Annotated in this window: 104 protein-coding genes, 2 pseudogenes and 1 riboswitch; of the genes and pseudogenes, 48 read left to right on the top strand and 58 right to left on the bottom strand. The window is 65.2% G+C overall.

The window, feature by feature from the left end:
- Position 1 precedes the first annotated feature (1 nt).
- The 8 genes from DVB37_RS00525 to DVB37_RS00490 all read left to right on the top strand — a co-directional run bounded on the left by DVB37_RS00525 (position 2) and on the right by DVB37_RS00490 (position 10843).
- Positions 2–1180, top strand: a complete 1179-nt coding sequence (locus DVB37_RS00525; protein ID WP_046803954.1) for an isovaleryl-CoA dehydrogenase — start codon at positions 2–4, stop codon at positions 1178–1180.
- A 22-nt stretch (positions 1181–1202) separates the two neighbouring features.
- Positions 1203–3122 carry a bifunctional isocitrate dehydrogenase kinase/phosphatase gene (aceK, locus tag DVB37_RS00520; protein ID WP_120153386.1) on the top strand — a complete coding sequence of 640 codons (1920 nt, stop codon included), beginning with the start codon at positions 1203–1205 and terminating at the stop codon, positions 3120–3122.
- 2 nt (positions 3123–3124) lie between these two features.
- The gene (locus DVB37_RS00515) at positions 3125–4306 is read left to right on the top strand and encodes an acetyl-CoA C-acetyltransferase (RefSeq protein ID WP_046803956.1); all 1182 of its coding nucleotides are present in this window, start codon (positions 3125–3127) and stop codon (positions 4304–4306) included.
- A 255-nt stretch (positions 4307–4561) separates the two neighbouring features.
- Positions 4562–6169 (top strand): carboxyl transferase domain-containing protein, encoded by a 1608-nt coding sequence (locus DVB37_RS00510; protein WP_120153383.1) that lies wholly within the window; start codon positions 4562–4564, stop codon positions 6167–6169.
- 71 nt (positions 6170–6240) lie between these two features.
- On the top strand, positions 6241–8268 hold the full coding sequence (locus tag DVB37_RS00505) for an acetyl/propionyl/methylcrotonyl-CoA carboxylase subunit alpha (protein ID WP_120157361.1): 2028 nt from the start codon (positions 6241–6243) through the stop codon (positions 8266–8268).
- Positions 8269–8489: 221 nt separating this feature from the next.
- Positions 8490–9725, top strand: coding sequence for an MFS transporter (locus tag DVB37_RS00500; protein ID WP_120153381.1), 1236 nt, complete (start codon positions 8490–8492; stop codon positions 9723–9725).
- Between the two features lie 62 nt (positions 9726–9787).
- Positions 9788–10162, top strand: a complete 375-nt coding sequence (locus DVB37_RS00495; protein ID WP_046803959.1) for a glutathione S-transferase N-terminal domain-containing protein — start codon at positions 9788–9790, stop codon at positions 10160–10162.
- 129 nt (positions 10163–10291) lie between these two features.
- Positions 10292–10843 carry a type 1 glutamine amidotransferase domain-containing protein gene (locus DVB37_RS00490; protein ID WP_046803960.1) on the top strand — a complete coding sequence of 184 codons (552 nt, stop codon included), beginning with the start codon at positions 10292–10294 and terminating at the stop codon, positions 10841–10843.
- Positions 10844–10947: 104 nt separating this feature from the next.
- Here the strand turns inward: DVB37_RS00490 and DVB37_RS00485 are convergent, their stop codons facing one another.
- Together DVB37_RS00485 and DVB37_RS00480 are read right to left on the bottom strand one after the other, a co-directional pair.
- Positions 10948–11586 (bottom strand): ATP-binding cassette domain-containing protein, encoded by a 639-nt coding sequence (locus tag DVB37_RS00485; RefSeq protein ID WP_120153379.1) that lies wholly within the window; start codon positions 11584–11586, stop codon positions 10948–10950.
- A 75-nt stretch (positions 11587–11661) separates the two neighbouring features.
- Complete coding sequence (locus DVB37_RS00480; RefSeq protein ID WP_120153376.1) at positions 11662–12129, bottom strand: Lrp/AsnC family transcriptional regulator; 468 nt, start codon at positions 12127–12129, stop codon at positions 11662–11664.
- Positions 12130–12262: 133 nt separating this feature from the next.
- Between DVB37_RS00480 and DVB37_RS00475 the strand changes: the two genes are divergently transcribed.
- Positions 12263–12883, top strand: a complete 621-nt coding sequence (locus DVB37_RS00475; RefSeq protein WP_120153374.1) for a LysE family translocator — start codon at positions 12263–12265, stop codon at positions 12881–12883.
- A gap of 91 nt (positions 12884–12974) precedes the next feature.
- On the opposite strand, the gene DVB37_RS00470 is transcribed toward DVB37_RS00475, so the two are convergent.
- Positions 12975–13865 carry a LysR family transcriptional regulator gene (locus DVB37_RS00470; RefSeq protein ID WP_046803964.1) on the bottom strand — a complete coding sequence of 297 codons (891 nt, stop codon included), beginning with the start codon at positions 13863–13865 and terminating at the stop codon, positions 12975–12977.
- Between the two features lie 124 nt (positions 13866–13989).
- On the opposite strand from DVB37_RS00470, the gene DVB37_RS00465 reads away from it, so the two are divergent.
- From DVB37_RS00465 to DVB37_RS00440, 6 genes are all read left to right on the top strand, one after another.
- Positions 13990–15144 carry an alpha/beta hydrolase gene (locus DVB37_RS00465; protein ID WP_240434017.1) on the top strand — a complete coding sequence of 385 codons (1155 nt, stop codon included), beginning with the start codon at positions 13990–13992 and terminating at the stop codon, positions 15142–15144.
- On the top strand, positions 15141–16388 hold the full coding sequence (locus tag DVB37_RS00460; protein ID WP_120153373.1) for an MFS transporter: 1248 nt from the start codon (positions 15141–15143) through the stop codon (positions 16386–16388). The genes DVB37_RS00465 and DVB37_RS00460 overlap by 4 nt, the downstream gene beginning before the upstream one ends.
- A gap of 173 nt (positions 16389–16561) precedes the next feature.
- Positions 16562–16978: an ASCH domain-containing protein gene (locus tag DVB37_RS00455; RefSeq protein ID WP_240434016.1), complete on the top strand. Its 417-nt coding sequence runs from the start codon at positions 16562–16564 to the stop codon at positions 16976–16978.
- Positions 16979–17069: 91 nt separating this feature from the next.
- Complete coding sequence (locus DVB37_RS00450) at positions 17070–17945, top strand: leucine-rich repeat domain-containing protein (protein ID WP_120153370.1); 876 nt, start codon at positions 17070–17072, stop codon at positions 17943–17945.
- Positions 17946–17994: 49 nt separating this feature from the next.
- Complete coding sequence (locus DVB37_RS00445) at positions 17995–18447, top strand: hypothetical protein (protein ID WP_120153368.1); 453 nt, start codon at positions 17995–17997, stop codon at positions 18445–18447.
- 6 nt (positions 18448–18453) lie between these two features.
- Positions 18454–19110 carry a hypothetical protein gene (locus DVB37_RS00440; protein ID WP_120153366.1) on the top strand — a complete coding sequence of 219 codons (657 nt, stop codon included), beginning with the start codon at positions 18454–18456 and terminating at the stop codon, positions 19108–19110.
- Positions 19111–19119: 9 nt separating this feature from the next.
- On the opposite strand, the gene DVB37_RS00435 is transcribed toward DVB37_RS00440, so the two are convergent.
- The 4 genes from DVB37_RS00435 to DVB37_RS00420 form a co-directional block, all read right to left on the bottom strand.
- The gene (locus tag DVB37_RS00435; protein WP_162941137.1) at positions 19120–19641 is read right to left on the bottom strand and encodes a hypothetical protein; all 522 of its coding nucleotides are present in this window, start codon (positions 19639–19641) and stop codon (positions 19120–19122) included.
- A gap of 164 nt (positions 19642–19805) precedes the next feature.
- Positions 19806–20795, bottom strand: a complete 990-nt coding sequence (locus tag DVB37_RS00430) for an NAD(P)H-quinone oxidoreductase (RefSeq protein ID WP_120153362.1) — start codon at positions 20793–20795, stop codon at positions 19806–19808.
- Positions 20792–21142 carry a carboxymuconolactone decarboxylase family protein gene (locus DVB37_RS00425; protein WP_120153360.1) on the bottom strand — a complete coding sequence of 117 codons (351 nt, stop codon included), beginning with the start codon at positions 21140–21142 and terminating at the stop codon, positions 20792–20794. Before DVB37_RS00425 ends, DVB37_RS00430 begins: the two co-directional genes overlap by 4 nt.
- Positions 21143–21155: 13 nt before the next feature.
- Positions 21156–22592 carry an NAD-dependent succinate-semialdehyde dehydrogenase gene (locus DVB37_RS00420; RefSeq protein ID WP_120153358.1) on the bottom strand — a complete coding sequence of 479 codons (1437 nt, stop codon included), beginning with the start codon at positions 22590–22592 and terminating at the stop codon, positions 21156–21158.
- Positions 22593–22747: 155 nt separating this feature from the next.
- Between DVB37_RS00420 and DVB37_RS00415 the strand changes: the two genes are divergently transcribed.
- Positions 22748–23692, top strand: coding sequence for a LysR family transcriptional regulator (locus DVB37_RS00415; protein WP_120153356.1), 945 nt, complete (start codon positions 22748–22750; stop codon positions 23690–23692).
- Between the two features lie 27 nt (positions 23693–23719).
- Here DVB37_RS00415 and DVB37_RS00410 read toward each other — a convergent pair whose 3' ends face one another.
- The 3 genes and pseudogenes from DVB37_RS00410 to DVB37_RS00400 form a co-directional block, all read right to left on the bottom strand.
- Complete coding sequence (locus tag DVB37_RS00410) at positions 23720–24337, bottom strand: class I SAM-dependent methyltransferase (RefSeq protein ID WP_120153354.1); 618 nt, start codon at positions 24335–24337, stop codon at positions 23720–23722.
- A 101-nt stretch (positions 24338–24438) separates the two neighbouring features.
- Positions 24439–24541, bottom strand: a pseudogene (locus tag DVB37_RS00405) (cupin); the annotation flags it as partial.
- Positions 24542–24591: 50 nt separating this feature from the next.
- Positions 24592–25422: an oxidoreductase gene (locus tag DVB37_RS00400; protein WP_120153352.1), complete on the bottom strand. Its 831-nt coding sequence runs from the start codon at positions 25420–25422 to the stop codon at positions 24592–24594.
- A 93-nt stretch (positions 25423–25515) separates the two neighbouring features.
- Between DVB37_RS00400 and DVB37_RS00395 the strand changes: the two genes are divergently transcribed.
- Positions 25516–26487 (top strand): AraC family transcriptional regulator, encoded by a 972-nt coding sequence (locus DVB37_RS00395; RefSeq protein ID WP_046803974.1) that lies wholly within the window; start codon positions 25516–25518, stop codon positions 26485–26487.
- Positions 26488–26548: 61 nt separating this feature from the next.
- Here the strand turns inward: DVB37_RS00395 and DVB37_RS00390 are convergent, their stop codons facing one another.
- From DVB37_RS00390 to DVB37_RS00380, 3 genes are all read right to left on the bottom strand, one after another.
- Positions 26549–27139, bottom strand: coding sequence for a mobile mystery protein B (locus DVB37_RS00390; protein WP_046804052.1), 591 nt, complete (start codon positions 27137–27139; stop codon positions 26549–26551).
- A complete protein-coding gene (locus DVB37_RS00385) occupies positions 27130–27591 on the bottom strand; it encodes a mobile mystery protein A (RefSeq protein WP_082134412.1) in 462 nt (153 codons plus the stop codon). The genes DVB37_RS00390 and DVB37_RS00385 overlap by 10 nt, the downstream gene beginning before the upstream one ends.
- 224 nt (positions 27592–27815) lie before the next feature.
- Positions 27816–29009, bottom strand: coding sequence for an acetylornithine transaminase (locus DVB37_RS00380; protein WP_120153350.1), 1194 nt, complete (start codon positions 29007–29009; stop codon positions 27816–27818).
- Positions 29010–29224: 215 nt separating this feature from the next.
- Between DVB37_RS00380 and DVB37_RS00375 the strand changes: the two genes are divergently transcribed.
- From DVB37_RS00375 to DVB37_RS00345, 7 genes are all read left to right on the top strand, one after another.
- The gene (locus DVB37_RS00375) at positions 29225–30190 is read left to right on the top strand and encodes a tripartite tricarboxylate transporter substrate binding protein (protein ID WP_120153348.1); all 966 of its coding nucleotides are present in this window, start codon (positions 29225–29227) and stop codon (positions 30188–30190) included.
- A 183-nt stretch (positions 30191–30373) separates the two neighbouring features.
- Positions 30374–31147: an SDR family oxidoreductase gene (locus DVB37_RS00370; RefSeq protein ID WP_046803978.1), complete on the top strand. Its 774-nt coding sequence runs from the start codon at positions 30374–30376 to the stop codon at positions 31145–31147.
- Between the two features lie 21 nt (positions 31148–31168).
- The gene (locus DVB37_RS00365) at positions 31169–32071 is read left to right on the top strand and encodes a LysR family transcriptional regulator (RefSeq protein WP_104144648.1); all 903 of its coding nucleotides are present in this window, start codon (positions 31169–31171) and stop codon (positions 32069–32071) included.
- A 240-nt stretch (positions 32072–32311) separates the two neighbouring features.
- Positions 32312–33094 carry a transporter substrate-binding domain-containing protein gene (locus tag DVB37_RS00360; RefSeq protein WP_120153345.1) on the top strand — a complete coding sequence of 261 codons (783 nt, stop codon included), beginning with the start codon at positions 32312–32314 and terminating at the stop codon, positions 33092–33094.
- A gap of 18 nt (positions 33095–33112) precedes the next feature.
- The gene (locus DVB37_RS00355) at positions 33113–33781 is read left to right on the top strand and encodes an amino acid ABC transporter permease (RefSeq protein ID WP_046803981.1); all 669 of its coding nucleotides are present in this window, start codon (positions 33113–33115) and stop codon (positions 33779–33781) included.
- Complete coding sequence (locus DVB37_RS00350) at positions 33778–34434, top strand: amino acid ABC transporter permease (protein WP_046803982.1); 657 nt, start codon at positions 33778–33780, stop codon at positions 34432–34434. The genes DVB37_RS00355 and DVB37_RS00350 overlap by 4 nt, the downstream gene beginning before the upstream one ends.
- Positions 34415–35152, top strand: coding sequence for an amino acid ABC transporter ATP-binding protein (locus DVB37_RS00345; RefSeq protein ID WP_046803983.1), 738 nt, complete (start codon positions 34415–34417; stop codon positions 35150–35152). Before DVB37_RS00350 ends, DVB37_RS00345 begins: the two co-directional genes overlap by 20 nt.
- A gap of 12 nt (positions 35153–35164) precedes the next feature.
- Here DVB37_RS00345 and DVB37_RS00340 read toward each other — a convergent pair whose 3' ends face one another.
- Positions 35165–36304, bottom strand: a complete 1140-nt coding sequence (locus DVB37_RS00340) for a DSD1 family PLP-dependent enzyme (RefSeq protein ID WP_120153342.1) — start codon at positions 36302–36304, stop codon at positions 35165–35167.
- A 288-nt stretch (positions 36305–36592) separates the two neighbouring features.
- Between DVB37_RS00340 and DVB37_RS00335 the strand changes: the two genes are divergently transcribed.
- From DVB37_RS00335 to gluQRS, 4 genes are all read left to right on the top strand, one after another.
- Positions 36593–37555: a TAXI family TRAP transporter solute-binding subunit gene (locus DVB37_RS00335; protein WP_120153340.1), complete on the top strand. Its 963-nt coding sequence runs from the start codon at positions 36593–36595 to the stop codon at positions 37553–37555.
- Between the two features lie 121 nt (positions 37556–37676).
- Positions 37677–39701, top strand: coding sequence for a TRAP transporter permease (locus DVB37_RS00330; protein WP_120153337.1), 2025 nt, complete (start codon positions 37677–37679; stop codon positions 39699–39701).
- A 262-nt stretch (positions 39702–39963) separates the two neighbouring features.
- On the top strand, positions 39964–40422 hold the full coding sequence (locus tag DVB37_RS00325) for a DUF494 family protein (RefSeq protein WP_006216709.1): 459 nt from the start codon (positions 39964–39966) through the stop codon (positions 40420–40422).
- Positions 40423–40461: 39 nt separating this feature from the next.
- The gene (gene gluQRS / locus DVB37_RS00320) at positions 40462–41355 is read left to right on the top strand and encodes a tRNA glutamyl-Q(34) synthetase GluQRS (RefSeq protein WP_120153336.1); all 894 of its coding nucleotides are present in this window, start codon (positions 40462–40464) and stop codon (positions 41353–41355) included.
- A 7-nt stretch (positions 41356–41362) separates the two neighbouring features.
- Here the strand turns inward: gluQRS and DVB37_RS00315 are convergent, their stop codons facing one another.
- Positions 41363–43990, bottom strand: a complete 2628-nt coding sequence (locus DVB37_RS00315) for a GDYXXLXY domain-containing protein (RefSeq protein WP_120153334.1) — start codon at positions 43988–43990, stop codon at positions 41363–41365.
- Between the two features lie 62 nt (positions 43991–44052).
- Here DVB37_RS00315 and DVB37_RS00310 point away from each other — a divergent pair, with 62 nt between their 5' ends.
- The 5 genes from DVB37_RS00310 to DVB37_RS00290 all read left to right on the top strand — a co-directional run bounded on the left by DVB37_RS00310 (position 44053) and on the right by DVB37_RS00290 (position 50397).
- Positions 44053–46701 carry a DNA topoisomerase III gene (locus DVB37_RS00310; RefSeq protein WP_046803989.1) on the top strand — a complete coding sequence of 883 codons (2649 nt, stop codon included), beginning with the start codon at positions 44053–44055 and terminating at the stop codon, positions 46699–46701.
- A gap of 194 nt (positions 46702–46895) precedes the next feature.
- Positions 46896–47954 carry an ABC transporter substrate-binding protein gene (locus DVB37_RS00305; RefSeq protein WP_046803990.1) on the top strand — a complete coding sequence of 353 codons (1059 nt, stop codon included), beginning with the start codon at positions 46896–46898 and terminating at the stop codon, positions 47952–47954.
- Positions 47954–48724 (top strand): ABC transporter ATP-binding protein, encoded by a 771-nt coding sequence (locus DVB37_RS00300; RefSeq protein WP_162941136.1) that lies wholly within the window; start codon positions 47954–47956, stop codon positions 48722–48724. Before DVB37_RS00305 ends, DVB37_RS00300 begins: the two co-directional genes overlap by 1 nt.
- Before the next feature lie 13 nt (positions 48725–48737).
- On the top strand, positions 48738–49592 hold the full coding sequence (locus DVB37_RS00295) for an ABC transporter permease (protein ID WP_120153330.1): 855 nt from the start codon (positions 48738–48740) through the stop codon (positions 49590–49592).
- A gap of 25 nt (positions 49593–49617) precedes the next feature.
- Positions 49618–50397 carry an SDR family oxidoreductase gene (locus DVB37_RS00290; RefSeq protein WP_046803993.1) on the top strand — a complete coding sequence of 260 codons (780 nt, stop codon included), beginning with the start codon at positions 49618–49620 and terminating at the stop codon, positions 50395–50397.
- A gap of 4 nt (positions 50398–50401) precedes the next feature.
- Here the strand turns inward: DVB37_RS00290 and ilvB are convergent, their stop codons facing one another.
- Positions 50402–52228: a biosynthetic-type acetolactate synthase large subunit gene (gene ilvB / locus DVB37_RS00285; protein WP_120153328.1), complete on the bottom strand. Its 1827-nt coding sequence runs from the start codon at positions 52226–52228 to the stop codon at positions 50402–50404.
- Between the two features lie 93 nt (positions 52229–52321).
- Between ilvB and DVB37_RS00280 the strand changes: the two genes are divergently transcribed.
- Positions 52322–52792: an Lrp/AsnC family transcriptional regulator gene (locus tag DVB37_RS00280; protein WP_046803995.1), complete on the top strand. Its 471-nt coding sequence runs from the start codon at positions 52322–52324 to the stop codon at positions 52790–52792.
- 8 nt (positions 52793–52800) lie between these two features.
- Here the strand turns inward: DVB37_RS00280 and DVB37_RS00275 are convergent, their stop codons facing one another.
- Positions 52801–53721 carry a bestrophin family protein gene (locus DVB37_RS00275; protein ID WP_104144636.1) on the bottom strand — a complete coding sequence of 307 codons (921 nt, stop codon included), beginning with the start codon at positions 53719–53721 and terminating at the stop codon, positions 52801–52803.
- Positions 53722–53837: 116 nt separating this feature from the next.
- Between DVB37_RS00275 and DVB37_RS28580 the strand changes: the two are divergent.
- The 3 genes and pseudogenes from DVB37_RS28580 to DVB37_RS00260 all read left to right on the top strand — a co-directional run.
- Positions 53838–54344: pseudogene (locus tag DVB37_RS28580) on the top strand (SET domain-containing protein); the annotation flags it as partial.
- A 356-nt stretch (positions 54345–54700) separates the two neighbouring features.
- A riboswitch (FMN riboswitch) is annotated at positions 54701–54855 on the top strand.
- A 112-nt stretch (positions 54856–54967) separates the two neighbouring features.
- A complete protein-coding gene (gene ribB, locus DVB37_RS00265) occupies positions 54968–55681 on the top strand; it encodes a 3,4-dihydroxy-2-butanone-4-phosphate synthase (RefSeq protein ID WP_120153324.1) in 714 nt (237 codons plus the stop codon).
- A gap of 166 nt (positions 55682–55847) precedes the next feature.
- A complete protein-coding gene (locus DVB37_RS00260) occupies positions 55848–56498 on the top strand; it encodes a TetR/AcrR family transcriptional regulator (protein WP_046803999.1) in 651 nt (216 codons plus the stop codon).
- Between the two features lie 79 nt (positions 56499–56577).
- On the opposite strand, the gene DVB37_RS00255 is transcribed toward DVB37_RS00260, so the two are convergent.
- From DVB37_RS00255 to DVB37_RS00220, 8 genes are all read right to left on the bottom strand, one after another.
- Positions 56578–57093, bottom strand: coding sequence for a nucleoside 2-deoxyribosyltransferase (locus DVB37_RS00255; RefSeq protein WP_120153322.1), 516 nt, complete (start codon positions 57091–57093; stop codon positions 56578–56580).
- A 5-nt stretch (positions 57094–57098) separates the two neighbouring features.
- A complete protein-coding gene (locus DVB37_RS00250) occupies positions 57099–57668 on the bottom strand; it encodes a flavin reductase family protein (protein WP_046804053.1) in 570 nt (189 codons plus the stop codon).
- Between the two features lie 10 nt (positions 57669–57678).
- Positions 57679–58137, bottom strand: a complete 459-nt coding sequence (locus tag DVB37_RS00245; RefSeq protein ID WP_052945974.1) for a nuclear transport factor 2 family protein — start codon at positions 58135–58137, stop codon at positions 57679–57681.
- A gap of 138 nt (positions 58138–58275) precedes the next feature.
- The gene (locus DVB37_RS00240) at positions 58276–58887 is read right to left on the bottom strand and encodes an NAD(P)-dependent oxidoreductase (protein ID WP_046804001.1); all 612 of its coding nucleotides are present in this window, start codon (positions 58885–58887) and stop codon (positions 58276–58278) included.
- A 193-nt stretch (positions 58888–59080) separates the two neighbouring features.
- Positions 59081–60013, bottom strand: a complete 933-nt coding sequence (gene panE / locus DVB37_RS00235; RefSeq protein ID WP_120153320.1) for a 2-dehydropantoate 2-reductase — start codon at positions 60011–60013, stop codon at positions 59081–59083.
- A gap of 144 nt (positions 60014–60157) precedes the next feature.
- Entirely contained in the window at positions 60158–61735 is a 1578-nt protein-coding gene (locus tag DVB37_RS00230) for a type VI immunity family protein (protein WP_120153317.1), read from the bottom strand.
- Positions 61732–62559 carry a VRR-NUC domain-containing protein gene (locus DVB37_RS00225; RefSeq protein ID WP_120153315.1) on the bottom strand — a complete coding sequence of 276 codons (828 nt, stop codon included), beginning with the start codon at positions 62557–62559 and terminating at the stop codon, positions 61732–61734. The genes DVB37_RS00230 and DVB37_RS00225 overlap by 4 nt, the downstream gene beginning before the upstream one ends.
- A gap of 233 nt (positions 62560–62792) precedes the next feature.
- A complete protein-coding gene (locus DVB37_RS00220) occupies positions 62793–63707 on the bottom strand; it encodes a DedA family protein/thiosulfate sulfurtransferase GlpE (protein ID WP_046804004.1) in 915 nt (304 codons plus the stop codon).
- A 503-nt stretch (positions 63708–64210) separates the two neighbouring features.
- Between DVB37_RS00220 and DVB37_RS00215 the strand changes: the two genes are divergently transcribed.
- The 5 genes from DVB37_RS00215 to DVB37_RS00195 all read left to right on the top strand — a co-directional run bounded on the left by DVB37_RS00215 (position 64211) and on the right by DVB37_RS00195 (position 70286).
- On the top strand, positions 64211–65245 hold the full coding sequence (locus tag DVB37_RS00215; protein WP_120153313.1) for a BMP family protein: 1035 nt from the start codon (positions 64211–64213) through the stop codon (positions 65243–65245).
- Positions 65242–66771, top strand: a complete 1530-nt coding sequence (locus DVB37_RS00210) for an ABC transporter ATP-binding protein (protein WP_120153310.1) — start codon at positions 65242–65244, stop codon at positions 66769–66771. Before DVB37_RS00215 ends, DVB37_RS00210 begins: the two co-directional genes overlap by 4 nt.
- Positions 66772–66829: 58 nt before the next feature.
- Positions 66830–67903, top strand: coding sequence for an ABC transporter permease (locus DVB37_RS00205; protein ID WP_120153308.1), 1074 nt, complete (start codon positions 66830–66832; stop codon positions 67901–67903).
- Positions 67904–67913: 10 nt separating this feature from the next.
- Entirely contained in the window at positions 67914–68864 is a 951-nt protein-coding gene (locus tag DVB37_RS00200) for an ABC transporter permease (RefSeq protein WP_046804007.1), read from the top strand.
- Positions 68865–69005: 141 nt separating this feature from the next.
- Complete coding sequence (locus DVB37_RS00195; protein ID WP_120153306.1) at positions 69006–70286, top strand: amidohydrolase family protein; 1281 nt, start codon at positions 69006–69008, stop codon at positions 70284–70286.
- Here the strand turns inward: DVB37_RS00195 and DVB37_RS00190 are convergent.
- Genes DVB37_RS00190 through DVB37_RS00150 form a run of 9 tightly spaced genes read right to left on the bottom strand, consistent with a single transcriptional unit; the run spans position 70261 to position 78519 of the window.
- Entirely contained in the window at positions 70261–70650 is a 390-nt protein-coding gene (locus DVB37_RS00190; protein ID WP_046804009.1) for a RidA family protein, read from the bottom strand. The genes DVB37_RS00195 and DVB37_RS00190 overlap by 26 nt on opposite strands.
- Positions 70647–71810, bottom strand: coding sequence for an FAD-binding oxidoreductase (locus DVB37_RS00185; protein ID WP_120153304.1), 1164 nt, complete (start codon positions 71808–71810; stop codon positions 70647–70649). Before DVB37_RS00185 ends, DVB37_RS00190 begins: the two co-directional genes overlap by 4 nt.
- 4 nt (positions 71811–71814) lie before the next feature.
- Entirely contained in the window at positions 71815–73257 is a 1443-nt protein-coding gene (locus DVB37_RS00180) for an NAD(P)/FAD-dependent oxidoreductase (protein WP_120153302.1), read from the bottom strand.
- A complete protein-coding gene (locus DVB37_RS00175) occupies positions 73254–73562 on the bottom strand; it encodes a (2Fe-2S)-binding protein (protein WP_046804012.1) in 309 nt (102 codons plus the stop codon). The genes DVB37_RS00180 and DVB37_RS00175 overlap by 4 nt, the downstream gene beginning before the upstream one ends.
- Complete coding sequence (locus DVB37_RS00170; protein WP_046804013.1) at positions 73546–74703, bottom strand: FAD-binding oxidoreductase; 1158 nt, start codon at positions 74701–74703, stop codon at positions 73546–73548. Before DVB37_RS00170 ends, DVB37_RS00175 begins: the two co-directional genes overlap by 17 nt.
- Positions 74703–75503 carry an ABC transporter permease gene (locus DVB37_RS00165; RefSeq protein WP_120153300.1) on the bottom strand — a complete coding sequence of 267 codons (801 nt, stop codon included), beginning with the start codon at positions 75501–75503 and terminating at the stop codon, positions 74703–74705. The genes DVB37_RS00170 and DVB37_RS00165 overlap by 1 nt, the downstream gene beginning before the upstream one ends.
- 1 nt (position 75504) lies before the next feature.
- Positions 75505–76371: an ABC transporter permease gene (locus tag DVB37_RS00160; protein ID WP_120153298.1), complete on the bottom strand. Its 867-nt coding sequence runs from the start codon at positions 76369–76371 to the stop codon at positions 75505–75507.
- Positions 76368–77429, bottom strand: coding sequence for an ABC transporter ATP-binding protein (locus DVB37_RS00155; protein WP_120153296.1), 1062 nt, complete (start codon positions 77427–77429; stop codon positions 76368–76370). Before DVB37_RS00155 ends, DVB37_RS00160 begins: the two co-directional genes overlap by 4 nt.
- 58 nt (positions 77430–77487) lie before the next feature.
- On the bottom strand, positions 77488–78519 hold the full coding sequence (locus tag DVB37_RS00150) for an ABC transporter substrate-binding protein (RefSeq protein ID WP_120153294.1): 1032 nt from the start codon (positions 78517–78519) through the stop codon (positions 77488–77490).
- Between the two features lie 131 nt (positions 78520–78650).
- On the opposite strand from DVB37_RS00150, the gene DVB37_RS00145 reads away from it, so the two are divergent.
- The gene (locus tag DVB37_RS00145) at positions 78651–79454 is read left to right on the top strand and encodes a GntR family transcriptional regulator (RefSeq protein WP_046804018.1); all 804 of its coding nucleotides are present in this window, start codon (positions 78651–78653) and stop codon (positions 79452–79454) included.
- Here the strand turns inward: DVB37_RS00145 and DVB37_RS00140 are convergent.
- The 3 genes from DVB37_RS00140 to DVB37_RS00130 are packed head-to-tail and all read right to left on the bottom strand — an operon-like array spanning position 79441 to position 84286.
- Complete coding sequence (locus DVB37_RS00140) at positions 79441–81219, bottom strand: hydantoinase B/oxoprolinase family protein (protein WP_120153292.1); 1779 nt, start codon at positions 81217–81219, stop codon at positions 79441–79443. The genes DVB37_RS00145 and DVB37_RS00140 overlap by 14 nt on opposite strands.
- Entirely contained in the window at positions 81212–83269 is a 2058-nt protein-coding gene (locus DVB37_RS00135) for a hydantoinase/oxoprolinase family protein (RefSeq protein WP_120153290.1), read from the bottom strand. Before DVB37_RS00135 ends, DVB37_RS00140 begins: the two co-directional genes overlap by 8 nt.
- Positions 83270–83305: 36 nt before the next feature.
- On the bottom strand, positions 83306–84286 hold the full coding sequence (locus tag DVB37_RS00130) for a tripartite tricarboxylate transporter substrate binding protein (protein ID WP_104144623.1): 981 nt from the start codon (positions 84284–84286) through the stop codon (positions 83306–83308).
- A gap of 153 nt (positions 84287–84439) precedes the next feature.
- On the opposite strand from DVB37_RS00130, the gene DVB37_RS00125 reads away from it, so the two are divergent.
- Positions 84440–85342, top strand: coding sequence for a LysR family transcriptional regulator (locus DVB37_RS00125; RefSeq protein ID WP_189371554.1), 903 nt, complete (start codon positions 84440–84442; stop codon positions 85340–85342).
- Between the two features lie 21 nt (positions 85343–85363).
- On the opposite strand, the gene DVB37_RS00120 is transcribed toward DVB37_RS00125, so the two are convergent.
- Positions 85364–86197, bottom strand: a complete 834-nt coding sequence (locus DVB37_RS00120) for a GyrI-like domain-containing protein (protein ID WP_120153288.1) — start codon at positions 86195–86197, stop codon at positions 85364–85366.
- Between the two features lie 479 nt (positions 86198–86676).
- On the opposite strand from DVB37_RS00120, the gene DVB37_RS28265 reads away from it, so the two are divergent.
- Positions 86677–86871 carry a hypothetical protein gene (locus tag DVB37_RS28265; protein ID WP_162941134.1) on the top strand — a complete coding sequence of 65 codons (195 nt, stop codon included), beginning with the start codon at positions 86677–86679 and terminating at the stop codon, positions 86869–86871.
- A gap of 19 nt (positions 86872–86890) precedes the next feature.
- Here DVB37_RS28265 and DVB37_RS00115 read toward each other — a convergent pair whose 3' ends face one another.
- The 8 genes from DVB37_RS00115 to DVB37_RS00080 all read right to left on the bottom strand — a co-directional run bounded on the left by DVB37_RS00115 (position 86891) and on the right by DVB37_RS00080 (position 94754).
- Positions 86891–87826, bottom strand: coding sequence for a glyoxylate/hydroxypyruvate reductase A (locus DVB37_RS00115; RefSeq protein WP_120153286.1), 936 nt, complete (start codon positions 87824–87826; stop codon positions 86891–86893).
- Between the two features lie 169 nt (positions 87827–87995).
- Positions 87996–89066: an ABC transporter substrate-binding protein gene (locus DVB37_RS00110; RefSeq protein ID WP_120153284.1), complete on the bottom strand. Its 1071-nt coding sequence runs from the start codon at positions 89064–89066 to the stop codon at positions 87996–87998.
- Positions 89063–90232: an FAD-binding oxidoreductase gene (locus DVB37_RS00105; RefSeq protein ID WP_120153282.1), complete on the bottom strand. Its 1170-nt coding sequence runs from the start codon at positions 90230–90232 to the stop codon at positions 89063–89065. The genes DVB37_RS00110 and DVB37_RS00105 overlap by 4 nt, the downstream gene beginning before the upstream one ends.
- Entirely contained in the window at positions 90229–91614 is a 1386-nt protein-coding gene (locus DVB37_RS00100; RefSeq protein ID WP_120153280.1) for an NAD(P)/FAD-dependent oxidoreductase, read from the bottom strand. The genes DVB37_RS00105 and DVB37_RS00100 overlap by 4 nt, the downstream gene beginning before the upstream one ends.
- On the bottom strand, positions 91611–91952 hold the full coding sequence (locus DVB37_RS00095; protein WP_120153278.1) for a (2Fe-2S)-binding protein: 342 nt from the start codon (positions 91950–91952) through the stop codon (positions 91611–91613). Before DVB37_RS00095 ends, DVB37_RS00100 begins: the two co-directional genes overlap by 4 nt.
- A gap of 37 nt (positions 91953–91989) precedes the next feature.
- Positions 91990–92784: an ABC transporter permease gene (locus DVB37_RS00090; protein ID WP_104142367.1), complete on the bottom strand. Its 795-nt coding sequence runs from the start codon at positions 92782–92784 to the stop codon at positions 91990–91992.
- A 16-nt stretch (positions 92785–92800) separates the two neighbouring features.
- Positions 92801–93682 (bottom strand): ABC transporter permease, encoded by an 882-nt coding sequence (locus tag DVB37_RS00085; RefSeq protein WP_046804029.1) that lies wholly within the window; start codon positions 93680–93682, stop codon positions 92801–92803.
- A 1-nt stretch (position 93683) separates the two neighbouring features.
- Positions 93684–94754: an ABC transporter ATP-binding protein gene (locus DVB37_RS00080; protein ID WP_046804030.1), complete on the bottom strand. Its 1071-nt coding sequence runs from the start codon at positions 94752–94754 to the stop codon at positions 93684–93686.
- 215 nt (positions 94755–94969) lie between these two features.
- Between DVB37_RS00080 and DVB37_RS00075 the strand changes: the two genes are divergently transcribed.
- Positions 94970–95812, top strand: coding sequence for an IclR family transcriptional regulator (locus tag DVB37_RS00075; RefSeq protein WP_104142370.1), 843 nt, complete (start codon positions 94970–94972; stop codon positions 95810–95812).
- Positions 95813–95914: 102 nt separating this feature from the next.
- On the opposite strand, the gene DVB37_RS00070 is transcribed toward DVB37_RS00075, so the two are convergent.
- Positions 95915–97078, bottom strand: coding sequence for an alpha-hydroxy acid oxidase (locus DVB37_RS00070; protein ID WP_046804031.1), 1164 nt, complete (start codon positions 97076–97078; stop codon positions 95915–95917).
- Between the two features lie 209 nt (positions 97079–97287).
- Positions 97288–98184, bottom strand: a complete 897-nt coding sequence (locus tag DVB37_RS00065; protein ID WP_046804032.1) for a phytanoyl-CoA dioxygenase family protein — start codon at positions 98182–98184, stop codon at positions 97288–97290.
- A 158-nt stretch (positions 98185–98342) separates the two neighbouring features.
- Between DVB37_RS00065 and DVB37_RS00060 the strand changes: the two genes are divergently transcribed.
- Positions 98343–98639 carry an acylphosphatase gene (locus tag DVB37_RS00060; protein WP_046804033.1) on the top strand — a complete coding sequence of 99 codons (297 nt, stop codon included), beginning with the start codon at positions 98343–98345 and terminating at the stop codon, positions 98637–98639.
- A gap of 119 nt (positions 98640–98758) precedes the next feature.
- Here the strand turns inward: DVB37_RS00060 and DVB37_RS00055 are convergent, their stop codons facing one another.
- The 6 genes from DVB37_RS00055 to DVB37_RS00030 all read right to left on the bottom strand — a co-directional run bounded on the left by DVB37_RS00055 (position 98759) and on the right by DVB37_RS00030 (position 104079).
- The gene (locus DVB37_RS00055; protein WP_120153276.1) at positions 98759–99664 is read right to left on the bottom strand and encodes an EamA family transporter; all 906 of its coding nucleotides are present in this window, start codon (positions 99662–99664) and stop codon (positions 98759–98761) included.
- A 101-nt stretch (positions 99665–99765) separates the two neighbouring features.
- Positions 99766–100824 (bottom strand): low specificity L-threonine aldolase, encoded by a 1059-nt coding sequence (locus DVB37_RS00050; protein ID WP_120153274.1) that lies wholly within the window; start codon positions 100822–100824, stop codon positions 99766–99768.
- 5 nt (positions 100825–100829) lie between these two features.
- A complete protein-coding gene (locus DVB37_RS00045; RefSeq protein ID WP_046804059.1) occupies positions 100830–101564 on the bottom strand; it encodes an amino acid ABC transporter ATP-binding protein in 735 nt (244 codons plus the stop codon).
- A 33-nt stretch (positions 101565–101597) separates the two neighbouring features.
- On the bottom strand, positions 101598–102287 hold the full coding sequence (locus tag DVB37_RS00040) for an amino acid ABC transporter permease (protein WP_046804036.1): 690 nt from the start codon (positions 102285–102287) through the stop codon (positions 101598–101600).
- A gap of 9 nt (positions 102288–102296) precedes the next feature.
- A complete protein-coding gene (locus tag DVB37_RS00035; protein ID WP_046804037.1) occupies positions 102297–103079 on the bottom strand; it encodes an amino acid ABC transporter permease in 783 nt (260 codons plus the stop codon).
- Between the two features lie 88 nt (positions 103080–103167).
- A complete protein-coding gene (locus DVB37_RS00030) occupies positions 103168–104079 on the bottom strand; it encodes an amino acid ABC transporter substrate-binding protein (RefSeq protein WP_046804060.1) in 912 nt (303 codons plus the stop codon).
- A 171-nt stretch (positions 104080–104250) separates the two neighbouring features.
- Here DVB37_RS00030 and DVB37_RS00025 point away from each other — a divergent pair, with 171 nt between their 5' ends.
- The gene (locus DVB37_RS00025; protein ID WP_120153271.1) at positions 104251–105183 is read left to right on the top strand and encodes a LysR substrate-binding domain-containing protein; all 933 of its coding nucleotides are present in this window, start codon (positions 104251–104253) and stop codon (positions 105181–105183) included.
- 163 nt (positions 105184–105346) lie between these two features.
- Here the strand turns inward: DVB37_RS00025 and DVB37_RS00020 are convergent, their stop codons facing one another.
- The 4 genes from DVB37_RS00020 to dnaA all read right to left on the bottom strand — a co-directional run bounded on the left by DVB37_RS00020 (position 105347) and on the right by dnaA (position 112629).
- On the bottom strand, positions 105347–107410 hold the full coding sequence (locus tag DVB37_RS00020) for a WG repeat-containing protein (RefSeq protein ID WP_120153268.1): 2064 nt from the start codon (positions 107408–107410) through the stop codon (positions 105347–105349).
- A gap of 104 nt (positions 107411–107514) precedes the next feature.
- Positions 107515–109962 carry a DNA topoisomerase (ATP-hydrolyzing) subunit B gene (gene gyrB, locus DVB37_RS00015; RefSeq protein ID WP_046804040.1) on the bottom strand — a complete coding sequence of 816 codons (2448 nt, stop codon included), beginning with the start codon at positions 109960–109962 and terminating at the stop codon, positions 107515–107517.
- A 97-nt stretch (positions 109963–110059) separates the two neighbouring features.
- Positions 110060–111169 (bottom strand): DNA polymerase III subunit beta, encoded by a 1110-nt coding sequence (gene dnaN / locus DVB37_RS00010; RefSeq protein ID WP_006227714.1) that lies wholly within the window; start codon positions 111167–111169, stop codon positions 110060–110062.
- A 2-nt stretch (positions 111170–111171) separates the two neighbouring features.
- Positions 111172–112629 carry a chromosomal replication initiator protein DnaA gene (gene dnaA, locus DVB37_RS00005; protein WP_104142377.1) on the bottom strand — a complete coding sequence of 486 codons (1458 nt, stop codon included), beginning with the start codon at positions 112627–112629 and terminating at the stop codon, positions 111172–111174.

The raw sequence follows: 112629 nt of genomic DNA, 5'->3' as shown, positions 1-112629 counted from the left end.
GATGAACCTTCCCGGCCTGAACTTCGACCTGGGCGAAGACCTGGACATGCTGCGCGACGCCGTGCGCAATTTTGCGCAGGCCGAGATCGCTCCGCGCGCTGCCGAGGTGGATCGCAGCGACCAGTTCCCGATGGACCTTTGGCGCAAATTCGGTGAGCTTGGCGTGCTGGGCATGACGGCCGACGAAGAATACGGCGGCGCCAACATGGGCTACCTGGCCCATATGGTGGTGATGGAAGAAATCTCGCGCGCCAGCGCCTCGGTCGGCCTGTCATACGGCGCGCACTCGAACCTGTGCGTGAACCAGATCAACCGCAACGGCACGGCCGCACAAAAGGCCAAGTACCTGCCCAAGCTGATCTCCGGCGAACACGTGGGCGCCTTGGCCATGAGCGAACCGGGCGCCGGCTCGGACGTGGTCAGCATGAAACTGCGCGCCGACAAGAAGGGCGACCGCTACGTGCTGAACGGCACCAAGATGTGGATCACCAACGGCCCCGACGCCGACACACTGGTGGTCTACGCCAAGACCGACCCCGAGGCCCACCAGCGCGGCATCACCGCCTTCCTGGTCGAAAAAGGCTTCAAGGGCTTTTCGGTGGCGCAAAAGCTGGACAAGCTGGGCATGCGCGGCAGCCACACGGGTGAACTCGTGTTCCAGGACTGCGAAATCCCCGAAGAAAACGTGCTGGGCCAGGTCAACGGCGGCGTCAAGGTGCTGATGAGCGGGCTGGACTACGAACGCGCCGTCTTGTCCGGCGGCCCGCTGGGCATCATGCAGGCCGTGATGGACGTGGTCGTGCCCTACATCCATGACCGCAAGCAGTTTGGCCAGGCCATCGGCGAATTCCAGCTGATCCAGGGCAAGGTCGCCGACCTGTACACCACGCTGCAAGCCAGCCGCGCCTTCTGCTACCAGGTCGGCAAGAACCTGGACAAACTGGGCGCCGAACACGTGCGCCAGGTGCGCAAGGACTGCGCCGCATTGATCCTGTACACGGCCGAGAAGGCCACGTGGATGGCGGGCGAAGGCGTGCAGATCCTGGGCGGCAACGGCTACATCAACGAATACCCGGTGGGGCGCCTGTGGCGCGACGCCAAGCTGTATGAAATTGGCGCGGGCACCAGCGAAATCCGCCGCATGCTGATCGGCCGCGAACTGTTCAACGAAACCGCCTGACACGCCGGCCGAGCGCCCCACCATGATCCGCATGTCCGATGTCCAGCATATCGAGCAGGCCCCCGCCCCGGGGCCCTCGGCGCTGGACGTGGCGCGGATCATCCTGGCCGGGTTTGACCGCCACTACGCGCTGTTTCGCTACAGCGCGCAGCGGGCCAAGGCGCTGTTCGAATCGGGCGACTGGCACGGCATCCAGCACCTGTCGCGCGAACGCATCGAGTACTACGACATGCGTGTGCGCGAATGCGCCACGCAGCTGGAAGCGGTGCTGCGCGGCCGCCCGGAAGGCGCGCTGGACGACATCCCGGGCCACAACGGCAACGCCAACGGCAACGGCGCGGCCGTACCCGCCCTGACCGGCGCCCAGACCGCCTACTGGCAACAGATCAAGCAGGAATTCGTGGGCCTGCTGGGCGAGCACAAGCAGCCAGAATGCGCCGAGACCTTCTTCAATTCGGTCTCGTGCCGCCTGTTGCACCGCGACTATTTCCACAACGATTTCCTGTTCGTTCGGCCCGCCGTTGCCACCGACTATCTGGACAGCAGCACGCCGTCGTACCGGGTGTATTACCCGGCAACCGACGGCCTGGAAAAAAGCCTGATCCGCATGGTGGCCGACTTCGGCCTGGCGCTGCCTTTCGAAGACCTGCCGCGCGATACGCGCATGCTGGCGCGCGCCGCCGTCGCGCAATTGCGCACGCTGCTGCCGCGCCACGTGGGCCGGCGAATCGCCAGCGATTGCCAGATCCATGCGCTGGGCTCGCTGTTCTTTCGCAACAAGGGCGCCTACATCGTCGGCCGCCTGATCAACCAGACCACCGTCTACCCCTTTGCCGTGGCGCTGACGCGCAACCCGGCGGGCCAGGTCACGCTGGACGCGCTGCTGCTGGGCGCCGACGACCTGAGCACGCTGTTCAGCTTCACACGCGCCTATTTCCTGGTCGACATGGAAACGCCGGCCGCCGTGGTGAACTTCCTGGCCAGCCTGTTGCCGCGCAAGCCCAAGGCCGAGCTCTACACCATGATCGGCCTGCAAAAGCAGGGCAAGACGCTGTTCTACCGCGACTTCCTGCATCACCTGGCCCATTCGCGCGACGCCTTCGACATTGCGCCCGGCATCAAGGGCATGGTGATGTGCGTGTTCACGTTGCCGTCCTATCCCTATGTGTTCAAGCTCATCAAGGACCGCATCGACAAAGACGGCATGGATCACGCCACCGTGCGGCGCAAGTACCAGATGGTCAAGCTGCATGACCGTGTGGGCCGCATGGCCGATACCTGGGAGTATTCGCAGGTGGCGTTGCCGCGCAGCCGCTTCGCGCCCGCCTTGCTGGACGAACTGCGCCGCCTGGTGCCCAGCCTGATCGAAGAAACGGCCGACACGGTCGTCATCCGCCACGTCTACATCGAACGGCGGATGACGCCGCTCAATATCTATCTGCGCCAGGCCTCCGACGCCTTGCTGGACCCCGCCGTGCGTGAATACGGCGACGCCATCCGCCAGTTGGCCGCCGCCAATATCTTCCCCGGCGACATGCTTTACAAGAACTTCGGCGTGACGCGCCTGGGCCGCGTCGTCTTTTATGACTACGACGAAATCCAGCGCATGACCGAGATGAATTTCCGGCGCATTCCGCCGGCTCCCAACGAAGAAGCGGAAATGGCGTCCGAACCCTGGTACGCCATCGGACCGAACGACGTATTTCCCGAAGAATTCGGCCGCTTCCTGCTGGGCGACGCGCGCGTGCGCGGCGCCTTCATGCGTCACCATGCCGACCTGCTGGAACCGGACTGGTGGCAAGCCTGCCGCGCCCAAGTGGCGCAGGGCCGTATTGAAGAATTTTTCCCTTACGATACGGACAGACGCCTGCGTCCGGCACGCCTTTCTGGCGACCGCGCAGCGCCGACACCCAGACGCTGTCCCGACCCCCACAGGAGTTAGTCATGTCAGATCCCATCGTTATCGTTTCCATCGCCCGCACCCCCATGGGCGGCATGCTGGGCAGCCTGTCCGGCCTGGCCGCGCATGAGCTGGGTTCGGTGGCCATCAAGGCCGCCATCGAACGCGCCGGCATCAAGCCGGACCAGGTCGACGAAGTCATCATGGGCAACGTGCTGCAAGCCGGCCAGGGCCAGGCGCCCGCGCGCCAGGCGGCGCTGGGTGCCGGCCTGCCGCTGGGCGTGGCATGCACCACGATCCACAAGGTGTGCGGTTCAGGCCTGAAGGCAGCCATGTTCGGCCACGACCTGCTGGCTGCCGGCAGCGCGCAGGTGGTGGTGGCGGGTGGCCAGGAAAGCATGAGCAACGCGCCGTACTTGCTGCTCAAGGCACGCCAGGGCTACCGCTTCGGCCACAACACCGTGTATGACCACATGGCGCTGGACGGCCTGGAAGATGCCTACGACAAGGGCAAGGCCATGGGCGTGTTCGCCGAAGACTGCGCCGCGAAGTACGAATTCACGCGTGAACAGCAGGATGCTTTCTCGCTGGAATCGCTGCGCCGCGCCCGCGCCGCCACCGAAGACGGCAGCTTCAAGTGGGAAATCGCGCCCGTTACCGTTGCCGGCCGCAAGGGCGACACGGTGATCGACACCGACGAAGCCCCCACCAAGGCCATGCCGGAAAAGATTCCCACGCTCAAGCCCGCCTTCAAGAAAGACGGCACCATCACCGCCGCCAACTCGTCGTCGATTTCCGACGGCGCCGCCGCGATGGTGCTGATGCGCGCGTCTACCGCCGAAAAACTCGGCGTCAAGCCGCTGGCCCGCATCGTCGGCCACAGCCAGCATTCGCAAGAGCCGGGCTGGTTCACCACCGCGCCGGTTGGCGCGCTGAAAAACCTGTTCGCCAAGACCGGCTGGAAGGCCGAGGACGTGGACCTGTACGAAATCAACGAAGCCTTCGCGGTGGTCACCATGGCCGCCATGAACGACTTCAAGCTGCCGCACGACAAGGTCAACGTGCATGGCGGCGCCACCGCCCTGGGCCACCCCATCGGGGCATCGGGCGCGCGCCTGATGGCCACGCTGGTCGGCGCATTGCGCAAGACCGGCGGCAAGCGCGGCGTTGCCACGCTGTGCATCGGCGGCGGTGAAGCCGTGGCGATGGCTATCGAAATGGTCTAAGTACGTGGCCTAAGTCATGGCCTAAATCACGGCCTGAACCACGACCAGGGAGACGGAATCATCTCCGTCTCCCGATTGGTTTTTCGCCGCGCCTTTCTTGTATGTCTTCCGGACGCGACCACGAGTCGCGGGTCATGCCGGGAAAGCCGCAACGAAAACCCATTCGACAAGAATGCCCGGCCCACCGGGAAGCAGAGACAAACCGCTCGACCAGAGCGCCTTCAAATTCCAATCACGCAGGACGGGTGGAACCCCATGCCCATCATCGAATCCCGCATCAATCCGCGGTCGCAGGACTACACCGATAACGCGCGCGCCATGCAGGCGCAGCTGGACGATCTGAATCAGAAACTGGCGCAGACCGCGCTGGGCGGCAGTGAAGCCGCGCGCGCCAAGCACGTGGCGCGCGGCAAGCTGCTGCCACGCGACCGCGTCGAAAACCTGATCGATCCGGGCACCCCGTTCCTGGAACTGTCGCCCATGGCGGCGCACGGCATGTACGACGGAGAGGCGCCCGGCGCGGGCGTCATCACCGGCATCGGGCGTGTGTCGGGCACCGAATGCGTCATCGTCTGCAACGACGCCACCGTCAAGGGCGGCACGTACTACCCGATGACCGTCAAGAAGCACCTGCGTGCACAGGAAATCGCGGCGCAAAACCATCTGCCCTGCGTCTACCTGGTGGATTCGGGCGGCGCCAACTTGCCGCAGCAAGACGAAGTGTTCCCCGACCGCGAACACTTCGGCCGCATCTTCTACAACCAGGCGCAGATGTCCGCGCAGGGCATTTCGCAGATCGCCGTGGTGATGGGCTCGTGCACCGCCGGCGGCGCCTACGTGCCCGCCATGAGCGATGAATCCATCATCGTGAAGAACCAGGGCACCATCTTCCTGGGCGGCCCACCGCTGGTAAAGGCGGCCACGGGCGAAGAAGTCAGCGCCGAGGACCTGGGCGGCGGCGACGTGCACACGCGCCTGTCCGGCGTGGTGGACCACCTGGCCGCCAACGACATGCACGCGCTGCAACTGGCGCGCAACGCCGTCGCGCGGCTCAATCGCAAGAAGCCCGCGCAACTGGCCACCATCGCGCCGCGCGAACCGCGCTACGACCCCAGCGAACTGAACGGCATCATTCCCGCCGACACGCGCAAGCCCTATGACGTGCGCGAAGTCATCGCGCGCATCGTGGACGGCTCGGAGTTCGATGAATTCAAGGCGCGCTTCGGCCCCACGCTGGTGACCGGCTTTGCGCATATCCAGGGCATTCCCGTGGGCATCGTCGCCAACAACGGCATCCTGTTTTCAGAGTCGGCGCAAAAGGGCGCGCACTTTATCGAACTGTGCGCGCAGCGCAAGATTCCGCTGGTGTTCCTGCAGAACATCACCGGCTTCATGGTCGGCCGCAAGTACGAAAACGAAGGCATCGCGCGCCACGGCGCCAAGATGGTGACGGCGGTGGCCACCGCCGCCGTGCCCAAGTTCACCGTGCTGATCGGCGGCTCGTTCGGCGCCGGCAACTACGGCATGTGCGGTCGCGCCTATTCACCGCGCATGCTGTTCATGTGGCCCAACGCCCGCATCTCCGTCATGGGCGGCGAGCAGGCCGCCAGCGTGCTGGCCACCGTCAAGCGCGACGGCATCGAAGCACGCGGCGGCCAGTGGTCGGCCGACGAAGAAGCCGCGTTCAAGGCGCCCATCCGCGAACAGTACGAACACGAAGGCCATCCGTACTACGCCACCGCGCGGCTGTGGGACGACGGCATCATCGCGCCCGCCGACACGCGCCGCGTGCTGGGGCTGGCGCTGTCGGCCGCGCTGAACGCGCCCATCGAAGACACGCGGTTCGGCGTCTTCCGCATGTAGGGCATCGGCCCCATCGCGCCCCTTACCGCAGCGCTTGCAGTTCAAGAAGAATTACAGCCAGGATGACATTCATGTTCGACACTTTGCTGATTGCCAATCGCGGCGAGATCGCCTGCCGCGTCGCCGCCACTGCCCGCCGCATGGGCATCCGCACCGTCGCCGTCTATTCGGATGCGGACGCCAACGCGCGCCACGTGGCCGCTTGCGATCAAGCCGTGTACATCGGCGGATCGGAACCGCGCGCCAGCTATCTGCGCGCCGACGCCATCCTGCAAGCCGCGCGCGACACCGGCGCGGGCGCCATCCACCCGGGGTATGGCTTCTTGTCGGAAAACGAAGCGTTCGCGCAAGCCGCTGAAAAGGCCGGCATCGCGTTCGTGGGCCCGCCGGCATCCGCCATTGCCGCCATGGGCAGCAAGTCGGCCGCCAAATCGCTGATGGAAAAAGCCGGCGTGCCGCTGGTGCCCGGCTATCACGGCGACAACCAGGACCCGCAATTCCTGAAGACGCAGGCGGACGGCATCGGCTACCCCGTGCTGATCAAGGCCAGCGCGGGCGGCGGCGGCAAGGGCATGCGCGTCGTGGAATCGTCCGGTGCATTCCTGGACGCGCTGGCCTCTTGCCAACGCGAAGCGGCATCCAGCTTTGGCGATGACCGCGTGCTGATCGAACGCTATCTGCAAAAGCCACGCCACATTGAAATCCAGGTGTTCGCGGACACGCAGGGCAATTGCGTCTACCTGTTTGAACGCGATTGCTCGGTGCAGCGCCGCCACCAGAAAGTCATCGAAGAAGCCCCCGCCCCCGGCATGACCGAAGAGCGCCGCCGCGCCATGGGCGAAGCCGCCGTGGCCGCCGCGCGCGCCGTGGGCTATGTGGGCGCGGGCACGGTGGAATTCATCGCCGAGCCCGACGGCCGCTTTTACTTCATGGAAATGAATACGCGGCTGCAAGTCGAACACCCGGTCACGGAAATGATCACCGGCCACGACCTGGTGGAATGGCAGCTGCGCGTGGCCGCCGGCCAGCCGCTGCCGGCGCGCCAGGAAGACCTGCGCATCAACGGCCATGCCATCGAGGCCCGCATCTACGCCGAGAACCCAGAAAAGGGATTCCTGCCGTCGATCGGCACCCTGGCCTACCTGGGCCTGCCGCCGCACACCGCGTTCGCCAACGCCGACATCCGCGTCGATGGTGGCGTGCGCACGGGCGACACGATCACGCCGTTCTATGACCCCATGATCGCCAAGCTGATCGTGCATGGCGCCGACCGCGACCAGGCCCGCCAGCGCATGTTGCAGGCGTTGGCGCAAACGCAGGCCGTGGGCGTGCAGACCAACGTGGCCTTCCTGTCGCGGCTGATGAAAGACACCGCGTTTGCCGCGGCCGACCTGGACACCGGCCTGATCGAACGCCAGCGCGCCACGCTGCTGCCCGAACCGCAGCCCGCCGACGCCGCCACGCTGGCGCTGGCATCGGCCGCCGTGCTGGTGCGCCAGGGCCTGGCCCAGCCGAACGCAACGTCTGCCGGCAAAGGCCCCGCCGACCCTTGGGACGCACGCGACGGCTGGCGCTTGGGCGGCCAGTATCAGCGCCACCTGCAATGGGTGGACAACGGCGAGACGCGCCGCGTCACCGTTGCGCGCCAAGGCGGCGCGTGGACGCTGGACACCGGCGCGGGTCCGCAGCCGTTCCTGTGGCGCGCGCATGCCAGCGCGAATCCCAACCTGGCCTATGGCCTGCGCATTACGCTGGCCGGCCATGAAAACGCCGGCACCGTCGTGCTGCACGCCGACCGCGCCCACGTCTTTGGCGACAACGGCGTACACGTGCTGGAACTGTACGACCCGCTGGCGCACGCGCAGGACACGCAGGGCGAGCATGCCGGCGGCCTGACCGCGCCGATGCCGGGCAAGATCATCTCGATCTCGGTCAAGGCGGGCGACACGGTCGAAAAGGGCCAACCGCTTCTGGTGATGGAAGCCATGAAAATGGAGCACACCATTTCCGCGCCGGGCGACGGGAAGGTCGAAGAGGTGTTCTACGGCGTGGGCGACCAGGTCACCGAAGGCGCCGAGCTGGTGTCGATCGGGGCGTAAGCGAGAATCGCCGCACACGGTCGCGGAGGGGTGGCGCGGAGGGGTGGCACGGGCTGGCGGCAAGGGCTGGCGGCGCCCTCGGCGGCATGGCCTGCGAGGCGCGCTCTGCCGCCTTGACCGCTGCGCATTGCGCCGCCGGCTGTCGCTTTAGTTTCGCGTCAGCCGGCTGTCACTAGAATGTGCCTTCCGGCGCCGCCCGCGCGCCTGCCGCGCACGCTCTCATGCCCGCCCCCGATTCCCCCAGTCCGCTTACCCGCCCACCTTTCCTGCACTTCCTGTTCGCCCGCGTCAGCGCGTCACTGGCCTTCCAGATCGTCTCGGTAGCGGTCGGCTGGCAGATCTACGCGCTGTCCGGCAGCGCCATGGACCTGGGCTTGATCGGCCTGGCCCAGTTCCTGCCCATGGCCGCGCTTACGCTGGTGGTGGGCCACGTGGCCGACCGCTACGACCGCCGCAAGATCGTCGCCGTGTGCATGGCGATGGAAACGCTGGCGACGCTGGTGCTGGCCATTGCCGCGCTGCATGGCGTGGGCGGCAAGACGCTGATCTACGCCACCATCATCATCATGAGTTCGGCGCGCGCGTTCGAAGCGCCCACCTTGTCCACGCTCATCCCCGCCGTGGTGCCGCGCGCATGGCTGCCACGCGCCACGGCACTGTCATCATCGGGCGGGCAGGTCGCCCAGATCGCCGGACCCGCGCTGGGCGGCATCGGCTACAGCCTGGGCGCCGGCTGGATCTATTGCGTGGCAGCCGCGTTGTACCTGACGGCATTCGCGTCCATTGCCACCCTGGTCATCGAACGCGCGCCGCCGCGCAAGGAACCCACAACCTGGCGCACGCTGTTCGCGGGCATCACCTTCATCTTCCAACGCCGGCTGCTGCTGGGCACCTTGTCGCTGGATCTATTCGCGGTGCTGCTGGGCGGCGCCACGGCCTTGCTGCCGCTGTTCGCCAAAGACATCCTTAATGCCGGGCCATGGGCCTTGGGCGCCTTGCGTGCGGCGCCCGCGTGCGGCGCGGCCTTGATGTCGTTGACGCTGGCGCGCTTAAGCCTGGGCGACAACGTCGGGCGGCTGCTGTTCGGTTCGCTGATCGTGTTCGGGTTGGCGACGACCGTATTTGGTTTGTCCACGTCAATTCCGTTGTCAGTGGCGGCCCTGGTCGTGCTGGGCGCGGCCGACGCGGTCAGTGTCGTGGTGCGGTCCTCGCTGGTGCAGCTGAACACGCCCGACCACATGCTGGGCCGTGTCAGCGCGGTGAACACCTTGTTTATCGGCGCGTCGAACCAGCTGGGCGAATTTGAATCCGGTTTGACGGCCGCGCTGTTCGGCGCGGTGCCGGCCGTGGTGCTGGGCGGCATGGGCACGATTGCGGTCGCCGGGCTGTGGATGCGGTGGTTTCCGGAATTGCGAAGGCTGAAGACGCTGCACGGCCACGAGTCGGCGCAGACCTGAGGGCGGGGCGCGGCGAAAGAGTAGACTGACCGCCTCTTTCCTTTGTTTTGAGTCCATTCTCCATGCTAGTCAAAGCCCTGCGTGTCGGCCTGGGTCAACTGATCGTCATTGGCGACGCGCTGACTCGTCCGCGCCCGCAACAGCGATCGGCCCAAGGCCAGGCCAGCGTCAACGCGGAAGCCGCCGCGCTGTCGCTCTACCAATTCAAGGCCTGCCCGTTCTGCGTGAAAACGCGTCGGGCCATGCACCGCCTGAACGTGCCCGTAACGCTGCACGACGCCAAGAACGACCCCCAGGCGCGTGAACAGCTGCTGGCCGGCGGCGGCAAGATCAAGGTGCCTTGCCTGCGTATCGACGAGGCCGCCGGCACGCGCTGGATGTATGAATCCAGCGAGATCATTGCGTATCTGGACCAGCGTTTCGCCAACGTGGCCTGAGCGGTCCGCGCCAGATATTCCCTAGCCCGCGCGCGCTGTCGGCATGGCACTTGCTGCGCCAACGACTCGGCGGGCACGGCCCCGGCCCGCCGCGTGTCGCTCGCACGGGGCCCCGCACAGGGAGCAATCATGGCAACTCTTAACGACATGACCATCGCGATTCTGGCCGTGGATGGTTTCGAACAGGTAGAACTGACCGGTCCGCGCGACCGTCTGCAAGCGGAAGGCGCCCGCACCGTGTTGATATCGGCGCGCAGCGAGCCGATTCAAGGCATGCATCACGACAAACCCGGCGACCGCTTTCCCGTGGACCTGACGTTCACGCAGGCCGAAGCGGAACCCTCGGTATTCGACGGGCTGCTGTTGCCCGGCGGCGTAATGAACGGGGACGAAATCCGCATGCATCCCAAGGCGCAGGACTTTGTTCGTGCCATGTTGGACGCGGGCAAGCCCGTTGCCGTTATCTGCCACGGGCCGTGGCTGCTGGTGTCCGCGAACGTCGTGCGCGGCCGCACCATGACGAGCTGGCCGTCGCTACAGGACGACCTGCGCAACGCCGGCGCCAACTGGGTGGATCAGGAAGTGGTGGTGGACGGCACGCTGGTATCCAGCCGCAAACCCGACGACATCCCCGCATTCAGCAAGGCGTTCATCGAGGTCTTGCAGGCGTCCAAGCGCTGATGTGTTTCCAGGCGTGGGGGGCTGTGGGATAACGGCTATCGGCTAACGGCTATCGGCTAACGGCTTGCGGCTTCGGCTGGCGGTGAACAGTCAAAATCCAGCGGCTAGCGGCTAGCTGGCCCCGCTGCCTGGCGCAGATCGGCCACGTTAAGCATGCGCGCGTTGCAGGCTTGCACCAGTTCGGGGTCGTGGCTGGCAAACAGCACGACGCGGTCGCGCGCCCAGGTCTTGAACACGTCGGCCAGCACGGCGCGCGCCTGCGCGTCCAGCCCGTTGCTGGCACCGTCGGCAACCACGACGGCCGGCTCGCCCAGCGCGGCGGCGGTCAGGTACACCTTGCGGCGCGTGCCCGTGGACATCTGCTCAAAGCGCTTGTCCAGATGCGGTTCCAACCCCAGGCGCGATGCCAGATCCAGCACGCTGTCATCCAGGCTGACGTTTTTTTCCGCCGCCGCTTTCAACAGGAAGTCGCGCCCGGTCTGCGTCGGAAATTCCAGGCAGTTGTCCGGCACATAGGCCACGCGCGACCGGGCTAGCTGCGGTGCTTGCTCAAGGGAATGCCCGTCTATCCAGACGTCTCCGCCGTCAGGCGGGATCACGCCCGCGATGATGCCCAGCAAGCTGGATTTTCCGGTGCTGTCTTCTTCGCACAGCGCCATGCAGCCGGGCTCGAACGTATGAGTCAGGCCTTGGAATACAAGGTAGTCGCCGTAGCGCTTGCTGAGGTTGTCGATGCGTAGCATGGCGGGAAGTTTGCCAGAGGAACGGGCGTTCGACCAGAAGCCCATGCCGCGCGCGCAGGCGGCACCGGCCGGGCGCTAGGTTCGCTTGCCAACGGCGGGCGGCACCACGCCCCGGCGCTCAATCGGCGTGGAGAAAACGATGGATGTTCGGGTTTCGCCATAGCCGTTGATCGTGCCGATAAAGCGTTCCAGATCCGCCAGGCCAGTGGCCACCACCGTCATCATGTAGGAATCCGCGCCGGCGACGTGATGGCACTCCAGCACTTCGGGCGCCTGGCGCAAGCGATCCAGAAGCGCCTTCTTGCCCGGCTGCGTCGCCGTGATGCCAACGATGGCCTTTACCGGGTATCCCGCTTTTGCGGCGTCCACCTCAACCGAAAAACGCTGCGCGATGCCCGCGTCCTGCAAGCGCTTAAGTCTTTCCGCCGTGGCCGCCACCGACAAACCGGCCGCTTGGGCCAAGGTCTTCAACGGCGCGCGCGCATCCTCTTGCAGCGCGCGCAACAGACGCCACGCGATGTCATCCAGATCATTTTTATCCATTCTTGCGCAGCCCCGTTTTCACAAGAAAAAACGACAGGAAAATCGTTTTTCAGAAGAAGAATGTACTGTATCGAAGCCTGGGGTGAACTCGATAATTTGGGTTCCTCAACGTAGACGGCTGAACCAAAACAGCATGCTCGATATCCAGCACTACGGCAGTTTCATCGTTGCCATCCTGATATTCCAGGCGGTGCCCGGCGCGGGCACGATCGCCATTCTGGACGCCACCGCGCGCAACGGCAAGCGCGCGGGCATGGCCGCGGTGATGGGCACGCTGGTGGGCGACCTGCTGTTCATGGTGGCGGCCGTGGCGGGCCTGGCCGCCATCATGCAGGCGCACCCGCTGATCTTCCGGGCGCTGCAATGGTCCGGCGTGGCGTACTTGTTGTGGCTGGGCGTGCAGCTATTGCGCAAACAGGGCGCGATGGATGGCGGGGCGCCTGCCAGGCGCGTGTCGGCGCGGGCCGCCTTTCGCCGCGCGTTCCTGGTCAGCCTGACCAACCCCAAGGTCATGCTGTTCTTTGTTGCGTTCTTTCCCTTGTTCCTGAAGCCGCAAGCCAGCCCTGCAACGCTGTTGGCGATGATGCTGCACGTGACGGTGCTAAGCCTGCTTTACCAAACCGCCTTGGTGTCGATCGGCCACCGGGTGGCGCGGCGCTGCTCGGCATTGCCGGGCGCCCGGACTGTGGCGAGGCGGCTGGCCGGGTTGGCGTTGATCGGCCTGAGCGTGAAGCTGGCGACGGACGTGCGCTGATCCGAGCGCGCCAAGCGCGTGGATCCGATAACGCAACGTCGATAAAGCAACATCGATAACGCAACATCGATAACGCAGCGCCGATCACACATCACCCGCGTCGCAGCGCCTTCAACACGATGGAAAACGCCGGCGAGGGCTGGCGGCGGCTGGGATAGTAAAGGTGATAGCCGGTGAACGTCGGGCACCAGTCTTCCAGTACGCGCACCAGTGCGCCGGCTTCGATGTGCGGCATCAGTTCATCTTCGGGCAGCAGGGCCAAGCCCAGCCCCGCCAGCGCCGCGTCCACCTGCGGCGGTGCGGTGTTGAAGATCAGCTGCCCATCCACGCGCACATTCACCTGCCGGCCCCGGCGTTCAAAGTCCCACACATACAAGCCGCCAGACGTCGGCATGCGCTGATTGATGCATTGATGCGCGGTCAGGTCGTCGGGCGTCAACGGTATGGGATGCCGGGAAAAGTAGTCGGGCGAGCCCACCACCGCCATGCGCAGCACCGGCCCGATCGGCACGGCGATCATGTCTTTGTCGATGGTGTTACCCAGGCGCACGCCTGCATCGAAGCGGTCGGCGACGATATCGCGCAGCCCATAGCTGACGTCGAACTCGACATTGATTTCGGGGTAGTCGCGCAGTACCGGCGCCAGCCGGGGCAACAGCACGGACCGCAGGATGTGATCGCCGCAGGTGATGCGCACGGTGCCGGCGGGCTTGTCGCGCAGTTCGGTCAGCGCATCCAGCTCCGCTTCGATCTCGTCAAAGCGGTGGCCGATGGCCTGCATCAGCCGCTCGCCGGCGGGCGTGGGCGACACGCTGCGCGTGGTGCGCGTCAGCAGCCGGATTTGCAGCCGTTCTTCCAGGCCGCGCACCGCCTGGCTTAACGCCGATTGCGTCACGCCCAGCGTGCCCGCCGCACGCGTGAAGCTGCGTTCCCGCGCCACGGTAACAAAGGCCAGCAGATCGTTCAGGTTGCGTTTCGCCATGCGCGCGGCTCGTCTTATTTATTAGCTGGGCTAATAGGGCAATTAAGGATTCATTATCTAGTCTAGCTTATCGCTCATCTTCAAAATGGAGACCATCCCGTCAATTCCCGTGAAGGAAGCCGCCATGCAAGCGTCCAACCCCCTTGAAACCGCCGCTGTCGACCCGGCCCATCAACCCGATGCCAACCGCCGCACCTTGTTAAAGGCCGCCGGCATCGGCACCGGCATGGCAGCGCTAAGCGGGCTGTCGTCCACGGGCACCGCCGCATTGGCCGCTGCCGCGCAACCGGCAGGCGCAACGCCCGAAGGCGCCGATAACTTCTACACCAGCGACCGCGTCACGGTCCAGAAGGTGACGTTCAAGAACCAATACCAGATGGAGGTGGCCGGCAACCTGTTCACCCCCAAGGATCTGGACCGCCGCAAAAAAACGCCCGCGATTGTGGTCGGCCACCCCATGGGCGCCGTCAAGGAACAAAGCGCAAACCTGTATGCCACCAAGATGGCCGAGCAGGGCTTCGTCACGTTGTCTTTGGACCTGTCGTTCTGGGGCGCAAGCGCCGGCCAGCCGCGCAACGCCGTATCGCCGGACATCTACGCCGAAGACTTCAGCGCGGCCGTGGACTTCCTGCGGGCGCAGCCCATGGTTGATCGGGACAACGTCGGCGCCATCGGCGTTTGCGGAAGCGGCAGCTTCGTCATCAGCGCGGCCAAGATCGACCCACGCATCAAGGCCATTGCCACGGTCAGCATGTACGACATGGGCGCCGCCAACCGCCACGCGTTGAACCGCGCGCTGACGCCTGCGCAACGCCAGGCCATCATTGCCGACGCCGCGCAGCAACGCGATGTGGAATTCGCCGGTGGCGAACGAAAGTACACCAGCGGCAGCGTGCATCAGCTGACCGCCGAATCGACGCCTGTGGACCGCGAGTTCTACGACTTCTACCGCACGCCGCGCGGGCAATTCACGCCTGCCGGCTCCTCACCCGCATTGACGACGCACCCCACGCTGACCAGCAACGTCAAGTTCATGAACTTCTATCCGTTCAACGACATTGAAACGATTTCGCCCCGCCCGCTGCTGTTGATCGCGGGCGATCAGGCGCATTCGCGCGAGTTCAGCGAAGACGCCTATCGCCGGGCGGCCGAGCCCAAGACCCTGTACATCGTTCCCGGTGCCGGCCATGTCGACCTCTACGACCGCGTCACGTTGATTCCGTGGGCGACGTTGAACGCATTCTTCGACAAGCATCTGGGGCGCGTGGAGGCGTCATGACCACATCCACGCAGCAGGCCACGGCGGCCGGCACGCCGGATCACGACGCACCCGGCGCTGGGCACGTCAGCCCCGATGCGCCGGCCCATTGGGGTGGCGTCTTCGCGATGACGTTGTGCGTCTTTGCGCTGATCGCCTCGGAATTCATGCCGGTCAGCCTGCTGACCCTGATCGCCACGGACCTCCAGGTCAGCGAAGGGCTGGCGGGGCAGGGCATTGCCATTTCGGGCGCGTTCGCCGTACTGACCAGCCTGTCCATCGGCAGACTGGCCGGCAGCATGAACCGCAAGTCGCTGTTGCTGGGATTGACGGCGCTGATGGCCGTCTCTGGCGCCACCGTGGCGCTGGCGCCGAATTACCCGGTGTACATGGTGGGCCGCGCGCTGATCGGCGTGGTCATCGGCGGTTTCTGGTCGATGTCGGCGGCGACCGCCATGCGGCTGGTACCGCCGCTTCAGGTGCCACGCGCCTTGGCCGTCTTCAATGGCGGCAATGCGCTGGCCACCGTCGTGGCGCCGCCGCTGGGCAGCTACCTGGCGGCGGCGATAGGGTGGCGCGGCGCCTTCCTGTGCCTGGTGCCGGTGGCGGCACTGGCGCTGGCGTGGCAATGGGTCAGCCTGCCCGCCATGCAAGCCGAGCCGCCTACGCGAGCGTCGGGCAACGCAGTCACGCTGCTCAAGCGCCCCTTCGTTGCGCTGGCCATGGCCGCTTGCGGTGCGTTCTTCATGGGGCAATTCGCGCTGTTCACCTATTTGCGGCCTTTCCTGGAAACCGTCACGCACGTGGGCGTGTCGGCGTTGTCGCTGGTCTTGCTGGCCATTGGCGTGGCGGGCGTCGTGAGCACCGGCCTGATTGGCACGGTCCTCAAAAAAGGCCTGTATCCGCCCCTGATCGTCATCCCCGTGTTGATGGCGGTCATCGCCCTGGCGCTGATCCCATTCGGCGCCTCGCTGACCGTGGTCGCGATGCTGTTGGGCTTGTGGGGGCTGCTGGCCACTGCCGCGCCCGTCGGCTGGTGGAGTTGGGTGGCGCAAGCCATGCCCCGATCCGCCGAAGCCGCAGGCGGCTTGATGGTGGCGGTGATCCAGCTGTCCATTGCGCTGGGGTCGACGATAGGGGGGCTGCTGTTCGACCACAGCGGGTATCGAAGCACCTTTGCAGTCAGCGCCGTGGTGCTGCTGGTGGCGGCGATGCTGGCCACCCTGACGTCACGGTCGCACGCGCGCGCGGCGGCAGGCGCGTAGGGGCTGGGCGGTGGCACGTAATGGGCATGCCGGCGGGGTCACGGCTCGCCCGCATCAAAGTCACTAGAATGCCATCATCACGTTTCTGTCTTGTACTCGGCCCGCGCTGAAAAGAGGCGCCTGGCCGTGGACCGCACAACGTCCATCCCCGACCCGAATCAGGTGCAGCACCCATGCCAACCATGAAACCACCCGCCCCCTTCGAAGACGCCGTGACGTTTCAATTCGGCGATTCGCCGGAACTTGCCGACGCCTTGCTGGCCCTTGTGCTGGCCGGAACCAAGACCGCCACTTGCGGGGCGCTGCACCACTTCGGCGACGAAGAGCCCGTACCCCAAGCGGGCCGGCGCGATGTCGTGCTGGACGGCCAGGGCCGCCCCGCCTGCGTCATCGAGACGACCGGCGTATTGATCCAGCGCTTTGACCAGGTCGACGAAGCGTTCGCCGTCGCCGAAGGCGAAGGCCCGTACCCGGTCTGGCGCGACGAACACATTGCCTACTTCGAACGCAATGGCGGTTACTCGCCGGACATGATGCTGGTGTGTGAGCGCTTCCGCGTCGTTCACGTTTTTGACAGGTCGGCCCCATAAGGCCCAAAGAGCCCGGGCCGCGCTACACATGGGTGATCGCGGTCTTGATCCGCGTCGTAAACTGGCGATCCAAATTCCTTTGGAAAACCGCATGTCGCCCATCCCGTTTTCGACGCCCCTGCCCGGCCGGGATCAGACTTGGCGCTTCATGCATAGCCGCCAGTCCGCGCACTTTCCCGGCGACGATGCGCGCCTCGTGTTCTACGATGCGCCACCGGACGAGGCCACGCTGGCCCAGATCACAGACGTGCACCTGTGGGCGCCGCACGAAGATCCCCTGCAAGTCCTGCCCGAGCTCATCGCCCGGCTGCCCTCGCTGGTCCATTTGTCGATTGGACCGGGCGTCATCCTGCCCAGCGTCGTAAAGGGGCTGCGCGCCGATATGCTGCCCGCCAGCCTGCGCCACTTGTCCATGCATCCCCAATCGGGCACCTATACCTGGCAGGCGGGTCCGATGCCCCGCCTGGAATCCCTGACCGTCGGCGCAACGCTGCGCTTGGACCCACAGGACTTCCCCGCGTTGATATCGCTATCGGCCATTCCCGATCGGCGCGGCGCGTTGGTGGATAGCGCGTTGCAGCTGGCGTTGAAAGAACTGAACCTGTGGAACGTGCCGTTCGATTCGTCGCTGTTCAATCGCCTGGCGCCGCTGCCGCTGGTCGCGCTTGGCCTGTTGGGTGGGCGGACCCTGACAACGCTATCCGGCATTGAACAGCTGCCCGGCCTGCGTTCGCTGCGTCTGAAGAACCTACCCTTGCTGGATACGATCGGCTCGATTGCGACCCTTGCCGAGTTGGAATTTCTGAACATCCAGTACTGCGCGCGCATTGCGGATATCAGCGTGCTGGCAACGTTGCGACGCTTGCAGGAACTGACCTTGGTTGGCTGCGGCAATGTGGGTCTGGGCCAGCTGGAACACACGTTGCGCGCCTCGTTGCGGCGCGCGAATATCGCTGCGACACGGTAACCACGGTGCCACTTCATGGCACTTCAAGGCGTTTCAGGAGATCAAGGATATGCACTGCAATCGCAAGGCGTGGGCAAGCTGGCAGCGATCGGGCCGCCTGGCATTGACGTTGGGTATTGCCGCATTGCTGGGCGCTTGTTCTATGTCTTCCGGCATGTGCGACGCATTCGGTCCCAGCAAAAGCGCGTCGATCGCGGTGCCGCAAAACGCATCGGTTGATGCGGTGTTCGCCTGCATCGATCAGGCAAGCGTCTCCAGCAAAGACCATGGTTCGCTGTTCGACAGCGGCTACGCCATCCGCGACACGCAATCCGGCGTGCTGGAGTCAAAAAATTACAGCACGCCCAACACCGGCGGCTTCCGTCTGCGGGCCGAGGTCTCAAAGAAGACGTCTACCTTGAAGCTGTCTTTGCGTGGCGCGGGCGCTTATTGCACGGACCTGGGCGTGGACAAGGAAATGGCCCGGCTCGCTTCGGACATCAGCAGCTGCCTTCAGCGGTAATTCCCAATGACCGTTCAACGTACGCTTGTGCTGCTTGCCGCGCTGACGCTGCCGCCCCTTGTGGGCGCGCAAGCCCCGTCCAGCGTCGCCGCCTGGACGCCGCCAGGCCCGACGGCATGCGCCTTTTCAGGGTGGACCACCAACCAGAAGTCCGAAATTCTGGTGCGCGCCGAGGCGTCCGCCACGTCCGACGTGCTGGGCAGCCTGCCCACTACGCTGGGCGATGGCCCCGATCCGGATATCGATTACTACAGCGTCACGTTCGATGTCACCGAGGCGCGCGACGGCTGGCTCAAGATCAAGAATGCCAGCGACGACATGACGGGTGGCGACGTCAGCCAGCCCCGGCCCGTGTATCGCGGCGAAGGCTGGATCGAAGCGGCGGATGCGCAAGTCGGCATCCAATCGGCGCGGGGTTACGCGCGCCCGGACATCGCCACCGAACGGCTGCTGGACCTGGGCCACGACTGGCTGACCGAACGCGCCACGCTGCAAGGCATCGTGGCATGCGAAGGCGACTGGCTGCTGCTTGATTACGAGATGCGCAACAACGAGAAATTCGAACGCCTTGCCCCGAAGGATCGTGCGCGGGGCCGCGCGTGGTTTCGGGGCCTCTGCGCGTCCGCCGAGACGACCTGCGATATGCGTTCGGTGGATGAATGAACCACCCGGCTACAGCGACTCCAGCTGCTTGGGGTCGAACGCCCATTGATGCGTCCTGTTATCCGCACACTGAATGACCGTCTTGCTGCGCTTCTGCGGCCCGATATCTTTCAGCTTGATTTCCGCATTGCAGACGGGGCAGCTCCCACCCATCGTGGTGAGGTAGACCCGCCCCGACTTATCGGCTTCGAAGTTGAACAAGCCGGCAAGCCGTACAAACCGCTTCTTCATCAAACCATGGCCGATCAGAAACGCAATCGCGCTGGGCACAACAAACCAGAACCACCACACGCCCCACTTGAAAGCCACTTCGCCAATGGTGACGGCCAGCCCCGCCGCGCCGAACGCGGTAAGCCATCCCCGCTGTAGCGAACGGCCCGCCAGCGCGATGGGTATGACGTCCATGCGCACGAGCTGCGGCCGATGCCAGCCGCCCTCCTTGGAGAGCGGTTCTTTATACGTCGGAGCAGCCGGCTCCTTTTCCACATCGAAGCCACCCAGCGGTGGCGGCGCCTGCTTGGCGTCGGACAAGCCGGACAAGGTTTTGCTGCACTCGTCGCAAAGCCGGCCACGACCGCGATGCGCCGCCCCACAAGTTTGACAATGCACGCGCGCTCTCTCGTGAATGATGACGACGGGCAAAAGGATACAACTGATTGGCGCCCCAGGCACCCGCGCGCGCTGCCCTGGTTCCCCTACGCCCCCATCGTCAAAATGATCTTCCCCACGTTCTGGGACGATTCCATTCGGCGGTGCGCGTCCGATGCGCGTTCAAGCGTATAGGTGCTGTCGACGACGGGAACCAGCCCGGCGCCGCTGGAAAAGCGGTCCAGCCAATGCTCGCGAAAGCGCTGCACCATTGCGTGTTTTTCGGCTTGTGGACGCGATTTCATGACGGTGCCAAAAATTTGCAGATGGCGATAGAGGATGTCTTCAAGCGCGATGTTGACCTGGCCGCCGCCGCCCAGGATACCCACCTGAACCAGCCGCCCGCCGTTGGCCAGCGACGCGATGTTGCGTGCGAAGTTGGGCGCGCCGATGAAGTCGATGACTACGTCCACGCCCCGCTTGGACGTGTGTTCGGCCACGACCCGCGCGTAGTCCTGCGTGCGATAGTCGATGACGCAATCGGCGCCCAGTTGCTGCACCTGTGCCAGCTTGCTGGCCTCGGCCGTGGCGTACACGGTGGCGCCCGTCGCTCTGGCAAGCTGCACCGCCGCGGAACCCACGCCGCCGGCCGCCGCGTGGATCAGCACGGAATCTCCGGCACGCAAGCGCCCAAGGTGCAGCATGGCTTCGTGCGCGGTGACGAACACTTCGGGGATCGCGGCGGCATGGACGTAATCCAGCGCGTCGGGAACGGGCAAGGCCATGCGCCAGTCCAAGCGCGCAACTTCCGCGTAGGCGCCGCCGCCCACCACACCCATCACGCGGTCGCCCACCTTGAATCCACGCACGGCGCTTCCTGCTTGCAGCACTACGCCGGCAATCTCCAGGCCCATGATGGTGGAATCGCCAAAATTCGGGCGGCCGTAGCCACCCCGGCGGTGCGTCAGGTCGGCGCGATTCACGCCAGCGGCATGCACGCGGACGATAAGGTCGTCCGGGCGCATTTCGGGCGGGGGAACATCGGCCACTTCAAGCACGTCGGCCTCGCCAAACTGTTCAAAAATAATCGCTTTCATTGCTTGTCCTTCGCGCCGATTTCGGGTGTTGCGGCAAGTGTGTGTTGTGCAATCGCCGATGCGGTAATTGCTGCGGGAAAGCCGACGTAGAACGCCAGGTGCGTGATCGCCGCCGCCAGTTCTTCACGCGTCACACCGTTGCCGACGGCGCGACGCAAATGGGCAGGCAGTTCGTCCGTGTGGCCAGCGGCAATCAGCGCGGCCACGGTGACCAGGCTGCGGTCTCGGAGCCCCAGCGCGGGGTCGCCCCACACGTCGGGGTAAAGCGTGTTGTCGACGAAGGCCGACAGCGTGGGCGTAAAGGCGCGCGCGGCCTCACGCGGCTGGCTGAAATCGATGTTGGACATGTGCTTTCCCTGTTCAAGCCTGACTGATGAACTTGTGCGTGAGGTAGTACTCGATACCTTCAACGCCGCCTTCCGAACCGTGTCCGCTTTCCTTCATGCCCCCGAACGGCAGCTCGGTCGCGACGATGCGATATTGGTTGATGCCGATCATGCCGGCTTCCAGCCCATCGGCCACGTCGATCGCCGTGCGCGCATCGCGGGTGAACGCGTAGGCGGACAAGCCGTAGGGCAAGCGGTTGGCTTCCTGCAAACCGTCCGCAAGCTCATCAAAGGCCATCAGCACCGCGATGGGGCCAAAGGGCTCTTCGTGCATGATCCTGGCTTGCATCGGTACATCGGCCAGCACTGTCGGTTCGAAGAAATAGCCTTCCCCTTCGATGGCTTTGCCGCCAGTCAGCACCGTGGCCCCGCACGCCACCGCATCCGCGATCAAGGCCTGCATCTTCTCAAGTTGGCGCGGGTTCGCCAGCGGCCCGACCTGCGTGGCGGGATCAAGCCCGTTGCCCACTTTCAGGGCGCGCGTGGCCTTGACGAAATGTTCGCGGAATTCGTCATAGACACCGCGCTGCACCAGAAAGCGTGTCGACGAAATGCAGACCTGGCCCGTACCACGAAACCGGTTGGCGGCGCCTTCGACCGCGGCGCGTGCGACGTCGGCATCGTTGAACACCAGAACCGGCCCGTGCCCGCCCAGCTCCAGCGTGATGGGCTTCACCCCTTCGGCGGCGCGTGCCGACAACAACCTGCCAATCGGCACCGACCCGGTGAACGTCACCTTGCGGATCACCGGAGACGCAATCAACTGCCGCGAGACGTCGTCGGGCACGCCAAAGACCACTTGCAGCACGCCTTTGGGCAGGCCGGCATCGTCCAGGGCACGTGCCAGTGCCAGCGCGGTGGCGGGGCTTTCTTCGCCCGGCTTGATGATGACGCTGCACCCGGCGGCAAGCGCGGCGGCAAGCTTGCGTGCCGGCGTGATGGCCGGAAAGTTCCAGGGCGTGAAAGCGGCCACCGGCCCGATTGCTTGCCGCTTGACCAGCTGCTGCACGCCGGGGCGGTTGGCGGGCACCACGCGGCCGTCTATGCGTTTGGCTTCTTCGGCAAACCAGTCGAAGTAATCGGCCGCGCGCAACACTTCATCACGGCTTTCAACCAGCGGCTTGCCTTCTTCAAGCGTCATCAGCGTGGCAATGTGCTCGGCCCGCTCGCGCATCAATTCCGCACCGCGCTTGAGCACCCGGGCACGCTCGTTGGGAAACGCGGTGCGCCATGCATTGAACGCCTGCTGCGTCACGTCAAGCGCGCGCTCCAGGTCGGCGGGCGTCGCAAGCGGCACGCGGCCCAGTTCCTGGTGCGTGGCCGGGTTGATGACGGCGGCGGTGTCGCGGTCGCCAGCGCCTATCCATTCGCCGTTGATGAAGAGGTAAAGCGGATCATAGTTGCCGTTCATGGCTGCAAACTCCGATAAGATTGTTCGTTTCCTGCCGGGCCAGGACCTGACCATGGAACGAAGTCTAGGCGCGAGACGGGCGCGGATTTAGCCCCCGGCGAAGGAATGACTTTCTCTGCCAGAGGAAAAGTCGCCCCCCCCACAATGGACCCACGATGGACAAGCTTTACAACATGTCGGTGTTTGCGAAGGTGGTCGAAATGGGCAGCTTCACTGCCGTCGCCAACCACCTTTCCACCACGGTCGGCAACATTTCACGCGCGGTCACGACGCTGGAAGAAGGGCTGAACGCCCGGCTGATCCAGCGATCCACCCGCCGCCTGGTTGTGACCGACGTGGGGCATCGGTTCTATGACCGCTGTGTGGCGATCCTGGGCGATGTCGAACGGGCGGAAGCCGAAGCAGGCCGTGCAACGATCTCGCCACGTGGCGTCTTGCGCGTTCACGCGGTGCCTGGCCTGGGTCGCACTCTGGTCACCCGCGCGGCGATGGCTTACAGACAGGAATACCCCGATGTTTCCGTTGACCTGCTGCTTTCGCAGCGCATGCCGAACCTGCTGGAAGAGCAGCTTGACGTCGGGATCGTGATCGCGCGCGCCTTGCCCGACTCCACCTACGTCAGCCAGAAAATCGGCGTCAGCCACTGCATCCTGGCCGCATCGCCCGCCTACCTGAAGCAGCATCCGCCCGTGCAAACCCCCGAAGACCTTGCCCGGCATGACTGCGTGCTGCTCAGCACCGTGGACTACGCCCCGGACGAATGGCATCTGGAAAGCGCGGATGGCACGTTCACCCACTGCCCGCCCGGCGCGCATTTCGGCGTGAACGATATGGACGCCATGGCGACGGCCCTGCGCGATGGCGCGGGCATCGGCCTGCTTGCCGGCTTCTCGGCAATCGAGGATCTGCGCCGGGGCACGCTGGTGCGGGTGCTGCCCGGCTATTACACGAACCAGCGCAACGTGTATGCGCTGTACCCATCACGACAATTCGTGGATGCAAAGATCAAGTTGTTCGTGGACGCGTTGAAGCTGCACGTGGGCGCGCAGTTGGCGGGGTATGCGGCGGAACTGGGGATTGTGGCGCAAGAGGCGGGGTAGCGAATGGCGCCGCGGGATGGTTATGGCTCAGGACTCGGCAGCGTCCCGTTGCGCCAGCCATACCGTCGCGCCACCGCAAGCCGGATCCTTTTCCATATGCTGCTTCACGGAAAACCCATTGGCGTTGAGCAGTTGCCGGTACTCATTGGGGTCCAAACTGCCGTGATAAAGCGGCTTGGTTTCGAACTGGCCAATGGCTTCTCCCAGCGACGTCCCGCTGGTGAACATCAACACCGCCCCGGGCGCCGCCAGACGACGAAAAGTGCTGAACATGGGACGCTGGTCCTCGGGGCTCAGATGAAAGAAGCTATGCCAGGCGATCAAGCCGTGAAAGCTCTGGGTGAACGGCAACCGCCGCATATCAGCGGCGATCCATTGATGGTCAGGGAAAGTGGATTTCGCCCGCGATAACAAGGGCAACGACGTATCGATGCCCGTCACCAAGCACCCGTTTTCGATCAAATGACGCGCGATTGGGACACCGTTGCCGCAACCGATGTCGAGCACTTGCGCATTCTGGACGGGCATCAAAGACAAGAACTTCGTCAACCAGCCGAGTTCGACAAGCCCCGTCCCGCGCAGCGCTTCAAACGCTGCTGCGTGGTCTTGATAGATGGCGATAACGTTATCGGCGGGTGAGGGCATCTTCTTTGGTCGAAATAGCATTCAGGAGGCGCAATCGGATGCACTATTCGGAGAAGACCGCTGCAATCGCAAGGCACGCTTCGTTACGCCCCTTTTATTCCATGGCGGCGCGTCCAGCCCCATGGGTTCGGTATCGCCCTGGTAGGAATGCGCGTCGGGCGCTTCAAGTTCGGTCCAGTGCTTGATGAATTCCGGTCGGCTCATCGGCGGTTCTCCTGGTTGTTCCTATGAAGGCATGTGTTGATTACAGCGTATCAGGCATCCGTCGACACCGTAGTCGCCTCCCACGCTCTAAACTCGTCATCCAACGCAGCAAGCTTGGCTCGCACCAGCATCAACGCATCGCGGCCCAGCAATAGATGCGCCGGAGGATTGTCGGCCTCGATCGCGGCAAGCATCGCGCGGGCAGCCTTGACCGGGTCGCCAAGCTGCTTGCCGCTTTTCTCTTCACGCGCCTGCCGGATCGGGTCGAAGATGACATCGTAGTCCGGGATGGAACGTGGGGTTCTTGTCATTGAGCGGCCGGCCCAGTCGGTTCGGAAAGAGCCGGGCGCGACCGCGGTGACGGCAATGCCCAAGGGCTTGACCTCTTTGCCCAGGCTTTCCGAAATGCCTTCCAGCGCGAATTTGCTGCCGCAGTAGTAGGCGATTCCCGGCATCGTTATGTGTCCGCCCATCGACGTGATATTCAGGATATGACCGCGTCGTCGCGCGCGCAGGTAGGGCAGCACTGCCTTCATCATGGCGACGGCGCCGAACACGTTCACGTCGAACTGCCTGCGCATCTCCGATAGCGGCGATTCTTCCAGTACGCCCTCGTGCCCATACCCGGCGTTGTTGACCAGGACGTCGATAGGTCCCACGCTGGTTTCGATTTCCGATACGACGTCGTCAATGCGGTCGAACTGGGTGACGTCCAGCACGCGCCCATAGGCCGCATCGGACAGCGATTCGAAATCGCGCTTCGCGTCTGCGCTTCTTACCGTGCCCACCACCGTGTGCCCGGCGGCCAGCGCTTCTTGCGCCAGCGCGCGGCCGAATCCGCTGCTGACTCCGGAGATCAGGAATATCTTGTTCAACGCCATGTTGCGTCTCCAAAATGCAAAGAGGAGACTGCATACTATTCTTGCCATAGACCACTTATCAGCCCGAATTCGCTGAATTTCTTGCATAAAGCTATGAGCCTAAACGCCGCCTTGACTCAATGTTCGGCCACGCATTCCGATACGCCCAAGCGCACGGTCGCGCTACTGCGCGCCTTGGCGCCCGCCGAAGGCTATAACCTGACCGCGCTGCCCAGCGTGCGCATCCTGCGTTCCGACCGAGCGCTTTCACGCACCCCCGTTTTGTATGACCCCGGCATTGTGATCGTGTGCCAAGGGCGCAAGCGGGGGTACTTTGGCGGGCAGATGTATCAGTACGACGAGGATCATTATCTTGCCGTCTCGGTGCCGGTTCCTTTCAGCATGGAAACCGATGCAACACCGGAACGCCCATTGCTGGCGCTTTATCTGCACCTTGATTTCACGGTGGCTGCCGAGCTGGCCGCGCAGATCGGCAACGCAAGCGCGGGCGATGGGGCGGAGGTGCCCAAGAGCATGATGTCGACTCGGATGGACCACAGGATGCACACCTGCGTTCTGCGCTTTCTTGAAGCCATGCACCAGCCAATCGAAGCCGCCGTGCTGGGCCCGGGCCTGCTGCGCGAACTGTACTTCCGCGTGTTGACCGGGCCACAAGGCGGGGCGATGCGCGAGGCACTGGCGATGCGAGGGCAGTTTGGCAGGATAGGGATGTCGCTACGGCATATTCATGCCGCGTACGCCGAACCGCTTGATGTGACGCAGCTTGCGCAGAAGGCGGGCATGAGCGTTCCCAGCTTCCACAGCCATTTCAAGGCGGTCACGCAAGTGTCCCCGATGCAGTACGTGAAATCGACGCGGCTTCATCAGGCAAGGCTGTTAATGGTGCGCCAGGACTTGACCGCTGAAGCGGCGGGCCACGCCGTAGGCTACACAAGCACATCGCAATTCAGCCGAGAGTTCAAGCGGCTTTTCGGCTTGACGCCGGCGGCCGAGGCGAGACGCATGCGCGAAAGCTTCGCGATTCCTGCGTCGTTTGCCGACGCCACCTATGTGTCGTCGCACTGAGGTCGGGGGCTACCGCTTGTCCGGGGTGCCGCGATAGACAGGCCCGCTGGGCAAGGCGCTTTTAGCTGCGAACAAACGCAAGCAGCAAGTGATATTCGCCCTGGTCCGCGGCGCGTAGCGCGTTGAGATAGCGAGTCCGAGCGTTGGAGGCGTTCACAAGATTTCCCGCGCCCCCCCAGGAAAACTGCGCTTGCCCCAGGCTACGTAGAAGAGCGTCAGCCATCATTCGGGAATGCCGCCCGTTGCCGTTTGGGAATGGGTGAATCCAGACCAGGTCGCGGTGAAAGCGGGCAGCGATTTCGTCGGGTGGATAGGCGCCACGCTCGATTCCCCAACGGGTGTTGGCAAGCAGTTGCGATAGACGTGTGCTGACCTGCGTCCAGTCACAACCGATATTCTTGTCTGACCGCCGGAAGGTCCCTGCCCAGCTCCACGTCTGGTCAAACATTTTGGAATGGAGCGTTCGGCAGAATCCTTCGCTTAGAACATCTGGCGAACGAGCCCTTTTCAACCAGCGCACCGCACGCAACAGGTTTTCCTGCTCCCAATCATTCAAGTCGCCCTTGGTGCTCAGGTGCTCGGGGATGAGGCCCGCCCGTTCATCGGGGTCCAGTGGTGTCTGGCCGTCTTGATAGTCAAGATCTAGCGCCATAGCTCGGACCATCGGCCCCGTAGCAGTTCATCGATTCTGCGCTCTACTTGTTTACGGAGTCGGTCCTCTGTTGGGCGCTGGTCTTCGAGGCCCATGGTGTGCGCAACGCCTCCGACCTCTTCCAGCGCGACAGCGCGGGCGCGCTCTTGAACCCTATCCGTGAGCGGCTTGCGAGGCACCAAGGCATAAACAAGTTCGCAATCAAGTCCGTCCGCCAGCTTGCGCAGTTGCCTGAGCGAGATGCGTTCGTCCGCTTCCGCTTGTTCTGATTTATGAAGCGTGGGTGCCGAAATTCCCAAGCGTTCGGCTTGCTGCCGCTGAGTCAAGCCAAGTGACTCCCGGATCAGCTTCAACCAACCGCTAGCAGGCGGTTTTCGCCCCAGCAGGTTTGCGTAAGCAGAGAGCGCGGCCTGCAGTTGTTCCAAGCGAAGTTGGTTGAGTTCGGGGGACATTTTCTAGCCTGTACGCGGTCATAAGTTAGGAAAATATTAGCCTATAGCGCAGCAAAACGGCAGATTTTATTAGCCTATAGTGCAACAGACTTTGCGTGATTGCTGCACTATAGGCTAATGATGAAGGGTGCGGTCCCCGTCCCCCGCGCCCCCTAACGCCTGTCCGCGCAAGAAAAAGGGCCGCGAATCCGCGGCCCTTGCTCACTCTTGCCAGCCTGAATCAATCAAGCCTTGCGCACCTGCCCGATCAGCGCGTCCAGTTGCGTCAGCATCAGGTCGATTTCTTCGGCCGTGACGTTCAGCGCGGGCATGAAGCGCAGCAGGTTGGGGCGCGGGGCGTTCAGCAGCAGGCCTTGCGGGTTCTGGTTGCGGGCGGCTTCGACGATGGCGGGGCCGTCGTCGCGGTCCATGATCAGGGCGCGCAGCAGGCCTTGGCCGCGTTCGCCCTTCATGCCGTACTTGGCCGACAGGGCCAGCAGGCCTTCGGACAGTTGCTTGGCGCGCGCGTTGACGGCGTCCATGAAGCCCGGGGCGGCCAGGGCGTCGAACACGGCCACGCCCACGGCGGTGGTCAGCGGGTTGCCGTTATACGTACCGCCCTGGTCGCCGTGCGAGAACACGCAGGCGTCCTGGCGGGCCAGCAGCGCGGCCAGCGGCACGCCGCCGCCGATGCCCTTGGCCAGCGTCATGATGTCCGGCGTGACGTCGGAATGCTGGTAGGCGAACATCTTGCCGGTGCGGCCCATGCCGGTCTGGACTTCGTCCACGATCAGCAGCAGCTGGTTCTCGTCGGCCAGCTTGCGCAGGCCTTGCATGAACTCCTTGGTGGCGGGGATGACGCCGCCTTCGCCTTGCACCGGCTCCAGCATGATGGCGACGGTCTTGTCGTCGATCAGCTTCTTCACGGATTCCAGGTCGTTCAATTCTGCCTTGGGGAAGCCTTCGACTTGCGGGGCGAACATCTTGTCCCAGCCCGGCTTGCCCGATGCGGACATCGTGGCCAGCGTGCGGCCGTGGAAGCCGTGGTTCATCGTGATGATCTTGTAGGCGCCGTTCTTCTTGACCTGGCCCCACTTGCGCGCCAGCTTGATGGCGCCTTCGTTGGCTTCGCCGCCGCTGTTGGCGAAGAAGACGCGGTCAAAGCAGGACGCGCCGGTCAGGCGTTGGGCCAGCTCGATCGAGGGAATGTTGTAGAACGCCGGCGACGGGTTCATCAGCTTTTGCGACTGTTCGACCAGCGCGCGCTGCATTTCCGGAGCCGAATGGCCCAGCGTGTTCACCGCCCAGCCCTGCACGAAGTCCAGGTATCGCTTGCCCGCATGATCCTCCAGCCAGGAGCCCTTGCCGCTGACGAACACGAGGTCCGGGCGGGAAGTGATGTCCATGAGGGTGTTGACGTTGAACTGGCTGAATTCCATGGCGGTTCCTGCGGGGTAAGGACAGCGGTGAAGGAAAAACTTCGCGGGCTAAGCGCGAAAAGGCAAATGTAGCACCGACAGAGGGATGCTATCGTGACGCACCCCCCGCCGAATCGCCCCGGGCCGCCTCACAAGGGCCGCCGTTCGGGCGCTCTATTTTATGAGAAGTGGCGCGCCCCTCGCGCGCAGCCCTTGTCGCTTTTTACTGACCAATCATGAAACGTATTCTTTCCAGTCTTGCCGCCGGCCTGGCGCTGGCGGCGGCCGGCGCGCCGGTGCACGCCGAATATCCTGAACGCGCCATCCGCCTGATCGTGCCGTTCCCGCCCGGGCAGGCCACCGACATCTTTGCCCGCGCGCTGGCTGAAAAGCTGGGCGCCGCCGTCAAGCAGCCCATCGTGGTGGAAAACCGCGCCGGCGCGGGCAGCAATATCGGCATGGAACAAGCCATGCGCGCCCCGGCCGATGGCTACACGCTGGTCATCGCGGGTAGCGCCGCCGCCGTCAACCAGACGCTGTACAAGACCATCAACTACAGCCTGACCAAGGATTTCGCGCCGGTGTCGGGCGTGTTCTCGGTGCCGCTGATGTTCCTGGCCACGCCGGCCTCGGGCATCACGTCCCTGAAGCAGCTGGTGACGCAGGCGCGCGCCAATCCGGGTGAACTGGCTTACGCCAGCGCCGGCATCGGCGGCACGCAGCATCTGTCGGCCGAGATGTTCAAGGCGGCGGCCAACATCGATATCCGCCACATTCCGTACAAGGGCAGTGGCCCGGCGCAGGCGGATTTCCTGGGGCACCAGGTGCCGCTGATGGTGGATTCCGTGACCGCGGGCCTGCCGCACGTGCAGAGCAAAAAAGCCGTGGCGCTGGCCGTGACCACCGCCAAGCGCCTGCCGCAACTGCCGGACGTGCCGACGGTGGCCGAATCGGGTTATCCGGGTTTCGAGGCCATCGGCTGGGCCGCCGTGCTGGCCCCGCGCGATACGCCGGCCGACGTCACCACCTACCTGAGCCGTCAGATCGGCGTGGCGCTGAATACGCCGGAGATGCAGAAGTTCCTGCGTGACCGGGGCGCCGAACCGATGCCGCTCAGCCCCGAGGCCACGGGCAAGTTCATTGCCAGCGAAGTGGACAAGTGGGGCCGCGCGGTCAAGCAGTCCGGCGCGCAGGTGGACTAAGCGTTCCTCCTTCCGCCAAAGCCGTCCCTGTTTTGCACGGGACGGCTTTTTTATGGACGCCACCTTGCCCAATGCCGCCGCTTTGGGTGGTTTTTCTGGATAGTGCATCTTGCCGCAGCCGGTTTATCGGTGGGTTGCGCTTGCCTAAGCTCGAAACTCCATCGATTCATGAAGGGGTTTTCCATGGCAGACCATTCCATCAAGGGCAAAGTCGTGCTGATTGCCGGCGGCGCAAAGAACCTGGGCGGCTTGATTGCGCGCGATCTGGCCGCGCACGGCGCCCGCGCCATCGCGATCCACTACAACAGCGCGGCGTCCAAGGCAGCGGCGGACGCAACGGTAGCCGCCGTCGAAGCGGCCGGCGCCAAAGCCGTGGCCTTGCAAGCCGACCTAACAACCGCGGGCGCTGTCGAGAAGCTGTTTGCCGATGCGGTAGCCGCCGTGGGCAAACCGGATATTGCGATCAACACCGTCGGCAAGGTGCTGAAAAAACCGTTCACCGAAATCAGCGAGGCCGAGTACGACGAGATGACGGCGGTCAATTCCAAGACGGCCTTTTTCTTCCTGCGCGAAGCGGGCCGGCACGTCAACGACAACGGCAAGGTATGCACGCTGGTGACGTCGCTGCTGGGCGCGTTCACGCCGTTCTATGCCGCGTACGCCGGCACCAAGGCGCCGGTCGAGCATTACACCCGCGCCGCGTCCAAGGAGTTCGGCGCGCGCGGGATCTCGGTCACGGCGGTGGGCCCCGGCCCCATGGACACGCCGTTCTTCTACCCGGCCGAAGGCGAGGACGCGGTGGCATATCACAAGACCGCGGCCGCGCTGTCGCCGTTCAGCAAGACGGGCTTGACCGACATTGAAGACGTCGTGCCCTTCATTCGCCACCTGGTCAGCGACGGCTGGTGGATCACGGGCCAGACTATTTTGATCAACGGCGGCTACACCACCAAGTAAGTAGCCGCTAATCTGTCGGGCATGGACCGATTCGACCAGTACCGCGTATTCGCCCAAGTCGCCGAGATGGGCAGCTTCATCAAGGCCGCCAACGCGCTGAACGCACCTCGCGCGTCGGTGTCCGCGGCCATCCAGCAACTGGAGGCCCAACTTGGCGTACGCCTGCTGCACCGCACGACGCGGCAGGTGCGGCTGACGGCCGACGGCGAACAATTGCTGGCGCGCGTGCAGCCGCTGCTGGCGGACGTGGAAGACATCGACCAGTTGTTCCATGCCAGCCAGTTGCAGGCCTCGGGCAGATTAAGCATCGACGTGCCCAGCCGGGTGGCGCGCCGCCTGATCGCGCCCGCGTTGCCCAGCCTGCTGCGCCGCCATCCCCGCCTGGTGTTGGCGTTGACCTCGACCGACCGCGCCATCGACCTGGTGCAGGAAGGCGTGGATTGCGCCGTACGGATCGGCGCGCTGGCCGATAGCAGCCTGGTGGTGCGGCCGCTGGGTCGAATCGCCCTGATCAACTGCGCCAGCCCCGGCTACCTGCGCGAACACGGCGAGCCGCGCAAACCCGCCGACCTGTCGGAAGGGCACTGGACGGTGGGCTATGCCTCCCCGAAGACGCGCCGCGAGCTGCCTTGGGAATTTCATGCCGACGACGGGCACATCGCGCAACCGCGCAGCCGCGTGATCGTGGACAACGCCGAAAACTACATCGCCTGCTGTCTGGCGGGGATGGGCCTGATCCAGATACCGCGCTTTGACGTGCAGCATCTGCTGGATGCCGGCGAGCTGGTGGAAGTGATGCCGGCGTTTCGCGCAGCGCCGATGCCGGTGTCGCTGATCTACCCGCATCGACGCCAGCGCACGCGGCGCCTGACCGTGTTCCAGGATTGGTTTGAATCGCTGATGCGGCCCCATCTGGAGGCCTGAAACCCGCGCATGCCGCCCATGCCGCGCTTGCCGGGCGAGCCAAAGCGGTGCGAAACGCGCTCGCCGCCGGCGCACCCGCCGCACCAAAACGGGGCGGCGCGCGGCGGCCGAGCAACGCATCCACAGCGCCACCGCGCGCCATGCGCAATGGCACGGAACTTGCTTTTCCAGCTTTGTATACCGAATCGGTGTGCAACGCGTCGACCCGTCCCGGGCGACGCGCGCCCTGGAGAGTTCCTCATGAACCGTAGAACCCTGTTGTTGTCCCTTTGCACCGCCGCCAGCCTGCTGGCCGCGCCGCTGACGCACGCCGACACGTTGGATGACATCGTCAAAGCCGGCACCATCAAGATCGCCGTGCCGCAGGACTTCCCGCCGTTCGGCTCGGTGGGCGCCGACATGAAGCCGCTGGGCTATGACATCGATACGGCCGCGCTGATCGCCAAGCAATTGGGCGTGAAGCTGGAACTGGTGCCCGTCACCAGCGCCAACCGGGTGCCTTACTTGCAGACCCGCAAGGTGGACCTGGTGATCTCCAGCCTGGGCAAGAATGCGGAACGCGAGAAAGCCATCGACTTTTCCGACGCTTACGCGCCGTTCTTCAATGGCGTGTTCGGCCCGGCGGATTTGAAGGTGTCGTCGGCGGCGGACCTGGCCGGCAAGACCATCGGCGTCACGCGTGGCGCGGTGGAAGACATCGAGCTGTCGAAGATCGCACCGGCCTCGGCCACCCTGAAGCGCTATGAAGACAACAACGGCACCATCACCGCCTTCCTGTCGGGCCAGGTGCCGATGATTGCCACGGGCAACGTGGTGGCGGCCGCCATCCTGGCGCGCAAGCCGGCCAAGAAGCCCGAGACGAAATTCCTGATCAAGAATTCGCCGTGCTACATCGGCATGAACAAGGACGAGCCCAAGCTGCGCGCCAAGGTCAACGACATTCTGGCCGCCGCCAAGCGTGACGGCTCGTTGTCGGCGATATCGCAGAAGTGGCTGGGGGCCGAGCTGCCCAAGGACCTGTAAGTTCCGACGGCGGCCATCATGGCTTACCAATACGACTTCGCGTCGGTATTCGACTACACGCCGGTGCTGTTGAAAGGCATCGGCGTGACGGTGGAACTGATCGCCTTCGGCGCGGTGGCGGGCGTGGCGCTGGGCATCGCCTGCGCCTGGGTCCGCACGCAGGGGCCGCGCGGGCTGCGCGCGCCCGTGGCCGCCTATGTCGAGGTGATACGCAACACGCCGTTCCTGATCCAGCTGTTCTTCGTGTTCTTCGGCCTGCCATCGCTGGGCGTGCAGCTGGGCGAGATGCAGGCGGCGTGCCTGGCGATGGCGCTGAACCTGGGCGCCTACAGCGCCGAGATCATCCGCGCCGGCATCGACGCCACGCCCAAAGGGCAGTACGAGGCGGGCGCCAGCCTGGCGATGACGCGCTTTCAGGTGTTCCGGCACGTGGTGCTGAAGCCCGCCTTGAAACGCATCTGGCCGGCGCTGTCGTCGCAGATCGTGATAGTGATGCTGGGCTCGGCGGTGTGCTCGCAGATTGCGGCCGAAGACCTGACCTTTGCCGCCAACTTCATCCAGTCGCGCAATTTCCGCGCGTTTGAGGTGTACCTGGTCACCACCGGCATCTACCTGGTGCTGGCCATTGTCCTGCGCCAGTTGCTGCGCCTGGCGGGCTGGCGACTGTTTCGCAAGGCGGCGCGATGATTGAATTTTCAATGTGGGACATCGTCCGCAACCTGCTGCTGGCCGCGCGCTGGACGGTGGTGCTGTCGCTGGTGGCGTTCGTGGGCGGCGCGCTGATGGGCATGCTGGCGCTGATGATGCGCACGTCGCGCGTGGCGCTGATGCGCCGCGCCAGCTGGGCGTATATCGAACTGTTCCAGGGCACGCCGCTGTTGATGCAGCTGTTCCTGGCGTTCTTCGGGCTGTCGCTGCTGGGGCTGGAAGTGCCGCCCTGGCTGGCAGCGGGCGCCGCGCTGACGCTGTGGTCGGGCGCGTTCCTGGCCGAGATCTGGCGTGGCTGCGTGGAAGCCATTCCAAAAGGCCAATGGGAAGCGTCCGCCAGCCTGGCGCTGGGCTACGTGCAGCAGATGCGCTACGTGGTGCTGCCGCAGGCGCTGCGCATCGCCATTGCGCCCACCGTCGGCTTCGCCGTGCAGATCGTCAAGAGTACGGCGCTGACCTCCATCATCGGGTTCACCGAGCTGTCCAAGGCCAGCACGGTGATCACCAACGCCACGTTCAGTCCCTTCACCGTCTACGCCTGCGCCGCGCTGATCTACTTCGCGCTGTGCTGGCCCCTGTCGCGCCTTAGCCTCCGGCTGGAAAGGAAGTTGCATGCCCCTCATCGCCCTTGAAGACGTCCGCAAGAAATTCGGCGACAACGAAGTCCTGAAGGGGGTGACGCTGCGCGTTGAACCCGGCGAGGTCATCGCCATCATCGGCAAGAGCGGCTCGGGCAAGAGCACGCTGCTGCGCTGCGTGAACGGGTTGGAGCAGATTGACGGCGGCGCCATCATGGTGGCCGACGCGCAGTTGGGCGACGACGAGCTGCGGCTGCGCGCGCTGCGGCTCAAGGTTGGCATGATCTTCCAGCAGTTCAACCTGTTTCCGCACCTGACGGTGGGGCGCAACGTGATGCTGTCGCCCATGGTGGCCAAGCGCATGCCGGAAGCGGACGCGGCCGACATGGCGCGCGCCATGCTGACGCGCGTGGGGCTGGCGCACAAGTTCGATGCGTGGCCCGAGGAACTGTCCGGCGGTCAGCAACAGCGCGTGGCGATTGCGCGCGCGTTGGCGATGCAGCCGCTGGCGCTGCTGTGCGACGAAATCACATCGGCGCTGGACCCGGAGCTGGTCAATGAAGTGCTGGCGGTGGTGCGCGAGCTGGCGGCCGACGGCATGACGCTGCTGATGGTCACGCACGAGATGCGCTTTGCGCGCGAGGTCTGCGACCGCGTCGTCTTCATGCACCAGGGCCGCGTGCATGAGATCGGGCCGCCCGAGGAGTTGTTCGCATCGCCCGCCACCCCCGAACTGCGGCAATTCCTGGGGATGACGAACCTGGCGATGTGACGGGAAGCGCGATCAGCGCGAAAAGCCGCGCGCGGCGATTTCCCAAATGTCTTGCACCACGCCATCGCGCACCACGACCAGGCCGTCATGCAGATTGAATGTAGGGTCCACGTGCGAGGGCACCAGGCGCAGCACGTCGCCCAGCGCTGGCGCGGTGGCGCCGGGCGCGACACGCACCACGCCATGTTCATCATTGATGGCGACGTAGGTCAGGCCCGGCGCGTCGAAGACGGCTGGCGGGCCGCATTCGGCGGTGGTCGATTTCAGACCCGCGTCCAGGATGACGCGCTCGGGCGCGGGCACGCTCATGACGGTGGACAGCACGAACAGGCTGTTCTGGAACGTAAGCGCGCCGTCCCAATCGTTGGCGCCGTAATCGCCATCCATGAACGCGTACGAGCCCGCTTGCAGTTCGGTGTAGACGCCGCTTGCCGCATCGAATTCCGCGCTGCCCGTGCCGCCGCCGGTGATGATGTCGCACGCGATGCCGCTTTCGCGCAGCAGCTGGGCGTAAGACGCGGCGATGCGCGCGGCCTTGCGGCAGATCCGCGCGCGTTCTTCGCGCGTACGGGCGTGCTGCACCGAGCCGTGATAGGCCTGAAGGCCCACGAAGTCCACACCCGGCAGATCGCGCGCCTGTTGCGCCAGCGCCAGCACCAGGGCGTCGTCCGAGACGCCGCAACGACCTTGTCCGACGTCCACTTCGACCAGCACATCGATCTGGGCGCCGGCTTGCACCATGGCTTGGGAAATGTCCGCCAGGTTTTTCGCGTTATCCACGCAGACGCTCAGCTTGGCCACGCGCGCCAGCTGGCCCAGCAGGGCCAGCTTGGCCGGCCCGACGACTTCGTTACTGATGTGGATGTCGTGGATGCCGGCCGCCACGAAAGGCAGCGCTTCGCTGACCTTCTGGCAGCAGATGCCGCGCGCGCCCAGTGCCAGCTGGCGCCGCGCGATCTCGGGACATTTGTGCGCCTTGGCGTGCGGGCGCAGGGCGACTTCGTGGCGGTCCGCCCAGGCCTGCATGGCGCGCAGGTTGGCCTCGAAGGGGCCAAGGTCCAGCACCAGGCTGGGCGTGTCGACGCGGGCCAACGGGTCGCCCGGTTGCGCGGGCGGGGGCAGCGCTATGCCGCGTATGACTTCCTGGGACATCGAGGTAACTCCGTGATCTACAGCGCGTGGGATGTAACCGCCAGCGGCGACACCATAACTAAAGCACGACCTTCCATAACCCCAAGGCTTATTCACCCCCAGGTAAACGATAGCTCCGTAACCATTGGCTACGGATGCCCCGCATGCCAGAATTTCAACATGAAAACGGCCCCCAAGGGGAGGCCCATTTTTGTGCCCGGACGGCGCTTTCATTGAACCGTCCGCCACAGGAATGACAAGACGATTTCCGTCACAAGAACCCTACCTGACAACACCGGAGAAGCTCGCATGAAACTCAAACACTGGATCACCGCCCTGACCGTCGCGGTTGCCGCCGTCGGCGCCGTGGGTTCCGCACAGGCCCAGCAGTTCTTCCGCATCGGCACGGGCGGCACGGCCGGCACGTACTACCCCATCGGCGGCATCATCGCCAACGCCGTGTCGCAGCCGGGCAAGCTAGTTGCCACGGCCGTGGCGTCCAACGGGTCGGTGGCCAACATCAACGGCATTCTGGGCGGCTCGTTCGAAGCCGGCTTCACGCAGTCGGACGTGGCGTTCTGGGCCTATAGCGGCACGGGCACGTTCGAAGGCAAGCCCAAGGCGCAAGACCTGCGCCTGATCGCCACGCTGTATCCCGAAAGCATCCACCTGGTGACGCGCAAGGGCGCGGGCATCAAGAGCGTGGCTGACCTGAAGGGCAAGCGCGTGTCGATGGACGAACCGGGCTCGGGCACGCTGGTTGACGTGCGCCTGATCCTGGGCGCCTACGGCATGACCGACAAGGACATCAAGGCCGAATACTTGAAGCCGAACCAGGCGGGCGACAAGCTCAAGGACGGCGGGCTGGACGCGTTCTTCTTCGTGGGCGGTGCGCCGGCCGGCGCCATCGCCGAACTGGCCTCCAGCGGCGCGGGCATCGAAATCGTGCCGCTGGTCGGCCCGGAAATCGACGCGCTGCGCGCCAAGCAGGAGTTCTTCACGCCCGACACCATCGCCGCCAACACGTATCAGAACGTGGGCGAGGTCAAGACCATTTCGGTCAATGCGCAAATGGTCACGTCGGCCAAGCTGCCGGAACAGGTCGTGTATGACGTCACCAAGGCGCTGTACAGCGACGCCACGCGCAAGACGCTGGACAACGGCCACGCCAAGGGCAAGCTGATCACGCGCGAAAACGCCATCAAGGGCGCCGGCATCCCGTTCCACCCGGGCGCCGAGAAGTTCTACAAGGAAATCGGCTTGTTGAAGTAAGCCCAAGCCGTACTCGCGACGGCGATACGCCGGCGCGCCGGGTACCCCCCGGTGTTGCGCCGGCATTGCGCAGGGCCGCCTCGTGCGGCCCTGTTTGCGGATTCACCTGAGAAATACGTCGATGGAAATAGACCACGAAAAGACCCAGCAACTGGCGGAAAAGTACGATTCCGAAATCCGCTTCCGGCCACTGGACAAGACCGCCACCTGGATCGTCTCGGGCCTGCTGGTCACGCTCTCGATCTTTCATTACTACACCGCGGGCTTTGGCCTGCTGCGCGAGGCCACGCATCGCGGCGTGCACCTGGCGTTTGTGCTCAGCCTGATTTTCCTGGTGTTCGGCTTTTCAAAGTCGCACTATCAGCGCGAGCCGAAGTCCACCTGGTACGCCCCCGGCGGCATCCCGCTGTATGACTGGATCATCGCCGTGGCGCTGGCGCTGTCGGTCATGTACATCCCGTACATCTTCGAAGACCTGGCGTTCCGCGTGGGCAATCCGCTGCCCATCGACGTGTTCATGGGGTCCATCCTGCTGATCGGCCTGCTGGAAGCCACGCGCCGCGCCATGGGCTGGCCGCTGCCGATCATCGCCCTGGTGTTCATGGCCTACGCCATGTTCGGACCGTATTTCCCCGGGCTGCTGCAACACGCGGGCAACACCTGGTCCCAGATCGTCAACCACATGTACCTGACGAGCCAGGGCGTGTACGGCGTGGCGGTGGGCGTGGTGGCGACCTACGTGTTTCACTTCGTGCTGTTCGGCGTGCTGGCTACCCGCATCGGCCTGGGCCAGTTATTCCTGGACGTGGCCTCGACCATTGCCGGCCGCTATGCGGGCGGCCCGGCCAAGGTGTCGGTGTTTGGCTCGGCCATGTTCGGCATGTTGTCCGGATCATCGGTGGCCAACGCGGTCACGGTGGGGTCGCTGACCATTCCCGCGATGATCCGCGTGGGCTATCCGCGCCACTTCGCGGCCGGGGTCGAAGCCGCCAGCAGCACGGGCGGGCAGATCACGCCGCCCATCATGGGCGCGGCCGCGTTCCTGATGATCGAATTTTTGGGCATCCCGTACCAGCAGATCGCCATCGCCGGCATTTTCCCGGCCTTCCTGTACTTCTTCGGCCTGTTCATGCAGGTGCACTTCGAGGCCAAGCGCGAGGGGCTGCGCGGCCTGACGGCCGAGGAAATGCCCAAGCTGAAGCAATCGATCAAGATGCGCTGGCCGACCTTGATCCCGCTGTTCCTGCTGATCGGCGTGCTGGCCAGCGGCCGCACACCGTACCTGGCGGCGTTCGCGGGCATCACCGGCTGCATCCTGGTGGGGCTGCTGAATCCGTATCAGCGCTTGCGTTGGCGTGACCTGTACGAAGCCTTCGAGACCGGCGCCAAGTACGCGCTGGCCGTGGGCGCCGCCGCCGGCACGGTGGGTATCGTGATCGGTGTGGTGACGCTGACCGGCGTGGGCTTCAAGGTGTCGTACATCGTGATCTCGGCGGCGCAGTCCATCGCCGGCGTGGCCTCGGTGGTGATTCCGGAAGCCATCGCGAACACGCAGTCGCTGACCTTGGTGGCGGCGTTGATCATGACGGGCATCGTCTGCATCCTGATGGGCTGCGGCATTCCCACCACGGCCAACTACCTGATCATGGTGGCGGTGGCCGCTCCCACCCTGGTGCAACTGGGCGTGCAGCCGATTGCGGCGCACTTCTTCGTGTTCTATTTCGGCATCCTGGCGGACATTACGCCACCGGTGGCGCTGGCGGCCTACGCGGCGGCGGGCATGGCGGGCAGTGACCCGTTCAAGACCGGCAACACGGCATTCAGGCTGGGCATCACCAAGCTGATCGTGCCGTTCGTGTTCGTGTTTTCGCCGTCGCTGCTGATTTCGGTGCAGGGCTTTACCTGGTACGACTTCTTCGTCACGCTGGTGGGCTGCATGGTGGGCCTGGTGCTGCTGTCGGCGGCGTTCTCGCGTTACATGCTGGTCGGCATGAAAAGTTGGGAACGGTGGCTGTGCACGCTGGGCGCGTTGCTGACCATCGTGCCGGGCGTGACCAGCGGCGTGATCGGGCTGGCCATCTGCATTCCGGTCTTCATCCGCCAGCTTGCCGGACTGAAGCTGGAGAACGCGGCCAAGGCAGCCTGAGCGCCGCCTTGCCGGGGCGACCCGGCCAGGCAGAAAAAACAGGGGCGGACCTGAGTGTCCGCCCCTGTTTTCTTTTGCACAATCGCGCATTTTGGCAGCAAATACGGGCAGAATGGGGGCCGTCCACGACAGGGTGACGCCATACAACATTCCGCCTTTTCGCCGGTTGCCCGGCTAAATAAATCAGCGTAAAGTAAAATTCATGTTTGCTGGTCTGCCGATATGCGGGCCGACTGTGCAAACAGGCACAACACTGCGCCATATGTTCGATATCCTGGTTTATCTGTTCGAGAATTACTACACGCCGCAAGCCTGTCCTGCGGCCGATGTGCTCGCAAAGCGGCTAGCCGCCGCCGGTTTCGAGCACGAAGACATCGACGACGCGCTCGGTTGGCTGTATGGCCTTGCCGAGACCACCGAACGATGTGTCGACCTCGCTCAGGCGCCCAACACCGGAACCCGGATCTACACCGACAACGAATACAGCCAGCTCGGCTCCGAATCCATCGGCTTCATCGCCTTCTTGGAATCGGCCGGCGTGCTGCCGGCGCCCCTGCGTGAGATCGTCATCGACCGAGGCCTGGCTTCGCCCGAAACGCCCGTGCCGCTATCCAAGATCAAGATCATCGCCCTCATGGTTCTCTGGAGCCAGGAAGCCGAGATCGACAACCTGGTCCTGGAAGAGCTGCTGGACGAAGAGGGCGTGCGGTTGTTGCATTGACGCGGCGCAGGCTCTTTGCGGTTGCTGTGACCGGTTGCGATGCCGTACGTAGGCCGATTCGCCCCCAGCCCTAGCGGCCCGCTGCACGCGGGTTCGCTGGTGGCCGCGCTGGCCAGTTGGCTGGATGCGCGCGCCCACGGCGGGCGCTGGCTGCTGCGCATCGAAGACGTGGACACGCCGCGTACCGTGGCGGGGGCCGCCGACACGATCATGGCGCAACTGCGCGCATTGGGCTTGCACTGGGACGGCGACGTCCTGTGGCAGTCCCAGCGCAACGCCGCCTATCAATCCGCGTTTGACTCGCTTGACGCCCGTGGCCTGATCTACGGCTGCGGCTGCACGCGCCGTGAAATCGCCGATTCCGCATTGCGGGGCCCGACCGTGCCTGGCGCCGACGGCGAACGCCCCTACCCGGGCACCTGCCGCCACGGCCTGCCGCCTGGGCGCCAGGCGCGTGCTTGGCGCTTGCGGGTGCCCGACGGCGTTGAACATTTCGAAGACCGCTGGCTGGGTCCGCAAGAGCAGGACGTGGCTACCGCCGTGGGCGACTTTGCCTTGCGGCGCGCCGACGGCTTGTGGGCGTATCAATTGGCGGTGGTGGTGGACGACGCGGAGCAGGGCGTGACCGACGTGGTGCGCGGCGCGGATCTGCTCAGCTCCACGGCGCGCCAGCGCGTGCTGGGCCGCCTGCTGGGCTTGCCGCCGCTGCGCTATCTGCACGTGCCGCTGATTCTGGATGCGGGCAGCGGCTTGAAGCTGTCCAAGCAGAACGGCGCGCCCCCCATCGACACCGGCGCACCGCTGGCCGCGCTGCAAGAAGCGTGGCGCGGTTTGGGTTTTGCGCCCATCGCGGCAACCGACCGGGAAGGCTTCCTGTCGGCGGCCACCGCGCACTGGGCGCGGCGCTTTCCGCTGTCATCCACTACAAATTAGTGTGCCGCTACAGCGGTTGCAGGTCTTCGCCCAGCATCCGCACCAGCAAGGCTTCGCCGTTTTCCGCCACGCGCAGTTCGCCATACCGCGCCACTTCAAAGCGCTTGGCCTCGCCCTCCTGGAAGAACCAGGCGTTGGTGACGATACGCACACCGCGATCGCGGACGCGGTATCGCAACGGCACCTCGGTCGGTGCATGCGGCTGCGCGTCCGGCTGGATGCGCAACGGCGTGGCCACGCCGCGCGAATCGGCTTGCAGCATCACATAGCCGTCGGGTTCGAACCCCATCAGCGAATCCTCGTCCGCCAGGCGATCGCCCCCCAGCCGCAAGCGGGTGATGTCGCGGCTGGCGGCGAAATTCAGCGCCATGTAGTCGCCCTGCATCAACGAACGGGGATCGACCGGCGCCAGTTCCAGAATCACCACCTTGCCGGTAGCCAGCAGCTTTTCGCGCTGCCAGATGCCGCCATTGGCCACCACCAGCACCAGCGCCAGACCGCCCAGAATGGCCAGCGTGCGCCAGCGCAGCGGGCCGGACACCGGCGGTAGCGGCGCGCGCCGGTCGGGCGCCTGCGTACGCATGAGTCGGGGCACCAGCCAGACCAGGCCGCGCAGCACGAACAACAGCAAGGCGCCGCCGCCCAGCCACAGCGCCTTTTGCAGCAAGGGCACATCCAGCTGGTAGTAATAGACGCCCAGATAAGCCAGCAGGCTGAGCACGCCGAAGATCACCAGCCGTAGCTGGTTCAGGCCAAAGCCCAGCAACAGCCAGGCCAGCGCAAAGCCCACGCCCGGGCTGGGCAGCCAGAAAAGCGCCAGGGCCAGCAAGGCGATGGGCACGCCCCAGGTCACGCCACCCGTCAGCACGTGGCGGCGCGGCCATAGCACCGCCAGCGCGGCGGCGGCCGGCAGCAGCGCCCCGGCCACGACCAGCAACGCGCCCTGGGGATTCAACTTCCACATGGCCGGCAGGTGCAGGGCCGAGATGCCGCCCGCCAGCCAGACCATGCCTTGCACGGACAGCAGGAAGGCCCAGGCCAGCGGCTCCATCGCGTGGCCGCGCTTGCCGCCCACACGATGGCTCCAGGTCAGGATGACGGCCGTGGCCCAGGCGCCGATCACGGCAATCGGCAGCCAGACGAAGCCGGCGCGGCCCGCGTCGAAGTACAGCCAGGCGTCCAGCAGGTCGTCGCGCATCAACTCCGGGGACAGGCCGCGCCAGATCAGGGCGGCGCCCGCCGCCGCGACCAACAGGCCCGACAGAAAACGCAGGATCACATCCGGCCCCAGCGCGTAGACCACCGCCGCCAGCAGCAATACAAATAAGCAGGCGCTGGTGAACGATGTGGAACTGGAGAGCCCGTAGATGATGAGGATCTGGCCCGTGAAGGCCATCGCGGTGCCGCATTGGCGCCAGAATGGTCCGGCGTCGCTGCGCAGCACCGCCACGCCCGCGCCGCACAAAACCAGCCCGGCCACCAGCGCGCCTTCTTCCGACGTCACGATGCCCGAGAACGCCACGAACACCAGAAGCAGCAAAGTGGCCAGCCAGGCGCTCAGGCCCAGCAGGCATTGCACATACCAGGGCGGTTCGGCATGCGGCATGGCGGCAGGGGCCAGTTGCACGACGGGGGTGCCGGCATCGCCGGATTCGACCGCGTTGCCCGCCGACGCGGCGGCCGGTTCGGCATCGGCGGTGACCAAGGCGGCGTCGGGTTCGGCGGCCAGCTTGCGCAACCAGCGCGCGGCCAGCACGGCCTCGGCCATGAGCAGGGCGGCCAGGGGCAGCGCAGCCCATACGCCGGGCTCCAGCCGCAACAGCCATTCGCCCACCACCCGCAGGGACACGCAGATGACGCCCGCCGCCAGCATGGCCAGAATGACCAGGTCGCGCCGGCCGCGCTGATAGTAAAAGCCCAGCCCCAGCGTCGCGGCCAGCCAGGCGATGCCGTTAAGCGAGCCCACCCCGCGCAGGATGAAGTCCCCGAACATCAGGGACAGCACCAGGGCGCTGATGGCGATGAAGGCCAAGACGCGCGGCCCGATCAGCGTGCTGGCCCGCCAGCGGCGCGCCGCCAGTTCCCAGCCCAACAGCAGCGTCAGGTTTAGCGCGGCCATGATGAGGTTGGGCAGGCCCGAGCCGTCATAGAGGGCATACCAGGTGAAGACGCGTTCGCCCAGCCACAATGCGGCCGCCACATTCAGCACCAGCGCCCACAACAGCCACACCGCCTGGCTGGCCGAAGCCAGCGCCCAGGGCAGCAGCAGAACCGCCCACCAGGCGAACAATTCCCAGGTATCGGCGCCAGTCTGGTAAGTTTGACCCAATAACGCGAGCAAGGCGCCCAGCAAGATGCCGGCCAATGCCAGAAGCGCGCCGGGGACGCTGCGCCGCACGCCAGGCGAGGCCCGAAGGCGCAAACCGGCCCAGGCCGCCGCCAACGCCGAGATCGCCAGCAAACCCTGCGTGCCGGCAAAGCGTTGCACTTTTGTCATGTCTTGCCAGTTGGCGGCAACCCAGCAAATCGCAGCGCTGCCCAGCAGCAAAACGCCTAGCCACAAGGTGCTTCGCGCCAAGAATTGACGCCAAGCGTGCAGTTCGGATCCCGCTTGCCTTTCAGTGCCGACTTGCATCTGGCGAATCTCCGATCTTATTATCCGCGCTACTAAGGCGGGACTACCGCCACTGGATACACATGAATAAAACGCTGATTATTGCCGAGAAGCCCTCGGTGGCCCTTGATATATCACGCGCCTTGGGAGGCTTTGCGCGCGAGGGCGACTATTTTGAAAGCGAACGTTACGTACTCGCATCCAGCATCGGCCATTTGCTGAGCTTGGTCGCGCCCAATGATCCGGTCAAGGGAAAGTGGAGCTTCGCGCACCTGCCCGTGATTCCGCCGGAATTCGAACTCGGCCCCACCGACAAGAAGTCGGCGGAACGCCTGAAGCTGCTGGTCCGCCTGGCCAAGCGCAAGGACGTGGATTCGATCATCAACGCCTGTGACGCGGGACGCGAGGGCGAACTGATCTTCCGCTACATCATTCAGTATGCGGGTGTGAAAAAGCCGATTCAGCGCCTCTGGCTGCAATCGATGACGCAGGCCGCCATCCGCGAAGCCTTCGCCAACCTGCGCGACGACGTGCAGCTCAAGCCGCTGGAAGCGGCCGCCCGCTCGCGCGCTGAAGCCGACTGGCTGGTCGGCATCAACGGCACGCGCGCCATGACCGCCTTCAACAGCAAGGACGGCGGCTTCTTCAAGACGCCGGTGGGCCGGGTGCAAACGCCCACGCTGGCCATCGTGGCCGAGCGCGAAGAGCGCATCCGCCGCTTCGTGCCCCGCGACTACTGGGAAGTGCGCGCCACCTTCATCGCCGCCGCCGGCTTGTACGAAGGCCGCTGGATCGACCCCCAATTCAAGAAAGACGACCGCGACCCGGAAAAGCGTGAATCGCGCCTGTGGTCCGCCGCCGCCGCGCAAAGCGTGGTGGCAGCCTGCCGCGACCAGCCGGGCAACGTCACCGAAGAATCCAAGCCGTCGACCCAGATGTCGCCGGCCCTGTACGACCTGACGTCGTTGCAGCGCGAGGCCAACGGCCGGTTCGGCTTTTCGGCCAAGACCACGCTGTCGCTGGCCCAGACCCTGTACGAACGCCACAAGGCGCTGACCTATCCGCGTACCGACTCCCGCTACCTGCCCGAGGACTACATCACCACGGTGCAGGAAACGATGCGCGCGCTGGCCACGGGCGGCTCGAACGCCGTGGGCGGCCTGTCGCGCCACGCGGGCACCGTCGTCAGCCAGCAGTGGGTGAAGCCCAACCGCCGCATCTTCGACAACAAGAAGGTGTCGGATCACTTTGCCATCATCCCCACGCTGCAAATCCCGCACGACCTGAGCGAAGCCGAGGCCAAGCTGTACGACCTGGTGCTCAAGCGCTTCCTGGCCGTGTTCTTCCCGGCGGCCGAATACCGCGTCACCACGCGCCTGACCGAAGTGCAGGGGCATCGCTTCCGCACCGACGGCAAGGTGCTGGTCACCCCGGGCTGGCTGGCCGTGTACGGCAAGGAAGCCCAAGGCGAAGACGCCAACCTGGTGCCGGTTGCCGATGGCGAAACGGTGCGCACGGAAGACGTCGAAGCCGTGGGCCTCTCGACCAAACCGCCCGCCCGCTTTAACGAAGGCACCTTGTTGTCCGCCATGGAAGGCGCCGGCAAGCTGGTGGACGACGAAGAACTGCGCGAAGCCATGTCCGAACGCGGCCTCGGTACGCCGGCCACACGCGCCGCCATCATCGAAGGCCTGCTCAACGAGGTGTACCTGCGCCGCGAAGGCCGCGACCTGGTGCCCACCGCCAAGGCGCGCCAGCTGATGACGCTGCTGTCCGGCCTGGATGTGACCGAACTGACCTCGCCCGAACTGACGGGCGAATGGGAACACAAGCTCAAGCAGATCGAGCAGGGCGGCCTGGGCCGCGAGGCCTTCATGCGCGAAATCGCGCAGATGACCCAGGTGATCGTCAAGCGCGCCAAGGAATACGAGCGCGACACGGTGCCCGGCGACTACGCCACCTTGCAAACGCCGTGCCCCAAGTGCGGCGCGGTGGTCAAGGAAAACTATCGCCGCTTTGCCTGCACCGCCTGCGATTTCTCGATCGGCAAGCATCCGGGCGGCCGCACGTTCGAACTGCCGGAAGTCGAAGAGCTGCTGGCCAAGCGCGAAATCGGTCCGCTGCAAGGCTTCATCAGCAAGATGGGCCGTCCGTTTGCCGCCATTCTGCGTATCAGCGACGAGTACAAGCTGGAGTTCGACTTCGGCCAGAACGACGAAGACGACACCGAAGCGGTGGACTTCTCCGGCCACACGCCGGTCGGCCCCTGCCCCAAGTGCCAGTCGCGCGTGTTCGAGCACGGCATGAGCTACGTTTGCGAAAAGTCGGTCGGGCCTGAGAAGACCTGCGACTTCCGCTCGGGCAAGGTCATCCTGCAACAGGAGATCTCGGCCGAACAGATGGGCAAGCTGCTGACCACGGGCCGCACCGACCTCTTGGACGGCTTTGTGTCCAGCCGCACGAACCGCAAGTTCAAGGCATTCCTGGTGCGTCAGCCCGACGGCAAGATCGGCTTCGAGTTCGAGCCGCGTCCTGAAAAACCGGGTCGCGCGCCGTCCAAGACCGCCTCGAAGACGGCGACGAAGACCGCAGCGAAGACGGCAGCGAAAAAAGCGCCGGCCAAGAAAGCGGCGGTGAAGAAAACCGCAACTAAGACAGCCACCAAGACGGCCACCAAGACCGCCGCCAAGAAGGCTGTCAAAAAGGCCGCGCCGAAGAAAACCGCTTCGTAACGGGAATCCAGGCGCGACGAAAAGGGCGGAGCCACTCGCCCCTGATCACGCCTGATCCCGTACCCGGCTGCCATTTGCCGACCCACGCCCGGACAACCCGGGCGTTTTCCATTGTTGGGCCGCACACGCTGGGGTATTGTTTACGCCAAACAGCGCCACCCAAAGCGCCAACCAAAAATCAATTCGAGGACGACATGACCCACAGCCCCCGCTTCACCACGCGCCGCCGCATCCTGACCGCCGCCGGCGCCCTGGCCGGTGTCGCCTTGCTTGACGGGCGCGTTGCCTTTGCCCAGCCCAAGCTGGGCCGCGTCGTCTACGGACAAGGCAGCATCGATCCCTTTTTCGCGGCCGGCTACGTGGCGCTCAAGAAGGGCTACTTCAACGAAGGCGGCCTGGACGTTGAATACCTGAATTCGCAAAGCGGCCCGCGCACCAACCAGCTGCTGGCGGCCGGCCAGATCGTGTTCGGCGCCACCGCCGCCACGGCCGCCCCCGCGCTGACCATTGCCGGCAAGGCCGCCACGCTGGTGTTCGGCTTTGACCGCAAGCTGACGTACGCCAACATCATCGTGCGCCGCGAAGACTTCGAAAGCGGCAAGATCAAGTCGTTGAAAGACCTGGCCGGCAAGCGCGTCGGCGCCACGCAACCGCAGTCCAGCACCTGGCTGATGGCGCTGTACCTGATGCAGAAAGCCGGCGTGGCCGACAAGGTCGACATCCGGCCCCTGGGCGATCTGGCCACGATGCTGGGCGCGCTCAAGACCGGCTCGGTATCCGCCAGCATGGCCACCATGTCGATGATGGAACAGGCTCGCCAGGAAGGCTGGGGCGTGCCAATTTTCGACGCCACCACCGAAGCCTCGTGGAACGAATTCATGGGCGGCGACGTGCCCGGCATTGCCGCGTTGACGCTGCAAGACACCATCCAGAAGCGCCCGGAAGTGGTGCAGGCCTTCGTCAGCGCAATGGTCAAGGCGCAGGACTTCATCACCGCCACCCCGGCCTCGGGCATCGCCGACGTCATCTACGACGACTACCTCAGCGCGTTCCCGCGCGCCGCCATCGAGAAAACGCTGGGCGTCTACAAAGACACGGTGTTCTTGAAAGACAACATCATCACCGAAGACGCATACAACCGCATGACGGCCATCATGGGCGACGGCCGCCAGTTTTCCAATGACGAAATCAAGACCGTCCCCTATGCCAAATGCGTGAACATGAGCTTCGTGCGCAAAGCGCGGGGCCTTTGATGATTACGCTGGACAAGGTCGGCAAGGCGTACCAGTCACGCCAGGGCACGACGCATGCGGTGGGCGACGTCAGCCTGACCATCGAAGCGGGTGAATTCGTCTCCATCGTCGGCCCCTCGGGCTGCGGCAAGAGCACGCTGCTGAACATGATCGCCGGCTTTTTGCGGCCCACCACCGGCAGCATCCACGTGGACGGCCGGCAAGTGGACGGGCAGGTGCCTCCTGCGCTGGGCTACATCTTTCAGAAAGACACCTTGCTGCCGTGGTTCAGCGTCAAGAAGAACGTGGCGCTGGGGCTGAAGTTTCACGGCGTGGCCGCCGACAAGATCGCGCAGCGCGTGGCCGAACTGCTTGAGCTTGGCCACCTGACCGACTTCGCCGACGCCTATCCGCACCAGCTGTCGGGCGGCATGCGGCGGCGCGTGGCGCTGTTGATGAGCCTGGCAGTCGAGCCGCGCATCCTGCTGTTGGACGAGCCCTTCGGCGCGCTGGACACGCACACCAAGACGCACCTGCATCGCGAGCTGATGGAGATCTGGCGCAAGCTGGGCCAGACCATCGTGATGGTCACGCACGACCTGGACGAAGCCATCCTGCTGTCGGACCGCGTGGTGGTGCTGTCCGGCCCGCCCAGCCGCGTGCTGCTCGATGAACGCATCCGCATCCCGCATCCGCGCGACGTGTTCACGCTGCGCGAAACGCCGCAGTTCGTCGCCCATGTGCAAAGCCTCTGGAGTGTGCTGGGCCAGCAGTTCCGCGCCGCCGCCTGATTCTTCCTGCCCCATGATTCCGACTGAAACCTCAAATTCCTTGCAAGACCAGCTACGGCTGGACCGCCGCGCCGGCATCAAGCGCCGAGTCCGCATCACGTTGTGGCAGGTGCTGATTCTTGCCGTCATTCTTGGGTCATGGGAAACGCTGACGCGCATTCCGTGGTTCACGCAGAACACGTTGTTCGACCCGTTCTTCATCAGCCAGCCGTCCCGCGTGGCGGTGCGTTTGTGGGAATGGCTGCAACCCGGCCCGCGCTCGGTGTGGCCGCATCTTTGGCTGACCTTGCAAGCCACGATGGTGGGGCTGGTGGTGGGGGTGGGCAGCGGCTTTATCGTCGGCATGACGCTTAGCCGCAGCCGCTTCCTGGCCGACGTCTTCAACCCGTTCATCGTGGCGTTCAACTCGATGCCGCGCATCGCCTTCGTGCCGCTCATCACCATGTTCTTCGGCCTGGGGCTGGCTTCCAAGGTGGTGACATCGTGGTTCGTGGTGTTCTTCCTGGTGTTCTTCAACACCTACAAGGGCGGGCGCAGCGTCGAGCGTGAACTGGTGGACTTCTGCCGCACGCTGGGCGGCTCGCCGCGCCAGATCCTGTGGCGGGTGCGCATACCTACCGCCGCGGCCTGGACGTTCGCCGCCTTGCCCAACGCCATCAGCTTCGCGTTGATTGGCGTGGTGCTGGCCGAATTCGTCGGGTCGACCACGGGCATGGGCTACCTGATGATCACCGCGCTGGCCACCTTGAACGCCACCGACATGTTCGCGGCCGTAACGCTGCTGTCCATCGTCGGTATCGCGCTGGTTTATTGTGTGACCTGGCTGGAACGGCGGCTGCTGCATTGGGCGCCGGAATTCAGGGAATGACCATGGAACATTCGGGACAGCATTGATGAGCACTCTTCCCTATTTGCGTAACTTCGACCTGACGGGCCAGGTGGCGCTGATAACCGGGTCCGCGCGCGGGCTGGGCTTTTGCATTGCGCGCGCGTTGGCCGGCTGCGGCGCGCGCGTGTTGATCAACGGCCGCAACAGCGCGTCGGTGGACGCCGCCGTGGCCGAGCTGGCCGATGCGGGCCTGGACGCGCATGCCTTGCCGTTCGACGTCAGCAACGACGCCGACATGGCGCGCGCCTTTCAACGCATCGACGACGAGCATGGCCGGCTGGACGTGCTGGTCAACAACGTGGGCGCACGCAACCGCAAGACGCTGCGCGACACGACGCCGGCCGAAATCCGCGAGTTGATCGATACCGATCTGGTGGCCGGCATGCTGCTGGCCAAGTTCGCGGCCGAACGCATGGTGCGCCAGGGCGGCGGGCGCCTGATCGCGATCACGTCGGTGGTGGGGGAATTGGCGAGGGCGGGCGACGCGGTCTATCCCGCCGCCAAGCAGGGTTTGACGGGCATGGTGCGCGCGCTGGCGGCAGAATTTGGCGGCCAGCACATCACCAGCAACGCCATCGCGCCGGGCACGTTCGCCACGGAAACCAATGCGGCCATGGTGGCGGACCCGAACTTCGGCCCGCGCATCGCCGCGCGCAATCCAACGGGCCGGTGGGGCGAGCCGGAGGAAATCGCCGGCGCGGCGGTGTTCCTGGCGTCACCGGCCGCGTCCTACGTGAACGGGCACGTGCTGGTGGTGGACGGCGGCCTGTCGATCCAGTTCTAGGCGATCAGGTCGTCTCGTCCTGGTACCAGACGCCTTCGGCCAGCATCATCTTCTGGTGGCCATGGCCCGCCGGCATCATCGGAAAGCAGTTCTCTTGCGCGGTCACCGCCACGTCAAGAAAGTACGGCCCGTCATGCGCCAGGCATTCGGCCAGCGCGGCGTCCAGCGTGGCCGGATCATCCACGCGCGCCGCGCCCCAGCCGAACGCGCGCGCCAGCGCCACGAAGTCAGGCAGCGACGCGTTATAGCTGTGGCTGTAGCGGCCGCCGTGGATCAGTTCCTGCCATTGGCGCACCATGCCCATGTAGCCGTTGTTGCACAGCACGACCTTCACGGGCGTCTGGTGTTGCATGGCGGTGGACAGTTCCTGGATGTTCATCAGCACCGATGCATCGCCGCTGACGCACACCACGGTCTTGTCGGGATGCGCCACCTGCGCGCCGATGGCGGCGGGCACGCCATAGCCCATCGTGCCGGCGCCGCCCGACGTCAACCAGTGGTTCGGCTTGTCGAAACGCAGGTATTGCGCGGCCCACATCTGGTGCTGGCCCACGTCGGTGGACACGATGGCGTCGCGATCGGCCAGCGCGGCGTTCAGGCTGGACATCAGGTGCTGCGGCAAGATGGCGTCGGCGGCAGGCGTGAAGCCCAAGCAGTCCTGCGCGCGCCAGGCCTCGATGCGCTTGAACCACGGCGCCAGGCGCGCGGGCTCCAGCGGTGCGTCGCCCAGTTCGGCGCGCAGCGCGCGCACCAGCGGCAGGCAGTCGCCCACCAACGCCACGTCCACGCGCACCACCTTGTTGATGGAGGCGGGGTCGATGTCGATATGGATCTTGCGGGCGTGCGGGCAAAACTCGGACAGCTTGCCGGTGATGCGGTCGTCGAACCGGGCGCCGATGCACACGACCAGATCGGCGTTGTGCATGGCCAGGTTGGCTTCAACGGTGCCGTGCATGCCCAGCATGCCGACAAACCGCGGGTCGGATGCGGGGAAAGCGCCCAGGCCCATCAGCGTCAACGTGCACGGCGCGCCGGTGTGGCGCACCAGATCCGTAAAGGCCTGGCAGGCCTCGGGGCCGGCATTCACCAGGCCGCCACCGCCGTAGAAGATGGGGCGCTTGGCCTGTGCGATCAACGCGGCAGCACGGCGCACGGCTGATTGCGGCAACTTGGCCGCCAGCTTGCCCGACTGCCGGCGCGCTCGCAGCGCGGCCAGCTTTTGCTGCGACGGCAGGCCCGGCACATCGTCATCCGCGTCGCGCGGGACGGCCAGCTGGACGTCTTTCGGAAAGTCCACCAGCACCGGGCCGGGCCGGCCCTGGCGGGTCAGTTCAAATGCGCGCCCCACCACGTTGGCCACGTCGTCCACGGCGCGGATCTGGGTATTCCACTTGGTGACGGAACGCGAGATGCCAATGGCATCGCATTCCTGAAAGGCGTCGGTGCCGATCGCGGCGGTAGCGACCTGGCCGCTGATGCACAGCACCGGAATCGAATCGCACATCGCGTCCAGCAGGCCGGAGGTGGTGTTGGCCATGCCGGGGCCGGAGGTCACGAACACCACGCCCGTGCGGCCGGTGCTGCGGGCATAGCCCTCGGCGGCGTGCACGGCGGCCTGCTCGTGGCGCACCAGCACGTGGCGCAGGCGCGGCTCGGCGTACAAGGCGTCGTACAGCGGCAGGACCGCGCCCCCCGGGTAGCCGAACACGGTATCGACCCCGTTCGCAATCAGCGTATCGAGCAGAATCTTGGCCCCGTTGGCAGGAGGGGCTTCGGTGGCGGCTAGCGCGGCGGCGGCGGTGGGGTGCAGGCGATCGTTCATGCTATCTATCTTATTCGTAGGCGCGCAGAATTTTTATCTTCTTTTCCACGAATACGGGTGAGCCGGAGTAAATTCATCTTTGATTTGGAGGAATCAAAGAAAATGAACCTGGACAAGTTTGACCTCGCCATTTTGAAGGTGCTGCAAGAGAACGCGCGCGCCAGCTTGAATGAGATCGGCGCGGCGGTGGGGCTGTCGTCTACCCCGTGCTGGAATCGCATCAAGCGGATGGAGGGCGCCGGCGTCATCCGGGGCTACACCGTGGACATCGACCCGGCCAGCCTGGGCTTCATGGACACGGTCATCGTGCACGTGACACTGGAAAGCCACAGCGAAGAAACCTTGTACGAGTTCGGCCGCGCGCTGGCGGCCATCCCCGAAGTGCTGGAAGCGTTTCTGGTGTCGGGCGATTACGACTACTACATCCGCATCGCCGTGCGCGACACGCGCGACTACGAACGGCTGCTGCGCGAGCAGCTGTACCGCATCCCCGGCATCCGCCACAGCAAGTCCTGCTTTGTGCTGCGTCGGCTGAAGGAGACCATGCTGCCGCTGACCGGCCCGGTGGCCTGAAGCGGCGCTCAGCGCAGGATGTAGTCCTGCGGCACGGCCGGTTCCGGTAGCGGGCGCACGCCCAGGCCTTCCAGCAAATCGATCTCGATGACGCGGGCCAGCGCCGACAGGGGCAGGTCGTTTTCTTCCAGGCCGAAGGGGTCCTCAAGCTCGTCACCCAACGCGTCCAGCCCAAAGAAGGTGTAGGCAATGATGATGACCGCCACGGGCGTCAGATATTCCAGCGTGCCCACCAGGCCAAACGGCAGCAGCAGGCAGAACAGCCATGCCGTGCGATGCAGCAGCAAGGAATACGCGAACGGACAGGGCGTGAACTTGATGCGTTCGCAGGCGGCCTGGATGGCGGCGCACTGGGCCACGCGTTGGGTCAGGCCCTGGTAAAGAATGTCGCTGAGTTCGCCGCGCCGCAGGCAGCCGGCCAGATCGCGGTTGATGGCCATGAGCAGGGCGTCGGGCACGTTGCGGCAACCGGCCAGCGTGTCCAGTTCGTCTTGCTGCACCCAGGGGCGCACCGCATCGACCATGTCCTGCCCGCGCAGCCGCGCCGCCAGGCCATAACCGAAACCGATGCAGCGCCGCACCAGCCGTTCCTGGATCGGGTTGGCGGTGCTGGCGGCCAGCAGCACAGCGCTTTCGCGCGCCAGGCTGCGCGCCTGCACGATCAGGTCGCCCCATTGCTTGCGGGCTTCCCACCAACGGTCATAGCAGACGTTGTTGCGAAACCCCATGAACACCGACAGCGCCAGCCCGAACAGCGAAAACGGCACCGCCGTCAGGTGCGCGGGCGAGAACCACTGGCGGTGGTACATCCACACCACCACGCAGGACAACAGCGTGATGACGAGGATCCTGCTGAGAATGCGCGGGATGATGGAACCGCGCAACACAAAGAACAAACCCAACGCGGAAGGCCGCGGACGGACGATCATGATGAATATCAAGTAAAGACAAGGCGGCGCTCACTATACGCCTGTCATCCGTGTCACAAGCGCGTCGATATAATTCTGTTTCGTCTCATTCCCCCACCGTCTCGCCCCACGCCTCCATGACCACCGAAGCCACCCCGATCAAGCCCTGGCACGTCGTTCGCCGCTCGAAGTTGCATGGCAATGGCGTCTTCGCCGCCCGCAAGATCCCCGCGGGCACACGCATCATCGAGTACGGCGGCGCGCGCATCAGCGCCAAGGAAGCCGACCGGCGCCATCCGACCAACCCGGACGATCCGTTCCACACGTTCTTCTTCGCGCTCAGTTCCGGCCGCGTGATCGACGGTGGCGACCAAGGCAATGACGCGCGCTGGATCAACCATTCCTGTCAGCCCAATTGCGAAGCGCAGGAAGGCAAGCACGGCAAGCGCGTCTACATCGTGGCCTTGCAGGACATCCCGCGCGGCACCGAGCTGTCGTACGACTACGGGCTGGTGCTGGACGGCCGCATCACCAAGGCGCTGAAAGAAGGCTACCGCTGCCTGTGCGGCACCCCGCCGTGCCGAGGCACGATGCTGGCGCTGCCGAAGAAGAAGACGGATAAGAAGGCATCGAAGGAAGCGGCGGAAGCGGTGACGGAGAAGGCGGAGAAGGTGGCGGAGCCGCGGACGAAGGCCGCAGCGAAGAAGGCAGCACCGAAGGAGGCTGCACCGAAGGAGGCTGCACCGAAGGAGGCTGCAACGAAGAACGCAGCGACGAAGAAGGCTGCACCGAGTAAGGCAGCACCGAAGAATGCAGCAACGAAGCGGGCAGCAACGAAGCGGGCAGCAACGAAGCGGGCAGCAACGAAAAAGGCCCCGACCCAGGCGGCCCCGGCCGACAAATCCGTCCCCTGAAACTCGGCGTACGCACCCCCGCCCCGCCTGTCCCACCATCCGCGCGGACAGGCGTACAATCGCCGATGTCGTTAACACGACATGCAGTACGTCTTCAGGGCGGGGTGCAATTCCCCACCGGCGGTATGCCATGCAATGTGGCGAGCCCGCGAGCGCCCGGCGTCCTTCACGGACATCGGGGTCAGCAGATCTGGTGAGATGCCAGAGCCGACGGTCATAGTCCGGATGAGAGAAGATGTGCCGGCACAACACCCGTCACCCAGGCGCACTTGCGCCTGGAACGTCGTATTGCGCTTGGCTGTCGATTAGCCCTGAAACGTTTTTCGCCCCCTTCATTTTGCGAGAGCGTTTCAATGTCCAACCTCAATACCCCGCAGTCCCTCCCCAGCCTGGCTTCGCAACCGTTCGCCGCCCGTTTGCAGCGCGCGCTGCATCATCTGCGCCTGGGCCGTCCCGTCATCCTCATGGACGACTTCGATCGCGAGAACGAAGCTGACCTTATCGTCGCCGCCGACAAGCTGACCGTGCCCGTCATGGCGCAACTGATCCGCGACGGCAGCGGCATCGTCTGCCTGTGCCTGCCCGGCGAAACGCTGGACCGCCTGGAACTTCCGCCCATGGTCACGCGCAACCAAAGCCGCTTCGCCACCGCATTCACCGTGTCGATCGAGGCGCGCGACGGCGTCAGCACCGGCGTGTCCGCCGTGGACCGCGTCACCACCATCCGCGCGGCGATTTCGCCGACCGCGCAAAGCGAAGACATCGTGAGCCCCGGCCACGTCTTCCCGCTGCGCGCGCAGCCCGGTGGCGTGCTGACGCGACGCGGTCACACCGAAGGCTCGGTCGACCTGGCCGTGCTGGCCGGCCTGCGCCCGGCCGGCGTGCTGTGCGAACTGATGAACCCCGACGGCACCATGATGCGCGGCGCCTCGCTTGAACGCTACGCCGCCCAGCACGGCCTGGTCGCCCTGACCATCGCCGAACTGGCCGACCACCTGCAACAGCTGAAAGACGGCCAGACGCAGCCCGTGGACGACGAAGTGCTGGAAATGGCCGCCACGGTCTGACGTCGGGCATTGAGAAATGCGTGCGTGAAAAGGGCGTGGCGATCTGACACCATCGCGACAGAATTCGTCGATGGCATAATCCGCGCTTGCGGGTAAAAAATCAGATTGCCTGCCGTAAATTCCATGAGCCATTGCTCAGGTTTGATACTCGCCTTTCAACGCATCCATGACCGCCATTCCCCAGCCCCGAAAATCGCCGCGCCAGCTCCGTTCCCAGCACACCGTCGATACGATCTTGCAAGCGACGGCTCACGTTCTGGCCTCGCACGGCTACGCGGGCACCAACACCAATCTGATCGCTGAAACGGCGGGGGTCAGCGTCGGGTCGCTGTACCAGTACTTTCCGAACAAGAACGCGCTGATCGCGGCGCTGCACCAGCGCCATGACAACCAGATGCTGGATGTCATCGACGATGTGCTGAACAGCAATCCCGCCGCGACGCTGCAAGAGCGCGTGGCCGCCATCGTGCAGGCCATGTTGCACGCACACCTGCTGGAACCCGCGCTGCACCGCGTGCTGGAACGGGAATTCCCCTTGTTCGACACGCCGCGCGAACACAGCATGGCTGACCAGGACATCCACCGCCGCATGCGGCATCTGCTGGAACTGCACCGGGCCGAGATCGCGCAGCAGGATCGCGATCTGGCGACCTATGTGGTGCTGCGCATCATGGAATCGCTGGTGCACGCGGCGGCGTTGGAGCCGCCCGCGGGCTTTTCCACCGAGCAGCTGGAAGAGGCCGTGGTGGATGCGGTGATGGGGTATCTGGGTACGCCGGTGGCGAAGAAGGCCACGCGCAAGAAGGCGGCGAAGTAAGTGGTGGCGAAGTAAGTGGTGGCGAAGTGAGCGGCGGCAACGTAAGCGGCGACGAAGTCAGCGGCGGCGACTGGCGCTATTACCGGCTCCCGCCGGCGTCCTGCGCCATGCGGGCCAGGCAATCGGAAGCCTTGCCCACCACAACGCGCGCACTGCACGCCAGCATCAGGTTCAGATTCAAGCCGAAGTCTTCCACCGTGTAGCCATCGGCGTCGACCATGCGCGCGGCGCCGTCGTCGGCCGCCGCCCCCACCGCCACCTGATCGATCAGCGATCCCGCCTGGCTGGTATAGCCCCATACCGGTTTGCCGCAGGCGATGGCGTAGCCCACCTCGAAGGCCGTGCCCGAATCCGGCTCGGTACCCCGGAACGCATTCAAGTTGGCCATCACCATGTCGGCACGCCGGATCAGCGCGACGTTCTCGCGATAGATCCACTGCGCCAGTGCCGCGCCCGACAGGTCTTGCGGCGCCGTATTGTCCAAGGGAAAAAGCCCCTCGAATCCGTACGTCGCGCACAAGGCCTTGAGCCGCTGGCCATGCGCCACGGCATCGGGCAGGAAGACGTCGAACCCCGCAAGATACACGCTGCGCATAGGGGCTACTCCGGTTCTGAAACGTTGAAGGGCTGGCCGGTGGTAAAGAACGAACCGCCCGCCACATAGTGAATCGAACGGCGCTCGTCTTGGGGGAAGTGCCAGCGGTTTTGCGAGAACACATCGGGCGCGGCCCACGCGGCCACGACTTCGCCGATGAACAGATCATAAGCCTGCTGGTTGTGCGGTTCGGGCACGACCTTGCATTCCAGCCAGCCCAGGCAGTCGCTGACCAGCGGCGCGCCGATCTTGCTGGCGGCAAACGTGGTCAGCCCGCAGTGTTCGAACTTGTCCACGCCCCGGCCCGTTTCCGAGCCCACCTTCAAGGTGGCGGCAGCCTGCGCGCGCGACGGTATGCACAGCGCGAATTCGCCCGATGCTTCGATGAGTTCGCGCGTGTAGGTGTTCTTGTCCACCACCACCAGCATCTTGGCCGGATTGAAATCCAGCGGCATCGCCCACGCGGCCGCCATCACGTTGCGCGATGCGCCATGGGCGCTGGTGACCAGCACGGTGGGGCCGTGGTTCAACAGCAGGTAGGACCGGGGCAACTCTACGGCTTCGATGCGTGACATGGCGGCCTTGTTAGAACATGCCATTCTGATTGGCGGGGTTCTCGGGAATTTCCTGGCTGACGTCCCAGTGTTCGACGATCTTTCCTTTGTCGACCCGAAAGATGTCGACGATGGCCTGACCCCGATCTTCAGGCGAATCACGCCATTGATTGTGGATCACCACCAGATCGCCCTCGGCGATCACACGCTTGATGTCGACGATGGCTTGCGGATGCTGGCCGAAATAAGGCGGGAAGAAATCAACCATGGGGCTGACGCCATCACGCATGTAAGGGTTGTGCTGCACATAGTTGGGGCTGACGTACAGGCGCACGGCCTCATCGACGTCGCGGTCCTGGAACATCATGCGAAAAAACGCAACGACGATCTCCTTGTTCGACTGCGGCGCGGCCGCCAGCGCGGGCGCGCAGGCCAGGCTTTGGGACGCAAGCAGCACACAGGCGGCCAAGGATTTGCACTTCATACGCATACGGACAACTTCTGGATACGCCGGCTGGCGGCCTGCCAGTTTACAAACAAAAAGGCGGGTTCCGGCAGGCTTGCACAATAGAAAAAGGAGCCCTTGACGGGCTCCCAGGGACCTTGGCGGCAGGGGCCGGCGGCGGCTTCAGTAGCCCACCGTGTAGCGGCGGCGCGCATGCTGCGGGGTTTCGATTTCGTCGGCCAGCGCAATCGCGTAGTCCTCCATCGAAATCCAGCTCTTGCCTTCGTCATCGGCCAGCAGGTGGTCTTCGCCCAGGCGGAACTGGCCGGTGCGCTCGCCCGGCTCAAACATTGCCGAGGGCGACAGGAACGTCCAGTTCAGCACTTTTTCCTGGCGCAGCGTGTCCAGGAACACGACGCCGGCGCGCGCCTCGGGTTTGTAGGCATCCGGAAATTCGGGGGTGTCGATCAGCAGCGTGCCGGGCGCCACCAGCAGGCTGCCCGCGCCGCCGACCACCAGCAGGCGCGGCACGCCCGCGTTCTTCACGGCGGCGATCAGGGGCTTGGCGTCGGTCGACACGAAGCGTGTGGCGCTGACCACGGCGTCGTGGCCGGCCAGCAGGGGGGTCAAGGTGGCGGGGTCGGTGGCGTCGCCCTGCTGGATGGTCAGGCCGGGCTGGGCGTTGACGTCGGCTGGGTTGCGGGCGATGCCCGTTACCTGGTGGCCGCGCTTGAGCAGTTCGTCCGCCACGCGCGAGCCCACACGGCCCGTGATTCCGATCAATGCGATTTTCATGGTCTTGCTCCTGGGAAAGGGGCGGGGCGGCAGGCGGTGCACGATGCGCCGCCTGTCGCCCCGAATCTGGCAATCCATACTATTCGGTCAATTCCGAACAACAAACCCATCAAAAGGGACGAGTTTTTTGCAATCCATGCATCAATGGATCATGAATCAATGGATCATGAACCCATAGACCCACCCGGACCAATCAACCGGCAGCGGCCGCGCGCTGCGCCTGATACACCTGCAAATGCGAATAGGCCACGCGCAGATAGGTCGCGTCCACGCCCAGCGTATGGGCGCGATGCACCATGTCGCCCACAATGTGGTCCGCTTCCACCGGCAGGCCCTGGCGCAGGTCGCGGAACATGGACGCCGTCATGGGTTGCGTGCGGTCGCTGATCAAGTTCTGCACAAACGCATCGGCCTCCGGACGCACCGCATGGCCGGAAGCGGCGGCCACGGCCTGCGATTCTTGCAGCAGGCTTTTCAGGATATCGATGCCGTCGTCGGTGGACGCAATCTGGCCGATCGAGCCGCGCATCAGGCACGTGGCGGCGGCCAGCGTGGTCAGCATCACGTACTTTTCCCACATGTCCTGGTGGATGTCTTCGCTAAGGCGGCTGACATACTCACCGCCGGCCAGAGCCTGTTCCAGCGCCACGCAACGCTCGCTGCGCGCCGGGCCCGCGCGTTCGCCGAAGACGATATTCGCGTGCTTGCCCAGGTGCACCACTTCGCCGTCCGGGCCCAGCGTGGCGTTGATCTGGCACAGCCCGCCCAACACGCGATGCGGTTCAAATTCGCGGTCCAGCACGTCGTATTGCAGCACGCCGTTCATGATGGGCAGCACGGCGGTGTCCGGACCGACAGCGGGGCGGATGGCGTCGATGGCGCTGGCCAGGTCGTACGCCTTGCAGCTGAGCACAACCACGTCATAGGTGCCTTGCAGCGTCTGCTGCGTGGCCAGCTTCGGATGCAAGGTGGCATCACCGAGCGGGCTCTTGATGCGCAAGCCTTGTTCGCGCAAGCGCGCGGCGCGCGGTTCGCGCACCAGAAAGGTCACATCCGCGCCCGCCTGCGCGGCGCGCCCGCCGAAATATCCGCCCGTGCCGCCGGCACCCAAAAACAACAACCGCATTCGTCTCTCCTGTAGCCGCCCACCTGTATTGCGGGCTGAACTGGAATTATGCGCTTGGCAACAAGCCTCGCCCACCCCGGCGTGCATCCAAACGAGCCCGCGCGGCCACAACGCGTCGCAGGGCCGATCACCAGCCTGGGCCGGTTATTTCATGAATGTCACCAGTACCCAGGTGACGTCCTGCCCATTGATCTTCGGGAAGATCGTCTGATGCATGAAGGTCTGGGGGCCCGTGGCAAATTCCTGGCACGTCCATGTGCCGGGGTAGGGGCAGGCCTGGCCTGACCGACCGTGCGCGGCGCCCGCGGGCGCGGCCACGGCTTCGTGCATCCACCGCCACGTTATTGGCCGCCCTTGGTACGCCGGCAAGGGCTCATGTTTGGCCACGACGCACCAGACGTCGGCCACTTCGTGCGCGCGCCACTGACCGGCGCGAGGGGCAAGCTGGCCCGTTTCGGCGCCGCGCGCCGGTTCAGGTTCAGGCACTCCCTGGTCGATATCGCGTTGCCAGATGACGCGCCCGCGCGAGGTGTCCTGGGAGATGGGTGGCGCGACGTCGTCGGCCTTGAAGTAGCGGCGTGACTGGTCTTGCGCCAGCGTGTACCACCAGCCCTCAGACGGAATCGTGCTGCCCGCGACGACGTGGGTGGGTACGGGATCGACCGCCGGCGCCCCTGGTTCATGACCACGAATGTCCGGCGTGGGCCAATCGCTGTCATCGTCGAACCGCGCCAGCCAACGCTGAGTGTCGCGACGGTTGAAGCGTTCGTTCGGGTCGCCGTCCCATTCGCCAAAGCCGACCAGATCCAGCTGCGGGTGGCGAATTCTGCGCAGCAGCCGGTTGAGCAAAACGGGAAGCGCGGGCACGCCGTCTTCCACCGGATAGAGCTCGGGTTGCGGCCCCAGCTCGATCCAATGACCGCCACTCAGGGCGTCGATACGGATACGCGGATCGGCAAGTTGCGCGATCACGTCTTCGCTGGAAAGAGACGCCTTATTGCGCCAGATGTCGGACAGGAAGAAACCCCAGGTGGGTGGACGGATGCCGGAAGGCAGCTGCGGCGTGAGCGACATGCCGAATGGGTAATCGGTATCCAGCCCATAAAAATGTGGCGCCAACGCGCGATCCCATACCGCTGTTTCGGCACGCATGCCGAATTCCAGCGGGTTTCCCATTGAAAAGCCGCTGTAGACCTGGGCCGGCTTCAGGCGGCCGATCGCATCCAGCACGAACCGCCGCCACGCGTCCTTGTTCTCCAGCCACCATTGCCAGCGGTAATAAAACTGGATTGATGAATAGTTTTGTTCACGATCGCCCCGCAGATTGTGCCGCCACAGATACGCGGAATGGGTTGGCGAACTTTGGTAGTTCTTTTCGTCTGAGAACTTTACGACGAAAACATTTTCCAGAGGCTTTCGCCTCGCCCACTCGCGTATATCGCCAAGCCGCTTCGAGCCGTAGGGATGCGGGCGTTCGGAGTCGGGATGCGTCGCGACCGTGAACGGATGACCAACCAGATTCTCGAATGCCTCCTTCACATCGATCATCGCGAGCGTTGTCTGAAGGTAATGCGTGGGCTCGTAGGTGAAGTAGAACGTCGAAAACAGGGTTGTCGATAATTCGAACGCGCCGTGGTCGACGGCGGTGTGAGGCCATTTTTTCAGGTCGGTGACCATGCCGAACAGATCGTCGTCGTCGATCAAAGGGTGACTGCTGCTCATCGTCCTCTCCTTGGCTTTCGATCGCTATCGCCAGCCTTCTCTGGCCGATAGCCGGTGCAATCCTCCGGCACCCGCAAGAGTGCAACTTTTTGGGGATCCCGGCCCATCAGTTCAAGGTAGTCGCTTATCTGCACATCCCTGACCCAGTCGTTCGGAAACTTGATCTCCACCGCCGCGAACACGTTGTCGACCTCAAACGGCTGCTGGCGGTATTCCACGATGACCAAATCCGGCGCCAGGCTGCCTTTCGGCCTTGGCCAGAAGGGGAAATATTCACTGATGCGCAGGGGTCGCGTCGCCGGGTCGCCCAGCATCGCCGCGCGCGACGCGGCGTTGTAGTTAGGTTCCGCTTTCAAAGGGCTTTGCCACGCCAGCAGGTCATCCACCGCTTCAAACACCAGCGACGCCGTGGTCTGCTTGAGCGCGATATCGATCGTGGTTTCGATGACCTCGCCCGGGATCTTCTTGCGTATCCGTCTGGGCACGACCAGCGGTGACTTCAGCGCCCACTGGCACACCATGCTGATTACCGGCCGGAATGGGATCTTGCGTTCGATGTACTGCCGGTACGTCACGTTTTCACGGCGGCCGCGCGACACCGTGACGTTGCCGCCAGTGCGCACGAACGTCGAGCTCTTGATGTCGATCTCTTTCTTCATGCCGCTGATGGCATCTTTCAGGATGGTCTGGACCTCTTTCTTGCGCTGGCCGATCTGCGCCAGCGTCTCGGCCGTTTCGATGGCGGTTTGCGCCGTTTCGTAGGCGGCGTAAGCACGGTAGGCGCGATATCCCCAGATAAGCGCACCGACAACAGGGGCTGCCATGCAAGACCTCCTTGTCGACGGGAACCAGGCCGGCATGCAAGAGGCACGGCGCCCTGGACCTCAACCCGAAGCCAAGATCTTGCGCAATAGACGCGGGGCAGGTCTATAGGAGGAGTCTGATAGCGCGTATCAGGGGGAGCCGAATTCCGACATCGCGCAAGACGGTTGGCCAGGGACCAGACCGGGCAACCGGGTGCCACGGGTCACCGGTCTCACGTGTCGCCCGCTTTCGATCAAGCCTCTTGATTGCGCTCCATCCACGCTTCGTAGCCGCCGCGCAGCGCCCACGTCTTGGGGTATCCCGCAGCGCGCAGGCGCGAGGCGAGCAGTGCGGCCGAGACCTCGTTCGGGCAGGCGCAATAGACCACGATGTCGGAATCCAGCGCCTGCGCGTCCAGCTTGGGCAGGGGCGCCTTCAGGTCCACGGCGATGGCGCCGGGAATGCGCGCGCCGTCGCCTTGCGCGTCGGGCCGCACGTCAAAGACCAGCGTGTTGCGGCCGTCCTGACGCCATTGCATCAGCTCGTCGACCGACACGCGCGGGATGACGCGCAGGCTGCGCAGCAGGATCTTGCGGCGCAAAAAGCGCGCCAGTATGTACAGCGCCAGCACCGCCGCCAGCACACCCAAACCCATCGGGCCGTAGGTGCCCAGCACATCCAGCACGTCGTTGATGACGCTGTGGAACAGCCCGCCCAGCAGCAGCGCGGAACCCGCCCAGATCATCGCGCCGACCAGGTCGTAGACCAGGAAGCGCCGATACGCCGTGCCGGTCAGCCCGGCCATGACGGTGGACAGCGCGCCCGCGCCGGGCAGGAACTTGCACACCAGCAAGGCGCGCACGCCAATGCGCAGGTACAGGCGCTGCGTCTGGCGTATGCAGGAATCCTGCGACAAGGACATCTTGCAAACCACGCCCAACAGCCGCGCGCCATATCGGCGGCCGGCCACATACCAAAGCGTGTCGGCCAACAGGCAGGCAACGGTCGCGGCCAGCCACGGCGCGAGCCAACCCGCCGCGCCGCCCAACGCACCGGCAGCGATCAACATGGGGTAGGCGGGCACGGGCAGGCCCGCCTGTTCGACCAGGACGTTGGCGAACACCAGCCACCCGCCGTATTGCTCGAGCAGCAATTGAATGTCTTGCATGGATCTTCCAGCTTGCCGCGCCACGCACGGCCGAAGCGGCGATTTTAATGGGCCTGCCGCCCGCGCGGCGCTTGGCGAACGCGCCCGCGCACCAAAACGCGGTTTTCCACGCGCCGTGTCCATCCCTTGGGACGGCAGGCACCAAATTGGTGCCACGTTTCCCTGCCAGGGTGCCTATAATTCCGCCCGGCCATCAGGTTTCCCCGACTAGTGCAGGGCAAGCGCATGGCATACAACTTGCTTCGCCAGGACTGGCAGCGAACCCGACCATGTGGATGGGACGCGCCTTCCGGCGTCCCCATCCGATGACCGATCCCACGCCCACGTTTTCGTCCGATTGCCCCGGCTTGTCCGCCGGTGGCCGGGACCGTGGCACGTTGGACCGCGATTCCGCGCGACACCCGCATTGCCGGCCGTGCCCGGCGCTGTCCGGCACACACCGTGCCGCCGCCGCATCGCTGCCATCCCATCACGTTTCCATCCCCCGCGAAGGAGTCACCCGCATGAAATCCCTGTCCCCCTCGTCCGCAGGCGGCATTGCCCGCCGTGGCCTGCTCAAGCTGGCCGCGGCCGCCGCCACCGGCGTGCTGCTGTTCTCGGGCGCGGCGCAAGCCCAAGCCCCCGCCAAGACCAAGGTTGCCGCCATCTACACGGTGCCGGTCGAGCAGCAATGGGTGTCGCGCATCCACAAGGCGCTGACCGCCGCGCGCGACCGTGGCGAGATCGACTACACCTTCTCGGAAAACGTCACCAACGCCGACTACGAGCGCGTGATGCGCCAGTACGCCGAGCAGGGCAACAAGCTGGTCGTGGGTGAAGCCTTTGCCGTGGAAGCCGCCGCGCGCAAGGTGGCCAAGGACTATCCGCAGACCGCCTTCCTGATGGGCTCGTCGGGCAAGCCGCAGCAGCCCAACTTCTCGGTGTTCGACAACTACATCCAGGAACCCGCGTACCTGACCGGCATGATCGCCGGCGGCATGAGCCAGACGGGCAAGATCGGCCTGGTGGGCGGCTACCCCATCCCCGAAGTGAACCGCCTGATGCAAGCCTTCATTGAAGGCGCCAAGGAAGTGAACCCGAAGGCCGAATTCACCGTGACCTTCATCGGTTCGTGGTTCGATCCCCCGAAGGCCAAGGAAGCCGCCTTCGCCATGATCGACAAGGGCGCGGACGTGCTGTACGCCGAGCGTTTCGGCGTGTCGGACGCCGCCAAGGAACGCGGCAAGCTGGCTATCGGCAACGTGATCGACACGCAGCCGCAGTACCCCGAAACCGTCGTGGCATCCGCGTTGTGGAGCATGGAACCGACCATCGACGAAGCCCTCAAGCAGGTCAAGGCCGGCACGTTCAAGGCTGAAGACTACGGCCAGTATTCGCTGATGAAGCACAAGGGCTCGTCTCTCGCGCCGCTGGGCACCTTCGAAAAGAAGATCCCGGCCGATCTCATCGCCAAGGTCGACGCCAAGCAGAAGGCCATCCTGGATGGCAGCTTCGCCGTCAAGGTCAACGACAAAGAACCCAAGTCCTCGGCACGATGAACCAAGCGCCTCTCGCCCTGCAACTGACAGGGATCACCAAACGGTTCGGCAGCCTGACGGCCAACGACGATATCTCGCTGACGCTACGGCAGGGCGAGGTCTTGGCCTTGCTGGGCGAGAACGGCGCCGGCAAATCGACGCTGGTGTCGATTCTGTTCGGCCACTATGTGGCCGATGCCGGCAGCATTGAGGTGTTCGGCAAGCCCCTGCCGCCCGGCCGGCCCGACGCCGCGCTGGCGGCGGGCGTGGGCATGGTGCATCAGCACTTCACCCTGGCCGACAACCTGAGCGTGCTGGACAACATCATGGTCGGCACGGAATCGCTGTGGAAGCTGGCCTCGGGCCGCGCCAAGGCACGCCGCCGCCTGGTTGAACTGGGCCAGCGCTTCGGCCTGGGCGTGGACCCGGACGCGCGCGTGGGCGGCTTGTCCGTCGGCGAAAAACAGCGCGTTGAAATCCTGAAGGCGCTGTATCGCGGCGCGCGCGTGCTGATCCTGGATGAGCCCACCGCGGTGCTCACGCCGCAAGAAGTACAGGATCTGTTCGCCACCTTGCGCGGCTTTGTCGACGACGGCCTGGCCGTCATCTTCATTTCGCACAAGCTGGACGAAGTGATGGCCGTATCGCGCCGCGTGGCCGTGCTGCGCCAGGGCAAACTGGTGGCCGAACGCGACACCGCCGGCACCAGCCCCGCCGAGCTTGCGGAACTGATGGTGGGCCGCAAGGTCGTCATGCCGCGCGCCGAGGCGGTGGCCGCCGCCGAACAGGCCGCGCCGGTCGTGACCTTGTCGCAAGTGACCGTGCGCGACGGCCGCGATGGCGCGCTGCGCCTGGACAGCCTGGACCTGACCGTCCACAAACATGAAATCGTGGCGATCGCGGGCGTGGCCGGCAACGGCCAGCAGGCGTTGGTATCGGTGCTGACCGGCCTGCGCCACCCCAGCGACGGCACCATCCGGCTGGGCGCGGAACACGCGCCCGCGCCCACCACGCCCGCCGGCTGGACCGCTGCCCGCGTCGGCCGCATCCCCGAAGACCGCCACGGCGAAGGCATGATCGGCGACAGCCCGCTTTGGGAAAACGCCATCGTTGAAGACCTCAAAGACAAGCGCTTCGCGCGCTACGGTTTGATCCGCGCACGCGCCGGCCGCGCCTACGCCGCGTCACTGGCCAAGCAGTTCGATGTGCGCGCGGCCTCGCTGGATGTGCGCACGCGCAGCCTGTCGGGCGGCAATATGCAAAAGCTGATCCTGGGCCGCACGCTGGCGCGCGAACCGCGCTTCATCGTGGCCGACCAGCCCACCTGGGGCCTGGACATCGGCGCCGTGGCCTATGTGCGCGAGCAGCTGCTGGCCGCCCGCGCGCGCGGCGCCGGCGTGCTGCTGGTGTCCGAAGACCTGGAAGAAATCTTTGCGCTGGCCGACCGCATCGCCGTGCTGTGCGGCGGCAAGCTGGTGGCCGTCAAACCGGTGGCCGAATGGACGCCCGCCACCGTCGGCCTGGCCATGACGGGAACGCGCGCGTGACGACTCGTACCGTCGCGCGCCGCGCCTGCCGCGCCCCCCTTTACCGAGCCTTACTCGCATGAAACTGATCCTGGAACGCCGCCCCGAGCCCAGCCGCCTGGCGCTGGCCTTGGCCCCCATCGCGGCCATCCTCTTTACCCTGGCGGTCTGCACTTTGCTGGTCGCCTGGGCCGGCGCGCCCGTGGGCCGCACCTACGCGCTGCTGTTCGAAGGCGCGTTCGGCTCGCGCTTCGCGCTGTCCGAAACGCTGACCCGCGCCACGCCCTTGATGCTGACGGGCCTGGCCTGTGCCGTGGCGTTTCGCGCGCGCTTCTACAACATCGGCGCCGAAGGCCAGCTGTATCTGGGCGCGCTGGCGGCAGTCGCCATCGGCGGGCTGCACGACGGCACGGGGTTCGACCTGCCCGTGCCCGTGCTGTTCGGCGGCATGATGCTGGCGGCCGCGCTGGCCGGCGCCTTGCTGCTGCTGATTCCCGCGCTGCTCAAGACCCGCCTGGGCGTGGACGAAGTGGTAACCACCTTGCTGGGCAACTTCATCGTGCTGCTGTTCGCGTCCATGATGCTGGACGGCCCCATGAAGGACCCGATGGCGATGGGCTGGCCGCAGTCCGTGGCGCTTAACGGCGACCTGGAGTTGGGCAAGCTGATCGAGCGCACGCGCGCCCACACCGGGCTGCTGTGGGCCGCGGGCCTGGCGCTGGGCTTGTGGCTGTTGAATCGCTACACGGTCTTCGGCTTCCAGATGCGCGCCGTGGGCGCCAACGCGCACGCCTCGCGTTTCCTGGGCCTGCCGGTCAACCGCGTGATGCTCGGCACCGCGATGTTGTCCGGCGCGCTGGCCGGTCTGGCGGGCGCCATCGAAGTGGCGGGCCGCACCGGCTACGTCACGCTGGATATGTCGCCGGGCTATGGCTACACCGGCGTGGTCGTCGCCATGCTGGCCGGGCTGCATCCGCTGGGCGTGATCCTGGCCAGCATCTTTGTCGCCGGCATGCTGGTCGGCGCGGACAGCATGAGCCGCGCCATCGCGGTGCCGAACTACATCGCCGACGTCATCGTCGCCACCTCGTTGCTTGCCATGCTGGTCGCGACGCTATTTGCGCAGTACCGCCTGCGCCGCAACCGGGCTTGAGGAGCACGCCATGGAATGGATGGATCTGTTGAGTTCCTCGGCCTTCTGGGTCGCCGTGCTGCGTCTGGCGACGCCGTTGATTCTGGGCACCTTGGGCGTACTGCTGTGCGAGCGCGCGGGGGTGTTGAATCTGGGCATCGAAGGCATCATGGCCGCCGGGGCATTTACCGGCTGGCTGGTCGTGTACCTGGGCGCGCCGCTGTATGTAGGCGTGTTGGCGGCGGCCTTTGCCGGTGCCGTGTTCGGTTTGCTGCATGCCGTGCTGACGGTGCCGCTGGGCCTGTCGCAACACGTGTCGGGATTGGGCGTGACGCTGCTTGCCACCAGCCTGTCGTACTTTGCTTACCGGGTGACGTTTCCCAGCGTGAACACGCCGCCCACGATCACGCCGTTTGCCGAGATGAAATTCCTGGACGGCATTCCGCTGATCGGCCCGGTGCTGGCGGGGCAGACGCCCATGACACTGATCGCGCTGGCCGCCGTGCCCATTCTTGCCTGGGTGCTGAACCGCACCCCGGTCGGGTTGGCGATCCGCATGGTGGGCGAAAACCCCGCGGCCGCCGAAGGGCAGGGCCTGTCCGTCACGCGACTGCGCATCGGCGCGATTGTGGCCGGGTCGGCACTGATGGGCGTGGCCGGCAGCTTCCTGACGCTGGCGGCGTTCAACGCGTTCTTTTTCAACATGGTCAACGGCCGCGGCTGGGTATGCGTGGCGCTGGTGGTGTTTGCATCGTGGCGGCCCGGCAAGGCGCTGCTGGGCGCGCTGATCTTCGCCTTCTTCGACGCGCTGCAACTGCGCCTGCAACAAGGCGGCGCGGCCTTGCCCGGCCTGCCCGAGCTACCGTATCAGGTGTACCTGATGCTGCCCTACATCCTGTCCATCCTCGCCCTGGTAGTCATGGCGCGCCGCGCCGCCTACCCCCAAGCGCTGATGAAGCCGTACCGCAAAGGCGAACGCTAGCGGGGATCCAGCCCCGAAGCGCTGCGCGCTTCCCCCTCAAGGGAGCATCGCGACGGACCGGCGGAGCCGGCTCCGCGCGACCCCCAGGTTGGGGTACTTTCGCGGCATTGTGAAATACTGAACTTCCATTAGGATCACCCCATGCTCGATCTGATTATCAAGAATTGCACGCTGCCCGATGGGCGCACGAACGTCGACATCGGCGTGGCGCAGGGTCGCATCACGGCGGTGGAGCCCGCGCTGAAAGCCGAGGCCGGGCAGGTGATCGATGCCGCCGGCCAGCTCGTGTCGTCGCCCTTTGTGGACGCGCACTTTCACATGGATTCCACGCTGTCCTTCGGGCTGCCGCGCGTGAACCAGTCCGGCACCTTGCTGGAAGGCATCGCGCTGTGGGGGGAACTCAAGCCGCTGTTGACGCAGGAAGCGCTGGTGGAACGCGCGTTGGCGTATTGCGACTGGGCCGTTGCCCGCGGCCTGCTGGCCATCCGCTCGCACGTAGACGTCTGTGACCCGCGCCTGCTCGCCACCGAAGCGCTGCTGCACGTGCGCGAAAAGGTCAAACCCTATCTGGACCTGCAACTGGTCGCCTTCCCGCAAGACGGCGTGCTGCGCGCGCCCGGTGCGCTGGACAACCTGAAGCGCGCGCTCGATATGGGCGTGGACGTGGTCGGCGGCATTCCGCACTTTGAACGCACCATGCAGGACGGCGCCGAATCCGTGCGCATCCTGTGCGAACTGGCCGCCGAACGCGGCCTGCGCGTGGACATGCATTGCGACGAAAGCGACGACCCCTTGTCGCGCCACATCGAAACGCTGGCGTACCACACCCAACGCCTGGGTCTGCATGGCCGCGTCACCGGTTCGCACCTGACGTCCATGCATTCCATGGACAACTACTACGTGTCCAAGCTGATCCCGCTGATGCGCGAAGCCGGTGTCGCGGCAATTGCCAACCCGCTGATCAACATCACGCTGCAAGGCCGCCACGACACCTATCCCAAGCGCCGTGGCATGACCCGGGTGCCCGAACTGCTGGCGGCCGGCGTGCCGGTGGCCTTCGGCCATGACTGCGTGATGGACCCCTGGTACAGCCTGGGCTCGGGCGACATGCTGGAAGTGGCGCACATGGGTCTGCACGTGGCCCAGATGACGGGCCAGGACGCCATGCGCGCCTGTTTCGAGGCCGTGACGGCCACGCCCGCCAAGATCCTGGGGCTGGACGACACGGGCATCGCGGTCGGCAAGCGTGCCGACCTGGTGTTGTTGCAAGCGCGCGATCCCGTCGAAGCGCTACGCCTGCGCGCGACCCGCCTGATGGTGCTGCGCGCGGGGCAGGTGATTGCCACCACGCCGCCCGCTACCGCCACCTTGAATCTGCCGGGCCGCCCGGGTCAGGTCAGCTTTCAGACACCGGCCCGCTGACATACGGCGGCCGCTTGGCGGCCGTCACGATAATCTCCACCAGCAGCTCCGGCGCGGCCAGCTTGGCCTCGCAGGTGGCGCGGGTGGGCATCGCGTCGGGCAGCGCCCACTCGGCCCACACGCTGTTCATGCCCGCGAAATCGCGGTCGATATCCTTCAGCCAGATCTGCACCGACAGCAGTCGCGACTTGTCGGTGCCGGCCTCGGCCAGATAGCCGTCGATCTTGGCCAGCGCGTCGCGCGTCTGCGCCACGATGCCGCCTTCGGCCGCTGACGTCACGCCCGCCACATAGACCGTATCGCCATGGATCACGATGCGGCTCAGGCGCTGGTTGGTTTGCTTGCGCACGATGTCGTCGTTCATTCGTCTTGCTCCTTTTCTGATGGGGTGGACGCCTTCGCCGCGTCCGAAAAACGGTCAATCCGGAAGGGCGCAATCGGCATGTCCGTCGCGCCGGTGGTAATCAAATCGGCCATGATGCGGCCCACGATGGGGCCCAGTTCAAAGCCATGCGCCGAAAAGCCGAACGCATGGAACGCGGTCTCGTGGCGGCTGCTGCGACCGATCACGGGGATCTCGTCCGGCATGGCCGCTTCGATGCCCGCCCAACCCCGGTTCACGATGGCGTGGCGCATGTGGGGGAATAAGTCGCAGACCGTACGCGCGCCTTCCGCCAACGAGCGGAAATCCAGCTCGGTCCATTCGGCGTCGCGATCCACCCAGGCCCGCCGCCCGCCGCCGATCAGCACCGTGCCGTTGCCGCGCTGCTTGAACGATAGCGCGCGCCCGGTGCCCAGCACGACGGGGTCCAGAAAGTGATCCATGCGCAACGTCACCAACATCATCGGGCTGATGGCCAGGAGCGGCACCGGCTCACCCCACTGCGCCGCGATACGGTCGGCCCAGGCGCCCGCGCAGTTCAACACTTGCGGCGCGGTGTAGGCGCCGGCATCAGTGTCCACGCGCCACTGCGTGCCGTCGTGCGTCACGCCATGCACGCGCACGCCTTCCAGAAAACGCGCACCCAGGCTCGCGGCCTTGGTACGAAACGCCAGCGTTGTGCGATACGGGTCGGCCGCGCCGTCCTCGCGCGCCATCAGCCCGCCCTGGATGGTTGGCGCGATGGCGGGGATCATGTCGCGCAGGTCCTCGGCGCTGATCCATGCTTCGTGCGTGTAGCCGTGGTCCGTCATCGTGCGCAGGCGCTGCCGCAACGTGTCGGCGTCGGCGGCGTTCTCGGCCACGCGCACCTGCCCGTGCTGCTCGAAACCACAATCGTCGTCCACCAGGTCGCCGATGCGAACCCAAAGTTCGCGCGAGGCCAGCGCCAGCGGCACTTCGGCCAGATGCCGCGACAAGGTCCGCACGCCGCCCGCGTTCACGCCCGACGCGTGCCGACCCACGTAATTCTTTTCGATCACCAGGGCGGGCACGCCCGCACGCGCCAGATGCAGCGCGGCCGAGCTGCCGTGCAGGCCCCCGCCAATGATGATGACCGCCGCCGACCGCGTTGAACCGGTCATGGCATTACTTTTTCAGGCGGACAACGGCTTGGCGGGAATCGTCCGTCTGCGGCAGCGACGCCAGCTCGCCCAGCGTCAGCGGCTTGGTCGGAAAGCGCAGCCGGTAATAGCCCACTTCCTGCGTTGGCACGCCGCGCTCTTCGGCGATGATCTCGGCCACCGTCAACCCGCAGAAGCGCCCCTGGCACGGCCCCATGCCGCAGCGAAGAAACGCCTTCATCTGGTTAGGTCCGCTGCACCCGAGCTTGACCGTTTCGCGCACCTGCGCGGCGGTGACTTCCTCGCAGCGGCACACGATGGTGTCGCCGGTGGGCCGCCGGAACGCATCAGGCGCCTTGTAGAGCGTGTCGAAGAACTCGCGGCCTCTCACGGCACGGGCAAGCGCCTCGCGCGGCGCCACGGCCTGTCTATCGCGCTTGGCGGCGTCGATACGGCCCAACAGATGCGCGGCTTGCAGCGCGGCCAGCCGGCCCCGGTGTTCCGCCGCCAACGCACCCGCGATACCCGCGCCGTCACCGGCCATGCCGATGCCGTCCACCGTCGTCAGGCCCCACTCGTCGACCTGCGGCTCCCAACAGTCCAGGGCGTCGTTCCAACGATGCTCGGCACCCACGGCGCGTGACAGGTTCACGTTGGGCACCACGCCCTGATGCAGCATCAGTTGTTCGGCCGGCAAGGTCTTGGTGACGCCGCCCGCCGTGTAGCGCACGCTTTGCAGCTTGCCGTCGCCAACGGCCTCCAACGCGGTCACGCCGCGTGTGATCGGCACCGCGGCCTTGACCGCGCGCAGCAGCTTCAAGCCCTTGCCCAGATACGGCGACCGCAGAAAGCCCCAGACCTTGGGCAACGCCTGGCCCATGCGTCCGGGCGGCGTGGTTTCCAAGAGCGCGTCGATCTTCACGCCCGCGTTCAGGTATTGCCACGCCACCAGATACAGCAGCGGGCCGCTGCCCGCCAGCACCGTGCGATCCGCCGGCACCACACCGGCCGACTTCAGCAGAATCTGCGCGGCACCCGCCGTGATCACGCCCGGCAGCGTCCAGCCCGGAATGGGGAAGGGACGCTCTTGCGCGCCCGTTGCCAGCAGCAAGCGGCGCGCATGGATGATGCGCGCTTCACCCGCCACGGAATACGCCACTTCAAAGCCCTTTTCGGGATGCGGCGCGGTGCGCTCGGCCACCGCCCACACCGTGGCGCCCGGCACGTAGCGCGCGCCCGATTGCTTGAAGGGCGCAATCAGGGATGCACCATGCCAGTAGTCTTCGCCCAGGATGCCGCGGTCGGTCACCGGCGTGGTCGTGATGGCGCGATAGATCTGTCCGCCCGGCGCCGGCTGTTCATCCAGCAGCACGGTATCCACGCCCAGCCCGGCCGCCACCGTCGCCGCCGCCAACCCGGCCGGACCCGCGCCCACCACCAGCAAATCGCATTGCGTTGTTTCGATCATGCCTGCACCTTGCGCGCGCCCAGCTGGCGCTCGATCTTCATGCCTTCGCGCACGGCCGTCATGCAGCCCTGCTGGTTCGCCTGGCCGTCAATGGTGACCAGGCAGTCGTAGCACACGCCCATCATGCAATAGGGCCCGCGCGGCACTTCGTTCACGGCGGTGTCGCGACAGGCCGACACACCGCCCGCGAACAAGGCGGCCGCCACGCTGTCGCCCTGGCGGCATTGCAGCTCGGCCCCGTTGACCGTCACGCGCACGGGCGCGCCTTGCGCCTGGCGCTGCGCCTCATCAAGCCTCTTGAACATGAAACCTCCGGGTCGAGAAGGGCGCCATGTCGTCGGCAAGCTTGCCGGCCACGATCATGGGCGCCAGATTGAGGGCGTGCGCGGCGGCCAGCGTCACGCCGCTATGACAGGTCGCGACAAAGGCGCCCGGGCACGTTTCGGATTGCTGATAGATCGGAAAGCCGTCCTTGGACATCACGCGCAGCGCCGCCCAGCTACGCACCACGCGCACGTCGCGCAATGCAGGCAGCGTGCGTACGGCGCGGTCGGCCAGCGTGCCCAGGATCGGCAGCCCCACCAGGTTATCCACATAGCCGGCTTCTTCCTGCGAATCGCCGATCAGCCACGTGCCTTCATCGGTTTGGCGCAAGGTGGACAACGGTGTTTCCAACAGGCGGCGCGTGCGTTCCAGCACCACGATCTGGCCGCGTTGCGGGCGCACCGGCACATCCAGACCCACCTGCGCACCCAGGTCCTTGTTGGACAAGCCCGATGCCAGCACCACCTTGCGCGCGCGCACCGTGCCCGAGGGCGTCGCGATCTCAAACACGCCGTCGCGCTGCTTGATGCTTTGCGCCGGACGGCGCGGCAGGTAATCCACAACCCGCTGTGCAAAACTCGCATGCAAGGCGCGCAGCAGCTTGAGCGGGTTGGCAATGCCATCGACCGGCGTCCACGTCGCGCCGCGCACATCGGGGCCGATGCCCGGCACCAGGTCGGCCACTTCGGCGCGGTCCAGCAGCTTCCAGTCGTATTGCGCCATGCCCGGCTGCGCCAGCAAGGTCTTCATGAACGTGCCGCGCGCTTCCACCTCTTCGTCGCTTAGCAGCGCATGCAGCCCACCGCGCTGTTCCAGGTGCACGTCCACGCCGGTTTCATCCAGCAGTTGCGCGGCCAGACGCGGCCAGCCGGACGCGGACGTCATCGTCCACACGCCGTAGCGCGGCAGGCCCATGCCCTTGCTTTGCACCCACACCAGCCCGAAGTTGCCGCGCGACGCGCGGTAGGCCACGTCGCCTTCGTCCAGCACGGCCACATGGTCCAGCTCGCGCCGCAAGCCATAGGCGATGGCTGATCCCACCAGCCCGCCGCCGATCACCGCGGCGTCATAAATGCCGCGATGCACGGGCGCGCGGGGCGCCAGTTCTTTCTCGTCCGTCATTAGCGTCCCTTTCCTACAAACAGCTTTTCCAGGCCGACCACGCGGTCCAGAATGAAAATGGCGATGATCGTCACGTAGATCAGCACGGCCGACACGGCGGTCACGAGCGGATCGATGGTGTCTTCGATATGCAGGAAGATGCGCACCGGCAGCGTCGTCGTGGACGGCGAGGCGATGAAGATCGACATGGTCAGTTCGTCAAAGCTGGTAATGAAAGCGATGACCCAGCCGCTGACCACGCCCGGCAGCAGCAGCGGCAGCACCACGCGCCGGAATGCCGTCCAGTTGGACGCGCCCAGCGATTGCGCGGCGCGCTCCAGCGCGGGGTCGATACCGGTGGCCGACGCCAGCACCAGGCGCAGCGCGTAGGGCATCACCAGGATGACGTGCGCCACCACCAGGCCCACATAGGTGCCGGCCAGATCCACGGTGGTGAAGAACTTCAGGAATGCCAGGCCAAGCACCACATGCGGAATCATCAGCGGCGACAGGAAGAACGCCACCAACGCCTCGCGGCCACGAAAGCGGTTGCGGGCCAGGGCCAGCGCGGTGGGCACGGCCAGCCCGATGGCCAGCGTGGCGGACAGGGTGCCCAGGCCAAGGCTGAACCAGAACGCCTCGATAAAACGCGGGTTGTCCAGGATGGCGCGGAACCAGCGCAACGACAGCCCGCCCGTGGGCAAAGAAATAAAGCCCTCGGACGTGAACGCCACCGCGCACACCATGACGATGGGCGCCAGGATGAACAGGATGAAGATCGTGTGAAAGACCAGGCCGATGGGGCCGTTACGGAATTGCATGTCAGCCCCCTGCCTGGTTGAAGACGGCACCGTACTTGCGTTCAATGATCCGGTTGGCGGACAACAGCACGACGACGGTGGCCAGCAACAGCACCACGGCCAGCGCCGCGCCCAGCGGCCAGTTCAATGTGTTCAGGAATTCGTCGTAGGCCGCCGTGGCCACGTTCTTCAAGCGCCGGCCGCCAATGATGGCCGGCGTGGCGAACGAGCTGGCCGCCATCGCGAACACCATGATCGCGCCCGACAAAATGCCGGGCATCACCTGCGGCACGATCACGCGCCGGATCACCGTGAACTGGGACGCGCCCAACGACAGGGCGGCCGCTTCGGTGGCGGGATTGATCCGTTGCAACGACGCCCACACCGAGATCACCATGAAGGGCACCAGCACGTGCGTCAGCGCGATGCCCACGCCCAGATTGCTGTACATCAGGTCCACGGGCGTGCTGATCAGCCCGATGCCCATCAGCGCCTTGTTGATTAGTCCGGTGGACCCGAACAGCAGCGCCCAGCCCAGCGTGCGCACCACTACCGAAATCAACAAAGGGCCCAGCACCACCATCAGGAACAAGCCTTTCCATGGGTTGGCCATGCGCGACAGCACGTAGGCCTCGGCGGTGCCCAGCACCAGGCAAGCAACGGTCACGGCCGCCGCCACGCCGAAGGTGCGCGCGTAGATTTCGTAGTAGTAGCCGTCGCTGAAAATCTCGACGTAGTTCTTCCAGGTGAAGGTCACCTGCATGCCGCCATAGAACTGGAAATCGAAGAAGCTGATCAGGAACACCAGCGCCATCGGCACCACCAGGAACGTGGCGTAGACCACCAGCGCCGGCGCGCTCAACATCCATGGGTTGGCGCGCGCGCTCATGACGCCAGGCCCTTGGGCGCGGCCGCGACTTCGCACATGTCCTGCGCGCGCCAGCGCAAGTGCACGGGCTCGCCCTCGGCGGGCACGGCCACGCCGTCGTTCTGCCGGATCACCATCACTTCGCCCACCGATGTGTCGACCTGGCACAGCCAATGGTTGCCCTGGAATACGCGCGTTTTCATGCGTCCGGGCAACGCACAGGCGGCAGGTTCCGAGAACAGGATTTTTTCGGGGCGGACGATCACCGCGCCTTGCGGCACGGGTGCGCCGGCCATGGGGATATGCGCTTCGCCGATGCGCGCACGCGTCTCGTTTTCGTATTGTTCGGCCGTGGGCGTGAACACATTCGCCTTGCCCAGGAAGCCGCCGACGAAGTGGCTGGCCGGCCCTTCGTAGGCTTGAAAGGGCTCGGCCACTTGTTCGACCCGGCCCTGGTTCATCACCACGATGCGATCCGACAGCGCCAGCGCCTCCGACTGATCGTGGGTGACCAGAATGGTGGTGGTGCCGATCGTGCGCTGGATGCTGCGCAGTTCCAGCTGCATTTCCTCGCGCAGCTTGGCGTCCAGGTTCGACAGTGGCTCGTCCAGCAGCAGCACGCTGGGCCGGATCACCAGCGCGCGCGCCAAGGCGACGCGCTGCTGCTGCCCGCCCGACATGCGAGCCGGATGCCGGTCCGCCAGATGCGCCAGCCCGACCAGCTTCAAGGCATCGGCCACGCGCGCTTCGCGTTCTTCCTTCTTGACCCGCTGCATCTCCAGGCCGAACGACACGTTTTCAAACGCGGTCATGTGCGGGAACAGGGCATAGTTCTGGAACACCAGCCCCAGCCCGCGCTTGTTGGCCGGGACGCGGCTGACGTCGCGCCCGTCCAGCACAATGCTGCCGCTGGTGGGTTCGACAAAGCCCGCGATCATTTGCAGCGTGGTGGTCTTGCCGCAACCCGAAGGCCCCAGCAGGGAAATGAACTCGCCACGATTGACGGACAGGCTCAGTTCTTCCACGGCGGTCGTTTCGCCATAGCGCTTGCACAGGCGGTTCAGCACTAGATAACTCATGAAGGCTCCCGTGGGCGACGCGCCGCGCCGCCCCGTATTGCACGATCGGCGATGCGTGTCAGCGCTCGATTTCCCGCGTCCAGCGCTTGTTCCAATCGTCTCGGTTCTGGTTCACCGTGTCCCAGTCGATCACGATCAGGTCGGCGGCGCGCTTGCCGATAGGCAGCGGCACGCGCGGGTCATCGGTGACCTTGGCCTTCTTGTTGACCGGCCCGTAGCCGTAAGCGTTGGCCAGCTTTTCCTGCACTTCGGGCGTCACCAGATACTGCACAAACGCCTGCGCCATGGGATTGGTCTTCGGCTTGGCGACCGGGCATACCGAGGACAGCAGCGCATAGGCGCCTTCCTGCGGATACACGAAGCCCACCGGGAAGCCGGTGTCGGCAAACGATTTGGCGCGGCCGCTGCCCCACACGGAAATCACGGCCTGGCCTGACGAGAACAGTTCCGTCATCTTGCCCGGCGAGGGCTCGTACACCAGCACGTTCGGGCCGACCTCATTCTTGAAGGTGGTAAAGCCCGCGTCGATCTTCTTTTCGCCGCCGCCGCCTTCACGCGCATATTCCACCAGCGCGTGCAGGCCGTAGGTATTGTTCAGCGGTGGCACCACCAGCTGCTTCTTGTACTTGGGGTCCTTCAGGTCTTTCCACGACGTGGGCGCGGCCCACTTCTTTTCGTCGAAGACCTTCTTGTTGTACATGATGCCGGTGGCCACGATGCCGATAGCCACGGCCTTGTCGTCCTTGTAGCGCGCGGTGCTGTAGATGTCGTCGGTGGGCAGGCCCTTGATGGGTTCGCAAAAGCCCAGCGCGATGGCCTGGTACATGGGGCCGTCATCGATGATGGCCACGTCGATCTGCTGGTTGCTCTTTTGCGCCTGCAAGCGCGCCACCGTGTTGGTGGAGTTGCCGGCCACGTAGTCCAGCTCAATACCGTGCTGCTTGGCGAAGGGCGGAAAGATGTCCTTGCGCATGATGTCTTCGAACGAGCCGCCGTAGCCGGCCACCACCAACTTCTGCTGCGCTGCTGCGTTTGCGCTGAGTCCGACGGCTACCGTCGTCGCCGCGATCACTGCAAGTACCTTGCCCATGAGAACCCCCGATTGTTGGTACACTTTGTCCGTACATGAATGTCCGGACAAATAATGAATCCGACTAGACATCGTTGTCAATCGGTTATTGTCCGTACAAACCCCATATAAAAATTCAAGGAGCACCCCCCATGACCCGATCCTCCGAGCGCGCGGCCGGCCCCGCCGGAGCCCGGCAGGCGCGTGGCAAACCCGAATCGCCCGCCTCCGGGGGCGATGCCGGCGGCCCCCGCTACAAGAGCATTTTTCAGGCGCTGTCGCACGACATCAGCACCGGCCGCTACCCCGTCATGACGCTGCTGCCCACCGAGCACGAGCTGTGCGACCAGTTCAACGCCAGCCGCCACACGATTCGCGAAGCCATCCGCATGTTGACGGTGGCGGGCATGGTGTCGCGCCGCCCGGGGGTGGGCACCCGCGTTGAGACCGCCCGCGCCAGCACCCGCTTCACGCAGCGCATCTCGCAGTTTCCAGACCTGCTGCAATACGCCCGCAACGCTGCGCTGCTGGTGCAGGACGTGCGCACCATCAAGCTGCCCAAGCGGCTGGCCGAAGCGCTGGGCTGCGCGGCCGATAAAACCTGGCTGCATATCAACTCCATCAAGACGCTGGACGACGCCGACACGGCAGCCGCCACCACGCTGATCTACGCCGATCCCGAACATTCGAACGTGCAGGTCGAGGTCAAGTCCCGCATCTCGCTGCTGCGGCTGATCGAAGATCACTTCGGCGACCGCATTACCGAGGTCAACCAGGAGTTCTCGGCCACGCCCATCAATGCAACGGTGGCCAGGCAACTCAAGGTCGAGCCCAAGACGGCGGGCTTTGTCATTACCCGCCGCTATTACGGTGAGGGCGGCCTGTTGCTGCTGGCCACCATCACCACCTTCCCGCACGACAAGATGAAGTACTCGATGACGCTCAACGTGGCGTAGGCTGGCTAGTGGCGATGACGGCCTTGGCGCCACGCGCGCCATAGGCCGTGCGCGCTGCGTCGGCCGTGATCTTGCCGTCGGCCAGGTCCTGCTCGATGCGGGCCTGCGGCCGTTCGGCGGGCGGCCCGTAGCCGCCGCCGCCCGGCGTTTCGATGCGCACGCTTTCGCCGGACGCCAGCGCGATATTGGCGGTCTTGGAAAACAGTTCTTCCTCTTGCGGCGTGCCGAAGTTGCGCACCAGCCGCGCGCGGCGTCCGTCGCCGCCGCCATCCACGCCGGCCGCCACGCCCACCGTGTGGCTGTCGGACCGCGCCGAGAACACGATGCCCGGCCCCACGGCGCGTATCTGTTTGGCAATTGCCATGCCGCCGCGCGTGCGGCCCGCGCCACCCGAATCCGGAATCATCGCGTACTCGTCCATCAACAGCGGGTACTCGTTTTCCAGCGCTTCCACGGGCAGGTTCGACGTGTTGGTCATGTGCACGTGCACGGCATCCATGCCATCGGTATCAAAGCGCGCACCCGCGCCGCCGCCCAGCGTTTCCAGATAGACGAAGTGGCCGGCGCGCTCGCGCCAGCGGCCGGAAAACACAATGGCCGGGCAGCAATCGTTGCTGGACGCCATGGTTTTCTGCGGCGGCAGCAGGCCTCGGAACGCGCCGAATATCGCGCCCGCGACCTTCTGCGCGGTAATCGATCGCGCACCGACGGCGGCGGGATGCTCGGGGTTGGTGATGGTGCCCACGGGCGCCGACAAGGTGATGGGGTCGAACAGGCCCGCGTTGGGCGCAAGGTCAGGGTCCAGCAACGCCTTTACGGCGTAGTAGACGCAGGCGCGCAACGCGTTGAACGGCAGGTTCATCGCGCCTCGCGCCTGTTTGCCGGACCCTTCGAAATCGAAATGCAGCTTGTCGCGCCGCACGGTCAGCGTCACCTGAATCGGCACCGGATCGCCGCCCATGCCATCGTCGTCCAGATCGCTGCGGAAGGTGTAGCTGCCTTCCTGCAATTCGGCGATGCGGTTGAGCAGGCGACGGCGCGTGTACGTGATGACGTCATCCACGGAACGCAGCACGGCCTCCAGCCCCATCTGGCGGATCAGGCCTTGCACCGCGGCGGCGCCCCGGCGGTTGGTGGCCATCTGCACGCGCAGGTCCAGCACGCGTTCTTCGGGGTCGCGGGTGTTGGCGCAGATCAGGCGCAGCAGGTCTTCGTCCGTCTGCCCGTGCCGGGCGAGGCGGCAGGCGGGGATGCGTATGCCTTCTTCGAAGATGGACTTCAAGCCGCCCGCGATGGACCCCGGCACCGCGCCGCCCACGTCGGAATGGTGCGCGATGTTGGCGGCGAAAAATCGCAGCACGCCGTCCCAGAACACGGGCGTCACGATGTTGATGTCGGGCAGGTGGCTGCCGTCGGCCAGGTAAGGATCGTTGCAGATGAACACGTCGCCTTCACGAATCTCGTTCACCGGATACGCGCGCAGGATGGCGCCCATGGCGCCGTCCAGCGAGCCCAGGTGCAGCGGAATCTGCGTGCCCTGCGCCACCAGCCGCCCGGCGGCGTCGAACAGCGCCACCGAGCAGTCCTTGCGTTCCTTGATGTTGGTGGAGAACGACGCGCGCACCAGCGTATTGTTCATGTCCTCGGTGATGGACAGCAGGCGGTTGCAAAATACCTCCATGCCGATCGGGTCGGCCAGCGCAATGCCGGCGTCGAAATTGTCGGGCTCGGGATTGTTGGGCTTGGAATTGTCGGGCTTAGCCATGCAAGCCTCCTTGCAAACGAATGATCAGGTTGCCGTAGTCGTCCACGCTGGCCTCATGGCCCACGCCCACCACCGTGGTCGAGCTCATTTCCTCAAGCAGGGCGGGGCCGGTGAAGCGCGCGCCGGTCGGCACCAGGTCGCGGTCGTAGACGGGTGTTTCCAGCCAGCCGTGCACCGGGCCGAAGTAGGCTTTGCGCCGTCCCAGGCTGGCGTCTTGCAACGCGCCGCCGATGTGACGCGGCGCCAATGGCGCTTTCACCACCTGGCCCACGGCCTGCATGCGGCAGTTGATGATCTGCACCTTGCGGTCATCGACCGTGTAGCCGTATTCGCGTTCGTGCGCGTCGGCAAAGCGGCGCGCGAATTCGGCGTAGCCGCCCGCGCCCATGCCGTCGACGCTGACCTGCACTTCAAAGTTCTGCCCTTCGTAGCGGGCGTCGATGGCGCTGTGGCAGACGCGCAGCGCGGGGTCCACGCGTTCTTGTTCCAGCCAGCGTTCGGCCTGCTCGCGCAAGCCATTGAAGATGGCGGTAATGGCGGGCCAGCCGGCTTCGCTGGCCAACGAGATTTCGCTTTGCACGAAGTCAAACGAGATGTCGCTGAGCAGGATGCCGCGCGCGCACATGGTGCCGGGTTCCTGCGGCACGATCACGACGGGGATGCCGCATTCCTCGGCGACCTCGACCGCGTGCAGCGGCCCGGCGCCGCCGTAGGCGTACAGCGCAAAATTGGACAGGTCGTAGCCGCGCTCGGTGGACACGGCGCGGATGGCGCGGCTCATGTTGGCCGCCGCGATGCGCAGGATGCCTTCGGCCGCCGCTTCCAGGTCCATGCCCAGCGGCTGCGCCACGCGCTGCGCGATCACATCGCGCGCGGCGTCGGCGTGTACGGGCATGCGGCCACGCAGCAGGGCGACGGGGTTCAGGCGCTGTAGCGCGATCTCGGCGTCGGTGATGGTGGGCTCCTGGCCGCCACGGCCGTAGCCGACCGGGCCAGGCACCGCGCCCGCGCTGTGCGGCCCCACCTTCAGGGCGCCGGCATCGTCCAGCCACGCGATACTGCCGCCGCCCGCGCCGATGACGTGAATATCGACCATGGGGGTCTTGACGGGGTAGCCGGCCACATGCCGATGCGAGGTGAACAGCGGCCGGCCTTCGCACACCAGCGACACGTCGGTGCTGGTGCCGCCGACGTCGAACGTAACCAGGTTCAGGCTGCCGATGGCGCGGCCCACGGCCGCTGCGCCCACCACACCCGCCGCCGGGCCGGACAGGCAGGTGCGCACGGGGTACTGGCGCACGGTGCCGATCGACATCAGGCCGCCGTTGGAATGGATGGTGTGCGGCTCGTGGCCGATGTCCAGATCGCGCACGCGCTGCATGAAGCGTTCCAGGTAGCGCGCCATCTTGGGGCCGACGGCGGCGTTCAGCACGGTGGTGGACAGGCGTTCGTATTCACGGAATTCAGGCAGCACGTCGGACGACAGGCTGATGTAGGCGCCCGGCATGGCCTCGGCCACGATTTTTGCAGCGCGGCGTTCATGCTCGGGATTGCGGTACGCATGCAGAAAGCAGACGGTGACGGCCTCGATGCCGGCGGCGGCGAACTGCCGCGCGGCCGCCAGCACCTGGTCCTCGTCCAGCGGGGTCAGCACGTCGCCCGATGCGCTCACGCGTTCGCTGACTTCAATGCGAAACTCGCGCGGCACCGCCACGGGCGGTTTGCCGACGCTGTAGTCGTACAGGTGCGGGCGGGTCTGGCGGCCGATTTCCAGCACGTCACGAAAGCCGCGCGTGGTGATGAGGCCGACGCGCGCGCCCTTGCGTTCGATGATGAGGTTGGTGGCAACCGTGGTGCCGTGCCCCACGTGCGACACCAGCGAGGGCGGCACGCCATGGTCCGCCAACATCTGGCCGATGCCCGTGGCAATGGCCTCGGACGGGTCGTGCGGGGTGGACGGCACTTTGTGAAAGTGCACGACGCCCGCGTCCTCGTCGATCATCGTGAAGTCGGTGAACGTGCCCCCGACGTCTATCCCTATGCGATACATATCGTTGATTCCAAAGAAAGGACTAGGCGCGCAAGATCAGTCCAGGCGAATGCCGGCTTGCTTGACGACGCCGCACCATTTGTTGATCTCGCTTTTGATCATCGTGGCGAAGGCGGGGCCGGCCACGTCGGACACCTGTGCGCCCTGTTGTTCCAGGTACGTTTTCATGGCGGGCGCGTGCAGCGTCTGCACCAGGCCGTCGGTAAGTTTCTGGCGCAGCGGCTCGGGCAGGTTGGCAGGCGCCAACATGCCGAACCACACCATGGCTTCGTAGCCGGGGTAGCCGGATTCCGCGACGGTGGGCACATCGGGCAGCAGCGTGGAGCGCTGTGGCGAGGTGACGGCCAGCGCCTTGATCTTGCCGTCCTTGATGTAGGGGTAGGACGTCATCACCACGTCCATCATCATGTTGATCTGGCCGCCCACCAGGTCGATCAGCGCGGGACCCGAGCCGCGATACGGCACGTGCACCATGGAGACGCCGGCGGTGGACTTGAAGAGTTCGGCAGCCAGGTGGTTGGAGGTGCCCTGGCCGTTGGACGCGAAGGAATACTTCTCGGGTTCCTTCTTCAATAGCGCGACGAACTCTTGCAGGTTGTTGGCGGGCACTGACTGGTTGACCGACATCACATTCGGAATCGTGGCGATCACGGTCAGTGGCGTGAAGTCCTTGACGGCGTCGTACGGCAGCTTGGAATACACGCAGGGCGCGCTGCCGTGCGTGCTGACCGATCCCATCAGGATGGTGTAGCCGTCGGCCGGCTGGCGGGCGACGTATTCGGTGCCGACGGTGCCGCCCGCGCCGGGCCGGTTTTCAACAATGACGTTGGCGGAAAGGCGCTGGCCGAGTCCTTCGGCGATTTTGCGCGCGATCAAATCGGTGGACCCGCCCGCCGCGAACGGCACGACGATGCGGATGACTTTGTCTGGCCAGGCCGCTTGCGCGGCGCTGGCGGTGGCGAAGATCACGAGTCCGGCGGCAATGCGACAGCAACGACGTATCAGCCCTTGGTTCATGGCTTGGTTTCCCCTTGTTGATAGAACTTCCTTGTGGCCGGATCATGCGTGTCCGGTCCTGGTTCGCTGCAACAACAGGGTCATCCTAGGCTTCTGGCTTCAAGGGCAGCAGCCCTGCGGGCTTATATTTGTATAAACGCTATTTATAGGTGCATGGCCGTGAAGAATCCGGACCTGAATCTGCTTTTGCATTTTGACGCGCTGATGGCGTGCCGCAACGTGTCGCGCGCGGCCGAGGCGATGAACATCAGCCAGCCGGCGATGAGCGCGGCGATGAATCGGCTGCGTCAGCTGTTCGGCGACCCGTTGCTGGTGCGCGAGGGCGGTGCGTGGCAGCCGACGTTGCGCGCGATGGAGTTGCATCAGAACTTCAAGCCCTTGCTGGAAAGCTGGCATCGCGCGACTCGCACCCGCGAGGCGTTCGACCCGGCGCATTCATCGCGCACGTTGTCGTTGTACGCAACGGACTATGTGCAATACACGTTGCTGCCGAAGTTGATTCCGCGGCTGGCGGTGGATGCGCCGCACTTCCAATTGCAGATTGTGCCGGCCCGGCCACAACATGGCTTGAGCATGCTGGACACGAACCATGTGGAGTTGATCGCGGGTTATTTTCCTGACCCGGCGCCGGATCTGCGCACACGCTTTCTGTACCAGGAGCCGGCGGTGTGCATCGTGCGCGAGGGGCATCCGTGTTTGCGCAAGCGTTGGAACCTGGACGCGTACCTGAGCTATGGGCATCTGGATCTGGCGGCGCACACGCGGTATTTCAGCACGGCGATTGATCGCATCTTGATGGGGCAGAACCGCAGCCGCAAGATCGTGGCGACGTTGTCCAGTTATCTGGTGTGCCCGTTCATTGTGGAAGGGTCTGATTTGATTGCGACGATGCCGGTAAGCGTTGCACGCGCGATGTCGGGCGCGGCGCGGATCGTGACGCAGAAGGTGCCGTTGACGTTGCCGCAGATTACGGTGTCGTTGTACTGGCACGAGCGCTATCAGGACGACCCGGCGCACGCGTGGCTCAGGCAGTACCTGGCCGGCGTGCTGGGGTAGCGGGTGGCGCCGTGCCGGGCCTTATTTCAAGGGCAGGCAGATGCGGGTTTGCAGTTGGGCGGGCGGGGTGTTGCGGGGGTCGTTCAGGTATTGCTCGAACATGGGGATGTCGGCGGGCAGGTGGCCGCTGGCGGGTAGCCATTCAGAGAACATCCATTGGTAGGGTTTGGCCATTTCGTTGTAGGGGCCGGTGTAGGTCAGGATGGCGCAGCGGCAGGCGGGAATGATGTGGCGTTGCAGTTCTTCGCCCAAGTCGGCGTCAACGTTGACGGCCATGCCGGCCAGGGATCGCAGCTTGTTTTCGGGGACTTGTTCGGGGTCGTCGAAGTAGACGCCGAAGCCTGGCGTTGCGGGGTCGGCGATGCCACGGCCGTAGGCAAGCATGAAGGCGCGGGTAAAGACGGGGCCGATGTCTTGGTAGCTGCCTTGGTGGGGCAGGACGGCGAGGGTGGCGCCGGGGAAGTGTTCGATGGCGATGGGGTACACGGCAGGCTCCTGAAGGGCTAAGGGTTGGGAACGCGCGGCGCGGTAGCGGCCGGGCGGGGTGCCGAAGAAGTTGCCGAATGCCCGATTGAAGGCGGCGTCGGAGTCGTAACCGGCGCGTTGTGCAATGGCTCTTAACGGCGCCTGGGAATCGGCCAAGGCAGCGGCGGCGCGATGCATGCGGATGCGTTGGACGGTGGCGTTGACCGTTTCGCCCATCATGGCGCGGTAGACCCGGTGAAAGTGATACGGCGACAGGCAAGCCAGGTCGGCCAGCTGGTGCAGATCAGGGTCGGCGTCAGGGTGGGCGGCGAGCCAGCGCAGGACGGGGTCCAGGCGGTCGGTGTAGAGGGATCGGGTTTCGGGCTTCATGCTTGCTCCTTGGAGGGCAATGTAGCTTTGGGGGATTTGCGGATTTTGCGGTTTTTTTGTTGGGGAGGGTTCTTTTGACGCACGGCGTGGCGGCGGCTGGTGGGAGGCGGGTCAACGATTGCGGTCCGGAGCCTTCGCTCCGGACTGCCCCGTCGTCATCCTCGTTGTCGCCTGCGGCGACTGCCTTCGGATTCCCTCGGGCTTATCGACTCCCCGCCTCCCACCAGCCACCGCCACACCATGCTCGGTCAGTTTGCGCTGACGTCAGGGGGGGAGGGTGGAGTGCTTGGCGTTTTTTTGCGAGGGTGGTGGTGGGCTGGAAGATCTTGCGGGGCCCGCCCCAGGCCGGCCGCGCGGGCGGCCTTTTGGGGCTTACGCGCGTTGGTGCGGGGTCGTCTTGATTGGTGCCGGGCCGTCTTGATTGGTGTGGCGTGCTGGGTGCTTGGTGCTGCTCCGTGCTTAGTGCCTGCTGTTGCTGCTTGATGCTGATGCTGGTGCTGTTGCCGTTGCTGTTGCTGATGCTGTTGCTGATGCTGATGCTGATGCTGATGCTGGTGCGGGTGCTGGTGCTGATGCTGGTGCGGGTGCTGGTGCGGGTGCGGGTGCTGGTGCTGCCGCTGCTGGCGCCAGTGCCAATGCTAGGCGTTGATGTTCATTCCTGCCGGCGGGGATAGACGCCTCTTGGTAGTGTGCTCAATATCCGCGTAGCGGATCGTAGATGTTGGGTAGCGCATCGCCGCGCTCGTTGGCCTCGATCAGCCATGCGGTGTGACGGGCGCGTTCCTTGCGGTCGGGGATCGCCGCGCAATGGGGCGTGATGATGATCTGCGGGTGCGTCCACAAGGGGGAGTCCGCCGGTAGCGGCTCTTGTTCGAAAACGTCCAGCACCGCTTGGTGCAACTGGCCGCTGTCCAGCGCTGCGATGACGTCTTGCGTGACCATATGCGTGCCACGGCCGGCGTTGATCAGGCTGGCGCCGCGCGGCAGCTGCGATAGCGTGGTGGCGTTGAGGATGCCTTTGGTGGCCTCGGTGGCGGGCAGCAGGCAGACCAGCAGGTCGGTGTTGGCCAGGAATTGGCCGAATTCCGCTTGGCCCGCGTAGCAGGGCAGGCCGTCGAGTTGGCTGGCGCCGCGTGACCAGCCGCTGACGGGGAAGCCGACGCGTGACAGCAGTTGCGCGGCGGCGATGCCCAGGTGGCCCAGGCCCATGATGCCGACGCGGACGTCCGCGGCAACGCGCAGGGAGTCGAACAGTTCCCAATGTTGGCGTGCCTGGTTATTCACCACGCGCTTGATGTCGCGGGTGAGCATCAGCGCGGACGTCAGCACGAATTCGGCCATTTCGGTTTGGGTGCGGGCGGTGACCATGCGGGCGATGCGCAAGTGCCGGGGTAGCTGGGGGTCGGCCAGGATGTGGTCGACGCCGGCGCCCGCGCTGATGATCAGTTTCAGGTTGGGGAACGTGGCGAGGCGGCCGGCGTCGGGCGCCCAGACCAACGCGTAATCGACGCTGTCGGGCGCGACGTCTTCATGCCACCCGACCACGTCCAACTGCGGCGCGAAGGCGTGGAACTGTGCGCGCCATGCGTCGATGGCGGCGGGGCCGCCGGAATTGATGATGAGCCGCATGCAAAGGTTCCTTGTTGGCGGACGGGCGTAGCAGACGCGCGTTAGCAGACGCGTGTTAGCAGACGTGTTAGCAGACGCGCGTCTGCTACGCGCGTACCGGCCGCACGCTGGCAGGCGCTTGCTTGCGAGCGCGCTTGCGGTTTATCCACAGGCGCGCTGCAAGATCTTATCAACGTTCGACGGTGCGGTTCCAGCGGGCGTTGAAGGCGGGGCGCGCAGTGTTGATCTGGTCCCAATCCAGGATCTTGGCGTTTTCCATGTAGCCCTGGAAGCGCTTGAGCGCGTCGGCGCTGGCGGCGGACGCCTTGACGTTTTTGTTGGATGGGAAGTGGCCACCCATTTCCAGTGCCTTGGCCTGCGCGCTGGCGGACAAGAGGTACAGCGCCAATTTTTGCGAGAGTTCGGGTTCGCTGTTCTTGGCGATGACGCATTCAGCCACCATCAGGATGACGGAGCCTTCCTTGGGCTGGGCGTATTCCACCGGGATGTCGCGCTTTTTCAGGCGGGCGATGGCGGTGGGGGTCAGCGGGAAGATGGCGGCTTCGTTGGACTGGATCATTTCGGCCAGCTTGGCCGAGTTGGGGATGTATTCCAGCACGTTGGGGCCGATGGTGTCGGGCCACTTCTTGAAGCCGGGTTCATAGTTCTTGTCGTCGCCGCCCTGGATGCGGTTGAACATCAGGAAGCCGTGCAGGCCAAAGGTGCTGCCGGCGGCGGACTGGAATACGACCTTGCCTTTGTACTTGGGGTCGGCCAGGTCCATCCAGGAGGTGGGCGGTGCCCAGCCTTTGTCGGCGAACATCTTGGTGTTGTAGCCCAGGCCGGTCATGCCGATGTCGATGCCGGCGGCCATGCGGTCTTTCATCACGGCGGTGGGGTACAGCTCTTTCAGGACGGGGTCGTCATTAAGCTGTTGGCACAGGCTCATGGAGATGGCGCGTGCCATGATGCCGTCGTCCAGGAACATGACGTGCATCTGCGGGTTGTCTTTATAGGCTTGCGCCTTGGCCAGTACGTCGGTCGACGTGCCGGGCACGACGACGATTTTCACGTTGTTGGCTTTCTCGAAATCGGGGAACACGTATTGCGTGAAGGCGCGTTCCATGTCGCCGCCGTTCATGCCGACGTACAAGGTCTTTTGCTGCGCCATGGCCCCTGCGGACAGCAACGCCAACGTTGCCGCGCCCAGCAGCCGCTTCCCCTTGCTCAGGCGCGATGCGCCCTGTTTCTTATCCATCATGGTGACTCCTGCGTTTGCTCACGAACACGTTCAGGCCGAGCCACGGCGCCGTGAGCGGCGGCCGCGTATCGTTCAATGCAAAAGGCATCGATAGGAATCGAGGACTGGCCGCGCAGGACCAGTTCGGAAAGCACTTCGCCCACGGCGGGGCCGATCTGGAAACCGGCGCCGGACAGGCCGAAGGCGTGGAACAGGCCGGGGACTCGGGCGCTGGGGCCCAGCACGGGATTGTGGTCGGGCATGTTGCCTTCCACGCCGGTCCAGAAGCGGACGACCTGCGCGCCGCGCAGCACGGGCAGCAGCCGGGTAGCGTTGGCCATCAGCGCGCCCAGGCCGGCGCGGCCAGGCCGTGCGTAGTCGGGGTCGGTGGACACGCCACGGCCACCGCCGATGACGCAATTGCCGCGCGCGACCTGTCGTGCGTAGATGCCACCGCCTTGTATGCCCAGGCTGACGTCCATGAAGACGGGCAGCGGCTCGGTGACCATCATCAAAGGGTGGATGGACGTTTCGGGTACGGCTTCGCCAAAGTGCTCTGCAAAGCGGCCCGCCCAGGCGCCCGCGCAATTGAGCAGGACGCGGGAGCGCACTTCCAGGCCGTCGGCGCGCACGATGAAGTGCGTGCCGTCGTGATCGGCCTGGGTAACCTTCACGCCTTCGCGCACGTCGGCGCCCAGCGCCGCCGCCGCGCGCGCGAAAGCCGGTGACACCAGCCGGGGGTTGGCGTGGCCGTCTTCGGGGCAGAAGGATCCGCCCGCGACGTCCTGGCCCAGCCAGCCGAAGCGGCGCGCCAGCTCGCGGCGGTCCAGCATTTGCAGGTGCATGCCGAAGCCGCGCGTGCGCTGGCGATACGCTTCCAACTGCACCATGTCGGCGTTGGACGCGGCCAGCTTCAAATGACCAGAGCGCACGTATTCGCCATCGATGCCGATCAGTGACGGCAGCTGGCCCCACAGTTCATGTGCGCGTCGGGCCAGGGGCATCTGTTCCAGCCCGCGCCCTTGCCGCCGCACACCGCCATAGTTGACGCCGCTGGCGCGCGCGCCGCACAAGGCGGCTTCCAGCAAGACGACGGGTACGCCGGCGCGCCGCAGGAACAGCGCGGCGCTGCCACCGACGATGCCGCCGCCGATGATGGCCACTTCGGTGTCGATGCGCCGCGTCATGTCGACACCTTGTCCTGACGTTCCAGGCACACCACGCGCACGGGTACCGGTTTGACGGGCGGCTGGTTACGCAAGCGGCCCACGTCGGCGGGCGTGCGGCCGCAGGCTTGCGCCAGGACCTCGGCTGCCGCCGCGCCGCACATGCGGCCCTGGCAGCGGCCCATGCCGACGCGTGTCAGCGCTTTGAGGCGGTTCAGTTCTTGCGCCCCCGTGTCGGTGACGGCGCGTCGCACCGTGCCAGCCGTCACGTCTTCGCAGCGGCAGATGACGGTGTCGTCGGCGATGGTTGCGGCCCAGTCCTCGGGAAAGGGAAAGGCGCGTTCCAGCGCGGAGCGCACTCGGCTGTTGGCGTCCAGGCGCGTTTCCAGCAGGCGGGCACGCGCGGTGTCGACGGGTTGGCCGATGTCTTGCAGCAGCGCCAACGCGGCGCGTTCACCCGCAAGTTCGGCGGCGTCGGCGCCGGCGATGGCGGCGCCGTCACCGGCGACATAGACGCCGGGCACGCTGCCGCGTCCGGCGGTATCGCGGCGTGGCGTCCAGCTTCTATCGCGCGCATTGAATTCGAATTCGCAGCCGACCAGGCTGGCCAGTTGGGTTTCGGATCGCAGCGCCAGGCCGTAGGCCACGGCGTCGCAGGACACGGTGTGGTCGCGGTTGCCCTGGCGATAGGTCAGGCCCGATACGCGGTCCTTGCCATGCACGGCGACGGGCCGCACGCCGCGATGCAGCGGCACGCCATGCGCGCGCAGCCAGGCCATGGTGTACATCCCCTTGGCCAGCAGCCCGGGCGCGCGCAGCATGCCGGGCAGCGCGGCCAGGTGGTCGGTAAAGCGCGCGGTGTCGAGCACGGCAGCCACTTGCGCGCCGGCCTTGGCGTATTGATAGGCCACCAGGTAAAGCAGCGGCCCGGTACCCATGAAGACTACGCGCGATCCGATGGCGCAGCCCTGGAATTTCAGCGCGACCTGCGATCCGCCCAAGGTGTAGACGCCGGGCGTCAGCCAGCCGGGAAAGGGCAGCACGCGGTCGGTGGCGCCGGTGGCAAGGATCAGGTGGGTGTAGGGCACGGCGGTGCTGACGCCGTCTTGCATCACGTCCAGCGTCTTGCCTTCCACGTTCCACACCAGGCTGCCGGGTCGATAGTCGGCGTGCGGCTGCAAGGCGGCCATGGCGCGATGCACGGCATCGGCCTTGCGATGTTCAAAGCCGTACAGCGCGGACTTCGGGCGTTGGAATCCGGGTGGCGGCTGGCGGTAGATCTGCCCACCGGCGCGCAGCGCTTCGTCCAGGATGACGGGCCGCAGGCCGTGCGCGACCAGCGCCTGAGCGGCGCGCACGCCGGCCGGGCCGGCGCCTACGATGACGGGCATCACGATGCTCATGCGATGTCGTCCTCGGGCCAGGGTGCCGCCGCCAGCGTGCCGGGCACGGCAGCGGGCGCCATGGGCAGACTTAAAAGACGCATGCCGGGTTCGACAAACGTTGAGCAGGCGCGCAGGCGCGAGCCGTCTTCAAGCTGCATCCAGCAGTCCTGGCAGGCGCCCATCATGCAGAAGCCGGCGCGTGGGCTGCCGCTGAATTCGGAATGGCGCACGCAGTCGGCCTGGGTCAGCACGGCGGTCAAGACGGTGTCGCCGGCCAGCGCGGTACAGGCTTGCCCGTTCAAGGTGAACGGGACGGCGGGCCGGCCCGATTCCGCCAGGCGTTTCAGTATTGCCATGATGCCGGCGCCTCTCTTTTCGCCAACGGCAAGCGTTTCATTTCTGCCCCACCAGCACGCGGTCCAGGCCGTACACGCGGTCCAGCAACAGCATGGTGACGGCGGTCAACAGGATGACCAGCGCCGACACGGCGGCCATCATCGGGTCGATGGATTCCGTGGCGTACATGTACATGCGCACGGGCAGCGTGATGGTGGACGGCGCGGTGATGAAGACGGACATGGTCAGTTCATCGAAGCTGTTGATGAAGGCCAGCAGCCAGCCGCCGGACACGCCGGGAATGATCAGCGGCAGGGTCATCTGGAAGAACACGGTGGCGCGGCTGGCGCCCAGCGACAGCGCGGCGTGTTCGATGGAGCGGTCAAAGCCGACCAGCGCGCCGATCACCAGCCGCATCACGTACGGCGTGATGACGACGACGTGCGCGGCGACCAGCCACGAAAAACTGCCGGCCATGCCCATCAGCGCGAAAAAGCGCAGCAGCGCCACGCCCAGCACCAGGTGCGGAATCATCAGCGGCGACAGGAACAGGCCGTTCAGCACATCGCGGCCCGGGAAGCGGTAACGCGTAATGGCGATGGCGGCCGGCACGGCCAGGCACACGGCGATGGTGGCCGACAGAAAGGCCAGCCACAGGCTGTTCTGAAACGCCTGCATGAAGTTGGGATGTTCGAACACCGCCCGGAACCAGCGCAGCGAAAATTGCGTGGTGGGCACTGTCAGCGTGGAGTCGGGCGTGAACGCCACCAGGCACACGATGACCAGCGGCGCCAGCACGAAGGCCACCACCAGGAAGTTGAACGCCAGCGCGAAAGGGCCGTTTTTCTGCATGTTGGTTCCTTGTCGGCTAGCCCAGGCTGCGTCGGTAAGAGCGTTCGACAACGCGGTTGTACGCCATCATGATGATGACGTTGAGCACCAGGAGCACGATGGCGATGGCCGCGCCCAGCGGCCAGTTCAGCTCGGTCAGGAATTCGTCGTACACGACGGTGGCGACCATCTTCAGCCGTCGTCCGCCCAGCAGCGCGGGGATGGCGAACGAGCTGGCCGACAGGCCAAACACGATCAGGCTGCCCGACAGGATGCCGGGCATGGCTTGCGGCAGCACGATGCGCGTCAGCGTCTGAAAACGCGATGCGTTCAGCGACAGCGCGGCGTGCTCGACGGTGGGGTCCAGCTTTTGCAGCGACGTCCACACGGGGATGACCATGAAGGGCAGCATCACGTGCACCAGGCCGATGATGACGGCGGTGGGCGTGTACAGCAGCGGCCCCATGCCCAGGGCGGCGGCCGCGCGACCGATGGCGCCGCCTGGTCCCAACAGCATGCTCCAGCCGAACGCCCGCACCACCAGCGATATCAACAGGGGCGACAGCACGACCAGCAAAAAGATGGACCGCCACGGCTTGCCCATGCGGGACAGGATGTAGGCTTCGGGCGCGCCGATCAGCACGCAGATCAGCGTGGTGACGCCGGCGATCCAGAAGGTGCGCCAGAAGATCTCCAGGAAGTAGCTGTCGGTGACCACGGCCAGATAGTGTTCGAACGTGTGGCCGGGCAAGATGCCCGCGCCGTAGTCGAACGGCCGAAACGACAGCACGAAGGTCAGCGCCAGCGGCGTCAGCACCAGTGTCAGAAAAACAATGGCCAGCGGGATGGAGCCCAGAATGGCCAGCAGGCCATCATTGCGCGGCTTGGGGCCGGTGGCGGCTTGAGTCAGCGTCGCCATGTCAGGCGGCCTTTTCCACGGCAGGCGCGCGCAACACGCGCAGCACGCCCTCGGCCCAGTCCAGCCCGATGGCCTCGCCATCGTCATGCGGGCGGCGGCCGTCGTTGGGCGTCAGCACGGTCAGCGCCCCCACCGGCGAATCCAGGTCGTACATCCACTGGCTGCCCAGGAAGTAGCGCGTGCTGACCACACAGGCCAGCTTGCCCTGGCCGGCGGGCACCGGCACCAGTTTTTCGGGGCGCAGCGATAGCTGCACGTTGTCGCCGTGGCGCAGGCCTTCGCCGTCGACCAGCACGCGCAGCGCGCCGGTTTCGATTTCGGCTTGCGCGCCGCAACGCGTGACGCGGCCAGGCAACAGGTTGGTCTTGCCGACAAAGCGCGAAATGAATTCGGTTTGCGGATGTTCGTACATGCGAAACGGCGCGTCCACCTGTGTGGCACGGCCGTCCTGCATGACCACGACGCGATCGCTGATGGACAGGGCTTCGGCCTGGTCGTGCGTGACCATCACGGTGGTGGTGCCGATCTTCTTCTGGATGCCGCGCAATTCAAACTGCATGTCTTCGCGCAGCTTGGCATCCAGGTTGGACAGCGGCTCGTCCAGCAGCAACACGGGCGGGCGGATGACCAGCGCGCGGGACAGCGCCACGCGCTGGCGTTGGCCGCCCGAAAGCTCGCGCGGATAGCGGTCGGCGTGCTTGTCCAGCTTGACCAGCGCCAGCGCCTCGCGCACGCGTTCCGCGCGCTCGGCGCGTTCCACTTTGCGCATCTTCAAGCCGAAGGCCACGTTGTCGGCCACGGTCAGGTGCGGAAACAGGGCGTAGCTTTGGAACACGATGCCCAGGCCGCGCGTGTTGGGTTTGGCATGGGTGATGTCGCGCCCATCCAGCGTGATGACGCCCTGGGTCACGTCGGCAAAGCCGGCGATCATCTGCAAGGTGGTGGTCTTGCCGCAACCCGAGGGGCCGAGCAGTGAGACGAACTCGCCCTTTTCAACGGTCAGGTTCAGGTCGGAAACGACGCGCAAGTCGCCGTAGTTCTTCGAGACGTTGTCCAGCCGCAGAAATGACATTTTCCAAACCCCGTCGCCCGATGCGGGCGTTGTGCCGCGTGTTGGCCCGGTTGCCCGGCGCGTTAGCGGCTTATCGATGGGGCCAGTCTAGGAGTTGCCAAAATACGTGGTCAATTAGGGTTTTCCGAACAATCGAATTTATCGGCTGCGATTTCCGCCCAGAAGAATTTACTGCTACAAATGATGCTGGATATTTTGTTTGTCGGAATTCAATAATGAAGAAAACTGAGACAGCGGACGATTCCAGCGGCCAGGGGGTCTTGCAACGGGCGTTTGCGGTGCTGCGCGTGTTGGCCGATGCCAAGGGCGAAAAGCTGCGGCTGACCGACATCGCCGCGCGTACCGGCCAGGCGCAGGCCACGGTGCATCGCGTGCTGCAAGGCTTGATGCAGGAAGGGGTGGTGGAGCAACCCGCGCAAAGCAAGGGCTATCAGCTGAGCGTGGCTTTCTTTGCGCTGGCAGCGGCCGCGGGCACGCATCAATCCAGCTTGCGCACGCTGTACCGCCCGGCCATGCTGCGGCTGTCGGGCATGCTGAACGACACCATTTTTCTGCTGGTGCGCAGCGGCTTTGACGCGGTCTGCGTGGACCGGGTGGACGGGGCTTTTCCGGTGCGTTCGCATACCGGCGACATCGGCGGGCGCGTGCCGCTGGGCATGGGCCAGGGCGGCCTGGTGCTGCTGGCCAGCTTGCCGGAGGCGGAACGCGAAGAGGTCATCCGCTTCAACATTCCCCGGCTGCACCATCTGGGTTTCGTCGATGAAATCTCGATGCGGGTACGCATCCAGGAATGCCAGCAATTGCAGTACGCGCGCAGCCAGGGGCAGGGCGTGTTTCCGAATATCGCGGGGCTGGCGGTGCCGGTCCAAGACCGCAACGGCGTCACGGTGGCGGCGCTGAGCGTGGCCGCTCCCATCGAACGCATCAACGACGAGCGCCTGCCGCTAATCGTTGAAATGCTGCGCCGGGAGGCCGACGCAGTGGGCGCGCAGATCAATCCTTTCGACCCGGCGTTGCGGCGGCCCAGCCAGTACCTGGGCGCCGGCAACGGGGCATAGTCCGCGCGCTGCGCATGGTGCGCGAGGTGCGCGGTATGTACGAAGGGGGCCGCCGCGAACGGCGGTTCAATCACATCGCATGGCGCGCACAGGCGCCCCGCCTCAGGTCGGGTACGTGCCGGGCAGCAGGATGCTGCGGTCGCCCACTTCAAGATTACGGCGGCCGCACAGCGCCATCGTCGTATCCATTTCCTTGTAAAGCAGCTCCAGCACGCGGGTCACGCCCGCCTGGCCGTACGCGCCCAGGCCGTACAGGAAGGCGCGGCCGATCATCGTGCCGCGCGCGCCCAGCGCCACCGCCTTCAGGATGTCCTGGCCGGAACGGATGCCGCCGTCCATCCAGACTTCGATCTTCGAGCCCACCGCATCGGCAATCGACGGCAACGCCGCGATCGACGACATGGCGCCGTCCAGCTGGCGCCCGCCGTGGTTGCTGACGATCAGCGCATCGGCCCCGCTATTGGCGGCCAGGTGCGCATCTTCCACATCCAGGATGCCCTTGATGATGAGCTTGCCGCCCCAGCGCTGCTTGATCCATTCCACATCGTCCCAGCTCAGGCGCGGGTCGAATTGCTCGGCCGTCCAGGAGGACAGCGACGACAGGTCGCTGACGCCCTTGGCGTGGCCGACGATGTTGCCGAACGTGCGGCGCTTGGTGCCCAGCATGCCCATGCACCAGCGCGGTTTGGTCGCCAGGTTGATCAGGTTGCGCAGCGTGGGCTTGGGCGGCGTCGACAGGCCATTCTTGATGTCCTTGTGGCGCTGGCCCAGGATCTGCAAGTCCAGCGTCAGCACCAGCGCGGTGCAGCCGGCGGCCTTGGCGCGGTCGATCAGGTTGGCCACGAATTCGCGGTCGCGCATCACGTACAGCTGGAACCAGAACGGCTTTTTGGTGGCTTCTGCCACGTCTTCCAGCGAGCAGATGCTCATCGTGGACAAGGTGAACGGCACGCCGAAATCCGCCGCCGCCTTGGCCGCCAGGATCTCGCCGTCGGCATGCTGCATGCCGGTCAGGCCGGTGGGCGAAATTGCCAGCGGCATCACCACGTCATGGCCCACCATCGTGGTGCGCAACGACCGGCCTTCCATGTTCACCGCTACGCGCTGGCGCAGCTTGATCTTGTGAAAATCGCTTTCATTGGCGCGGTAGGTGCCTTCGGTCCAGGCGCCGGAATCGGCGTAGTCGTAGAACATGCGCGGCACGCGCTGTTGCGCAATGGCGCGCAAATCTTCGATGCAGGTGATCGTAGAAAGGTTAGCGGTCATGAGAGGTCTGAGGAGTGATAGAGGTGCGCCAGCTGCGTTTCGTATTTTTAGAATCTGGAGCCGCCGGCTGCGGGCGGCCTCGCCGCAACGCCTGGGTAACAGGACCTGCGGCGCCGCCCAGTATACGCGCCGAGGCCGGCAAGCGCTGCTTGCCGGCCCCGTTCGCCCCCCCTCTGACCGGGGCTCTTTCGGCCCCCTGTCCACCCAAGCTATCGCGGCCAGACCTTGCTGACCGCGCGGATCGTTGCCCACGCCACCCAACGCGGGCTGGTCAGCCGCGCGCCCGGCAGCCGGCGCATCACATCCACGGCCAGACCGCCGCGCTTGTGCCATTGCTTTTTACGCGTCTGGCTGTCGGTCCAGCGGCCTTCCAGCCACGGAAATTCACGGCGCCCCGGCTTGTAGACCGGCGGCGTGTTGTAGATCAGGATGTACGCCAGGCGCGGCGACGGCGACGTATTGGGCCCCGTGAAATGCAAGGTGCGCGCGTCATGCACGGTGATGCCGCCCGGGTCCAGCGGTTCGGCCACGGCCTGGTCGCGGCGAAAGTCGCCGCAGCATTCCAGCGGATGCAGGCTCTTGTCGCCCCCGGGCGAGCGGTGTTCCAGCACATCCCATTTGTTCGATCCGGGAATGAACTGCATGCAGCCGTTTTCCACGGTTGCCGGTTGCAGCGCCAGCCAGATGCTCAGTTCGTTGTAGACAAAGTCGGGCGAACGGAACGCCTCGTCCTGGTGCCACGGCGTCTCGGGGCCGAACGGGCCGGGCTTGAGCAGGGCGTGCTCGCCATACAGCGCCGCCTCTTCGCCCAGCAGTTGCCGCGCCAGGTCCAGCGTGCGCTCGTGGTAAGTCGTCTTGAGCAGACCGGGGGCATAATGACGCGGATCGTGCAGGCTGGGAAACTTGGCGGGCTTGGACGGGTCGTCCCGGCTCACAAAGTCGTACTGCGCACCCTCGTTGTATCCCGTCTTGTTGGCGAACAGGTCCAGCAGGGTGCGGCGGATATAGCCCACCTCGTCCTGCGGACACATGTCCTTCAGGGCCAGGTAACCCTGATCCCTGTAGCGCGCTGTCTCAGCTTCCGACAACAAACTGGTCTCTTCCATAATGGCTTCTCCAAGCTCTGGTAGCGGGTGTTCCCGTTGGCACGTTTTGACATGAGCACTAACGTATCGCTTCGATGCCCATGGGGCCTATAGACCATCCGCTGTAGCCATATCCGCCTATTCATCCCATTGGCGGCGCATCATCCGAAGGAAAATCCATGCAAGACCCTAAAACCGACCCCCATATCGAAACCGTTCTTGTGTCAGTCAGCGGCACGGTGCAAGGCGTGGGGTATCGCCACGCGACCGTGCGGCGCGCTCATATGCTGGGTGTGACGGGCTGGGTGCAGAACCTGCTGGACGGCACGGTCGAAGCCCTGGTGCAGGGCACGCCCGACCAGGTGGACCACATGCTTGAGTGGCTGCGGCGCGGCCCGCCGGGCGCCTCGGTAGAAGAAATCACGACGCGCCGCGAGTACACCGACAAGCGTTACATCCGTTTTGAGCAGGTGTAGGCAACAAATCCGGGTCGCCGTGAAGGGCTAGTCCGGCCGGCCGAGGGATGAGTGTTGCATTACCGGGTTTGGCAGGCCGGAGGGGCGGGGCTGTGACCCGTTCCGGTCACGGGTTTCGATCAACGGTTCCGCAGCCAGCGCCCGCCCACCTGGTTAATGATCAGCCCGGCCAGCACGCCGGCCGCCCCCAGCCATTGCAACGGCTGCAACTGCTCGCCAAAGGCCATCGACGCCGCCCACAGGCCCACTACGGGCACCAGCAGCGAAAATGGCGCGATCTTGGCGGCGGGGTGGCGGGTCAGAAGGCGGGTCCACAGCGTGTAGGCCACCAGCGTGGCCAGCACGGCCAGGTACAGCACCGACAGCGCCTCGCCCCAGCCCATGCCGGTAATCATGCCCACCACCGGCTCCCAGCCGTCGATCAGCACGGCCAGCAACAGGAACGGCAGCACCGGCGCGGCGCTGCTCCAGGCGATGAACGCAAAGGGGTCGTAGCCGGGCGCCTTGCGGCTGGCCAGCCGCACGATCATGTTGGACGCCGCCCACATGAACGCGCCCCCCAGCGTCAGCGCAAAGCCCAGCATCGTCATCTGGCCCGGCCCCTCGCCGCGCCCGCCGGCGATCACGGCCAGCCCCAACGCGGCCACGCCCAACCCGATCCAGTGATGCCGCCGCGCCCGCTCGCCCAGCACGGGCGCAGCCAGCAGCAAGGTGAAGAACGCCTGCGTCTGGATGACCAGCGAAGCCATGCCGGCCGGCATGCCGAATTTCAGCGCGGTGAACAACAGGCCGAATTGGCCCAGCCCCTGCACCAGCCCGTAGGCGGCGATCCAGTGCCACGGCAGCTGTGGCCGGCGCACGAAAAGGACCAGGGGGAAGGCGGCCAGCGCGAACCGAAGCGCGCCCAGCATCATGGGGGACAAGCCCCGCATGCCGACCTTCATGACAACAAAATTAAGACCCCAGATGACCACGACCGCCAGTGCGCAGAAATAGTCTTTTCGGGTGAGATGAGTCGTGGACATGCGGCATTATCGCACCGCCGGAAGGTGCCGGCGGCGTCGATAAACACGAGTTTTCCAGCGCAATTTTCAGCGCCGGACCGTGGGGTTTTTTCAGCGCCTTTTCAGCGTTTTTTCAGCACTGCCGCAAAGGCTTGCACCGCGGTGTCGATGTCCTCGTCCTCGATGTGGCGATGCGTCACGCAACGCAGCCGCGTGCGGCCCCACGGGCGCGTCAGCAGCCCTTCGGCCTGCAAGGCGGCGACCCACTGCGTATTGGTCATGCCGGAATCTGCCGTCTCGACCTGCACGATGTTGGTTTGCGGCACCGTAGCCGACAGGGCCGGCGCCAGGCGGTTGATGCCGTCGCTCAAGCGGCGCGCGCGCACGTGGTCTTCAACCAGCCGCCCCGTCATCGTCTGCACCCCTTCCAGGCCGGCCGCCGCCATGATGCCCGACTGGCGCTGCGTGCCGCCCAGCATGCGGCGCAGCGTGCGCGATTTGGCGATCACAGCCTTGCTGCCCGCCAGCACCGCGCCCACCGGCGCGCTCAGACCCTTGGACAGGCACAGCGACACCGTGTCAGCGTACTGCGTGATCTCGTCGGCGGGAACGCCCAGCGCCACGGACGCATTGAACAGGCGCGCGCCGTCCAGGTGCACGGGGATACCGCCCGCCTGCGCCATGCCGTGCACCGTGCGCATATGGTCCAGCGGCAGCACCGTGCCGCCGGCGTTGTTGTGCGATGTTTCCATCGCCACCAACGACGTCTTCAAGCGGTGGCCGCCCGACAGCAGCGCCTCTTCCAGCCGGTTCAGGTCCATCGCGCCGTCCGTGCCGGACACGCCTTGATAGAACAAGCCGGTGAAGGTGGCGGCGCCGCGCTCCGACGTGTACATGTGGGCCGACGATTCCAGCACCACCTGTTCGTTGCGCTGGGTTTGCGCCAGCACCGCCAGCAGGTTGGCCATGGTGCAGCTGGGCACGAACAGCCCGGCCTCCTTGCCCAGGAGTGCCGCTACGTGCGCTTCCAGCGCGCGCACCGACGGGTCGCCATCCAGGCCGTCATCGCCAATCGGCGCGGTACGCATGCGCTCGTACATAGCCGCGGTGGGGTGGGTGACGGTGTCGCTGCGCAGGTCGACAGGCACGGTCTGATTGTCGGCGGGAGTCCGCTGGGTCATGGGAATCAATGCTGCAAAATTTTGGAAAGAAATTGGCGCGTGCGCGGAGCACGCTCCTCGACATTGCCGAAGAATTCGTCCTTGACGCAGTCTTCGACAATCTTGCCGCCGTCCATGAAAATCACACGGTCGGCAACGCGGCGGGCAAACCCCATTTCGTGGGTCACCACCATCATCGTCATGCCTTCGCTGGCCAGGTCCGTCATGACGTCCAACACTTCGTTGACCATCTCGGGGTCCAGCGCCGAGGTGGGTTCGTCGAACAACATGACGACCGGGTCCATCGACAACGCACGCGCAATCGCCACCCGTTGTTGCTGGCCGCCCGACAGTTCGCCGGGATGCTTGTCCTTGTGCGCCGACAGGCCCACGCGTTCCAGCAGCGTCAGCGCCCGCGCGCGGGCCTCTTGCTTGCCGCGCCCCAGCACCTTGGTCTGGCCCAGGCACAGGTTTTCGGTCACCGACAGATGCGGGAACAACTCAAAGTGCTGGAACACCATGCCGGCCACCGAACGCAGCTTGGGCAGGTTGGTGCGCGGGTCGCCCACCGAAATGCCGTTGACCACGATGTCGCCCTTTTGAAAGGGTTCAAGCGCGTTCACGGTCTTGATCAGCGTGGACTTGCCCGAACCGGACGGCCCGCACACCACCACGACCTCGCCCTTGCCGACTTTCGTCGTGCATTCATCCAGCACCTGAAAGGAGCCGTACCACTTGCTGACCTGGTTGATCTCGATCATCGGGGTATTCGGAAACAGTTGCATCGTTAAACCCTATCGCAGCACGCGGGTGCGCTTTTCCAGCAGTTTGACCAGGCGGGACGCCGTGAAGCAGATCACGAAATACACCACCGCCACGAATAGGTAGAGCTCGACCAGGCGGCCATCGCGCTGGCCGATCTTGGAGGCCGCGCCCAGGAAGTCGGTCAGCGACAGCACGTAGACCAGCGAGGTGTCCTGGAACAGGATGATCACGCGGGTCAGCAGCGCCGGCACCATGTTGCGAAACGCCTGCGGCAGCACCACATAACGCATGCCTTGCCACGGCGTAAGTCCGATGGCCATGCTGGCCGACACCTGGCCACGCGCAATGGACTGGATGCCCGCGCGCATGATTTCGCAGAAGTACGCGGCCTCGAACATCGTGAATGTGATGACCGCGGAATTGAACGCCCCCACGCGCAGCGGCGTCGGCGACCCGACCACCCACGCCGCCATGTACGGCACCAGGAAATAGAACCAGAAGATCACCAGCAAGAGCGGGATGGAACGCATCACATTGACGTAGATGCCCGCCGGTACCGACAGCAGCTTGAAGCGCGACAGCCGCATCATCGCCAGCACCGTGCCCAGCGCCAGGCCCATCACGGCGGCCAGCGCCGTCAGCGTCAAGGTGAACGTCATGCCCGTCTGGAACAGGTAGGGCAGTGCGGTCCCGATGACGTCGAAATCAAATTTTCCCATCGCGATCCCCTACCGACCCAGGCCGGCGGTATTGACGGCGACCGGGCCGCTCTTGCTGGCCGCGCCGATCAATCCGGGCACCGCGATATGCCGCTCAAGCTGGCGCATGCCCAGCACGACCATGCCGTTGAGGATCAGGTAGATCACCGTCGCGGCGGAAAACGCCTCGAAGATGTGGAAGGTGAATTCCTGCATGGACCGCGCCTGGCCGGTCAGCTCCAGCAGGCCGATGGTCAAGGCCACCGACGAATACTTGATGGTGCCCATGAATTCCGAGGTCAACGGCGGCAGCACGATACGGAACGCCTCGGGCAGGATGATGTAGCGGTACACCTGCACCTCGGTCAGCCCCAGCGCGGTACCCGCCTGGAACTGGCCGCGCGGCAACGACTGGATGCCGGCGCGCAGCTGCTCGGCCACGCGAGCCGACCCATAGAAACCCAGGCACAGCACGGCGGGCACAAATTGCCCCCAGGGTTGCGGCATCTGCTTGATCGCCAAGCCCCAGGCATGCGGCAGCAATTCAGGCAGCACGAAGTACCACAGGAACATCTGCACCAGCAGCGGCACGTTGCGAAACAGCTCGACGTAGGTCGCGCCCAACACATTCATCACGCGCGATTGCGCCGTGCGCATCACGCCCAGCCAAGACCCCAGCAACAGCGAAAAGACCCACGCCGTCAGCGCCAGCGCCAGCGTCCAGCCCACCCCGATCAGGATGGTTTCCAGGAAGGTGTGCACGCCGTCCGGCGACATCTCCAGGAAGACGCTCCAACTCCAGTTGTAGTTCATGCCCGTGCCCTAGATGGCGGCGCCGGCCACGGCGCCTTGCCCCAAAACCGCCGCGGGACGCCTGGGCGTCCCGCGGACTACCTGCTGTTTACTCGTACGCCTTGGGGTCACCCGAATCGGTCGGGTTGGCCAGCGCGCGCTTGAGCGCGTCGCTCATCGGGTACTTCAGGTTGATCTGCTTCGGGGGAATCGGCGAATTGAAGTACTTGTCGTAGATGGCGGCGACCTTGCCGGTCTTGATCAGGTCGAGAACGGCATCGTCCACCACCTTCTTGAAGGCGGGGTCATCCTTGGGTTCCATGATGCCGTAGGGCGCCATTTCCAGGCCCTTCTTGCCGATCACGAACGCGTCGGGGTTCTTGGACGAAGCCACGGCGCCGTACGCGATGCCGTCATCGTTGGCAGAACCCGCGGCACGGCCCGATTCCACCATCAGGATGGTTTCGGCGGTGTCCTTGGTGGGCGCCATCGTGATGCCCAGATTGCCCTTGGCGTTCAACCCGGAGATCAGGCGGAAGGTCTGGCCGCCGGCCTGGGCGGCGATGGTCTTGCCGCGAAACGATTCCAGGTTGTTGGGATCGACGCCGCCATCCTTGCGCGCCACCAGCACCACCTGCGCCACGAAGGTCGTGGGCGCGAACGACACCAGCTTGTGGCGGTCCAGGTTGTTGGTGGTGTTGCCGCATTCCAGGTCGATGGTGCCGTTGGCCAGCAGCGGGATGCGCGTGGCCGAGGTCGTCGGGTTGTAGCGCACGTCCAGCTTGGGCAGCTTCAACGCGGCCTGGATATGCTTGGCCACTTCCTGGCAGATCTCCACCGTGTAGCCGATCGGCTTCTGGTTGCCGTCCAGATACGCAAACGGCACCGAGGTCTCGGGGTGCCCCAGGGTGATCACGCCGGTTTCGCGGATCTTGTCCAGGCGGCTGGGGCCTTCGGCGTGGGCGGTGGCCGCGCTGCCCAACAGGGCGGCAGCGACGGAGATCGCGGCAAATGCTTTCATCTGATTCCCTTGGCGCCGTGCAATCGGCGCGTATTTGTATTCACGATCGGCGGCACCGGTTTGGCCGGCGTCCGCCACGTCCCGCGATGAGCCCCGCGGCTGGCAAAAAGTATCAACTAGCAGTATGGTTTTATCCAGTTCCAATCAGGTATTCCTCTATACGGATTTGATATGGCCATTCCACGGATGGGCTTAAGACACATCGAGGCCTTCCGAGCCGTCATGATGACCGGCTCGATGACGGCCGCGGCACGGCGCGTGCACACCTCGCAGCCGCACGTTAGCCGCTTAATAGCGCAATTGGAAGCGATCACCCAGTTTCCCTTGTTCGACCGCAATGGCAGCCGCCTGAGCCCTACGCAAGACGGCTCGCGCTTCTTTCAGGAGGTCGAAAAAACCTTTATCGGCCTGGCCGGGCTGGAGTCGGCGGCAGCCAGCATCCGCTCGTTCAGCGCCAGCCGCCTGAGCGTGGCGGCCATGCCCCGGCTGGCCGGCGGCATGCTGGCGCGCATCGTCGCCGCCTTCAAGACCGAGTACCCGGAAGTGATGGTGTCCATCCATTCGGGAAGCGCCAGCGCGGTGCACAACTGGATCAGCTCGGGCTTTTGCGACACGGGGCTGGCGATGCTGTCGGGCGACAGCCCGGGCATCCAGGTCGAACCCGTGCTGACCATGAGCTGCGTGGCGGTGCTGCCCAAGGGGCACCGGCTGACCAAGCTGAAAAAGCTGAAACCCGCCGACTTCGCGGGCGAGCCCTTCATCGCCTTTCCCAGCGCCACGCCGCTGCGCGAGAAGATCGACGCCGTCTTCAAGGCAGCGAAGGTGGAACGGCAGACCGTGGCCGAAGCGGGGCTGGGCTCGTCGGTATGCGCGCTGGTGGGCGCGGGGCTGGGCGTGGCGCTGATCAACCCTTTGGCCGCGCGCGAAGAGTACGAGGCCAACGGCGTGGAAGTGCGCCCATTCAGCCCGTCGGTGCCGGTGACGGTGGCGCTGCTGTACCCGCCGTATCACACGCGAACGCGGCTGGTCAGCGTGTTCTCACGGTATGCGCATCAGTTGATGCAGGAAGAGATGGCGGATCTGAAGGCGCGGCCGGCGCGGTAGTAGGGGCTGTGGAGCGACGCGTGCGGCTAGCAGCGCGCGGCTAGCAGCGCGCGGCTAGCGGAGTGCGGCTAGCGGCGCGCCACTAGCGGCGTGCAGCGTGCGGCATGCGGCCGCGTGCGGCTGCATGGGGGACGCGCGGGGACGCGCGGTGGGCGAATGAGTGCTACCGCGGCGCTGCTTGGACTCGACCGTCCGCGTGCAGATAACGCATCGTACCGTCGGCATGCATGGCAGGCACGGCCTGACCCTGGCTCCAGCATTGCGCAATCGCGGATGGCACGCCATGCACGCCGTCCCCCGTATGCAGGGCCGCCGGCACGCCGATCCACGCATACACCGGTTCATGCAGCCACGCACCGTTCGCGTCGGCGATGCCGATGTGCAGGCCATCCGGGCTGTGCTCGCTGGCGAGTTCGTTGGCGTGGTCGTTGGCTTGTTCGTTGGCTTGTTCGTTGGCTTGTTCGTTGGCGTGTTCGTTGGCGTGTTCGCAGGTGTGTTCCGGCGCTACGGCGCACAGCCAGCCGTAGGTGCCGTTCCACATCAGGCCGAACAGCATCTGCTGCGTGCAGGGCAGTGTCTCGCGCCGCTCGGCCGTGTCGTAAACGCCCTGGAACCATTCATTCCATTCGCCGTGATCCACGCACCGCAGCACGCGTACATAGCGGCCGACCTGGCCTGCGGGGGGTGGCGTGATGTCGGCGGGGTCGGGCGCGGGCAGCCAGATGATGTCGGCCAGATCGGTATACGCCACGGGAACGACGACATCGCCCTGGCCGTCCACGACGCCGCGACGATCGTCATCGGTCAGGACGCGTATGCGCATCTTGCCGCTTATCCACAAGCCGGCAGGATCGGACTCCGTATCCACGGGCGCCAACCCGGCGTACTGGGCATCCAGCACCAGGCGGCCTTGGGCGTCGATCAGACCGCACAGGTCGCCGCGTTGCGTCACATAGGCGTGCAGCGCGTCGTCCCAGTTGATGTCGTCCCACACGGGCGGGCTGGCCCAGGCCCCGCGCCGGTCGATCAGGCCCCAGCATTCGGCTTGAAAGGCCGGCGCCAGACCGCCTGGGGAAAAGTCGCCGGCTGATCCGAAAGCGGCGGGTATCGCCCACGCCCCCGACCTATCCACAAAGCCGATCTGCTCGCCTATCCGCGCCATCGCCAAGCCCTGTGAATAACTCCATACCTCGTCCAGCTGGCACGGCATCAACAGGCGGCCGCTAGTGTCGATCAGACCCAGCTTGTCGTCCTTGAGAACGGCGGCAACGCCGTCTTCAAAACGCCAGATGGAATCGAATTGCGGTGGCACCACCACGCGCCCGTTCTCGCCGCGTCCTTCACGCACGCCCCATAAGTTGTCCACAGCAAAGCGATGCAGGCCATCGCCAAGGTGGGTGTCATGCCGCTTGGCCGGGGAGCCATTGACGGCCTCTTTGTCGTTGTTGTTGTTGTCGTTGTCGTTGTCGTTGTCGTTGTCGTTGCCGTTGTCGTCGGGATCGTGTTCGTCACTAGCGCAGGCTTCATCGTCGCCGTCGTCGTCCGCGCCCTCGTCCTCGTCCTCGTCCCCATCCTCATCGAAATCTTCATAGCGCACCCGCCGGGCGGGCTCTTGCAGGTCGAAGTAGGGATGCGCCAAGCCGCCCAAGCCGACACGCCAGGCCCATCCGGATTCATCGTCGGCGCCCGTTACGCCCAGCAAGCGCAACACTGCCGCGATATCGTCCGCCCGCATGCCGTCCTGCAAAGCCTGCCAATGATCCGCGCACAACGTCCGCGCGTGCGCCAGGTACGCATCCGCGCCATCCGCATGCAGCCATGCCAGCTCATCAAGATTGGCGCTTATCCACAAGCCGGCCACGTCGCCCGGCGCGGCCCCGGCAGCCCGGACCTCCTTGGCAAGCCGCGCATCGATCCGTTCGACCAGGTACGCCACCGCCGCATCCAGCTGCACACAATGGGGCACATCGCCGCTTGCCGCGTGGCCCCGCACGAAGTCCGCCACCAGGCGCAAGCGATCAAGCCCGGCCTGCGCGGGGGCCGCCAACGCCGCCGTGCCCGCATCGCCAAACACGCGCTGGGACGCATCGGCGGCCCGCAAGGTGCCCTCGGCCAGCAACACCTGCCACAAGGTGGGCAGACTGCCGTTAGCACCGGCAAGCGCTTCCGATGACACCGTGCGACCATCCCGGTCCGCCTGCAACGACAACCACGCGCGATTACCCATACCTGCATCCTTCAAGCACATCGGCCGCGCACCGTCCGCGCGCGACCCGTCAAAAAGAAAGGCCAGCCCTTTCAGGCTGGCCTTGGACTGCCGCTGGCAAACGCTTACGCGTCGATGTTGCCCGCCGACAGCGCGTTGCGTTCGATGAACGCGCGGCGCGGTTCCACGTCGTCGCCCATCAGGGTCGTGAAGACCTCGTCCGCCGCGATGGCGTCTTCGATCTGCACGCGCAACAGGCGGCGCACCTTCGGGTCCATCGTGGTTTCCCACAGCTGTTCCGGGTTCATTTCGCCCAGACCCTTGTAGCGCTGCTTCGAGATGCTGCGGTCGGCTTCGCTGCGCAGCCATTGCATGGCTTCGCGGAAGTCAGACACGGTCTGTTCCTTGCGCTTGTCGCCTTCACCGCGCGCGGCCAGCGAACGCGAACCGACCTTGCCCAGGAAGCTCTTGGCGGCCTTGGACAGGATGGCGTAGTCCGAGCCGTTGATGAAGTCAGCGTCGATGATGCTGACGCGCACGTTGCCGTGGTGCATGCGCTGCACCGACAGGCGATGGCGTTCGGTGGCTTCGTCAAATTGCGGCACCACTTCCACGCCGTTGCCGCTGACCGGGTCGCGCATGGCGTCGGCCAGGCGCTTGGCGGAATCGGCGGTGGATTCGGCCGTTTCCAGGTTGATCTCCACGCCTTCGGCCATGGCCGACAGCGCGCCCACGTCGAACACCTTCGACAAACGCGCGATAACGCCGTCGGCCGCCACGTACTGGCTGGCCAGGTCGGTGAGCTCGTCGCCACGGATGATGTTGCCGCCCGAGATGATCTCCGCATCCTTCAACGCCAGTTGCAGCATGAACTGCGCTTCTTCCTGGTCGTCCTTCAGATAGCGTTCTTCGCGGCCAACCTTCACCTTGTACAGCGGCGGTTGGGCGATATACACATAGCCGCGCTGCACCAGCTCGGGCATCTGGCGATACAGCAGCGTCAGCAGCAGGGTGCGGATGTGCGCGCCGTCAACGTCCGCGTCAGTCATGATGATGAGGCGGTGGTAGCGCAGCTTTTCCACGTTGAAATCTGGGCCGATGCTGGTGCCCAGCGCCGTGATCAGCGTCGCGATCTGTTCGCTGGCGATCAGGCGGTCAAAGCGCGCCTTTTCCACGTTCAGCACCTTGCCGCGCAGCGGCAGGATGGCCTGGAACTTGCGGTCGCGGCCTTGCTTGGCCGAACCGCCTGCGGAGTCACCCTCGACGATGTACAGCTCGCACAGCGCCGGATCTTTTTCCTGGCAGTCCGCCAGCTTGCCGGGCAGGCCCGCGCCTTCCAGCACGCTCTTGCGACGCGTCATTTCGCGCGCCTTGCGCGCGGCTTCACGCGCGCGGGCGGCTTCGACGATCTTGTTGCACAGCGCCTTGGCGTCGTTCGGGTTTTCAAGCAGCCAGGATTCCAGCGTGCGGGCCACGGCTTCTTCAACGGCTGGACGCACTTCGCTGGAGACCAGCTTGTCCTTGGTCTGGCTGCTGAACTTGGGCTCGGGCACCTTCACCGACAGCACGCAGGCCAGGCCTTCGCGCATGTCGTCGCCGGACGTTTCAACCTTGGCTTTCTTGGCCAGCTCGTTGTCGGCAATGTACTTGTTGATGATGCGGGTCATTGCCGCGCGCAGGCCGGTCAGGTGCGAACCGCCGTCGCGCTGCGGGATGTTGTTGGTGAAGCACAGCACGCTTTCGCTGTAGCTGTCGTTCCACTGCATCGCCACTTCCACGCCCACCGACACGCCGCCGGCGGCCGACTCGGTGCTGACCGAAAACACGTTCGGGTGCAGTACGGTCTTGGCGCGGTTGATGTATTCAACAAAGCCCTTCACGCCGCCCGAGAACGCAAAGTTCTCTTCCTTGCCCTGGCGCTGATCCACCAGGCGGATCTTCACGCCGTTGTTCAGGAACGAGAGCTCGCGCAGGCGCTTGGAAAGGATCTCGTAGTGGTATTCGATGTTGTTGAAGATGACCGGGTCGGCCAGGAAGCGCACTTCCGTGCCGCGCATGTCCGTCGTGCCCGTCACGGCCAGGGGCGCGACCCGCGCGCCTTGGCGGAATTCCATCTGGTGGACCTGACCGTTGCGGCGGATGGTCAGGCGCAGCCACTCGGACAGAGCGTTCACGCAAGACACGCCCACGCCGTGCAGGCCGCCGGACACCTTGTACGAGTTCTGGTCGAACTTGCCGCCGGCGTGCAGCTCGGTCATGACGATTTCGGCCGCGCTGCGGTGGAATTCGTCGTCCTTGTGGATGTCCGTCGGGATGCCGCGGCCGTTGTCCGTGACCGAGATCGAGTTGTCGGTGTGGATCGTGACGACGATGTCGTCGCAATGGCCGGCCAGGGCTTCGTCGATGGCGTTGTCCACCACCTCGAACACCATATGGTGCAGGCCGGTGCCGTCGGACGTGTCGCCGATATACATGCCGGGGCGCTTGCGCACGGCCTCCAGCCCCTTGAGCATCTTGATCGAGTCAGCGCCGTAGCCGCTGGTCTCGGGAGTGGTGTTCTGCTGATCTGACATGTCTGGTTCGATAACGCTTTAAAGAACGGCCTGGCGGCCGGACCGCCCGCGAGCCCTCAGGCCCGCAAGCGGCACAAACCCACAAGAGGGGTGCGGATCAAATCCGCATGGGCATGACGACGTACTTGAACTGGTCGTCTTCGGGCAGGGTGATGAGCGCCGATGCATTGGCATCGGGCATGACCGACCACTGGATGTTGTCGACTTTCACGTTGGCCAGCACATCAAGCAAATAGCCCACGTTAAAGCCCACGTCCAATGCTTCATGGCCGTAGTCGATGTCGATTTCTTCCTGCGCTTCTTCCTGCTCGGCGTTGGAAGACGAGATCTTCATCTGGTTCTGCGCAAGTTGCAGGCGCACGCCCTTGAACTTGTCGGTGGTCAGGATGGCGGCACGCTGCAGGCTGCCCTGAAGCGCTTCGCGGCCCACCATGAAGTGGCGCGTGTAGTTCGTGGGAATCACACGCGTGAAATCGGGGAACTTGCCTTCGACCAGCTTGGACACCAGTTCCACGTCGCCGAAGCGAAAGCGGATCTGGCCCGGCGCCACATCAATGGAGACCACTTCGTCGGAGTCTTCCAGCAGGCGCTGCATTTCCAGCACGGTCTTGCGCGGCACGATCACTTCGTGGCGTTCGGCGATGCCGTCGGCTTCCGTCGAGCAATGCGCCAGGCGGTGGCCATCGGTGGCGACGGCGCGCACACGACCCGGTTCAAACACCAGCAGCATGCCGTTCAGGTAGTAACGGATGTCTTGTTGCGCCATGGCGAAGTGCACCATGTTGAACAGATGGCGCAGCGTGCGTTGCGGCATCGTCAGCGAGACGTCCCATTGCTCGGGCTGAGCCACGGTGGGGAACTCGCTGGCGGCCAGCGTCTGCAGCGCGAAGCGGCTCTTGGCCGACTGCACCGACAGCTTGTTGCTGGCCAGCGCCAGGCGCACGTCGCCGGTATCCGGCAGCGCTTTCAGGATGTCGAGCAACTTGCGCGCGGCAACCGTGGTGGACTCGTTGTCCTGGCCCACGCCGAAGTCGGCGTGCGTGGTGATCTGTACTTCCAGGTCGGTCGCAATGAAGGCAACCTTGTTGCCTTCCTTGCGCATCAGGATGTTCGCAAGAATGGGCAGGGTATGGCGTCTTTCGACGATGCCCGCCACAGTCGACAGCGGTTTCAGCAATGCATCGCGTGTGGTTTGTACGAGTTGCATGTTCATCCTTTTAGAGTTTGTTCCAACACGTGCAGGGTATGGTTGAGCTCCGCTTGTTTTGCGCGGGCGTCGGAAATCTTGCGTACGGCATGCAGTACGGTGGTGTGATCGCGCCCCCCGAACAGATCACCGATTTCCGGCAGGCTTTTCTGCGTCAGCTCCTTGGCCAGGTACATCGCAACCTGACGCGGCAAGGCGATATTGGCGGGCCGGCGTTTCGAGTACATGTCCGCGACCTTGATCTTGTAGAAATCCGCCACCGTCTTCTGGATGTTTTCCACCGTGATCTGGCCGTTGGACACGGACAGCAGGTCCTTCAGGGCTTCCTTGCAGACATCCACCGTCAGCACGTCGCGGCCGTGGAAGCGGGCGTAGGCCAGAACCTTGCGCAGCGCGCCTTCCAGCTCGCGCACGTTGCTGCGCAGATGCTTGGCAATGAAGAACGCCACTTCCTCGGGCATGGGCACGCCTTCGGACTCGGCCTTGCGCAGCAGAATCGCCACGCGCATTTCCAGCTCCGGCGGCTCGATCGCCACCGTCAGGCCGGAGTCAAAGCGCGAGATCAGGCGGCTGTCGATGCCCGACAGTTCCTTGGGGTACGTATCGCTGGTGATGATGATCTGCTTGCGCTGCGCGACCATTGCTTCGAACGCGTAGAAGAATTCTTCCTGCGTGCGGTTCTTGCCGGAGAAGAACTGGATGTCATCGATCAGCAGCAAGTCCAGCGAATGGTAGTAGCGCTTGAAGTCATCGAACGCCTTGCGCTGGTACGCCTTCACCACGTCGGACACGTATTGGTCGGCATGCACATAGCGCACCCGCACGCCGGTACCGGCAGCGACCATCGCGTTGCCGATGGCGTGGATCAAGTGCGTCTTGCCCAGGCCCACGCCGCCATACAGGAACAGCGGGTTATAGGACGTGCCGGGGTTCTCGGCCACCTGCAACGCCGCGGCGCGCGCAAGCTGGTTCGCCTTACCCGTCACGAAGTTCTCGAAGGTGAGATCCGTATTCAGGCGCGAACGCTCGTACACGATATTGGCTGCATCGGCGTTGACCGCTTGCGCAGCCACCGTGGTGGCGGGGGGGGGAGGGGCGGCCGTAGCCGGGGCCTGCATGGGCGGCGCGCCGCCCGCGGGCTGTGCAGCGGACAGGTGCGATTGATCGGGCTGCGGTGCACGCACGGGCGCGACCGGCATGCGCGGGGCGGCTCCATGAGAAGGCAACTCGAACAAGACCTGTACCGGTCGCTTGAACCACTCCGCGGCCAACGCTTCGATCTGGTGGGAAAAATTCTTGCGCACCCAATCCAGCTTGAAGCGGTTGGGCGCGGCAACGCGCAGCACCGCCTGCGTTTCGTCGTACGCAAGCGGGACCAGCGGTCGTATCCACGCGCTGATTTGTTGGGGGGGGAGTTCCTGCTCAAGACGACTGACGCAGGTCTGCCAGAATTCTTTCAT

Origin of the sequence: Achromobacter sp. B7, assembly GCF_003600685.1 — a bacterium.
GTDB classification, from domain to species: domain Bacteria; phylum Pseudomonadota; class Gammaproteobacteria; order Burkholderiales; family Burkholderiaceae_B; genus Achromobacter; species Achromobacter spanius_B.
This window is presented reverse-complemented; position numbering and strand designations above follow the sequence as displayed.

Excerpts from the sequence above, each read along its gene's own strand:
- DVB37_RS00445 (WP_120153368.1), top strand. The coding sequence starts at position 17,995 with ATGCACTGCAATCGCAAGGCGTGGGCAAGCTGGCAGCGATCGGGCCGC.
- ribB (WP_120153324.1), top strand. The coding sequence starts at position 54,968 with ATGTCCAACCTCAATACCCCGCAGTCCCTCCCCAGCCTGGCTTCGCAA.
- DVB37_RS00295 (WP_120153330.1), top strand. The coding sequence starts at position 48,738 with ATGATTCCGACTGAAACCTCAAATTCCTTGCAAGACCAGCTACGGCTG.
- DVB37_RS00215 (WP_120153313.1), top strand. The coding sequence starts at position 64,211 with ATGAAATCCCTGTCCCCCTCGTCCGCAGGCGGCATTGCCCGCCGTGGC.
- DVB37_RS00210 (WP_120153310.1), top strand. The coding sequence starts at position 65,242 with ATGAACCAAGCGCCTCTCGCCCTGCAACTGACAGGGATCACCAAACGG.
- DVB37_RS00245 (WP_052945974.1), bottom strand. The coding sequence starts at position 58,137 with ATGCGTATGAAGTGCAAATCCTTGGCCGCCTGTGTGCTGCTTGCGTCC.
- DVB37_RS00280 (WP_046803995.1), top strand. The coding sequence starts at position 52,322 with ATGAACCTGGACAAGTTTGACCTCGCCATTTTGAAGGTGCTGCAAGAG.
- DVB37_RS00515 (WP_046803956.1), top strand. The coding sequence starts at position 3,125 with ATGTCAGATCCCATCGTTATCGTTTCCATCGCCCGCACCCCCATGGGC.
- DVB37_RS00185 (WP_120153304.1), bottom strand. The coding sequence starts at position 71,810 with ATGACCGGTTCAACGCGGTCGGCGGCGGTCATCATCATTGGCGGGGGC.
- DVB37_RS00150 (WP_120153294.1), bottom strand. The coding sequence starts at position 78,519 with ATGGGCAAGGTACTTGCAGTGATCGCGGCGACGACGGTAGCCGTCGGA.
- DVB37_RS00525 (WP_046803954.1), top strand. The coding sequence starts at position 2 with ATGAACCTTCCCGGCCTGAACTTCGACCTGGGCGAAGACCTGGACATG.
- DVB37_RS00360 (WP_120153345.1), top strand. The coding sequence starts at position 32,312 with ATGAACCGTAGAACCCTGTTGTTGTCCCTTTGCACCGCCGCCAGCCTG.
- DVB37_RS00365 (WP_104144648.1), top strand. The coding sequence starts at position 31,169 with ATGGACCGATTCGACCAGTACCGCGTATTCGCCCAAGTCGCCGAGATG.
- DVB37_RS00115 (WP_120153286.1), bottom strand. The coding sequence starts at position 87,826 with ATGCGGCTCATCATCAATTCCGGCGGCCCCGCCGCCATCGACGCATGG.
- DVB37_RS00195 (WP_120153306.1), top strand. The coding sequence starts at position 69,006 with ATGCTCGATCTGATTATCAAGAATTGCACGCTGCCCGATGGGCGCACG.
- DVB37_RS00460 (WP_120153373.1), top strand. The coding sequence starts at position 15,141 with ATGACCACATCCACGCAGCAGGCCACGGCGGCCGGCACGCCGGATCAC.
- DVB37_RS00300 (WP_162941136.1), top strand. The coding sequence starts at position 47,954 with ATGATTACGCTGGACAAGGTCGGCAAGGCGTACCAGTCACGCCAGGGC.
- aceK (WP_120153386.1), top strand. The coding sequence starts at position 1,203 with ATGATCCGCATGTCCGATGTCCAGCATATCGAGCAGGCCCCCGCCCCG.
- DVB37_RS00425 (WP_120153360.1), bottom strand. The coding sequence starts at position 21,142 with ATGTCCAACATCGATTTCAGCCAGCCGCGTGAGGCCGCGCGCGCCTTT.
- DVB37_RS00380 (WP_120153350.1), bottom strand. The coding sequence starts at position 29,009 with ATGGAATTCAGCCAGTTCAACGTCAACACCCTCATGGACATCACTTCC.
- panE (WP_120153320.1), bottom strand. The coding sequence starts at position 60,013 with ATGCGGTTGTTGTTTTTGGGTGCCGGCGGCACGGGCGGATATTTCGGC.
- DVB37_RS00050 (WP_120153274.1), bottom strand. The coding sequence starts at position 100,824 with ATGACCCAGCGGACTCCCGCCGACAATCAGACCGTGCCTGTCGACCTG.
- DVB37_RS00505 (WP_120157361.1), top strand. The coding sequence starts at position 6,241 with ATGTTCGACACTTTGCTGATTGCCAATCGCGGCGAGATCGCCTGCCGC.
- DVB37_RS00105 (WP_120153282.1), bottom strand. The coding sequence starts at position 90,232 with ATGACGCGGCGCATCGACACCGAAGTGGCCATCATCGGCGGCGGCATC.
- DVB37_RS00370 (WP_046803978.1), top strand. The coding sequence starts at position 30,374 with ATGGCAGACCATTCCATCAAGGGCAAAGTCGTGCTGATTGCCGGCGGC.
- DVB37_RS00510 (WP_120153383.1), top strand. The coding sequence starts at position 4,562 with ATGCCCATCATCGAATCCCGCATCAATCCGCGGTCGCAGGACTACACC.
- DVB37_RS00180 (WP_120153302.1), bottom strand. The coding sequence starts at position 73,257 with ATGATCGAAACAACGCAATGCGATTTGCTGGTGGTGGGCGCGGGTCCG.
- DVB37_RS00200 (WP_046804007.1), top strand. The coding sequence starts at position 67,914 with ATGGAATGGATGGATCTGTTGAGTTCCTCGGCCTTCTGGGTCGCCGTG.
- DVB37_RS00420 (WP_120153358.1), bottom strand. The coding sequence starts at position 22,592 with ATGAACGGCAACTATGATCCGCTTTACCTCTTCATCAACGGCGAATGG.
- DVB37_RS00160 (WP_120153298.1), bottom strand. The coding sequence starts at position 76,371 with ATGAGCGCGCGCGCCAACCCATGGATGTTGAGCGCGCCGGCGCTGGTG.
- DVB37_RS00030 (WP_046804060.1), bottom strand. The coding sequence starts at position 104,079 with ATGAAAGCATTTGCCGCGATCTCCGTCGCTGCCGCCCTGTTGGGCAGC.
- DVB37_RS00470 (WP_046803964.1), bottom strand. The coding sequence starts at position 13,865 with ATGGCGAAACGCAACCTGAACGATCTGCTGGCCTTTGTTACCGTGGCG.
- DVB37_RS00240 (WP_046804001.1), bottom strand. The coding sequence starts at position 58,887 with ATGAAAATCGCATTGATCGGAATCACGGGCCGTGTGGGCTCGCGCGTG.
- DVB37_RS00055 (WP_120153276.1), bottom strand. The coding sequence starts at position 99,664 with ATGTCCACGACTCATCTCACCCGAAAAGACTATTTCTGCGCACTGGCG.
- DVB37_RS00345 (WP_046803983.1), top strand. The coding sequence starts at position 34,415 with ATGCCCCTCATCGCCCTTGAAGACGTCCGCAAGAAATTCGGCGACAAC.
- DVB37_RS00230 (WP_120153317.1), bottom strand. The coding sequence starts at position 61,735 with ATGAGCAGCAGTCACCCTTTGATCGACGACGACGATCTGTTCGGCATG.
- DVB37_RS00430 (WP_120153362.1), bottom strand. The coding sequence starts at position 20,795 with ATGAAAGCGATTATTTTTGAACAGTTTGGCGAGGCCGACGTGCTTGAA.
- DVB37_RS00205 (WP_120153308.1), top strand. The coding sequence starts at position 66,830 with ATGAAACTGATCCTGGAACGCCGCCCCGAGCCCAGCCGCCTGGCGCTG.
- DVB37_RS00085 (WP_046804029.1), bottom strand. The coding sequence starts at position 93,682 with ATGGCGACGCTGACTCAAGCCGCCACCGGCCCCAAGCCGCGCAATGAT.
- DVB37_RS00305 (WP_046803990.1), top strand. The coding sequence starts at position 46,896 with ATGACCCACAGCCCCCGCTTCACCACGCGCCGCCGCATCCTGACCGCC.
- DVB37_RS00025 (WP_120153271.1), top strand. The coding sequence starts at position 104,251 with ATGGCCATTCCACGGATGGGCTTAAGACACATCGAGGCCTTCCGAGCC.
- DVB37_RS00145 (WP_046804018.1), top strand. The coding sequence starts at position 78,651 with ATGACCCGATCCTCCGAGCGCGCGGCCGGCCCCGCCGGAGCCCGGCAG.
- DVB37_RS00125 (WP_189371554.1), top strand. The coding sequence starts at position 84,440 with ATGGCCGTGAAGAATCCGGACCTGAATCTGCTTTTGCATTTTGACGCG.
- DVB37_RS00395 (WP_046803974.1), top strand. The coding sequence starts at position 25,516 with ATGAGCCTAAACGCCGCCTTGACTCAATGTTCGGCCACGCATTCCGAT.
- DVB37_RS00450 (WP_120153370.1), top strand. The coding sequence starts at position 17,070 with ATGTCGCCCATCCCGTTTTCGACGCCCCTGCCCGGCCGGGATCAGACT.
- DVB37_RS00040 (WP_046804036.1), bottom strand. The coding sequence starts at position 102,287 with ATGGGAAAATTTGATTTCGACGTCATCGGGACCGCACTGCCCTACCTG.
- DVB37_RS00415 (WP_120153356.1), top strand. The coding sequence starts at position 22,748 with ATGGACAAGCTTTACAACATGTCGGTGTTTGCGAAGGTGGTCGAAATG.
- DVB37_RS00455 (WP_240434016.1), top strand. The coding sequence starts at position 16,562 with ATGCCAACCATGAAACCACCCGCCCCCTTCGAAGACGCCGTGACGTTT.
- DVB37_RS00075 (WP_104142370.1), top strand. The coding sequence starts at position 94,970 with ATGAAGAAAACTGAGACAGCGGACGATTCCAGCGGCCAGGGGGTCTTG.
- DVB37_RS00140 (WP_120153292.1), bottom strand. The coding sequence starts at position 81,219 with ATGGCTAAGCCCGACAATTCCAAGCCCAACAATCCCGAGCCCGACAAT.
- DVB37_RS00500 (WP_120153381.1), top strand. The coding sequence starts at position 8,490 with ATGCCCGCCCCCGATTCCCCCAGTCCGCTTACCCGCCCACCTTTCCTG.
- DVB37_RS00135 (WP_120153290.1), bottom strand. The coding sequence starts at position 83,269 with ATGTATCGCATAGGGATAGACGTCGGGGGCACGTTCACCGACTTCACG.
- DVB37_RS00315 (WP_120153334.1), bottom strand. The coding sequence starts at position 43,990 with ATGCAAGTCGGCACTGAAAGGCAAGCGGGATCCGAACTGCACGCTTGG.
- DVB37_RS00165 (WP_120153300.1), bottom strand. The coding sequence starts at position 75,503 with ATGCAATTCCGTAACGGCCCCATCGGCCTGGTCTTTCACACGATCTTC.
- DVB37_RS00250 (WP_046804053.1), bottom strand. The coding sequence starts at position 57,668 with ATGTCACGCATCGAAGCCGTAGAGTTGCCCCGGTCCTACCTGCTGTTG.
- DVB37_RS00095 (WP_120153278.1), bottom strand. The coding sequence starts at position 91,952 with ATGGCAATACTGAAACGCCTGGCGGAATCGGGCCGGCCCGCCGTCCCG.
- DVB37_RS00155 (WP_120153296.1), bottom strand. The coding sequence starts at position 77,429 with ATGAGTTATCTAGTGCTGAACCGCCTGTGCAAGCGCTATGGCGAAACG.
- DVB37_RS00045 (WP_046804059.1), bottom strand. The coding sequence starts at position 101,564 with ATGATCGAGATCAACCAGGTCAGCAAGTGGTACGGCTCCTTTCAGGTG.
- DVB37_RS00080 (WP_046804030.1), bottom strand. The coding sequence starts at position 94,754 with ATGTCATTTCTGCGGCTGGACAACGTCTCGAAGAACTACGGCGACTTG.
- DVB37_RS00220 (WP_046804004.1), bottom strand. The coding sequence starts at position 63,707 with ATGCAAGACATTCAATTGCTGCTCGAGCAATACGGCGGGTGGCTGGTG.
- DVB37_RS00100 (WP_120153280.1), bottom strand. The coding sequence starts at position 91,614 with ATGAGCATCGTGATGCCCGTCATCGTAGGCGCCGGCCCGGCCGGCGTG.
- DVB37_RS00375 (WP_120153348.1), top strand. The coding sequence starts at position 29,225 with ATGAAACGTATTCTTTCCAGTCTTGCCGCCGGCCTGGCGCTGGCGGCG.
- DVB37_RS00290 (WP_046803993.1), top strand. The coding sequence starts at position 49,618 with ATGAGCACTCTTCCCTATTTGCGTAACTTCGACCTGACGGGCCAGGTG.
- gyrB (WP_046804040.1), bottom strand. The coding sequence starts at position 109,962 with ATGTCAGATCAGCAGAACACCACTCCCGAGACCAGCGGCTACGGCGCT.
- DVB37_RS00390 (WP_046804052.1), bottom strand. The coding sequence starts at position 27,139 with ATGGCGCTAGATCTTGACTATCAAGACGGCCAGACACCACTGGACCCC.
- DVB37_RS00340 (WP_120153342.1), bottom strand. The coding sequence starts at position 36,304 with ATGTCCCAGGAAGTCATACGCGGCATAGCGCTGCCCCCGCCCGCGCAA.
- DVB37_RS00385 (WP_082134412.1), bottom strand. The coding sequence starts at position 27,591 with ATGTCCCCCGAACTCAACCAACTTCGCTTGGAACAACTGCAGGCCGCG.
- DVB37_RS00225 (WP_120153315.1), bottom strand. The coding sequence starts at position 62,559 with ATGGCAGCCCCTGTTGTCGGTGCGCTTATCTGGGGATATCGCGCCTAC.
- DVB37_RS00355 (WP_046803981.1), top strand. The coding sequence starts at position 33,113 with ATGGCTTACCAATACGACTTCGCGTCGGTATTCGACTACACGCCGGTG.
- DVB37_RS00175 (WP_046804012.1), bottom strand. The coding sequence starts at position 73,562 with ATGTTCAAGAGGCTTGATGAGGCGCAGCGCCAGGCGCAAGGCGCGCCC.
- dnaN (WP_006227714.1), bottom strand. The coding sequence starts at position 111,169 with ATGCAACTCGTACAAACCACACGCGATGCATTGCTGAAACCGCTGTCG.
- DVB37_RS00255 (WP_120153322.1), bottom strand. The coding sequence starts at position 57,093 with ATGCGCAGCGTGTATCTTGCGGGGTTCGACGTCTTCCTGCCCGATGCC.
- DVB37_RS00490 (WP_046803960.1), top strand. The coding sequence starts at position 10,292 with ATGGCAACTCTTAACGACATGACCATCGCGATTCTGGCCGTGGATGGT.
- gluQRS (WP_120153336.1), top strand. The coding sequence starts at position 40,462 with ATGCCGTACGTAGGCCGATTCGCCCCCAGCCCTAGCGGCCCGCTGCAC.
- DVB37_RS00035 (WP_046804037.1), bottom strand. The coding sequence starts at position 103,079 with ATGAACTACAACTGGAGTTGGAGCGTCTTCCTGGAGATGTCGCCGGAC.
- DVB37_RS00465 (WP_240434017.1), top strand. The coding sequence starts at position 13,990 with ATGCAAGCGTCCAACCCCCTTGAAACCGCCGCTGTCGACCCGGCCCAT.
- DVB37_RS00275 (WP_104144636.1), bottom strand. The coding sequence starts at position 53,721 with ATGATCGTCCGTCCGCGGCCTTCCGCGTTGGGTTTGTTCTTTGTGTTG.
- DVB37_RS00325 (WP_006216709.1), top strand. The coding sequence starts at position 39,964 with ATGTTCGATATCCTGGTTTATCTGTTCGAGAATTACTACACGCCGCAA.
- dnaA (WP_104142377.1), bottom strand. The coding sequence starts at position 112,629 with ATGAAAGAATTCTGGCAGACCTGCGTCAGTCGTCTTGAGCAGGAACTC.
- DVB37_RS00190 (WP_046804009.1), bottom strand. The coding sequence starts at position 70,650 with ATGAACGACGACATCGTGCGCAAGCAAACCAACCAGCGCCTGAGCCGC.
- DVB37_RS00090 (WP_104142367.1), bottom strand. The coding sequence starts at position 92,784 with ATGCAGAAAAACGGCCCTTTCGCGCTGGCGTTCAACTTCCTGGTGGTG.
- DVB37_RS00440 (WP_120153366.1), top strand. The coding sequence starts at position 18,454 with ATGACCGTTCAACGTACGCTTGTGCTGCTTGCCGCGCTGACGCTGCCG.
- DVB37_RS00130 (WP_104144623.1), bottom strand. The coding sequence starts at position 84,286 with ATGAACCAAGGGCTGATACGTCGTTGCTGTCGCATTGCCGCCGGACTC.
- DVB37_RS00110 (WP_120153284.1), bottom strand. The coding sequence starts at position 89,066 with ATGATGGATAAGAAACAGGGCGCATCGCGCCTGAGCAAGGGGAAGCGG.
- DVB37_RS00120 (WP_120153288.1), bottom strand. The coding sequence starts at position 86,197 with ATGAAGCCCGAAACCCGATCCCTCTACACCGACCGCCTGGACCCCGTC.
- DVB37_RS00310 (WP_046803989.1), top strand. The coding sequence starts at position 44,053 with ATGAATAAAACGCTGATTATTGCCGAGAAGCCCTCGGTGGCCCTTGAT.
- DVB37_RS00260 (WP_046803999.1), top strand. The coding sequence starts at position 55,848 with ATGACCGCCATTCCCCAGCCCCGAAAATCGCCGCGCCAGCTCCGTTCC.
- DVB37_RS00400 (WP_120153352.1), bottom strand. The coding sequence starts at position 25,422 with ATGGCGTTGAACAAGATATTCCTGATCTCCGGAGTCAGCAGCGGATTC.
- DVB37_RS00480 (WP_120153376.1), bottom strand. The coding sequence starts at position 12,129 with ATGGATAAAAATGATCTGGATGACATCGCGTGGCGTCTGTTGCGCGCG.
- DVB37_RS00475 (WP_120153374.1), top strand. The coding sequence starts at position 12,263 with ATGCTCGATATCCAGCACTACGGCAGTTTCATCGTTGCCATCCTGATA.
- DVB37_RS00170 (WP_046804013.1), bottom strand. The coding sequence starts at position 74,703 with ATGACGGACGAGAAAGAACTGGCGCCCCGCGCGCCCGTGCATCGCGGC.
- DVB37_RS00350 (WP_046803982.1), top strand. The coding sequence starts at position 33,778 with ATGATTGAATTTTCAATGTGGGACATCGTCCGCAACCTGCTGCTGGCC.
- DVB37_RS00485 (WP_120153379.1), bottom strand. The coding sequence starts at position 11,586 with ATGCTACGCATCGACAACCTCAGCAAGCGCTACGGCGACTACCTTGTA.
- DVB37_RS00020 (WP_120153268.1), bottom strand. The coding sequence starts at position 107,410 with ATGGGTAATCGCGCGTGGTTGTCGTTGCAGGCGGACCGGGATGGTCGC.
- DVB37_RS00060 (WP_046804033.1), top strand. The coding sequence starts at position 98,343 with ATGCAAGACCCTAAAACCGACCCCCATATCGAAACCGTTCTTGTGTCA.
- DVB37_RS00330 (WP_120153337.1), top strand. The coding sequence starts at position 37,677 with ATGGAAATAGACCACGAAAAGACCCAGCAACTGGCGGAAAAGTACGAT.
- DVB37_RS00335 (WP_120153340.1), top strand. The coding sequence starts at position 36,593 with ATGAAACTCAAACACTGGATCACCGCCCTGACCGTCGCGGTTGCCGCC.
- DVB37_RS00410 (WP_120153354.1), bottom strand. The coding sequence starts at position 24,337 with ATGCCCTCACCCGCCGATAACGTTATCGCCATCTATCAAGACCACGCA.
- DVB37_RS00070 (WP_046804031.1), bottom strand. The coding sequence starts at position 97,078 with ATGACCGCTAACCTTTCTACGATCACCTGCATCGAAGATTTGCGCGCC.
- DVB37_RS00065 (WP_046804032.1), bottom strand. The coding sequence starts at position 98,184 with ATGGAAGAGACCAGTTTGTTGTCGGAAGCTGAGACAGCGCGCTACAGG.
- DVB37_RS00495 (WP_046803959.1), top strand. The coding sequence starts at position 9,788 with ATGCTAGTCAAAGCCCTGCGTGTCGGCCTGGGTCAACTGATCGTCATT.